At 34.7% G+C, this 115,343-nt stretch carries 89 protein-coding genes and 1 pseudogene (2 of these 90 only partly in view); 28 read left to right on the top strand and 62 right to left on the bottom strand.

Going from position 1 to position 115,343, the window contains the following annotated elements:
- Positions 1-801, top strand: the 3' portion of a protein-coding gene (locus ABW637_RS09045; RefSeq protein ID WP_367584336.1) for a glycoside hydrolase family 26 protein. 327 nt of this gene lie to the left of the window's left edge; only the last 801 of its 1,128 coding nucleotides appear in the window; its start codon lies beyond the left edge, outside the window; its stop codon occupies positions 799-801.
- Between the two features lie 210 nt (positions 802-1,011).
- Here the strand turns inward: ABW637_RS09045 and ABW637_RS09040 are convergent, their stop codons facing one another.
- Positions 1,012-2,475, bottom strand: a complete 1,464-nt coding sequence (locus tag ABW637_RS09040) for a glutamate synthase subunit beta (RefSeq protein WP_367584335.1) — start codon at positions 2,473-2,475, stop codon at positions 1,012-1,014.
- A 12-nt stretch (positions 2,476-2,487) separates the two neighbouring features.
- Positions 2,488-6,987, bottom strand: coding sequence for a glutamate synthase large subunit (gene gltB, locus ABW637_RS09035; RefSeq protein ID WP_367584334.1), 4,500 nt, complete (start codon positions 6,985-6,987; stop codon positions 2,488-2,490).
- 495 nt (positions 6,988-7,482) lie between these two features.
- On the opposite strand from gltB, the gene ABW637_RS09030 reads away from it, so the two are divergent.
- Both ABW637_RS09030 and ABW637_RS09025 read left to right on the top strand, forming a co-directional pair.
- Positions 7,483-7,821: a P-II family nitrogen regulator gene (locus ABW637_RS09030; protein ID WP_367584333.1), complete on the top strand. Its 339-nt coding sequence runs from the start codon at positions 7,483-7,485 to the stop codon at positions 7,819-7,821.
- A gap of 72 nt (positions 7,822-7,893) precedes the next feature.
- Positions 7,894-9,150 carry an ammonium transporter gene (locus ABW637_RS09025; protein WP_367584332.1) on the top strand — a complete coding sequence of 419 codons (1,257 nt, stop codon included), beginning with the start codon at positions 7,894-7,896 and terminating at the stop codon, positions 9,148-9,150.
- A gap of 58 nt (positions 9,151-9,208) precedes the next feature.
- Here ABW637_RS09025 and ABW637_RS09020 read toward each other — a convergent pair whose 3' ends face one another.
- Both ABW637_RS09020 and ABW637_RS09015 read right to left on the bottom strand, forming a co-directional pair.
- Entirely contained in the window at positions 9,209-9,547 is a 339-nt protein-coding gene (locus ABW637_RS09020) for a DUF4870 domain-containing protein (RefSeq protein WP_367584331.1), read from the bottom strand.
- A 173-nt stretch (positions 9,548-9,720) separates the two neighbouring features.
- Positions 9,721-12,168: a trypsin-like peptidase domain-containing protein gene (locus tag ABW637_RS09015; protein ID WP_367584330.1), complete on the bottom strand. Its 2,448-nt coding sequence runs from the start codon at positions 12,166-12,168 to the stop codon at positions 9,721-9,723.
- A 267-nt stretch (positions 12,169-12,435) separates the two neighbouring features.
- Here ABW637_RS09015 and mnmE point away from each other — a divergent pair, with 267 nt between their 5' ends.
- A complete protein-coding gene (mnmE, locus tag ABW637_RS09010; RefSeq protein WP_367584329.1) occupies positions 12,436-13,827 on the top strand; it encodes a tRNA uridine-5-carboxymethylaminomethyl(34) synthesis GTPase MnmE in 1,392 nt (463 codons plus the stop codon).
- 86 nt (positions 13,828-13,913) lie between these two features.
- Here the strand turns inward: mnmE and ABW637_RS09005 are convergent, their stop codons facing one another.
- A complete protein-coding gene (locus ABW637_RS09005) occupies positions 13,914-14,891 on the bottom strand; it encodes an NAD(P)H-dependent flavin oxidoreductase (protein WP_367584328.1) in 978 nt (325 codons plus the stop codon).
- A 398-nt stretch (positions 14,892-15,289) separates the two neighbouring features.
- Positions 15,290-15,907, bottom strand: a complete 618-nt coding sequence (locus tag ABW637_RS09000) for a hypothetical protein (RefSeq protein ID WP_367584327.1) — start codon at positions 15,905-15,907, stop codon at positions 15,290-15,292.
- A gap of 641 nt (positions 15,908-16,548) precedes the next feature.
- Between ABW637_RS09000 and ABW637_RS08995 the strand changes: the two genes are divergently transcribed.
- The 4 genes from ABW637_RS08995 (at position 16,549) to ABW637_RS08980 (ending at position 19,166) form a co-directional block, all read left to right on the top strand.
- On the top strand, positions 16,549-17,328 hold the full coding sequence (locus ABW637_RS08995; RefSeq protein ID WP_367584326.1) for a prohibitin family protein: 780 nt from the start codon (positions 16,549-16,551) through the stop codon (positions 17,326-17,328).
- 68 nt (positions 17,329-17,396) lie between these two features.
- On the top strand, positions 17,397-17,606 hold the full coding sequence (locus tag ABW637_RS08990) for a hypothetical protein (protein WP_367584325.1): 210 nt from the start codon (positions 17,397-17,399) through the stop codon (positions 17,604-17,606).
- A gap of 42 nt (positions 17,607-17,648) precedes the next feature.
- Positions 17,649-17,945 carry an HPF/RaiA family ribosome-associated protein gene (locus tag ABW637_RS08985; RefSeq protein WP_367584324.1) on the top strand — a complete coding sequence of 99 codons (297 nt, stop codon included), beginning with the start codon at positions 17,649-17,651 and terminating at the stop codon, positions 17,943-17,945.
- 177 nt (positions 17,946-18,122) lie between these two features.
- Positions 18,123-19,166: an MBL fold metallo-hydrolase gene (locus ABW637_RS08980; protein WP_367584323.1), complete on the top strand. Its 1,044-nt coding sequence runs from the start codon at positions 18,123-18,125 to the stop codon at positions 19,164-19,166.
- A gap of 32 nt (positions 19,167-19,198) precedes the next feature.
- Here ABW637_RS08980 and ABW637_RS08975 read toward each other — a convergent pair whose 3' ends face one another.
- From ABW637_RS08975 to ABW637_RS08950, 6 genes and pseudogenes are all read right to left on the bottom strand, one after another.
- Entirely contained in the window at positions 19,199-19,657 is a 459-nt protein-coding gene (locus ABW637_RS08975) for a COG2426 family protein (protein ID WP_367584322.1), read from the bottom strand.
- 126 nt (positions 19,658-19,783) lie between these two features.
- Positions 19,784-21,001, bottom strand: a pseudogene (locus tag ABW637_RS08970) (efflux RND transporter periplasmic adaptor subunit); the annotation flags it as partial.
- 1 nt (position 21,002) lies between these two features.
- Positions 21,003-21,740: a heavy metal translocating P-type ATPase gene (locus tag ABW637_RS08965; RefSeq protein ID WP_367584321.1), complete on the bottom strand. Its 738-nt coding sequence runs from the start codon at positions 21,738-21,740 to the stop codon at positions 21,003-21,005.
- 12 nt (positions 21,741-21,752) lie between these two features.
- Entirely contained in the window at positions 21,753-23,012 is a 1,260-nt protein-coding gene (locus ABW637_RS08960) for a TolC family protein (RefSeq protein ID WP_367584320.1), read from the bottom strand.
- A gap of 34 nt (positions 23,013-23,046) precedes the next feature.
- The gene (locus ABW637_RS08955) at positions 23,047-26,772 is read right to left on the bottom strand and encodes an efflux RND transporter permease subunit (protein WP_367584319.1); all 3,726 of its coding nucleotides are present in this window, start codon (positions 26,770-26,772) and stop codon (positions 23,047-23,049) included.
- A gap of 105 nt (positions 26,773-26,877) precedes the next feature.
- Complete coding sequence (locus ABW637_RS08950) at positions 26,878-27,294, bottom strand: HYC_CC_PP family protein (RefSeq protein WP_367584318.1); 417 nt, start codon at positions 27,292-27,294, stop codon at positions 26,878-26,880.
- A 408-nt stretch (positions 27,295-27,702) separates the two neighbouring features.
- Here ABW637_RS08950 and ABW637_RS08945 point away from each other — a divergent pair, with 408 nt between their 5' ends.
- The 8 genes from ABW637_RS08945 to ABW637_RS08910 all read left to right on the top strand — a co-directional run bounded on the left by ABW637_RS08945 (position 27,703) and on the right by ABW637_RS08910 (position 35,969).
- Positions 27,703-28,194: a c-type cytochrome gene (locus tag ABW637_RS08945; RefSeq protein WP_367584317.1), complete on the top strand. Its 492-nt coding sequence runs from the start codon at positions 27,703-27,705 to the stop codon at positions 28,192-28,194.
- A 32-nt stretch (positions 28,195-28,226) separates the two neighbouring features.
- Positions 28,227-29,918, top strand: a complete 1,692-nt coding sequence (locus ABW637_RS08940) for a GMC oxidoreductase (RefSeq protein WP_367584316.1) — start codon at positions 28,227-28,229, stop codon at positions 29,916-29,918.
- A gap of 10 nt (positions 29,919-29,928) precedes the next feature.
- Positions 29,929-30,567: a gluconate 2-dehydrogenase subunit 3 family protein gene (locus tag ABW637_RS08935; RefSeq protein ID WP_367584315.1), complete on the top strand. Its 639-nt coding sequence runs from the start codon at positions 29,929-29,931 to the stop codon at positions 30,565-30,567.
- Between the two features lie 19 nt (positions 30,568-30,586).
- A complete protein-coding gene (locus ABW637_RS08930; RefSeq protein ID WP_367584314.1) occupies positions 30,587-31,579 on the top strand; it encodes a sugar phosphate isomerase/epimerase family protein in 993 nt (330 codons plus the stop codon).
- A gap of 14 nt (positions 31,580-31,593) precedes the next feature.
- Complete coding sequence (locus ABW637_RS08925; protein ID WP_367584313.1) at positions 31,594-32,823, top strand: nucleoside permease; 1,230 nt, start codon at positions 31,594-31,596, stop codon at positions 32,821-32,823.
- 5 nt (positions 32,824-32,828) lie between these two features.
- Positions 32,829-33,974, top strand: coding sequence for a Gfo/Idh/MocA family protein (locus ABW637_RS08920; RefSeq protein ID WP_367584312.1), 1,146 nt, complete (start codon positions 32,829-32,831; stop codon positions 33,972-33,974).
- A 122-nt stretch (positions 33,975-34,096) separates the two neighbouring features.
- Entirely contained in the window at positions 34,097-35,149 is a 1,053-nt protein-coding gene (locus tag ABW637_RS08915) for a sugar phosphate isomerase/epimerase family protein (RefSeq protein ID WP_367584311.1), read from the top strand.
- A 22-nt stretch (positions 35,150-35,171) separates the two neighbouring features.
- Positions 35,172-35,969 (top strand): 3-keto-disaccharide hydrolase, encoded by a 798-nt coding sequence (locus ABW637_RS08910; protein ID WP_367584310.1) that lies wholly within the window; start codon positions 35,172-35,174, stop codon positions 35,967-35,969.
- Between the two features lie 173 nt (positions 35,970-36,142).
- On the opposite strand, the gene ABW637_RS08905 is transcribed toward ABW637_RS08910, so the two are convergent.
- From ABW637_RS08905 to ABW637_RS08860, 10 genes are all read right to left on the bottom strand, one after another.
- On the bottom strand, positions 36,143-42,292 hold the full coding sequence (locus ABW637_RS08905; protein WP_367584309.1) for a T9SS type A sorting domain-containing protein: 6,150 nt from the start codon (positions 42,290-42,292) through the stop codon (positions 36,143-36,145).
- 10 nt (positions 42,293-42,302) lie between these two features.
- Positions 42,303-44,402, bottom strand: a complete 2,100-nt coding sequence (locus ABW637_RS08900; protein ID WP_367584308.1) for a fibronectin type III domain-containing protein — start codon at positions 44,400-44,402, stop codon at positions 42,303-42,305.
- On the bottom strand, positions 44,395-49,131 hold the full coding sequence (locus ABW637_RS08895) for a hypothetical protein (protein ID WP_367584307.1): 4,737 nt from the start codon (positions 49,129-49,131) through the stop codon (positions 44,395-44,397). The genes ABW637_RS08900 and ABW637_RS08895 overlap by 8 nt, the downstream gene beginning before the upstream one ends.
- Before the next feature lie 351 nt (positions 49,132-49,482).
- Entirely contained in the window at positions 49,483-49,806 is a 324-nt protein-coding gene (locus ABW637_RS08890; RefSeq protein WP_367584306.1) for a hypothetical protein, read from the bottom strand.
- Position 49,807: 1 nt separating this feature from the next.
- The gene (locus ABW637_RS08885; protein WP_367584305.1) at positions 49,808-56,887 is read right to left on the bottom strand and encodes a fibronectin type III domain-containing protein; all 7,080 of its coding nucleotides are present in this window, start codon (positions 56,885-56,887) and stop codon (positions 49,808-49,810) included.
- 7 nt (positions 56,888-56,894) lie between these two features.
- Positions 56,895-59,285, bottom strand: coding sequence for a TonB-dependent receptor (locus tag ABW637_RS08880; protein ID WP_367584304.1), 2,391 nt, complete (start codon positions 59,283-59,285; stop codon positions 56,895-56,897).
- Between the two features lie 424 nt (positions 59,286-59,709).
- Positions 59,710-61,560, bottom strand: a complete 1,851-nt coding sequence (locus tag ABW637_RS08875; protein WP_367584303.1) for a YfiR/HmsC family protein — start codon at positions 61,558-61,560, stop codon at positions 59,710-59,712.
- A complete protein-coding gene (locus ABW637_RS08870; protein ID WP_367584302.1) occupies positions 61,557-64,235 on the bottom strand; it encodes a TonB-dependent receptor in 2,679 nt (892 codons plus the stop codon). Before ABW637_RS08870 ends, ABW637_RS08875 begins: the two co-directional genes overlap by 4 nt.
- Before the next feature lie 168 nt (positions 64,236-64,403).
- Complete coding sequence (locus ABW637_RS08865; protein WP_367584301.1) at positions 64,404-64,838, bottom strand: response regulator; 435 nt, start codon at positions 64,836-64,838, stop codon at positions 64,404-64,406.
- A 244-nt stretch (positions 64,839-65,082) separates the two neighbouring features.
- A complete protein-coding gene (locus ABW637_RS08860) occupies positions 65,083-65,544 on the bottom strand; it encodes a response regulator (protein ID WP_367584300.1) in 462 nt (153 codons plus the stop codon).
- 229 nt (positions 65,545-65,773) lie between these two features.
- On the opposite strand from ABW637_RS08860, the gene ABW637_RS08855 reads away from it, so the two are divergent.
- Together ABW637_RS08855 and ABW637_RS08850 are read left to right on the top strand one after the other, a co-directional pair.
- Positions 65,774-66,964, top strand: a complete 1,191-nt coding sequence (locus ABW637_RS08855; RefSeq protein WP_367584299.1) for a hypothetical protein — start codon at positions 65,774-65,776, stop codon at positions 66,962-66,964.
- A 3-nt stretch (positions 66,965-66,967) separates the two neighbouring features.
- On the top strand, positions 66,968-67,981 hold the full coding sequence (locus tag ABW637_RS08850; protein WP_367584298.1) for a metal-dependent hydrolase: 1,014 nt from the start codon (positions 66,968-66,970) through the stop codon (positions 67,979-67,981).
- Between the two features lie 49 nt (positions 67,982-68,030).
- On the opposite strand, the gene ABW637_RS08845 is transcribed toward ABW637_RS08850, so the two are convergent.
- Both ABW637_RS08845 and ABW637_RS08840 read right to left on the bottom strand, forming a co-directional pair.
- Positions 68,031-68,531: a DUF1761 domain-containing protein gene (locus ABW637_RS08845; protein WP_367584297.1), complete on the bottom strand. Its 501-nt coding sequence runs from the start codon at positions 68,529-68,531 to the stop codon at positions 68,031-68,033.
- Between the two features lie 57 nt (positions 68,532-68,588).
- The gene (locus ABW637_RS08840) at positions 68,589-69,188 is read right to left on the bottom strand and encodes a LysE family translocator (RefSeq protein WP_367584296.1); all 600 of its coding nucleotides are present in this window, start codon (positions 69,186-69,188) and stop codon (positions 68,589-68,591) included.
- Positions 69,189-69,432: 244 nt separating this feature from the next.
- Between ABW637_RS08840 and ABW637_RS08835 the strand changes: the two genes are divergently transcribed.
- The 4 genes from ABW637_RS08835 (at position 69,433) to ABW637_RS08820 (ending at position 74,775) form a co-directional block, all read left to right on the top strand.
- Positions 69,433-69,918 carry an acyl-CoA carboxylase biotin carboxyl carrier protein subunit gene (locus tag ABW637_RS08835; RefSeq protein WP_367584295.1) on the top strand — a complete coding sequence of 162 codons (486 nt, stop codon included), beginning with the start codon at positions 69,433-69,435 and terminating at the stop codon, positions 69,916-69,918.
- 48 nt (positions 69,919-69,966) lie between these two features.
- Positions 69,967-71,409, top strand: coding sequence for an acetyl-CoA carboxylase biotin carboxylase subunit (gene accC, locus ABW637_RS08830; protein ID WP_367584294.1), 1,443 nt, complete (start codon positions 69,967-69,969; stop codon positions 71,407-71,409).
- Positions 71,410-71,412: 3 nt separating this feature from the next.
- Complete coding sequence (locus tag ABW637_RS08825; RefSeq protein WP_367584293.1) at positions 71,413-72,954, top strand: acyl-CoA carboxylase subunit beta; 1,542 nt, start codon at positions 71,413-71,415, stop codon at positions 72,952-72,954.
- 183 nt (positions 72,955-73,137) lie between these two features.
- Entirely contained in the window at positions 73,138-74,775 is a 1,638-nt protein-coding gene (locus ABW637_RS08820; protein WP_367584292.1) for an ABC-F family ATP-binding cassette domain-containing protein, read from the top strand.
- A 70-nt stretch (positions 74,776-74,845) separates the two neighbouring features.
- Here the strand turns inward: ABW637_RS08820 and ABW637_RS08815 are convergent, their stop codons facing one another.
- From ABW637_RS08815 to ABW637_RS08770, 10 genes are all read right to left on the bottom strand, one after another.
- Positions 74,846-75,226, bottom strand: coding sequence for a hypothetical protein (locus ABW637_RS08815; protein WP_367584291.1), 381 nt, complete (start codon positions 75,224-75,226; stop codon positions 74,846-74,848).
- A 51-nt stretch (positions 75,227-75,277) separates the two neighbouring features.
- Positions 75,278-75,727: a nuclear transport factor 2 family protein gene (locus ABW637_RS08810; RefSeq protein WP_367584290.1), complete on the bottom strand. Its 450-nt coding sequence runs from the start codon at positions 75,725-75,727 to the stop codon at positions 75,278-75,280.
- A 156-nt stretch (positions 75,728-75,883) separates the two neighbouring features.
- Positions 75,884-76,993 carry a serine hydrolase domain-containing protein gene (locus ABW637_RS08805; protein WP_367584289.1) on the bottom strand — a complete coding sequence of 370 codons (1,110 nt, stop codon included), beginning with the start codon at positions 76,991-76,993 and terminating at the stop codon, positions 75,884-75,886.
- A 176-nt stretch (positions 76,994-77,169) separates the two neighbouring features.
- Positions 77,170-77,550, bottom strand: coding sequence for a DUF4345 domain-containing protein (locus tag ABW637_RS08800; RefSeq protein ID WP_367584288.1), 381 nt, complete (start codon positions 77,548-77,550; stop codon positions 77,170-77,172).
- Positions 77,551-77,609: 59 nt separating this feature from the next.
- The gene (locus ABW637_RS08795) at positions 77,610-78,320 is read right to left on the bottom strand and encodes a helix-turn-helix transcriptional regulator (protein WP_367584287.1); all 711 of its coding nucleotides are present in this window, start codon (positions 78,318-78,320) and stop codon (positions 77,610-77,612) included.
- A gap of 181 nt (positions 78,321-78,501) precedes the next feature.
- Positions 78,502-78,801, bottom strand: coding sequence for a type II toxin-antitoxin system RelE/ParE family toxin (locus tag ABW637_RS08790; RefSeq protein WP_367584286.1), 300 nt, complete (start codon positions 78,799-78,801; stop codon positions 78,502-78,504).
- Entirely contained in the window at positions 78,794-79,039 is a 246-nt protein-coding gene (locus ABW637_RS08785) for a type II toxin-antitoxin system ParD family antitoxin (protein WP_367584285.1), read from the bottom strand. Before ABW637_RS08785 ends, ABW637_RS08790 begins: the two co-directional genes overlap by 8 nt.
- A gap of 97 nt (positions 79,040-79,136) precedes the next feature.
- Positions 79,137-79,664 (bottom strand): GNAT family N-acetyltransferase, encoded by a 528-nt coding sequence (locus ABW637_RS08780; protein WP_367584284.1) that lies wholly within the window; start codon positions 79,662-79,664, stop codon positions 79,137-79,139.
- Positions 79,665-79,815: 151 nt separating this feature from the next.
- Positions 79,816-80,217, bottom strand: a complete 402-nt coding sequence (locus tag ABW637_RS08775; protein ID WP_367584283.1) for a VOC family protein — start codon at positions 80,215-80,217, stop codon at positions 79,816-79,818.
- Between the two features lie 121 nt (positions 80,218-80,338).
- Positions 80,339-80,908, bottom strand: a complete 570-nt coding sequence (locus tag ABW637_RS08770) for a hypothetical protein (protein WP_367584282.1) — start codon at positions 80,906-80,908, stop codon at positions 80,339-80,341.
- 394 nt (positions 80,909-81,302) lie between these two features.
- Here ABW637_RS08770 and ABW637_RS08765 point away from each other — a divergent pair, with 394 nt between their 5' ends.
- Entirely contained in the window at positions 81,303-81,662 is a 360-nt protein-coding gene (locus ABW637_RS08765; protein ID WP_367584281.1) for a hypothetical protein, read from the top strand.
- 234 nt (positions 81,663-81,896) lie between these two features.
- On the opposite strand, the gene ABW637_RS08760 is transcribed toward ABW637_RS08765, so the two are convergent.
- Together ABW637_RS08760 and ABW637_RS08755 are read right to left on the bottom strand one after the other, a co-directional pair.
- On the bottom strand, positions 81,897-82,706 hold the full coding sequence (locus ABW637_RS08760; RefSeq protein ID WP_367584280.1) for a CPBP family intramembrane glutamic endopeptidase: 810 nt from the start codon (positions 82,704-82,706) through the stop codon (positions 81,897-81,899).
- Positions 82,707-82,816: 110 nt separating this feature from the next.
- Positions 82,817-83,548, bottom strand: coding sequence for an SDR family NAD(P)-dependent oxidoreductase (locus tag ABW637_RS08755; protein ID WP_367584279.1), 732 nt, complete (start codon positions 83,546-83,548; stop codon positions 82,817-82,819).
- 373 nt (positions 83,549-83,921) lie between these two features.
- Here ABW637_RS08755 and ABW637_RS08750 point away from each other — a divergent pair, with 373 nt between their 5' ends.
- Entirely contained in the window at positions 83,922-84,626 is a 705-nt protein-coding gene (locus ABW637_RS08750) for a hypothetical protein (RefSeq protein ID WP_367584278.1), read from the top strand.
- Positions 84,627-85,030: 404 nt separating this feature from the next.
- Here the strand turns inward: ABW637_RS08750 and ABW637_RS08745 are convergent, their stop codons facing one another.
- The 11 genes from ABW637_RS08745 to ABW637_RS08695 all read right to left on the bottom strand — a co-directional run bounded on the left by ABW637_RS08745 (position 85,031) and on the right by ABW637_RS08695 (position 95,887).
- Positions 85,031-85,561, bottom strand: coding sequence for an STM3941 family protein (locus tag ABW637_RS08745; RefSeq protein WP_367584277.1), 531 nt, complete (start codon positions 85,559-85,561; stop codon positions 85,031-85,033).
- A 56-nt stretch (positions 85,562-85,617) separates the two neighbouring features.
- Positions 85,618-86,304 (bottom strand): DUF8737 domain-containing protein, encoded by a 687-nt coding sequence (locus ABW637_RS08740; RefSeq protein WP_367584276.1) that lies wholly within the window; start codon positions 86,302-86,304, stop codon positions 85,618-85,620.
- Between the two features lie 128 nt (positions 86,305-86,432).
- Positions 86,433-86,870 carry a nucleoside deaminase gene (locus ABW637_RS08735; protein WP_367584275.1) on the bottom strand — a complete coding sequence of 146 codons (438 nt, stop codon included), beginning with the start codon at positions 86,868-86,870 and terminating at the stop codon, positions 86,433-86,435.
- 144 nt (positions 86,871-87,014) lie between these two features.
- Positions 87,015-87,455, bottom strand: a complete 441-nt coding sequence (locus ABW637_RS08730) for an SRPBCC family protein (RefSeq protein ID WP_367584274.1) — start codon at positions 87,453-87,455, stop codon at positions 87,015-87,017.
- A 65-nt stretch (positions 87,456-87,520) separates the two neighbouring features.
- Positions 87,521-88,528 (bottom strand): peptidoglycan DD-metalloendopeptidase family protein, encoded by a 1,008-nt coding sequence (locus ABW637_RS08725; protein WP_367584273.1) that lies wholly within the window; start codon positions 88,526-88,528, stop codon positions 87,521-87,523.
- Between the two features lie 94 nt (positions 88,529-88,622).
- On the bottom strand, positions 88,623-89,549 hold the full coding sequence (locus ABW637_RS08720; RefSeq protein ID WP_367584272.1) for an alpha/beta fold hydrolase: 927 nt from the start codon (positions 89,547-89,549) through the stop codon (positions 88,623-88,625).
- A 42-nt stretch (positions 89,550-89,591) separates the two neighbouring features.
- Positions 89,592-90,746, bottom strand: a complete 1,155-nt coding sequence (locus ABW637_RS08715) for a phosphatidylserine decarboxylase (RefSeq protein WP_367584271.1) — start codon at positions 90,744-90,746, stop codon at positions 89,592-89,594.
- A gap of 190 nt (positions 90,747-90,936) precedes the next feature.
- Positions 90,937-91,641 carry an SIMPL domain-containing protein gene (locus ABW637_RS08710; protein ID WP_367584270.1) on the bottom strand — a complete coding sequence of 235 codons (705 nt, stop codon included), beginning with the start codon at positions 91,639-91,641 and terminating at the stop codon, positions 90,937-90,939.
- Between the two features lie 60 nt (positions 91,642-91,701).
- The gene (acs, locus tag ABW637_RS08705) at positions 91,702-93,609 is read right to left on the bottom strand and encodes an acetate--CoA ligase (protein ID WP_367584269.1); all 1,908 of its coding nucleotides are present in this window, start codon (positions 93,607-93,609) and stop codon (positions 91,702-91,704) included.
- A 218-nt stretch (positions 93,610-93,827) separates the two neighbouring features.
- The gene (locus ABW637_RS08700; RefSeq protein WP_367584268.1) at positions 93,828-95,600 is read right to left on the bottom strand and encodes a sodium:solute symporter family protein; all 1,773 of its coding nucleotides are present in this window, start codon (positions 95,598-95,600) and stop codon (positions 93,828-93,830) included.
- A 29-nt stretch (positions 95,601-95,629) separates the two neighbouring features.
- Positions 95,630-95,887, bottom strand: a complete 258-nt coding sequence (locus tag ABW637_RS08695) for a DUF4212 domain-containing protein (RefSeq protein ID WP_367584267.1) — start codon at positions 95,885-95,887, stop codon at positions 95,630-95,632.
- A gap of 255 nt (positions 95,888-96,142) precedes the next feature.
- Here ABW637_RS08695 and ABW637_RS08690 point away from each other — a divergent pair, with 255 nt between their 5' ends.
- A complete protein-coding gene (locus ABW637_RS08690) occupies positions 96,143-96,502 on the top strand; it encodes a hypothetical protein (protein WP_367584266.1) in 360 nt (119 codons plus the stop codon).
- 3 nt (positions 96,503-96,505) lie between these two features.
- On the opposite strand, the gene ABW637_RS08685 is transcribed toward ABW637_RS08690, so the two are convergent.
- The 14 genes from ABW637_RS08685 to ABW637_RS08620 all read right to left on the bottom strand — a co-directional run bounded on the left by ABW637_RS08685 (position 96,506) and on the right by ABW637_RS08620 (position 110,134).
- On the bottom strand, positions 96,506-97,411 hold the full coding sequence (locus tag ABW637_RS08685; protein WP_367584265.1) for a hydroxypyruvate isomerase family protein: 906 nt from the start codon (positions 97,409-97,411) through the stop codon (positions 96,506-96,508).
- Positions 97,412-97,484: 73 nt separating this feature from the next.
- The gene (locus ABW637_RS08680; RefSeq protein WP_367584264.1) at positions 97,485-98,369 is read right to left on the bottom strand and encodes a carbohydrate kinase family protein; all 885 of its coding nucleotides are present in this window, start codon (positions 98,367-98,369) and stop codon (positions 97,485-97,487) included.
- A gap of 121 nt (positions 98,370-98,490) precedes the next feature.
- Positions 98,491-99,768 (bottom strand): argininosuccinate lyase, encoded by a 1,278-nt coding sequence (gene argH / locus ABW637_RS08675; protein ID WP_367584263.1) that lies wholly within the window; start codon positions 99,766-99,768, stop codon positions 98,491-98,493.
- A gap of 99 nt (positions 99,769-99,867) precedes the next feature.
- The gene (locus ABW637_RS08670) at positions 99,868-101,022 is read right to left on the bottom strand and encodes a M20 family metallo-hydrolase (RefSeq protein WP_367584262.1); all 1,155 of its coding nucleotides are present in this window, start codon (positions 101,020-101,022) and stop codon (positions 99,868-99,870) included.
- 48 nt (positions 101,023-101,070) lie between these two features.
- Positions 101,071-101,853: an acetylglutamate kinase gene (gene argB / locus ABW637_RS08665; protein WP_367584261.1), complete on the bottom strand. Its 783-nt coding sequence runs from the start codon at positions 101,851-101,853 to the stop codon at positions 101,071-101,073.
- Positions 101,854-101,912: 59 nt separating this feature from the next.
- On the bottom strand, positions 101,913-102,860 hold the full coding sequence (locus ABW637_RS08660) for an N-acetylornithine carbamoyltransferase (protein ID WP_367584260.1): 948 nt from the start codon (positions 102,858-102,860) through the stop codon (positions 101,913-101,915).
- A 46-nt stretch (positions 102,861-102,906) separates the two neighbouring features.
- Positions 102,907-103,263 carry a four helix bundle protein gene (locus ABW637_RS08655; protein WP_367584259.1) on the bottom strand — a complete coding sequence of 119 codons (357 nt, stop codon included), beginning with the start codon at positions 103,261-103,263 and terminating at the stop codon, positions 102,907-102,909.
- Between the two features lie 14 nt (positions 103,264-103,277).
- Positions 103,278-104,105, bottom strand: coding sequence for a glutamate 5-kinase (proB, locus tag ABW637_RS08650; RefSeq protein WP_367584258.1), 828 nt, complete (start codon positions 104,103-104,105; stop codon positions 103,278-103,280).
- A complete protein-coding gene (locus ABW637_RS08645; RefSeq protein WP_367584257.1) occupies positions 104,089-105,285 on the bottom strand; it encodes a glutamate-5-semialdehyde dehydrogenase in 1,197 nt (398 codons plus the stop codon). Before ABW637_RS08645 ends, proB begins: the two co-directional genes overlap by 17 nt.
- Positions 105,282-106,427, bottom strand: coding sequence for an aspartate aminotransferase family protein (locus tag ABW637_RS08640; protein WP_367584256.1), 1,146 nt, complete (start codon positions 106,425-106,427; stop codon positions 105,282-105,284). The genes ABW637_RS08645 and ABW637_RS08640 overlap by 4 nt, the downstream gene beginning before the upstream one ends.
- 53 nt (positions 106,428-106,480) lie before the next feature.
- Positions 106,481-107,275, bottom strand: coding sequence for a pyrroline-5-carboxylate reductase (gene proC, locus ABW637_RS08635; protein ID WP_367584255.1), 795 nt, complete (start codon positions 107,273-107,275; stop codon positions 106,481-106,483).
- A gap of 74 nt (positions 107,276-107,349) precedes the next feature.
- Positions 107,350-108,327 carry an N-acetyl-gamma-glutamyl-phosphate reductase gene (argC, locus tag ABW637_RS08630; protein WP_367584254.1) on the bottom strand — a complete coding sequence of 326 codons (978 nt, stop codon included), beginning with the start codon at positions 108,325-108,327 and terminating at the stop codon, positions 107,350-107,352.
- Complete coding sequence (locus tag ABW637_RS08625; RefSeq protein ID WP_367584253.1) at positions 108,324-109,514, bottom strand: argininosuccinate synthase; 1,191 nt, start codon at positions 109,512-109,514, stop codon at positions 108,324-108,326. The genes argC and ABW637_RS08625 overlap by 4 nt, the downstream gene beginning before the upstream one ends.
- Positions 109,502-110,134, bottom strand: coding sequence for a GNAT family N-acetyltransferase (locus ABW637_RS08620; protein WP_367584466.1), 633 nt, complete (start codon positions 110,132-110,134; stop codon positions 109,502-109,504). The genes ABW637_RS08625 and ABW637_RS08620 overlap by 13 nt, the downstream gene beginning before the upstream one ends.
- A 778-nt stretch (positions 110,135-110,912) precedes the next feature.
- Here ABW637_RS08620 and ABW637_RS08615 point away from each other — a divergent pair.
- Positions 110,913-111,902: a polysaccharide lyase family 7 protein gene (locus tag ABW637_RS08615; protein WP_367584252.1), complete on the top strand. Its 990-nt coding sequence runs from the start codon at positions 110,913-110,915 to the stop codon at positions 111,900-111,902.
- A 134-nt stretch (positions 111,903-112,036) separates the two neighbouring features.
- On the opposite strand, the gene ABW637_RS08610 is transcribed toward ABW637_RS08615, so the two are convergent.
- A complete protein-coding gene (locus ABW637_RS08610) occupies positions 112,037-113,344 on the bottom strand; it encodes a polysaccharide lyase family 7 protein (protein WP_367584251.1) in 1,308 nt (435 codons plus the stop codon).
- Positions 113,345-113,743: 399 nt separating this feature from the next.
- On the opposite strand from ABW637_RS08610, the gene ABW637_RS08605 reads away from it, so the two are divergent.
- Positions 113,744-114,457 (top strand): FadR/GntR family transcriptional regulator, encoded by a 714-nt coding sequence (locus ABW637_RS08605; RefSeq protein WP_367584250.1) that lies wholly within the window; start codon positions 113,744-113,746, stop codon positions 114,455-114,457.
- A 278-nt stretch (positions 114,458-114,735) separates the two neighbouring features.
- On the top strand, positions 114,736-115,343 hold the 5' portion of the coding sequence (locus tag ABW637_RS08600; RefSeq protein WP_367584249.1) for a polysaccharide lyase 6 family protein. Its footprint extends 1,648 nt past the window's final position; 608 of the gene's 2,256 nt are visible here — the first part of the coding sequence; it begins with the start codon at positions 114,736-114,738; the stop codon falls past the right edge of the window.

Raw genomic sequence — 115,343 nt, 5'->3', positions numbered from 1 at the left:
GGTCGTCAACCTGATGTAGATCCGTTTATAGAAAAATTCACTAAAGCAGTTATAGACGCTCATGAAAACGGAAGTATTATCACCATGAGCTGGCATGCTACCAACCCTAATAACTTAAGAGGAAACTTCGGTGAGAAAAATAGCGTTGTACCTAAAATGTTAGAAAACGGAGAGTTTAGAGATCTTTTTTTAATGTTTTTAGAACGAGTAGCTACCGTTTTCAAAAAATTAAAAGATGCAGACGGAAAACCTATACCAGTGTTATTTAGACCATGGCACGAAATGAATGGGGACTTTTTTTATTGGGGAGAAGGGTTCAGAACAACAGCACAATATATACAACTTTATAGGGATACCGTTAAAATTTTGTCTGAAGATTTTGATGTGCATAATGTGATCTATATATACTCTCCGAATTGGGTTTCAGATCCTTCAGAGTATTTGAGAAATTATCCTGGAGATGAATATGTGGATATGTTAGGTGTTGACGTATATGACTTTAAGAATGGAAAATTTTTGCAAAATGCTCTAAGAAATTTACAAATTGTAGAAAATATTGCCATTAATAAAAATATGCTTTTTGCCCTTACAGAAACCGGGTTGCAAAATGTAACTCAAAATGATTGGTGGACTGAAAATCTCTATAAAGCTATTAGAGCTAGTAGTATTACCTATGCTATGATTTGGCGTAATGACACACCTTCCTTTTTTCATGCCCCTTTTTTAGGACACCCTTCTGTAGAGAATTTTCGAGATTTTTTAAATAAAGATATTGTTCTACTAAGCAGAGATATCAAATAACAAGTAGAAGTTTTGATAATTTTATTATGAATCTTGTCGCTAACTTCTTTGTTTATCTTTTAAGAAAAAAAATAGCCATTAAGTTTAAAAAACAATAGGTATAACCAATTAGTATTATTCTAATAAATTTTTAGATCGATTTAGTAACAAAAAAAGCTGCTAATTCCCATGTTAGCAGCTTTTTTCTTAACACTAATATTAAATAATCTACTAAACTCTTGGTAAATCTCCTTCTCCTTTAAGTGGAAGATTAGATGACCCCATTAAATAAGTATCTACATGGTGTGCTGCTTGTCTTCCTTCGGCAATAGCCCAAACAATTAAAGACTGTCCTCTACGGGTATCCCCTGCAGCAAAAACTCCTTTTACATTAGTCGCATAATTATCTTCTGTAGCTTTTATATTGGTTCTGGCGTCCATATCAATTCCTAATTGCTCTGCAATGGTAGGTTCAGACCCGGTAAATCCAAGAGCCAGGAGAGCCAATTCACACTTCCATTCTTTTTCGGTACCAAGAATTTCTTTTAATGTAAAACGACCATTTTCTTTTACCCATTCTACTTCTGTAGTAATTAAGCCTTTTAAGTTTCCGTTTTTATCTCCCAAAAACTCTTTTGTAGAGATACTCCAGTTACGATCAACTCCTTCTTGATGTGAAGAACTAGTACGCAAACGCATCGGCCAAAATGGCCAAGGTTGATTTGCAGGACGTGCTGTAGTAGCTTTGCCCATAATCTCAAAATTAGTAACCGATGTTGCACCATGTCGCACAGAAGTACCAATACAATCTGATCCTGTATCACCACCACCAATCACAATCACATCTTTATCGGTTGCCAGGATTTCTTCTCCCAGATCTTTAACACCATCTACCCTTCTATTGTTTTGTGGTAGAAAATCCATGGCTTGTACTACACCCTTTAGGTCAGATCCTTTTACAGGTAAATTACGGCGAACCGTAGCTCCTGTACATAATACTACCGCATCAAATTCTGATTTAAGTTCATCTGCCTTGATATCCTTTCCTATATGGCTATTGGTTTTAAATACTATTCCTTCTTCTTCTAAAACTTGAACACGACGATCTATTACGTGTTTTTCCATCTTAAAATCCGGAATACCATAGCGTAACAATCCTCCAACTTTTTCATCTCTTTCAAAAACAGTAACTAAATGCCCGGCTCTGTTTAATTGTTGTGCTGTTGCTAATCCGGCAGGACCAGATCCAATTACTGCCACAGTTTTACCTGTTCTTTCTCTTGGAGCGTTAGCTTTTACCCATCCATTCTTAAACGCCTCTTCAACAATATTTTTTTCAATATTCTCAATCGTTACAGGGTCTTCATTAATCCCCAATACACATGCTTCTTCGCAAGGTGCCGGGCATAATCTCCCTGTAAATTCAGGAAAATTATTAGTAGAGTGCAAAATACTTGCTGCTTTTTCCCATTTACCACGATATACTGCATCGTTAAAATCAGGAATCAAATTTCCTAACGGGCAACCACTATGACAAAATGGAATACCGCAATCCATACAACGAGCTCCCTGATCCTTGAGTTTTTTCTCTGGCATTTCTACCGTAAACTCTTTATAATCTTTTATACGATCTTTAACAGGTTGGTACTGTTCGATCTCTCTTTTAAATTCTAAAAATCCAGTTATCTTTCCCATGTTAATATCGTTTTATGCTTGTGCTAATTTTTCTTCTTCTAATCGTTTTAATGCTTGCTTATACTCCTCTGGGAAGATTTTAATGAATTTTGGTAATTCTTTCTCCCAATTTTCTAGAATTTTTTGCGCTAACGGACTTAAAGTAGCATTGTAATGATTCTCTATCAGCGTCTTTAACTCTTCAACATCTTGTTGTTCTTCGACTGGATCAAGGTTAAGTGCTTCTTTGTTACAATGTGCTTCAAACGTCTTCTTATCATCATAAATATATGCAATACCGCCAGACATTCCCGCTCCGAAGTTTCTTCCTACTTCACCAAGAATCACAGCAACACCACCGGTCATGTACTCACAACCGTGATCTCCTATTCCCTCTACAACTGCTTTAGCTCCCGAGTTACGTACACAGAATCGCTCACCTGCTTTTCCGTTGATATAAACTTCTCCTGCGGTGGCACCATATAAGGTTACATTACCAGTGATCACATTTTCTTCGGGCACTATGGTCGCCTCTTCAGGAACTTTAATAACCAGTTTCGCTCCAGAAAGCCCTTTTCCTAAATAATCATTGGTATTACCATTGACTACCATGGTTAACCCTTTGGTGGCAAAAGCTCCAAAGCTCTGGCCTGCGGCTCCGGTAAAGTTCAGTTTCAATGTATTATCTGGTAATCCTTGAGCACCATATATTTTAGAAATCTCATTACTAAGGATTGCTCCGACGGCTCTATCGGTATTACAAATATCAAAATCCAGTGTTGTTTTTTCTTTACGGAATAATGCAGGATGCGCCTGTTCTATAATTTCAAAATCAATAGATTTACCTAAGCCATGATCCTGTTCTTCTGTATTGTAAATTTCTACCCCTTCTGGAGCTTCTACCTGGTGAAGAATTGGAGTAAGGTCTATCCCTGCTGCTTTATAATGAGCTATTGCTTTGTTATGATCCAACTTGTTTACCTGCCCAATCATTTCGTCTACCGTACGGAAACCTAGTTTTGCCATAATTTCACGTAGTTCCTGTGCTACGAAATACATATAATTGACCACATGTTCTGGCTTACCTTTGAATTTCTTACGTAATTCTGGATTTTGCGTAGCAATACCTACCGGACATGTATTTAAATGACATACACGCATCATAACACATCCTGAAGCTACCAGAGGTGCTGTTGCAAATCCAAATTCCTCTGCTCCTAACAAACATGCTACTGCAACATCACGTCCCGTTTTTAATTGTCCGTCACATTCTAATACAATACGACTACGTAAATTATTCCCCACCAGGGTCTGTTGTGCTTCGGCAATACCAAGTTCCCAGGGCAACCCTGCATGCTTTAAGGATGTTAGTGGTGATGCTCCCGTTCCCCCATCGAAACCTGAGATCAATACTACATCTGCTTTTGCTTTGGCTACACCAGCAGCAACTGTACCTACTCCAACTTCAGAAACTAATTTCACATTAATTCTTGCTTGTCTGTTTGCAGATTTTAAATCATAAATCAGTTGTGACAAATCTTCGATCGAATAAATATCATGATGTGGTGGAGGCGAAATTAATCCTACATATGGTGTAGAATTACGAGTTTTTGCAATTTCAGGATTTACTTTTGGTCCTGGTAGTTGTCCTCCTTCTCCTGGCTTAGCTCCCTGAGCCATTTTTATCTGAATTTCGGCAGCACTGGTCAAATAATTTGAAGACACTCCAAATCTACCTGAAGCGACTTGCTTAATAGCACTATTTTTCCAGTCACCGTTTACATCTTTATAAAAACGAAGCGGATTCTCTCCTCCTTCTCCAGAGTTACTTTTTCCTCCGATACGGTTCATGGCAACAGCAAGATTTTCGTGAGCTTCTTTACTAATAGAACCGTAAGACATTGCTCCTGTTTTGAAACGTTTCACGATCTCTGTCCATGGTTCTACCTCATCTATCGAAATCGGGTCATAATTAGAAAATTCTAGTAACCCTCTAATGGTCATTAAGCTTTTTGATTGCTCATTGATCAAATCGGCATATTCTTTATACGTGTTAGGATCGTTATCACGTACTGATTTTTGAAGTTTTGCAACCGACAAAGGATTAAACTGATGTTTTTCTCCGTTACGTCTCCATCTATATTGACCGCCAATTTCTAAATCTAAGCTTGCTGCAACTTCTTGCTCTAAATATGCTCTTTTATGGCGCTTAGCAATCTCTTTTTCGATTTCATATAATCCAATCCCTTCAATACGTGTTGCCGTATTTGGAAAATATTGGTCAACTACTTTCGTGTTTATACCAATACATTCGAACAATTGAGAGCTTCTATATGAATTTAGAGTAGAGATTCCGATCTTATTCATCACCTTTAGCACTCCTTTACCGACGGCTTTATTGTAATTTTTGATAGCATCATCAAAGTCTATTCCTGTAATATTATTTTCTTTAATCTGCTCTCCTATAATTTCATTTACCATATATGGATTAATGGCACTAGCTCCATATCCAAATAACAAGGCAAAGTGATGTACTTCTCTTGGTTCTGCCGACTCGATAATAATACTTACTCTAGAACGTTTTCCTAACCTTTGTAATCCGCTATTTACATAAGAACATGCCAATAAAGCAGGAATTGGCGCTCTGTGCTTACTTACGTTTCTATCAGAAAGTATTACCACATTGGTTCCTTCATCAATTACATTAGATACCTCTTGCAACATTGCTTCAAGTGCATCTTCAAGACCATTAAGTCCTCTATTAATGTTGTACAACATTGGTATAGAAGTCACTTTGAAACCTTTGCCAGTAAATGTCTTTATTTTATCAAGATCCTCTTTTGATATTACAGGGTTCTGGATTTTTAACTTATTACAATGCTTTTCATTAATATCAAATATATTATGATCAGATCCTAAAGTCAGGCTAATATCTGTAATCAACTCTTCACGGATACCATCTAAAGGCGGATTGGTTACCTGAGCAAATAATTGTTTGAAATAATTATATATCAATTGTGGACGCTCGGAAAGTACAGCAATAGGAGTATCTGATCCCATAGAACCAATTGGCTCTTTACCCAGTTGTCCCATTGGTGCAATAACTGTATCAATATCTTCTTGTGTATACCCAAATACAGCTTTACGCTTTGCTACGGTTTCTTCACCTAAAAATAAAGGACAATCATTATAGGGAATATCTTTTAAATGAACCAGGTTATTATCTAACCATTCTCTATATGGGTGTTTTGAAGCTATTTTTTCTTTAATCTCTTCGTCATTGATAATTCTTCCTTCACTCATATCCACCAAAAACATCTTCCCTGGCTCTAATCTACCATGAAACTCTATATTACTAGGTTCAAGATCAACCACACCAGTTTCTGAAGACATAATAACGTATCCATCTTTGGTAACACTATAACGAGAAGGCCTTAAACCATTTCTATCTAATACCGCTCCAATATAATTACCATCTGTAAATGGAATAGAAGCCGGACCATCCCAAGGCTCCATTGCACAAGAATTATATTCGTAGAATGCTTTTTTAGCTTCAGACATTTCTGGATTTTTCTCCCATGCCTCTGGAACCATCATCATCATTACTTCTGGAAGTGATCTCCCAGTCATTAATAATAACTCTACCACCATATCCATTGAAGCTGAATCTGATTTCCCTTTTAAAACTACAGGAAGTATTTTTTTGATATCTTCTCCGAACCAATCACTTTCTAATAGTTCTTCTCTAGAGCGCATTCTGGTTACATTACCTCTTAAGGTATTGATCTCCCCATTATGGCACATGTATCGGAAAGGTTGTGCCAAATCCCAGGTCGGAAAAGTATTGGTAGAGAAACGTTGATGTACCAAAGCTAATCTTGTTACTACTTGTGGATCCATAAGATCTGTATAGTATAACTTAATATCCTCTGGCATTAACAGTCCTTTAAATATTAAGGTTTTGGTAGATAAACTTGGTAAGTAGAAGAATTTACTTTCAGAAAGTTTAGATCCATATATAGTATGCTCTGTTACTTTTCTTGCGGTAAACAACTTCAGGTTAAAATCAAAATAGCTTTGATCTTCTTTTTCTTTACCTATAAATAGTTGTTTAATAAAAGGCTCTGTCGTTGCCGCTATTTCACCCAGATGAATATGATCAACAGGTACATCTCTCCAACCCAATAACACAAGACCTTGATCTGCTATGTTTTTTTCGAATGTATCAATGCAAAACTTTCTTTGGTTTTCTTTTTTTGGTAAGAAAACATTACTTACTGCATACTCTCCTGCATTGGGTAAATCAAAATCACAATGTTCTACAAAAAAATCATGTGGGATATCTATTAAAATACCGGCCCCATCTCCTGTCTTTCCATCTGCACTTACAGCACCACGATGTTCTAATTTTTCAAGAATCTCTAATGCTTTATGAATAATATCATTTGACTTTTTCCCTTCTAGGCTACATATAAATCCGGCACCACATGCGTCATGCTCAAATTCTGGTAGATACATTCCTTGTTTCTTCATAATATTTTCCGACTTAATTGTAAACTAATCTCATTTTTGTGTTAACAAAATTTAAGACCAGTTTTGTGTTTCAAGTGTATGAAATTAACAAATCATTAAGGAACAGAAAAGAAAACAGGGGCATTCAACATCACTTTTCTGGGCTACATAAAAAAAATGCCCATTGTATAAAATAATCACAAAATAAAGACCTCTCATTACGAATTTGACAACGCTGTTTTTGTTAAAAACCATAATAAAATAAGGGTTTTACATAAAACTGTGGTTATCTCTCTATCAATAAATTCTTATGAAAACGTTTTCGTAAAAAAATTGATTTTATGGAGTATGAAATCATCATTTTTTATTAAAAAAAATACACACCCCTAATTTTTTAGGGGGTAAATATCTTAAAATGATAAAAATTATGTGTTTACCCTATAAAATTTGGATGCAAAACATAAATTCACATATTTTTGATTCGAATTTAACATTAATTTTAACTTTTTATTCTTTATGAAGAAAATAGAAGCAATCATCAGAAGATCTAAATATAGAGTTGTAAAAGAAGCTCTCCACGAAAAAGGGATAACATTTTTCTCATATTGGGATGTAACCGGAGTGGGAAATGAGCAAAAAGGAAGTGTATATCGCGGGGTATCCTATAGTACAACAGATATTCAAAGACGTTATTTATCAATAGTCGTAAATGATGAATTTGAAGAAGCTGCAATTGCTGCAATTCTTGATGCTGGAAAAACCGGAGAAGTAGGAGATGGAAAAATCTTCGTTTCAGATATACAAGAGGCATATAGAATTCGTACTTCTGAAAAAGGTGGAGGAACATTAAGTTAATGTTTTACTACTTCACTAGTATTAAAAATTACCAACTGAAAACAAAAAAATAATTTTAATAGTATTTATACAATGGAAATGTTAACTATAAACAATGTATGGATGATGGTGTGTACTGCACTGGTATTTTTCATGCACTTAGGGTTTTCTTTTTTAGAAATTGGATTAACTCGTCAAAAAAACACAATCAACATATTATTTAAAAACGTATTTATTATCTGTGTAGGTCTACTACTCTATTGCCTTGTAGGTTTCAATTTAATGTACCCTGGATTTGAAGAAGGCGCTACCGGATTTCTAGGTTTTGCCGGTTTTGGGCTAGACGCTCCACTTACAACTGAAGGTGGTTTAGACCTTGCTTATAATGAAGGATATACGTACTGGACCGATTTCTTATTTCAAGGAATGTTTGCTGCTACTGCTGCCACTATTGTATCAGGAGCAGTTGCAGAACGTATTAAAATTGGGGCATTTATGATCTTTACTATTATTTATGTAGGATTAGTATATCCAATTGTTGGTTCTTGGCAATGGGGAGGTGGATTTTTATCTACTCTTACCATTGGTGAAGCCGAAGGGTTTTATGATTTTGCAGGTTCGACATTAGTACATTCTGTAGGAGGATGGGCAGCACTAGTAGCTGTATATCTCCTTGGATCCAGAATAGGAAAATTTAGCTCTGAAGGTAAACCACAAGCGATCCCAGGTCACAATATACCTCTAGCGGCTGCAGGTGTGCTTATTCTTTGGTTAGGGTGGTTTGGATTTAATGGAGGATCTGTTCTTTCTGCAGATGCAGCAGGAACTTCACTTACTCTAGTTACTACATCCCTAGCCGCTGCTGCTGGTGGAGTGGCTGCATTCTTGGTATCTACTCTAATGTATAAAAACTATGATTTAACCATGTTCTTAAATGGTATCCTTGGTGGATTAGTAGGGATTACAGCAGGTGCAGATCAAATGTCTCCTACCGATGCTGTTTTGATTGGTGTTATTGCTGGTGCAATTATAGTATTCGGAGTAGCATTAATCGACAAACTAAGACTAGATGATCCTGTAGGTGCTATTGCAGTACACTTGATATGTGGTATCTGGGGAACATTGGCCGTAGGGATCTTTGGAGCTAAAGCTGGCTTAGATCAATTTCTTGTACAAGGAGTTGGTGTATTAGCAGCAGGAGGATTTTGCGTGGTAACTTCTTTCTTAATCATATTTACTCTTAAGAAAACTATCGGAATAAGAGTTTCTGAAAAAGAAGAAATAGATGGATTGGATACCCATGAACATGGAATGGATGCGTATCCTGATTTTAGACTTAACCAACACTAGAACTTAAATAGTGTTTTACCATAAAACCGGGTGATTATATAATCACCCGGTTTTTTTATTACTTAATAATTTCAAAAGATAAAGGATACGATGGTTGCTCTCCTTTATTTACTCTAATGGCATTAACTATAGGAAAAACAAAGCACAGTACTGCAATAATAGCTAGTCCTATTGCTCCTAACCCAAATAAAAAGGTTAATGGAACACAAATAAGAGCATAGATAAACATACTGATTTGAAAATTCATAATAGATTTACCGTGTTCATCCATTTCTGAAATTCTATCTCTTTGTGTTAACCATAATATTAGAGGCACTACAAAACCTCCAAATCCGGTGATAAGATCTAATAGTTGTGATAAATGTGTAATGACTAATACTGATTTGTCTTGTCTCATGATTTCTCTTTTTTGATTGATGATGATTAATTGCTAATATTATTAGCAACTTATGTCTATATGACGAAACAAATAGTATTTTGTTACAGTATTCATTTAAAAAAGCACCTCCAAAAAGTGGAGGTGCTTAATTAATACTAAATTTAATGTCTTGTAAGCAGGTTTTATATCACCTAATTAATGATCAATTTTTGAATATTGGCTGGTTTTCCTTCTCCTGTATCCAATGTTACAAGGTATATTCCTTCTCGTAAAGATAAACTCTGAGCGGATATAGTATTTACTCCCGGATTAAGCTGTATTTGAGCTTTTTTCTGTCCTAATATATTATGAATAGTAACATTTGCATCGCCTTTAATGCTATTACCTATATATATTGAGAACACATTTTTAGCAGGATTAGGATATATACTCATTCTAAAGTCGTTTTCATCATCTGTTCCTAATACAGGAGTTATTGATCCCTGTTCTCTCGTTACACTTTCTGCAAGAGCAGATTGCCCACAAGAACCTTCGTAGATCTTCACATTAGAGAATGTAGAAGTATTTCCTGATCCGGCATCATTATCGTTGATGAATACTAATTTACTCATACTACCCGTATAGAAATTACCTACAGGAATTACATATGTTGTCGTACCACTAGAATAGTTATCATAGTTGGTTACTCCATAATTTTGAGTACCGTGAACTTTGAAATATCTAGCAGGTGTTAATGCATCATCATCCTCGAATCCAACGGCATGGATTTCTCCTTGAGCCGTACTACTGAAATCAAATTCTATAACAGTATTAGCAGTTACATTATAAGTAAGTGCAATTTCTTTCCAAGTATTACCACTCATGGATAATCCAGCTCCTGCATTTACAACAGTAGCACTACCACCTCTATCTTGATTAGAGAAAGGATTGATTTGGAAATCATTAAAGCTTAATGCCTCACATGTTGGACCAGGACCAGGACCACCTGTCCCATTTTGGATAGAAACATCATCTATAGCAATATCACTTTGCCATCCACTTCCTCCAGAACCAGTAACAACATTAAATCGTAGTTGTACACTTGAATCTCCTGCATAAGCAGAAAGGTCTACATCTGCAGCATTCCAATTGCTACCTTGTTGCCCTGTTCTGCTAAAAACACTAGTCCAATTACCTGAGTTATTAGTTCTAGCTTCAACATTCAAGCTATTAATCGCACTACCTAACATATGATATTGAAACGTAAGTCTTGGAGTTGTCAGACTACTAAAATCTAAACATGGAGAATTTAGAAGTGCTCTTTTATTAGGATATCCTGTACCGTTTCCTGAGGCTTCTACAAAGATATACGTGCTACCATCAGCTGCACTGCTTGGCCCGGTTCCATTAGAAGGTGTACCTCCAGAGTTTCGAGTCCAGGTTAAATCATCACCAATCGAAGTATTTTTCCACTGCCCCAAATTACTTTCGAAACTTTCAGAAAACGGAAAAGAAGATACATCTCCAGTACACTCATCGGTTCCCGGTCCAGGTCCTCCATCAAGTCCCATAGCATCCCAAAAAGCAGGGATTGTTGCTCTTTCTCCAGAATTTGAGCCTCCTGATCCAGAACAACCACCATACGCATGAACTCCTATTGCATTTCCTGTGGCAGTATCAATAATTGGGCTTCCAGAATTTCCTCCGGTAGTATCAGTTCTATACCTAACAAATGTATTATTAACTGAGCTTAATGGTCCCGTATGTATTTGTTGTGTTTGATTATCAATTCCTGTATCTGTACCAAAACCAGTAATGGTAATGTTACTTCCCGGATCACTACGTACAACATTGAAAGATTTACCTTGAGCTTGAATTGGCGTTTGGCCTGTTTGTGAATTCGCACTAGCTGTAAATACTGCCCAGTCATTAGCCTGAGATGAATTACCCGGATAAGGAGAAATAAAATTACCAATTGGGTATTGATCTTCTGGTCCAGGGTGTACAATACTTCTGTCCGGATTAGACTTTGGTACATTAAATTCTATAATCTGGGCTCTGCTACCCACACAGTGACCGGCAGTTACTAACTTACCATTAGTAATAATCCACCCTGTGCATCCTATAGGTACTATTCTTCCGATTGCATTATCTGCAGAATCTACTCTATCATCGGTAGATCCGCATTGAGATTTAGTTGTGGGATCATGATCACCAACACTTAGTTCGCTGATATTAAGTCCCACAGCACTTTCTCCAGGAGCAACAGTCAATGTGACTGTAACCTTATCTCCATTAAAATAAGCACTAGAATTATTCCAGGTTTTGATTGTTTTAGACGTTAATACCTGGCTCGCTCCATCTAAATCAGAAGTAATGGTTAGCGTACTTTTGTTTCCAAGGTTTACATCTTTAAAAAATAAACGTAACCATATTGCTCCATTTTCTGAAACGGTTTCGGTAATGACCTGAGGACTATTACTTTTCTTAATATCAGATTTCATAGTAAGACCAACCGTTATGTCATGTTGTAGCAGTGGTTCTGTTTGTGCGAAATTAGTAGCAGGTAACAACATAAGTGTCATACAAAAAAGCCAACTAAGCTTTTGTATGCAATGCCCTAATTTAAATTTTGTTGAGTTTGTGTGTTTCACATTCATAAGAATAAGAATTAGTTATTTATTGGTTTGACATTAAATTTATTTCATACATATATCATTATAAAGTTAATTATAACGTGTTGTATCCAATAACCAATTCTCCTCTTATCCCTTTATTTTAAGACAACAGTGCCTTAATAATGAAGTATTTAGTTTTTCCGAAGCACAAGATAGCAAAAGAAAAACAACTCCTCAAAAAAAGTTTGATTATGCGTACTTAAAGTGAATAGATTAATCTCTATTTTTGCGATTAGGTAAGAAAAAAATATGATTTCACAAGATACTATAGTAGCTCTAGCAACACCATCTGGTGCAGGAGCTATTGCCATTATTCGAGTTTCGGGTATGGATGCTATTAAAATCTGTTCTCCTTTATTTCGATCTGTTAGCGGTAAAGAGTTAAGTAATCAAAAGAGTCATACGATTCACTTGGGGCATATCATAGATGGAGACCGAGTGTTAGATGAAGTATTGGTTTCTCTTTTTAAAGGAACAAACTCGTATACTGGAGAACCTACGGTAGAAATTTCATGTCATGGTTCGACTTATATTCAGCAGGAAATTATTCAATTATTACTACGTAAAGGATGTAGAATGGCCAATGCAGGTGAATTTACTTTGCGGGCATTTATTAACGGAAAATTGGATCTATCGCAAGCCGAAGCTGTTGCGGATTTGATTGCTTCAGATTCTGAAGCTTCTCATCAAATTGCCATGCAACAAATGCGTGGTGGGTTCTCTAATGAAATTAAGAAATTAAGAGATGAGCTGCTAAACTTTGCTTCTTTAATTGAACTGGAACTTGATTTTGCCGAAGAAGATGTAGAGTTTGCCGATCGTACTCAATTTAAAGACTTGGTATCTCGAATTACTAATGTTTTAAAACGACTTATTGATTCTTTTGCTGTTGGAAACGTAATCAAGAATGGAATCCCAGTAGCTATAGTAGGTGAACCTAATGTTGGTAAATCAACATTATTAAATGTCTTACTCAACGAAGAAAGAGCTATCGTCTCTGATATTGCAGGTACTACCAGAGACACTATTGAAGACGAAATCAATATTGGCGGAATTGGTTTTAGATTTATAGATACGGCAGGAATACGAGACACCAAAGATGTAGTAGAAAGCATCGGTATCCAAAAAACTTTTGAAAAGATTGAGCAAGCCCAAGTAGTTATTTATTTAGTTGATAGTTCACAATTAACTGCTGATAGTTTACAAGAACTAAAAACTGAAATTGGGAAAATTAAAAACAAATATCCACAAAAACCCTTAATCATTGTAGCGAATAAAGTGGATAAACTTAATAAAGATCAAATAACTAAGTTGACCTCTGAAATTGAGAATATTCACTTGCTTTCTGCAAAACAAAACACTGGAGTCGAAGAATTACAAAACAAACTCCTGGAATTTGTAAACACAGGTGCTTTACGCAATAACGAAACTATTGTTACCAATACGCGTCATTACGATGCATTATTAAAAGCTTTAGAAGAAATCCAAAAAGTTCAATATGGATTAGATACAGGGATTTCTGGTGATCTGATGGCCATCGATATTCGTCAAGCGCTTTATCATTTTGGAGAAATCACCGGAGAAATATCAAGTGATGATCTACTAGGCAATATCTTTGCAAATTTCTGTATTGGCAAATAGATTTTCTTTATTCATCAAAAACAGTATCACTACCCTATAGGCATATAAAAGTTTGCGTATTGACTATATTTTGACACAGTGGTGTATTATTTATATGTTTCTAATAGTTTATACTGTTCTTTAATGGCAGTTTTGAATTCGGTTTTTAATTCCGAAACTAAATCACTTACACTAAGCGAATTGCTAATAGTTGCTACACCTTGACCTGCAGACCAAATGGTTGCCCATGCTTTAGCCTCATTTTCATTGACCGTTAATTCTTCTCCGAAATCTACTTTATCTTTACGTTTTAACATTTCTTCAGTAATACCCATAGCATTCAAACTTGGCCCTAAAAAGTTTGCAGAAACACCAGAAACAGCTGCCGTATATACAATATCACTTGCTCCGCAATCTATAATCATATCTCTATATGCTTTTGGAGCTTTGCTTTCTTCGGTATTAATAAAACGGGTTCCCATATATGCCAAATCGGCACCCATTTGCATAGCAGAAGCGATGTCTTTTCCTGTACTAATACAACCAGAAAGCAATATGGTTTTCTTAAAGAATTTTATAATTTCTGAAACAAGTGGCATAGGATTTATGGTTCCTGCATGACCACCGGCTCCTGCTGCGACAAGAATTAATCCATCTACTCCCGCTTCATTAGCTTTTTCGGCATGACGTTTTTTGATAACATCATGAAACACTAATCCACCATAATTGTGAACAGTATCTACCAATTCTGAAACGGCGCCCAGCGATGTGATAATTAAGGGAACTTTATGTTTAACACACAAGGCTAGATCGGCATTTAATCTTGGATTTGAATGATGAACAATTAGATTGACACCAAATGGCGCAGCTTTTCTACCCGTTTCATTTTCAAAATCTGAAAGTGCCTTTTTTATCTCAATAAGCCATTCTTCAAATCCTTCAGAAGTTCGTTGATTTAATGCTGGAAAAGTCCCTACAATTCCATTTTTACAACACTCAATAACTAATTGAGGGCCTGATATTAAAAACATTGGTGCAGCTACAGCAGGTAAGGTTAATTCTTTAATAAAGGATGCTTTACTCATTCTATGATTTGTATTTTAGGAGATGACTGTAAATGAAATCATCTTTGATTTCTAATTTCTTTCTGCAATATAATACTATAATATCTATACCACAAAAGCCTTATTAAACCAAACAAATGAAGTGTAATAAAGAAGTCATTGCCCTATTTAAAAAGCCTTAAAAGGAATCTAAAAAGCACAATATGGTCTTGGTTTTGATCAAGAGAAAGAAATTGAAATGATAAAAATTTATGTCTAAAGCTTTTGTTTTATATTTAAAGAAAACGAAAGCTTAACCCTATCAAGCGAAAGGATTAATTTTACCAGGATTTTCACCCGCTGCATCAGAAAATAAGAAAAGATCAACACTATAAGTTAAAGACTATAAAAGCCAACCCTTTTTTCTCTAAACTAAATTTTTATTTATGAAGTTCTTCGTATACATTGATCGGTAGAAAATTATGACGTTGTGCGTTTTTTTCACCATTAGATGCTGCATACAACTCTCTGAAAAAATTTACCGCACCAACAGAGTAGTTTATCTTTTCTATCCATTGATTGAAATAGTCTTCTTTCTTATCTGTATTTGTATATTGAAATACTTCTGACTTTAATTTCTCTAAACCGGTATCTGTGAAAACTGGACGCGTAGGAAACATCTTAAGTTTATCTCCTTTAATGTCCAGAAAAGAAGTGATCCATTGTACATCAGCATCATATTGTTCAATAAGTTTATCCTCTAAAGAATGGTACATCTCCTCTTCGAAAATAATTCTAAGAGTACTTCTTTTACCTATCATATCACCAACTTTAAAAGTAATACTACCGCCACTAGGTAAATGATATTGCCCATCAGCATTACTTTCCTCAAGGATTACAGTAAACGGGATTCCGTTAATACTATTAACAGCAAATTCTTCATTACTAATAGACTGAATAGAAATCTGCTCATTTTGCGCATGAACTTGGGTAAAAAAGCACAGCATTAATAGTAGAAGAAATGGTTTTTTATTGGCACTAATATTTACTTGATCCATAATTGTAGGTTATTTTGGGATTAAAATTAAAACTTCATAAGTTATTTTCAAAGCACTAATAGCACTGATTTATCATTGTTTTTAAAATTAATTAAATAGAATCAATTTCTAAAGAGTAATCTTTCTAAAACTTATGATAAGAAAAACACGAAATAAAATTTTATTAATTGATTATAAACATTACAAAAACCCTGCCAAACGTAAGCAAACACCTTCACTTTTAGTTGGCGTAAGGTTCTTTCTATCTTCCTAATAACAAAAGCTTATTACACATTGTATTACAACTATTTTTTCCATTTAAAATTATTAAATTTTCTTTTTGATGATCTCATACTTTTCCCTTCTATGGTGTCTAAAAAGCACTGGCCACACATGAAAATTTTTAAGTGGTCTAGATACTGCTTTGCTAGATAACATGAGGTTCTTCAAAGGCTTTAGTAATATTTCCTTTTTTAAGATATTTTTAAAAAAAATGTAATTAATGCAGTGTTTTATCATAAATTATTTTAATACACATCATAATGAATATAAATAAAAATATATGATTATTTATTCATAACTTTAGGAAACAGTATACATGTTTTTTGTGACTCATTAAAATCAGAATGCAAATCCAATTGTTTAATTAAAACTATATCTATATGAAAACTTATATTTTTTTACTGGTTTCAATATTAATAGCATTTAGCAATTGTGCAGTAATTAGACCAGGAGAAGCTGGTGTAAAACAAACCTTAGGTAAGTTTTCTGATAAAGTTTCTACACAAGGTACGATAATGTACAATCCTTTTATAAGCAAAATCATAAAAGAATCTACACAAACTAATAACATAAAACTCTTATTAACCTTGCCCAGTAAGGAAGGATTAAGTGTAAACTCTGAAATTTCAATTTTATATCGATTACAGCAGAACAAAATCCCTTCTGTTCTAGAAAACTTAGGGCGGGATTATGAATCAATTATTACCAGTGTTTTTAGATCTGCATCCTCAGACGTATGTGCTCAGTTTTTTGCTAAGGATATGCACTCTGGAATGCGTGCAAAAATTGAAGCTGAAATAAAAGCGAAAATGACCGAGAATCTTGTAAAACAAGGTGACGGTATAGAACTTATAGCTGTTTTGATGAAAAGTATACAACTCCCAAGAGGTTTGGCTAATTCTATAGAAAGAAAGTTACAAGCCGAGCAAGATGCTATGCGAATGGAATTTGTAATACAACAAGCAAAGCTCGAGGCTGACAGAAAAATAATTAATGCCACAGGAGAACGAGATGCTCAAAAAATACTTTCTGAAGGATTGACACAAGAAATTATAAAAATTAGGAGTATTGAAGCGTTCAATACGTTGTCAAAATCGCAAAATAGTAAAATCATTATCACAGATGGGAAAACACCTTTTTTAATTGAAACCGATGAATAAATGTAAAACTATAAATGCATCCAATACCCTTTTAATAGAAACTAAATACTAATTATTAAACTTGAACTATGGAATTAATAACAAAAGCATTAGAATTTGAAAGAAAAAAATTAAATCATATGAGCTTTCATGATAGGGTTTCTGCTTCGAGAAAAGCAAAAGAGTTTGTTCTTAAAATCAATGAAATCTATAAAAAGACGAAGGATCCAAAACTCATGGAAATTATGAAATCCATAACCATAAAAAAGCAACAAATAGAAAAACGATTAAAAAGTTGAAATACATAAATGAAGACCTGAACTATTTAAATAACAAGGGAAATGAAAACTATTTTTGAATACACGAACGTAAATGCTAGTGATCGATTAGAATCATTTGTTCTAAAAAAACTAACCAAACTATCTAACAAGTATCCATTTGTAATACGAGGAGATGTGTTTTTTAAAAAAGAAAATAGCAGTAACCAAAAAAGTCATATTTGCGGAATACAATTAAGTGTTCCAGGACCACGGTTATACGCTTCCTCAAAAGAAAAAAACTTTGAATCCGCCATTAGTGAAACCGTTTATGATTTAATTGATCAACTGCAAAAACGAAAAACTAAGTTTGGTCGATAATTTTTCAGTCCTACCTTCTAACCAAGCTTTTTCCTCTTAGATTACATAGGTTGGTGTTTTTTATAAAAAATTTCATTGTTATGTATAGTTCTTTACCTTTTTGATCGCTCACCTGATAATACCACTTTGAATTTGTATTATTGTAATAGTACAGTTAGAATAAAGTACCATTATTATATGAGTTTAAGAAAACAATTTGGAGGTAAAATAACTCCTGAGCATGAAAATCGTTATGCTAAATCTATTCACTGGGACGGTAAAAAATTTGAAAACCTTGAAGAGACTAAAATGGATATCAGTTTTCAAACTATTCCGAAATTGTTATACAAACAGTTTTGTGAGCGCAAAGGCAGAGAACCCAGCACTGCATTAGATATACTCCCCTTTGATAAAGAAAAATTCTTAGCAACATCAAAGGAAACAAAATATATTTGGTATGGTCATTCGGTGGTCTTAATACGCATAAATAACAAAACGATTCTCATCGATCCTATGCTTGGTCCCAATGCAGCCCCTATATCCCCAATGCCTGTAAAACGATTTTCAGAAAACACCTTAGATATCATCGATGATCTCCCCAATATTGATTTATTGTTACTTACTCATGATCACTATGACCATTTGGATTACGAAAGCATCAAAAGGCTAAAAAACAAAGTAAACCAATATTATGTAGCCTTAGGAACTGCAAGACACCTAGAGAAATGGGGTATTACTACTACTAAAATTCAAGAGTTTGATTGGTGGGATACTGCAAATTATGAAGATATTGAAATAACATTTACACCAACACGGCATTTTTCGGGTAGAGGACTTACCGATAGAGCAAAATCTCTCTGGGGTGGTTGGGCATTACGAACATCTTCAGAAAATATTCTTTTTAGTGGAGATAGCGGTTATGGTAATCATTTCAAAAGTATAGGTGATAAACTAGGACCTTTTGATTTTGCCCTTATGGAATGCGGTCAGTATAACGAAAACTGGCATCAAATACATATGTACCCTGAAGAAAGTGTACAGGCGGCAATAGAGGTTAATGCAAAATTAATTACTGCTGTGCATTGGGCAGGGTTTGCTTTGGCACAACATCATTGGACAGATCCTGTAGAACGATTTGTTACCGAAGCAAAAACACAAAAAATAGAGTACATCATCCCAAGACTTGGAGAAATTTTCACGGCTAACCAAAACCTTAAGCAAGATCCTTGGTGGTTAACATAATATAAGCGCAAAAGATTATTTTGCCATACTTTTTATGCAATTCCCTGCATTGTAAGTAACGTAGTAGCCCAAACAATAACTGATGAAAAGAAAATACCAACTGTATTGGCCACAAAAGCCTTTCTTTTTTTAATCTTGAAAAGATAGGTAGCGATGCTTCCTGCATAAACACCAGTACCTGGAAGCGGAATCATAACAAAAAACAGAAGTCCCCAAAATCCATATTTCTGAATTTTATCACCCGATCCAACTTTTGCTCTGCGTGCAACAAATATGGCCACTTTTTTATAAGGATTCCATCGTAATAAATAATCATTCACTTTTTCCAGAAAAAAGATCATTATCGGAAAAACAAGAACATTAGCCAGAAAACAAGCTATAAATACCAAATAAATATTTAACCCGCTAAACATCCCATAGGGAATACCTACCTTGGCTTCCCCGAAAGGAGAAATACTCCATAATATGGCAATAAAAATATCTTGTATCACAATTACATTATCTTGAGGCCTGCAAAGATAAGGTTCTAAATGGTTTACAGTTAATTATAAATCATAAAAAACGTTTAAAAACACTAATTTTTAATAAATCAATTGGTGTTTTTTACTTTATTCTTTATTCATCATTGATTTTTTACCTTGTAATTGGGCAGCTGCGTCTACAGTAAAAGTTCCATGAGTCACTATTTCTTCACCTTTTTGTAATCCTTCAATAATAGTATAGCCGCCGTCATTTTGATTGCCTATAGTCACTTCTCTTATTTCAAAAACAGGTTCTTTAGGATCAATTTTCACATACACCAAAGAACGTTTACCTGTCCATAGCACAGCGCTATCGGGAATGACAACCCCCTGTTTATCTTTATCAATAGTAATTTCTGCAATAGTACCAGACACGAACATCCCCGGCTTAAACAACTTTTCCTTATTATTTAAAACCACTCGCACTTCTATTGTTCTCGTATTTGTATTGACCACTGGATCAATAAATGAAATTTTGGCTTCATGCTCTTTATCTGGATAAGCATTAGTGATGATATTTATTTTTTGTCCTTTTTTTATCGCTACCAATTGATTTTCATAAATATCAAAAACCGCCCATACTGTATTTAGATTTGCAATTTTAAATAAAGGTTGTCCTTGTTTAATATAATCTCCTTGTTCTATTAATTTTTCGGAAACAGTGCCCGATACCGTTGCATAAATAGGAACATATTCTTTAATTTCTCCAGAGGCTTCAATTTGATTAATTTGCTTTTCTGAAAGTTTCCACAACTTTAGTTTACTTCGTACCGCTTCGTACAATTGAGCTTGTGATGTTTTCAAAGAAGCAGCTGTTAATAATTCCTGCTGAGCAGCAACTAGTTCTGGTGAATAGATAGTTGCCAATAATTGACCTTGATTAACAGTTTCTCCAACTGTATTTATATAGAGTCTTTCTACACGCCCCGTAAAATAACTTGCTTGTACAGCGTTGGCTTCTTCATTTTCCTTAATCTTTCCGGACAATCTCAACGAATTATTATCAACTGCATCCTGCCCCACTATAGTAGTTTGAATATTTGCCAGGGCTATTGCATTTTTTGTCATTTTAAATTGATTAGACGTAATGCTATCTTCATTAATTTCAACGGGTATTAGATCCATACCACATATAGGGCAATCACCCGGTTCTTTTTGCATAATTTGTGGGTCCATCGAACATGTCCACATTTGATGAGGCGTAGTTTCTTCTACATGATCATGATCATCAATGGTTTTATTTCCAAATATTGCATAACCGACCAATACACCTATTAAGGCTGCAATACTGATATATAGTATATTCTTTTTCATCTTAAAATATTTGAATTAACATGATTATGGCCATTACAATCATAATAGCATTTTCGATAAATGTGGCTTCTGTCATAGGTAATTTTAGTGCAGTACCTAAACAAGCACATTGGATTGATTTTTTGTCCAACAATGTTTTTGTTACCCCAATAGTGGTTATCCCTAAAATGATAAGCGTAGCAATAAGTGCGATGGATATTTGAAATCTCATTAAAAAAAATAGGCCCAAAACAGTTTCAATAAACGGATATATCCAACCATATGCAGGGATTACTTTCGCTAAAGGATCATACATTCTAAAAGAACCGGGAAAGCCTTTTAAATCTAAAATTTTAAAAAAACTAAAAACAATGTAAAAAAGCCCCATAAAATCGAGCATGACATCGGTGGTATTCCAGTTTTTATAATGTAATAAAATACTGCTTACTAATATATAGCCTAATATAATGAGTAGCGGTTGTAACTCTTGTAATTTTGTTTTCTCTGGATTGACAGACCTTGTTTCTTTGTTAGATATATTAATAAAGCGATCTTCCATAATTTCAGAAATAGTATACTTTTCTGACAAAACTGTTTGTAGTTCTTCTATTGAAATATGAGATTGCATCTCTATTATGGCCTTTTCCTGTTCTAAATCTACCGATACACCAGTTACTCCTGGCACTTTCGTTAATTTTTCTTGAACACTATTACGACAACCATTACAGGTCATCCCAGTGATTTTATATGTATGTTTCATTTTGAAAGCATTTTAATTGCTTAGATAATTAATAATTGCTGTTTGCATAAAGTAGTCCTTTATCGACTCAATCTTTTCTATTTCGAAAGTAAGTGTCATATTTTGAATCTCAAGAAGTTCATTAAAATCTAATCTTCCAGTCTGATATACCGATAATGCAACATTTTCTGCTTGCTTAGTCTGTGCTATATTTTTAATATGAGTCGTATAATTTATTCTTGCCGTAATCCTGTTATTTATCGCTTTCTCTAATATTTCTTCTAGTCTGTTTTGTTCAGACTCACGTTTCTGAGCGTAGCTTTCTTGTTGAAGTTCGAATTGCTTATGTCTCGATTTAAATTTCTTAGAGAATAGAGGTATCGAAAATGACACCATAGGCATCACGATATCTTTACCATTATCGCTAAAATCAAGATTAGGTCGTTCTTCTACCACTACATAATCTAACCCCACGCTCATTCCGGGTAACCGTTCCTTATCATTCACCTTTTGTTGCGCTACACTCATTTCGCTTAACACGTCATATTTTAATACCTCTGGGTGATAGGTTACATCATCTATTGATAAAGTAGGTTCCTCCTCTGGGATAAACAAATTCTGGGGTACAACAAGATCATCAAACCCATCACGATCTAAAATTTTATTGAAACTGGTTTCGGTATTTAAAATGCTCCCTTTTAAGATCTCAATCCTATTATCTAGTTGGTTTTGAGCAATATTAATCTTCAACACATCGACTGTTGAAGCTTTGTTATTAGCTACTTCAGAGATAGATATCTCTTTATAATTCTCTAGTAACTTCTTTTGTTCTTCAAGAATTTTCTTTTTCGCTTTTAAAGCATATAGCTCGTAATACCGTTTTTTGACATCTAATGCTACCTTAGCCCGAAGAATTTCTATATCATTTTTAAACACCTCACTTACTGATGTTTCTTTACCTTTTTTGGCTTTTAAAGTTCCGAACCATGGGAGTGGTTGTGAAGCACTAAATCTTACCTTTTGAGCTCCGGTTCTGGTTTCGGGTTCACTTATAAAATACCCTGCTCCAATGTTGGTGTTAGGCAAACTACCGGCTTCATTTACTTTCTCTAAAGTGGCTTCATAATTGTACTTCAATGCCTTTAAACTTGGATTATTTTGCTCAGCTTCATCAATATAATTCTGAAGCGTTTGGCCATTACTTTGCAGAAAAAAAAGCATAAAAAATAGAAGAATCATATTTTCAGTTTTCTTTCTAAAATCACTCTTTTTGTACATTTTTAATTTGACCATAAATACTATAATTTTTAACATTATAATCTATTTTCTATATTCTGCTCTGCCTTTTTAAAGACATTTCTTTTTTCCAACTAAATAATACGGGTACCACAAATAATGTAATCAGTGCAATGCTCATCCCTCCAAAAGAAGGTATTGCCATAGGTATCATTATATCACTACCTCGACCTGTAGATGTAAGTATTGGTAATAGTGCTAATAAAGTGGTGGCTGTAGTCATCAAACACGGACGAATACGTTTTTTACCAGCTTCAATCACTGATGCTCTTACATCATCCTTAGATTCGGGCTTGTTTTTATCAAAAATCTGGTTAAGATATGTGGCCATGATAACCCCATCATCTGTTGCTATACCAAATAGTGCAATAAAACCAACCCACAATGCCACACTTAAGTTAATGGTATGCATCTGAAAAAGGTCTCTAAAGTTTTCGCCAAAGAAATCAATATTTAAGAACCAATGTTGCCCATAGCACCAAATCATTAAAAATCCACCAGCAAAGGCAACCGAAATACCAATAAATATAATTAATGAAGTTGTAACCGAACGAAACTGAAAATACAATATCAAGAAAATAATGATCAATACTAGAGGAATGACAATGCTTAATGTTTTTTCGGCTCTAAGTTGATTTTCATAGGTACCAGTAAATTGATAGCTGATTCCATTAGGTACAGTTAATTGGCCGTTATCAATATATTTTTTAATCAGTGCTTGAGCGTTTTCAACCACATCAATCTCGGCGTACTCTTCTAATTTATCAAACAAAACGTAACCAACAAGAAATGTATCTTCGCTTTTAATCGCTTGTGGTCCCTGTTCATACCGAATATTAGCCAATTCTGCTAAAGGAACAGAATTACCATTCTCGACAGGAACATAGATATTGTTTAATTCAGTTGGATTAGCCCGAAGTTCTCTTGGGTACCGTACTCGCACGGTGTAACGCTCTCTTCCTTCTACAGTTTGTGTAAGAGGCATACCTCCAATAGCTACTTGTAAAATATCTTGAACACTTTGTATTGATATACCATATCGCATTAGCTTTTCACGATCTATATCAATTAACAGGTAAGGTTTTCCTACAATTCGTTCTGCAAAAACGGCTTCACTTTTTACACCTTCGGCTTGTTTGATAATAGTTTCTAATTGTATTCCAAAAGCTTCTATCTGTTTTAGATTTTGACCTTTCACCTTAATTCCCATAGGTGCTCTCATGCCCGTTTGAAGCATTATTAATCGGGTTTCTATAGGTTGTAATTTGGGAGCAGAAGTTACTCCGGGTATTCTGGTCGCCTTACTAATTTCATCCCAAATATCATCTGGGTTTTTAATTCCTGGTCTCCAATTACGGTAAAACTCGCCATCATCATCTACAATTAAATTTGTATTATCAACCTGAAATTCTTCTGTATTAAAAGTACTACTGCTGTTAGCATTATTTGGATTAGCAACCAAACTGCCATCTTTTAGTACAAACAATCCATCATTGTTTACCTTGTATCGTTGCCGAACGCCTTTTTTGTTAAGCATATATTCTGGTCTGTATAAGATGATATTTTCATACATGGATAAAGGTGCAGGATCAAGAGCAGATTCTGTTCTACCTGCTTTTCCGACTACAGTACTAATCTCTGGAATCATAGCTACGGCCATATCTAATTGCCGTAAAACCCTTTTATTTTCTTCGATACCTGCATGGGGCATAGAGGTTGGCATTAAGAGAAAAGATCCTTCATTTAGCGAGGGCATGAATTCTTTTCCGGTGTTTTTCATAATCGAAAACCCTAGAATCACAATAGTAGTTGGCAACAACAGAAATAGTAATTTATTTTGTAATGCCCATGCTAGCATCCTCGTATAATACCTTTGGAAATATCCAAAAACCACGAGTAACCCTAAACAGATCATTGCTACAAAAATCAAATTCCAAAAAACATTTTTATCTGCACCAAGAGGTCGCCAATATTCTGCCAATAAAACTATAATGGCAATTACTGAAATAATTATATTGATACGATTAGAACGCTTAGTAGAGAGTATATTTCTCAACCAAAGAATTTTAGTTACTCCAAACGAGATTAAAACTAAACTTAACCATGACCCGTAAAAAGCAGTGATAATACCTAAACCTATCAAAATACTATTGATAATATAACTCATCGATGATCTAAGACTTCTCTTTTTGAAAAGAAAAGCAGCAAACGGAGGAATAAGAAACAATGTTACTAGTATCGATGCGATAAGTGCCATAGTTTTAGTAAATGCTAATGGCCTAAAAAGTTTTCCTTCGGCACCTATCATAGTAAAAACAGGAATGAAACTTATTATGGTAGTCAGTACAGCTGTAAGTATGGCTCCAGAAACCTCAATCGTTGCATTGTATACCACTGTGTTAATCGGTAGGTTTTCTTCATTATCATCAAGGTGCCTAATAATATTTTCTGATACAATTATCCCAACATCTACCATAGTCCCTATGGCAATGGCAATACCAGATAATGCCACTATATTAGCATCAACATTAAACATTTTCATACTTATAAATGTCATCAATATAGCGACAGGAAGTAAACCCGAAATAAGTATTGACGCCCGAAGATTAAATACCATAACGAATACAACCAGAATGGTAATCAATATTTCTAAAGTAAGGGCTTCATTAAGTGTACCTAATGTCTCCTGGATAAGTTCTGTTCGATCATAAAACGGAACAATCGTCAATTGAGATGTACGGCCATCGGATAGTTTTTTTGAAGGTAATCCGAGACTAAGTTTATTTATTTTATCTTTTACATTCGTTATTACTTCCATAGGGTTTGCCCCATAACGAGCAACCACCACTCCGCCTACTACTTCTGCCCCCTCTTTATCAAGGATACCTCTTCTATTTGCCGGTCCGAGTGTTACCTTGGCAATATCTTTAATACGAATAGAGGTAAATTCTTCAGAAGTTATTACTGCGTTCTCAATATCGGCTATAGATTTTATATACCCCAGCCCTCGCACCATGTATTCTACCTGATTAATTTCTAAGGTCTGTGCACCAATATCCTGATTAGATTGTTTAATAGCTTTGGTAACATCAGTCAAGCCGATGTTATATTGTCGCATTAATTCAGGATGCACATCAACATGATACTCTTGAACATATCCGCCAATAGAAGCAACTTCAGAAACACCACTTGCTGAAGATAAAGCGTGCTTCACATAGTAATCCTGAATACTTCGTAATTCGTGTAAATCCCAACCACCAGTTACATTTCCGTGTTCATCTCGTCCTTCAAGTGTATACCAAAATATCTGGCCTAATCCAGTTGCATCCGGACCAAGAGTTGGATGTACTCCCTCTGGTATTAATCCAGATGGTAGAGAGTTTAGTTTTTCCAGAATACGACTGCGGCTCCAGTAAAATTCTATATTCTCCTCAAAAATAATGTAGATACTAGAAAAACCAAACATCGATGAGCTTCGCACCGTTTTTACTCCGGGAACACCTAATAATGATGTGGTTAATGGATATGTAATCTGATCTTCTATATCCTGCGGTGAACGACCCTCCCACTTCGTAAAGACAATTTGTTGGTTTTCGCCAATATCAGGAATAGCATCTACTGCGACAGCATACCCTGGTAAGATATCCGATCCCCAACTAAATGGAGCATTTATGATACCCCATCCTACAAATACAAGAAGTATTAAAAAAGATACCAGTTTGTTTTCTATGAGAAATTTGATGCTTTTGTTTAGCATATAGTCTAATCATTAATAATTAATAAAAGATAATGTTGCTGAATAATGAACAACAGCTTTAGCCCCAATGAAATGTCATTCGGCTTTCTTTAATTATTAAATCAATCAAATAAGAAAAGTCTCGTGTAATACTTGAATATCTTTGACAAGAAGAGGAGGTGGATACTCCTTAAAAGGAACACTATTTTCTTTAAGTCCTTCAAATAGATTTGTATAAGAAGTATACAATGAAACAACAAAGATTTGTTGTGTTAATGTAAGTTTATCAAACGAAATTTTAAGCTCATCCTGGCCTTCAAATGTTAACTGCTTGTCGGTACAACACCCTTTTTTCATAATAAGGTCTTCCGAAGAACTTAATGACTGTTGCATTTCCATTCCACAAGTTTTTGCTTCTTTAAATAATGCAACATCGACCACAGTTTTTCCACAATAATGCATATTGAATGTAAATGACATTGTAGAAAATAAAACTACAAAGGACATCAAAAGAGCCAATATGTTGTGGAAATATTTTTTCATGAATACAGCAAAATTAATGAAAAATTAATAGAATTGTCTTTTACTTAAACAATAAAGGTCATCTTTTTGAGAAAAACATCTCATTTACAACACTTTTATCAATTATAATTCATGAAATGATTTGTCATTATGAATCATACTGTCTTTAGAGTACACCTACTAAAAAAAGAATTATGAGATTAATTGTTTAATGAATAGTTAATTGTTTTGTTAAAACATAAATAAACTCCTTATATTTATCTTCAAATATTCAAAAACTAACATTTCACATTAATGAAGTCATTGTAAAATGGCTTTTATGCCTTCCGAAAAGGCCATAGAGTACCCGAAAAGAATCATAGGACCACACTATGAAGATTTTCAAAATAGTTATTAGTACGGTAAAATGTTAAATACAAATCATTATAAATGAAAAAAAGTTCTATTTACATAGGTATTATTTGCCTTTTTTTATGTGTCGGTTGTGCCAAAGAAAAAAAATCAGACAAAGAAACCATTACTATTGGAAACAAGAAAGAAGAAAAAGGAGTTGAATCTTCAAAAACGTCTTCTGTTCCTGTACAATTAGATAATAAGGGTATTGGTCCTATAAAATCTTTAACTTTTGCAGATCACATTGATCAAGATTTGGCCTCTAAAGGAGAACAGCTTTTTACATCTAAATGTGTAGCCTGTCATAAAGCATCGAAAAAATTTATTGGCCCACCTATGGTTGGTATATATAAAAAACGTAGCCCAGAATGGGTAATGAATATGATTATGAACCCAGATGAAATGCTAAAAAAAGATCCAGTAGCTATAGCACTACTTAAAGAGTATAATAATACTATAATGCTAAATCAAAATATCTCTGAAGAAGAAGCTAGGGCTATGGCAGAATGGTTTAGAACTCTGGAATAATCTAATATTAAATTCACAAATCATCGTAAATTATGCAAAAAGAACCGCAATATGATGCCATCGTAGTTGGCACAGGAATCAGTGGTGGATGGGCAGCCAAAGAACTATGCGAAAAGGGGTTAAAAACTCTGGTCTTAGAACGAGGTAGAATGGTTAGACACATTGAAGACTACACAACTATGAATGACGATCCATGGGATTCTGAATTTAAAGGTCAGCCAACACGAAAAGAAGTACTCGAACAAGAAAAACAAAATCGAACAGGATATGTTACCGGTACAGAACATCGACATTTCTTTGTAAATGACCTAAAACACCCTTACAACGAAACCAAGCGATTTGATTGGATTCGAGGATATCACGTTGGTGGGCGATCTCTAATGTGGGGGAGACAGAGTTATCGATTAGCCGACATTGATTTTGAAGCGAATAAAAAAGAAGGCGTAGCAGTAGACTGGCCTGTACGCTATAAAGATATAGCGCCTTGGTATGATAAAGTAGAAGAGTTTATTGGTGTTAGTGGTGAGAAATTGGGATTAGAACAATTACCCGATGGACAATTTCTCCCACCTATGGAATTAAATTGTGTTGAGGATCATCTAAAATCAAATATTGCAGAAAACTATGAGGATAGAGTAATGACCATTGGTAGAACGGCACATATAACCGGCACAAAAACTTTTGAAGGGCGTATGAACTGTCAATATCGTAATCGATGTATGCGAGGATGCCCATTTGGAGCTTATTTTAGCAGTAACTCCTCTACTCTTCCTGCAGCAGAACGCACCGGTAATATGACATTAAGACCTAATTCTATTGTACATCAAGTAGTTTATGACGACAAAACCGGAAAGGCCACTGGTGTAAAAGTAATTGATACTGAAACTAAAGAAACGCATGAATATACTGCAAAAATCATCTTTCTATGTGCTTCGGCAATAGCTTCCGCTAGTATTCTTATGCAATCCAAATCAGAACGATTCCCCAACGGAATGGGTAATGATTCGGGAGAGTTAGGCCATAATATTATGGATCATCACTTCAAGGCTGGAGCTTTTGCCAATTTTGATGGATTCGAAGATAAGTACTACAAAGGTAGAAGACCAAATGGACTTTATATTCCCAGATTTAGAAATATAGGAGGAGAAACAGATCAAAAAAGTTTTAAACGCGGCTATGGATATCAAGGCGGAGCTAGTCGACAAGACTGGAGAGAAACCGTTGCAGAATTAGGATACGGAGCAGAATTAAAAGAAAGCATCCTAAAACCCGGAAAATGGCAAATTGGGTTAATGGGATTTGGAGAATGTCTTCCGTATCATGATAATAAAATGACTTTGGATTATGAAAAGTTAGATGAATGGGGATTACCTACCATAACATTTGACGCAGAGTTTAAAGAAAATGAATTGGAAATGCGAAAAGATATGATTGCCCAGGCCATGGAAATGTTGAAAAAAGCCGGCTTCAAAAATATCGAACCATGGGATGATATTGGTGCCCCAGGATTAGGTATTCATGAAATGGGGACTGCCAGAATGGGTAAAGATCCAAAAACATCTGTACTAAATGAACATAATCAAATTCATGCAGTACCTAATGTGTATGTAACCGATGGTTCTTTTATGACATCGGCCAGTTGTGTGAATCCATCTCTTTCTTATATGGCATTTACAGCCCGAGCTGCAGAACATGCTGCGAAACAAATTAAAAAAAACGCTTAATTCTATAATTATGATGAACAGAAGAGAGGCCTTAAAAAACATCGGATTATCAGCGGGGTATATTGCTGCTACTCCTGCGATTCTAACTATTTTACATAGCTGTACTGCCGAGATAAAACTAAACTGGATTCCAGAATTACTTTCTGAGGACGAAGCAAAAGTATTAGATCAACTCGTAGATCTTATCATCCCAGAAACCGATATCCCTGGTGCTAAATCCCTTAACGTAGCTATGTTTACCGAAAAATACATGAATCAGGTGGCTAAAGAAGAAGACGCCGGTATGTTTAAAAAAGTAGCTGGTATGGTTCTTAATGAACTAGGTATTAATGAAGATAAACCGGTAAAGAAGGTGAAAATTGAAGAATATGATGCTTTACTAACGACATATCTTAAGTCATCAAAAGAACAACAAAAAGCATATCAGGAAGAAATGGGACAAATGAAAAACCCAGAGGATTTTGAGGCTATATCAAAAGAAGCTAAAATCTTTCTATTCTTATCCACCGTAAGAGACCTTTCTATTTGGGGGTTTAAAACCAGCGAAGAAATAGGAGAAAACGTACTCGCATATGCACCAGTACCTGGCCAGCAAATAGGATGCGATTCTTTAGAAAAACTAACCGGCGGAAAAGCCTGGTCATTATAACCTTATACGATAAACAATTATGCAAAAAACCATCATAACGGGGCTTATTCTGATGCTAATTTTAGGATCATGCAAAAAGAATGTTTCTCAAAATTCTGAACCTCAAAAAGAAGAATCTTCCATGGAAACACCTCCTGAAGAAACCAAACCATTTTTTAAACTCTCATTGGCTCAATGGTCACTTCATAAAATGATACAGGCTGGCGAAATGAGTCCTATAGATTTTGCTAAAAAAGCCGATGAACTAGGTTTTGAAGGCATTGAATACGTAAGTCAATTATATACCGATGAGCTAAAAAAGGATCCTAACCCACAAAAAGCAATGCAAATACTTTTAGAAACTTTAAAAACTAAAAGTGAAGAACATAATATCCAGAATTTAATCATCATGGTAGATGGTGAAGGAGATTTAGCTGTACTTGATGAAAAAGAACGAAATGATGCCGTAGAAAACCACAAAAAGTGGGTAGATGCCGCGCAGTTTTTAGGATGCCACTCTATTCGAGTAAATCTCTTTGGTACCAATGATCCTAAACAATGGATTGATGTTGCAACAGATGGCCTTGGTAAACTATCTGATTATGCTGCTACAAAAGGGGTTAACGTTATTGTAGAAAATCATGGGTATTTATCCTCTAATGCTTCGTTATTAGTAGAGGTAATGAAAAAAGTAAATAAACCTAATTGCGGAACATTACCTGATTTTGGTAATTTTTGCCTAGAGCGTGAAGGTGGTGCTCGTTGGGAGGCAAAATGCATTAAAGAATATCCAAAGTATCAAGGAGTACAAGAAATGATGGGGTATGCAAAAGCAGTAAGTGCAAAATCTTATGATTTTGATACAGAAGGAAATGAAACCACAATAGACTATAAAAAGATGCTCGACATCATTAAAAAATCCGGGTATGATGGCTTTATTGGTGTAGAATATGAAGGTGAACGCCTTAATGAAATAGAAGGCATCACTGCCACTCGTGATTTATTAATTAGTGCTGCAAAACAACTTAATTAACCAATACACTTTTTATGAAGACTATAACTCAGGTCCAGCTCTCTTTAATGATGTTTTTAGAATTTTTCATTTGGGGAGGTTGGTTTGTAACCATGGGTATTTACTTACCCAATACACTTAATACAAGTGGAGGTGAAATTGCAATGGCATACTCCACCCAGTCCTGGGGAGCCATTATTGCTCCTTTTATTATTGGTTTGATCGCAGATCGTTTTTTTAATGCTGAAAAAATCCTTGGACTACTGCACCTTTTTGGCGCATTTTTAATGTATCAAATGGCAAATGCTACAGATTTCTCTTCATTTTATCCTTATGTTCTTGGCTACATGATTGCCTATATGCCAACACTAGCACTGGTAAATTCTGTAAGTTTCAATCAGCTTTCGGATCCTTCAAAACAATTTCCGCTTATCCGTGTTTGGGGAACTATTGGTTGGATCATAGCTGGATTAGTCATTAGTTATATTTTTCATTGGGATTCTAAAGAGGGAGTTACTAACGGGTTGTTAAAAAATACATTTTTAATGACAGCGATCGCATCTGCGATACTTGGGGTTTTTAGTTTCACGTTACCAAAAACACCTCCAAAAATTAGCAAAGATCAAAAGATTAGTATTTCGGATATATTAGGTCTGGATGCGCTAAAACTTTTAAAAGATCGAAACTTCTTATTCTTTTTTCTAGCTTCGATATTAATTTGCATACCATTAGCTTTCTATTATCAGCACGCAGGTCAGTTTTTAGGTGAAATCGGAATCTCAAATCCAGCCGCAAAAATGACCATAGGTCAAGCATCAGAGGTAGTTTTTATGCTTCTACTCCCCTTTTTCTTTAAGAAATTTGGTTTCAAGAAGACATTATTGGTAGGGATGATCGCATGGACACTTCGCTATTTATTATTTGCCTACGGTAATTCTGGAGAACTTGCTTTTATGATTATCACTGGGATTGCTCTGCATGGTATTTGTTATGATTTTTTCTTTGTATCGGGACAAATTTATACCGATAGTAAGGCCGGAGAAAAGTTTAAAAGTGCGGCTCAAGGGTTAATTACATTAGCCACTTACGGTTTAGGAATGTTAATCGGTTTTTATGTTGCCGGAAAAATTACGGATGCAAATTTAGTTTCAGATGGGCAACACGATTGGAATAGCATTTGGATTTTTCCAGCCATCTTTGCAGCAGCGGTGATGCTACTTTTTGCTGTATTCTTCAAAAATGAAAAAATAGAATATAAAGAATAATCAATATGACTCGACTAAAAATGGGAATGATCGGTGGAGGAATTGGTTCTTTCATCGGAGATGTACACCGAAAAGCAGCTAGTATCGATGGATTGGTGGCACTAGTTTGTGGTGCATTTTCTAGCAGTACCGAGAAAAGTATCGCTTCCGCGGAAGCGTTAGGTATTTCAAAACAAAGAGCATACGGAAGTTTTGAACAAATGATCAAAGAAGAAGCTAAACTTCCCGAAGGAGAGCGTATGGATTTTGTCTCCATTGTAACCCCGAATCACATGCACTTTCCTCCCGCAAAAATGGCATTGGAATATGGTTTTCATGTGATTTGCGATAAACCAATGACCCTTACGCTAGAAGAAGCTATTGACTTAGAGAAAATCGTACAATCATCTGGAAAAGTTTTTGCGTTAACGCATAATTATACGGGATATCCCATGGTAAAGCAAGCAAAAGCAATGATCACCAAAGGGGATTTGGGAACTATTCGTAAGATCAATGTACACTATCTACAAGGTTGGTTAGCCACTTCTGTTGAGAAAACGGGGCAAAAACAAGCAGCTTGGCGGGTAGACCCTAAAAAATCTGGAATTGGGGGTGCTTTAGGCGATATTGGTACCCATGCAGAAAACCTGGTAGAATATATATCAGGAGTTCGAATTGAAGAGCTCGCTGCAGATCTTTCTGCTTTTGGAGATGGAAGAACCCTTGATGACGATGGCAATATTTTACTTCGTTTTGAAAACGGAGCTAAAGGAATGATGACATTTTCGCAAATTGCCACCGGTGAAGAAAATAATCTGGGAGTAAAAATCTATGGTACCAAAGGAAGTTTGGAATGGCACCAGGAGAATCCTAATGAATTAGTAGTTCGTTGGTTAGATCAGCCTAAACAAGTATTTACTCCAGGTGGAAATGGTGGCTATCCTGAAGCTTCAGAATATGTGCGTATTCCTGCCGGACATCCAGAAGGATATTTAGAAGGTTTTGCAACCATCTATAGAAGTTTTGCCAAAGAATTACATCAAATAAACTCTGGAAACGCTCCTTCATCTCAATTTGATTTTCCAACAGCCAAAGATGGAGTGCGAGGAATGAAATTTATTTATGCTGCTGTAGAAAGTAGTAAAAACAATGCAAGTTGGACAAAAATATAAAAGTGGTGAGTGCAGGAGTGGTGAGTAATTAAGTTTGCCATGTTAGATAAGAATTTACAAAATTTCAAAATAATTATGTATACTCATAAACGCCAATACTCAAAAAATCAAAAACTAATAAAATGAAAACCATTAAAGGCCCTGCTGTATTTCTAGCCCAGTTTATGGATGATAAAGCTCCGTTTAATTCTTTGGAAGGATTGTGCAAATGGGCATCTGATCTTGGGTATAAAGGCATACAAATACCCACCTGGGAAACTCGATTAATCGATCTTGATATGGCTGCCGAAAGTCAAACGTATTGTGATGAATTAAAAGGTAAAATTGCAAATTACGGATTAGAAATCACAGAACTCTCTACACATTTACAAGGGCAATTAGTAGCTGTGCATCCCGCCTATGATATTATGTTTGATAACTTTGCGCCCGATGATTGTAAGAACAATCCAAAAAAACGCACAGAATGGGCCATACGACAGGTAAAAAATGCAGCTACAGCTAGTCAGAGATTAGGAATAAACGTACATGCCACATTTTCTGGGGCCTTGCTTTGGCATACCATGCATCCCTGGCCACAACGACCTGCTGGTTTAGTAGAAATGGGATTTGAAGAATTAGCAAAAAGATGGCTACCTATTCTTAACCATTTCGATGAAAAGGGGGTTGATGTTTGTTATGAAATTCACCCTGGTGAAGATCTTCATGATGGCGTGACTTTTGAGCGATTTTTAGAAGCTACCGGTAATCATAAAAGAGTAAACATCTTATATGACCCCAGCCATTTTGTATTGCAACAGTTAGATTATATTGAATATATAGACCATTATCATGAATTTATTAAAGCTTTTCATGTGAAAGATTCAGAATTTAACCCTACCGGTAAGAAAGGAGTCTTTGGAGGCTACAGTGATTGGATTGACCGCGCTGGTCGATATCGTTCTCCCGGGGATGGCCAAATAGATTTTAAAACTATTTTTTCGAAGCTTACAGAATACGGATGCGATGTTTGGGCAGTAATGGAATGGGAATGTTGTATCAAATCTCCCGAACAAGGTGCCCGTGAAGGTGCTCCTTTTATTCAAAATCATATTATTGAAGCGACTCAAAAAGCATTTGATGACTTTGCCGGAGCAGAGATAGATAAAGAACAATTAAAAAAAATATTAGGATTATAACGACCAATTAAAAAACACCACTATGAAAATTATTGTTTACCTCTTTTTGATTTTAACCATTACGTATTCTTGCAAAGAAAAAACCGAAACTAATAGAATTGAAGAAGAAGAGAAAAAAGAAGAAATTATAACCACACCAGAAAAGGAAGTTACCGACCCTAAAGAAACTGAAGTTTGGGAGCCAGAACCAAAAGTAGTTACATTTAATGAAAACAATATACCCTCTGACGCCATAGTATTATTTGATGGATCCCATTTAGAAACATGGATGTCGGCCAAAGATTCTACTGCTGCATCATGGACTATTAATCCAGATCAAACGATGACTGTAAAACCAGGAACGGGAGATATACAAACTAGACAAAATTTTGGAAGTGTACAATTGCATTTAGAATGGAGCGCCCCTGATGTACTAGAAGGAGAAGGACAAGGACGTGGTAATAGTGGAGTTTTCTTTCAAAACAAATATGAAGTACAGATTTTAGACAGCTATCAAAACCAAACCTATGCTAACGGTCAGGCTACATCTATTTATAAACAACATATTCCTTTAGTAAATGCCACTAAAGCACCTGATCAATGGCAAACTTATGATATTATTTTTCATGCTCCGGAATTTGATGCTGAAGGTAAAAAAATTAAATCCGGAAGCTTCACTGTGATTCATAATGGAGTCTTAGTACAAGATCATGTTGAAATATTAGGATCCACAGAATATATTGGTCCTCCAAAAAATGAAGCACATGGTAAAGGCCCTATTAAGTTGCAGGATCACGGCAATCTGGTACAATACCGTAAAATATGGATTAGGGAATTATAATTAGAATGTCAAACAAAATCATATGGATAATGATTATTGCTGCTGCAATAACCATAATCGGTTTGATTACCGGATGGTATTTTTTTGTTCTGATACTAGTACCTCTTGGATTTATTTTTAGAAAAAAGAAGTAGTTTTTACATATTCATGAATAACTTTAATGTTCGATTATACTATTCGATAACTAATTTCCTCACTTGACTAGCTGATGAAGTCTCTAATAGAATGAAATATATCCCAGAAGCCAACGAAGACATATCATAATCAAAACTATACGTTTTGCCCCCTTCTCCTTTTCGCGAATCTATAAGGGCATTGTTAATCATATTAAAGACTTTCAAATTAATTGATTGCACCTTAGATAAATCAACATCTACTTTAAACTTCCCTCCGGTATTTGGATTCGGATATACTTTATATTCAATAAAGCTTTGAATCTCTTCAACACTTCCGTCTTCTCCTTCTGTACCTTCAAATTCTTTATCAAGAACAATAACCTTTTTGGTAGTTAAAGCACTACATAGCCCGATATTGGTTTGTAATGTAATCTCATACTCTCCCGGAATATCAAATATTAATTCTGCATAGTGTTCGTCCTCATACGTTACAGTAGCTTCTTTTGGGAAAATCCAATCTATAGATTCTGGTACAGGGTCGCTATTATCTACAATAACAAATTCTTCTCCTGAAAATACCTGAGTAGAGGCTATAAAGTTAGCAGAAATAACATCTGAAGTTGTATCTACAAATATATTATCTCTGGCCTCGCACCCCTTAGAATCAATAACCAATACTTCATAAACATTGGAATCCTTAACTTCTATACTTGATGATGTACTACTAAACCCATTCGTTGTAGTCCAAAGATAAGTAGCATTGGGATCATCGACTGTTGCATCAAGTATTGCAGTCTGGTCTTTACATAATGTAATATCTTCTCCAAGATCAACTATAAACTCTTCGGGGTCATTGAGAACAATCTTTTTCTTGATTTGACATCCCTTTATGTCTGTTATAGTAGCAACATAAGTACCTGAACAAATAGTATTTAAATCTTTTGTGGTGCTTCCATTACTCCATTGGTACGTATATGGTGGCGTTCCTCCTTCTGTTTCTAGAAAAATAGCACCATCACAACCACCGTAACATGTAGGAATATTTAATGATTCTCTAACAATTAAAGCATCCGGAGGACTAACAGTGATTTGATCACTAGCTCTACAACCTCTTGCATCTATTATTTCCAAACTATATGTTCCAGCGACTACATTTTCTAATCTATCACTAGTTTTACCATTGTTCCATACATAACGATATGGAGCAGTTCCTCCATTTATTTGAGGAGTTATTGTCCAATCGGCTGCATCACCGCAATTAATAAAATCTGCACTCAATTCTAGCTCAAGGGCAAGTGGCTGATTAAGATCAAACACTTCACTAGGTACACTTTTACTAACGGCATCTGTAACCACTACATAATAATTACCTGCAGCAATCCCTTCTAATAAGAAACTATCTCCACCGGTAATAGTATTTGTATCGGCATCAAACCATTGATAGTTATATTGTTTAGAAGAATTAAAAGGTACTCCTCCTACAACTATTGCACTTAAACTACCTGTACTAGTTCCAAAACAGGAAATTACATTCACCTGCTCGATGGTTACTTCTAAAGCAGGAGGTTCGAATAGATCTACATCATCAATTTCTAAGGTACAATCATTGGCATCTGTAACGGTCAATGCGTACTTTTCGGCACCAATATTATCAAGAACATTAGTGGTTGAAGGTTGTACAACACCGTTAAAATCTCTCCACTCATAATCATAAGGAGGTGTTCCTCCTCCAATATTTACAGTAATTCTTCCGTCTCTAGCTCCGTTTGACGATGGATATACTCTAATAATATCGCCATTAATAAATAACCCTGGAGGTTGTTCTACTTCAATTTCTTTTTCAAATGTACAATCATTAGCATCTGTGACTATTATTGTATAGTTTCCTGCTCTAAGCGAAGATAAATCTTCAATAGTTTCACCATTACTCCAACTAAATGAATAAGGTTCAACACCACCCATAACCGTAATATCAATACGACCATTATCATCTCCTCTACACAATAAATGTGTTACATTTTCGCCAATATCAAGTTTGTCTGGCTCTGTTACCTCATATGTATCATCATCCTTATTTCCATTTTCATCGGTTACCACCACCACATATGTACCAACATTAACCGTTGTGGTTTCTGATGTTGTGAAAATTACTGTGTTTAAATCACTTTCTTCAAACCATTCGTAAGTATATGCCCCAACACCTCCTACAGTATTAGTAATTAATGGTACCAAAGTTTGTTCTCCAAAACATTGAATGCTATTATCTACAGATATTGGTTGAATTGTTACTATTAGTTGATTCGGTTCTGTTATTTCCTGAGTTATGGATGTAGTACAATCATTCTTATCGGTTACAATTAATCGATATCTTCCTATAGATAGTTGATTTATATCTTGATTTGAAGCGGTATATAAAGGATTATCGAGATCTGTCCAAGAATAATTATATGGTGGTGTACCACCTCTAACCTCTAAAGATATGCTACCGTTTTGAGTCTGGAATCCTGTTAAATTAACAGGGTTTACATCATAAATTTCTAAAATAGCATCTGGTTGCTCTATCACAACAGCTTGACTAAGTGATGTTGTACATAGGTTATCATCGATAACTACGACTTCATATGTACCTGCAGTTATATTTTGAAGATCTTCTGTAGTAGCTTTAAAAGTTGGATCGCCAACTTTTGTCCAGCTAAATGTATAAGGTAAGTACTCACCTGTATCTTCATCCTTAGGGCCTCCTACGACTGTGATATCAATTACTCCTGTTGCTTCTCCTCTACATTTTACATCAATTGGCGCACTAGTAAGCGTTACCACAAGATCATCAGGTTGTAAAAGATTAAATATTTTTTCTGCTGATGCTCCTTTACTATCATTTGTGACAACCTTATATGTTCCCGCAGATAAATTTTCGATATGATCAAGTGTGAGGTCAGTATTTATGGGAGTTTCTATCGTATTTTCAATTTGATACCATCTATATTCAAAGTCAGATGGAGAAGAATCTATTGGGTAACCTCCTGTAACCGTAGCGAGAAGTTCTCCCAAAGCATCATCATAACATAAAATCGGTACAGTTTCGCTAATGACCACCTTCATAGGAAGTGGTTCTTTTACTTCATAAGTGGCATCAACAATACAATCGTTTTCATCTTTTACAACCACTGTGTATACCCCAAATGATAAATTATCTATGTCCTTAGTCGTTCTGTTAAAAGTAGGGTCATTTAGTTTAGTCCATAAAAATGTTTTATTTCCTGTTCCGCCCATTACATCAATTGTAATGCTACCATCTGTCCCTCCTATTGTTGTTACATGCTCTAATGCTGCAGCTTGTGTAATTGTAATTTTAATAGGCTCTTCAATAGTTATTGTTTCAGGAATTGTAATTTCACGATTGCCATTATCGCGTAACCACACTTCATATGTACCATCAACCAATCCTTCTATAGTAAGATTAGTGAGGTCATTTTCTGAAATATAGTTTAGCTTATTATCAATAGAAAAAGAATATGGCCTTGTTCCTCCTTGTGGGTTTAAAATGATTTTTCCATCATTTCCATCAAAACAGGATACATTACTCTTTGATACAGATAAGCTTAATGGATCAATAATTGTAATTATAGTAGAGGCAGTACGACAATCATTATTGTCAACAACAGTTGCTACGTACTCTCCTGCAAAAAGACCATTAATCGATACTCCTGTGTTAGGGATTAAAACTCCATCTTTTTGCCAAGTAACAGTATACCCTGGTGTACCCCCAATAATATCAATCGTTATTGCACCTGTCGAACCCCCAAGAATAGTATTATCCGTAGTAGAAATGTTGTCAATAGTTAATGCTAGATCTGGCTCATTGACAGTTACAATATCTACAACCATGAATTCACATGATTTAGCATCTCTAATATACAAGTATTCAGACATTTTACTGTCTACAGTAATATCCCAAATATTGCTGTTATTTGTTACATCTGTATAATTGCCTATTACACCTAAGCGATAACTATAAGGAGGTGTTCCTCCCGTTGCGGTTACTGTTATTTTTCCATTTTCACCTTTACATTTAATATGCTCAACACTTACATCAGTGACTCTAACCTGAGTAGGATTATCTATAGTTTTATTACCAACAGCATAGGAAGCCGGAACAGTAAAATCTGTTCTTGAATCCCCTACTGTAACAATATAATCGCCAGGTTCTAAGTCATTAACTGGGTTACTTGTTCTAGAAAATGAATTATCTCCAACTTTTGTCCATTTAAAATTATAATTTCCATTTCCACCCGTAATCACAGCTCTAAGACTACCATTATTACCGTTAAAACAATCTACTGATTGATCAATTATTATATCTTCTATCGTAATTGCATCTGTATCAGTAAGTATAACTTTTGTAGCAAAGGTATCACTACAACCATTATCATCTGTTATTTTTATAGTGTACTCCCCTTTAATCAAACCATTTAATGTTGTACTACTATTACTAGTAGTCTCTGATTTTTGCAGCGAGCTTCCGAGAAAAGCTTCATATGTAAAAGGAGGCCTAGCCGTGGTACCCGTTTTAAGTATCACATCAATAGCACCATTTGAAGCCCCAGGGTATGATGGGTTCTCATTTATTGAAGCCGATTGTATTTTTATTGTGTTTGCTGGCTTTGAAATACTAATATTCGTGTCGGTAGGGTTTTGCCCTGTACCTTCGCAGGAATCTGTCCCATTAGTTAGTCTTACATTAATGATGTAATTTTTTTCTGAATCCAGATTTGAAAACGTGTAGGTATTATTAGTATCTGGTATAGGCGATTTCCAACCTGTATTTAAACCACCGGTAAGCGCAAACTGATATTTTCCGCCAGGTAATGTTCCTCCAGAAGCGGTTACTTTAATACTTCCCGTTCCGTCTGCACATATAGGTTGTGTATCATCAGAGGTAAATTTTACAGGTGTAGGTGCTTTGATTTCAAAATCATGTATAAATTGAGCACAAAATGGAGTTTGATCTACATCGTCTTTTTCGTAACCCGATACAATAAGTCTATATTCGCCAGCAGTTAAATCTGCTGTTAGGGCGGATACCCATGTATATCTATACGTACTTGGATTTACTTCTACAAAACTTTGAATCCCAACATTCGCATCCTTAACCTCATAGTCACCGGTTTGATTTTTCTTTTCTAAGGTAATATCGATTCTTTCATTTGGATATATCTGTCTATCAAGATATAATTCGATTTCACCCACCTGGCTATCTGAACATTTTGGTTGTATTACATCTACTTTTGTAACTACCGGTGGTTCGGGAAGATAGATCACCGACATTTCTCCATAATCAAAACAACCTGGACCAAACCTCACTCTTATATTTTTGTTTATTGCTTGTTCTCTATCGGCGGCATTAGGATACAAATCATTTAGTAATAAATCTATATTAGACTGACCTCTTTTATTTGTAATTTCTTTCCAACCATCAAAAGGAACAATTTCTGTCAAGGGCCCCGAATATGCAGCGAGTTCATCTTGAGCTCTTCTAAGCCTAACCCGAAAAAATCTACAATTAGCTCCAGGCTCTTCCAAACAATCCGCTAAATCCTGTATAGCATCTTCTACTGCTTGTTTTAATCTGGTTAATTCTCTTGCTTCGATTTCTTTTGTTCCAATGGTATCAAAATACTCCCATCGATATATATCATCAGGAGTAGCAAATCCATCAGTTGCAAAAATATTAACAGAACCAGTTACACAGACTGTATACGGACTTGTAACACCATCATAAGATAAACCTGTATTTGGATACACTGCGATATTTGCCCAACCAGGGAATGATCCATGTACATCTGCTGCGGCATATCGTGTATCAGAACAAAAACCATTAACTGGAACGGTTAACCTAGTGTGCTTTCTTTTACAATCTATTTTGTCTTTTCTTCTTTTAGTATAAAATTCAACACCCGTTACCGGATTTGAATCATCATAAACATATGTAGCCGCATAGTTGTCATTGGCAAGGCCTGAAGGGTTATCTATGATTATTTTTTCGGTTCCGTCTGCAAAAAAGAGAGTTACCGACATGAGACCTCTACTACTTCCACAAGAACTTCCTGCCATACCGATATACCCTTTTACTTCAATTGTATAGTCCTGTGCATATATACCAGATGAAATAAATAGTACTATAAAAACAAGTAATAACTTCTTCATATATTCTCCTTTAATATTGTACTTCTATTTTTTTAATGGGAGACTTAGCTCCTGAATTAAATGTTGCTTGCAACAGATAGGTGTATTTTGTGTTTACCCTTAAATTTTGATCAACAAACTGATTCTTATTACTATTAAACACTTTGTAAAGCGTTGGTTTTTGTTCTTCTTCTGCCTTATATAATGCAAATTCTGTAACATCATTCGCTTTATATTTCCAACTCAATGAGATCTTTTTTTCTTCGCGATTAACCAAAGCAGCAAATTTATCGATCTCAGGCTTTAGCTTATTATCTGGTAAACTAATTACCAATGGTGTCACTGGTTCTGATTCTAACCCCGACTCATCAATGGTAACAAGAGTATATAAATAAACAACTCCCGATTTGGCAGTAGTATCTTTAAAACTATTATCAGGTAAATTAGTTTCTGCTACCAATTCCCAAGGTGTGTCCTCTCCTTTTTCTTTCCTATATACTAGTGTTTTTATAGCGTCATGGCTAGTGCTAGTAATCCAATACAACTCTACAACATCTTGATCTGCTTTAAATGATTTAAAGACAGGTTTTGTTGGTGGAACTACATCTGGTTTTTTAAGCATTAATACTTCTGAAAAGCCTGAAGGATTATATCGTTTATCAAAAGCTTGGATTTTATAGTATACTTTTGGATTTAGTGTCTTAATATTTATAGTGTCTACAATTTTATTTTGTGAGATTGTACGAAAAGTAATCTGTGTAAATTCTTCATTTTCTAAGTTTGCTCTAAACACCCGGTATCCTAAAAAATCTATCTCTGTATTTTGTTGCCAGTTTAATTGCACAATTCCCGTAGAGTCAATTACTCCAGTTAATCCAACAGGAGTAATTGGTGGAGTATCATCTACCGGCTGTATCATTTTAGGGAAAGAAACTCGCTTACCTCCATTAACACCAACTGCAGTAATTGTAAAATAATTAATGGCATTAAGATTAGAATACTCTATGCTACGCTTATCTTTAGAAATATTAGAAACAACAGTGCTAAAATTTCCTTTGATTACGTCTGATCGGTTTAACTCAAAATGATCAATAGATGTTAATCCTTCTTCGGGAAATTCCCAGGTAATTATAGCACTACTATTATCCAGTAATAGTTTAGCCTCTGTTATTGCAGGGTTGTGTTGTAAGGGTTTTTTACCAGAGCCTGAAATTACTTCAGATGGTGGACCTATTTCACCAAAGGGTGATACACCTTTTAATCGATAATAATACTCTTTATTATTTTGCGGAAGACTATCAATATAAAACATACGATTCGAGGGGTTCTTCTCGCGTTCATTTAAATTAACAATGGGCACGTCTTCTAATGCCTTATAGGTATTTCCATCATCAGATCGCTCAATAATATAATTGTTAAACTGTCTTTTTAATAAGGTGAAATTCCAGCTTAGCATCACATTTTTATCATTAAATACACCAACAAAATCCTGTGGTTCTGGTAATGATTTGTAATCTGACAACCCCAAATATACCCCTCCAGATTTGACATCTAATTTTTCTTTTGGTATTGCTGTACTTATGCTATACAGATAACGTTCATTAGGTTTAACATCGGTATCCACATATGCTAATCCAGAATATTTTGCTACTTCATAATCCTGATCAGCGGCAAAAAGCGCAAAAGAAAAACGCTGTTCTAAAGCTTGTGCCAGGTTAATAATATTCAAAATCCCGTTTCCTCCCTCTTGCAACTCAACCTCAAAGTCTTCACCATAAATTGCTTGTGCTGCAATTGCGGCATTATCATTATTTTCTACAAAATTCTCCCATTGCATCATAGGTTTTGGTAGTATAGGAGTGGATGTGATTTTTTTTACAATAGGCTCTTTCAGAATTTCTTCTCCAATCGCTATTGTTTTTCGCTCTATAGTATATCCGTATTGGTTAACATATTTCCAGGCGAGAGGCGTATTCACTGCCCAACGCAACATAATAGCATCTTTGGTTACAGTACCTATAACTTTTACCTCCGGAATTTCTTCACCAATAGGATCCTGAGCCAACATATGAATTGGTATAAGAGTTAGTATCACCACAAAGGTGTATATGTAGTTTAACTGCTTACTCATATAATGGATTTGTATATTTCACAATATCACTACTTCCGTTTCTGATCTGTCCAGGTAAAACATATTGTAGTTTGGTCTTATATTTTCCTTTCTTCATTAATGGAAAAGGTTCTATTATTAGATCGCGATACTTTTCTATCTCTTCCCAAGGAAGATCAGAACTAACTAATTGATACCTTAGATCAACATAATCCTGATGATAGTAATGAGTAAGATTATATCGATATGGATTATACAAACTTATCTCTCCTGTAAGATCATTTTCTAAGTAGGTTAAATACCATGATAGAGGTTCTACACCTTCTAGTGGTGGTACTCCAACTTTACTAATATCTCTGGTTACTGAAAAAGTATTTTCTAAAGGATACTTTTGATATAACAGCGGATAAATCTGATTTTGGTAGTACGAATTATCAGGAATAGCCGTAGCCACAACAAGTGGTGAATGTGCAGTATATTTATTTCCTACTAATTCTGCCAGCTCAAAAGGTTCGAGAGGGTCTATGGTCGTTAGCAACGTTAATCCATACGGATAAGTAACATGCTTATACAAATCGTTATTACCTTTCATGGCATTCAACTTTTTCTCAAAAGTGGTATACTGACTTGTACCAAAACCAAAAGTTAATAATTCTCTTTCTTCTCCTTTAATGGCAACTTCTTCAATCTTTTTTGAACGAACTTCGACCTCATTCCCTGTATCCTCGCCTCCTATGTCCTTTGATTTATAAGATTCAGTAACATTATCGAAAGTATTATCATTCTCTGGAACCAAGCTAATTTGAACTGTATAGTCTGTTTGGGTAGCTATATTTTCTGGAACACTAAAAGTAATTTGTTTTTTAGCAGCATTGTACCCAAAACTCTTGGTCAATATTGTTCCTGCCTCGCCATTCATCGTCATAGTTTTGTTCCAGGTTGGTACTGCATCAAATAAATAGGATTGACCTCGTTTTAAATTGATATATCCAGTACCGTATTCTTTAATAAAGAAATTCTTTTGACCTAATGTTGGATACATATAAGCAACATTGCTTAATGGTATGGTTTTAGGAGCTTCTCCTGTAGTAAAATTGACTTCTTTGATTTCGGTTGCTACTTTACCATCCTCCATTATGGTTTCCCATTTGCCATCTATAAATTCTTCAAAATGCAATTGTACAAATGCCTTTAGACTTGCATTAGGGGGTAAAATCTCATGAGAATAAAAGATTGCATTATCATTTCTGTCGTTCCATTCTACATCGCCAATAATTGTTTCTCCTTCTTTGGTAACTTCGAACGTATCCATAAAAATGCGATACTTCCGATCTCCGGTATCATCGGGCAACTCGAATATTTTGTTTATTTGCAGATTAAATGCTACTTGTGGTGCCGCAAAAACATCTACTTCTGTAGATCCTTCATTAGGCGACATATCTCCAATCACCACAATCCCGTCTAAGGCACTTCCTCCGATAATTTCGCATTTATCTCCCAGTTCTACCTTAAACCTAAACCGACCTTTGATCAATCCTCCTAAAATACTATAACGGCCTCCCAGATATCCTCTAAACCACGCAGGATTTGGAAGTCGGGCTTGCATGAGTAAGGCTCCTCCTCCTTTAAAAACAGTAAATTTCTTTCTTTTACCGAATAGTTTGACTTTTAATCCTACTTCTCCCTGTAAATATGCATATGACTGCCCATTGGCATACCAACCATTTAATCCAATCTGTTCTGATGATCCTTTACAATGTGCATCTCCATAATCCTTTAGCATGATATCAAAACCTAATCCTGCATCAAAACGCGCATAAAAAATAAGGAATTTCAGATCTCCTGTGGTCACACTAAAATGTGATCCAAAGGCCATTCCTTTGCCCGATTCTAACATGTTAAGGTCCCGCATATAATCCAGTTTTGAAACATCTACTCCCAAAATCTGCGCTACAATATCTGGTGGTGGTGGGCTACCTGGTAAATTATCACCGGTCATGAAATAACCGTCTGTTCTTAATTTTATAATTCCTAGATTTAGAGCAATACCAATAGGATCGTTAGGAGTACCAATTAAAATATGCCACTCATCAGGTCCTACATAAAAATCCATCCATCCTGCGCGACCTTTTGGGCCAACCCCTTCTAGGATACTAAAAAGGTTTACATACACTTCTGAAGTAGCATGGAACGTATCATTTACAAAATCAAAACCTATAAACACATCTGCGGTTATTGCTCCATCTGGATTAAACTCTGGCAATCCTGATTCGCCATCACTAGCAATACCTGCTAATTGTTCATCTAGTACGTCATAAAAGTCAACTGGTAATTTTGCAATAAGTCTACCGTGTCCTTTTAAATATATTTCTTGTAATCCACCCGATTTAAGAAATGCCATACCAAACTCTACAGTTGCATTAAAAAGATCTGGTGATCCTTGAGTAATAATCCCTACCGAGGCTTTCATCCCAAAACCATTTTCATTAAAAGGTTCATAGATTACTCCAGAGATTGAAGCTCCGATCTCATTATAGGCTGCGTTATCTTGATTGGTTGCACCTGCCATTTTCATGTGATTATAGAAACCACCTCCAAATTTATTCATAGCAAAGCCAGGAAAAACAGGTATTCCGTTAGGTAAAGTAACCTCTGCATCTGCAAACCAATACCTAAAATCTGTTGTACGTCCAAATAATGCTTTAGCTTCAACTTCAAATTTTACTCCTGTTGTAAATTTTGCTCCCACTGCTCCTGCAAAACCAGTACCATAGGTAGTATCCTCTTCGAAAATAAAGATGGCACCTTTAAGTTCCATTCCAGCAACTTCCATCTGGATAAAAACACGTTCGAGATCTATTCCATCATATTTCCAGTGATCTCTGCCATCACTATCATCAAGAACACCGTTAATGACTAATTTTGCACCGCCACCGTTACCACCATCACTCTCTGAGGTAAGATTGATATTAAAGTCAAAAACTAATTCTGCTTTGGTATCTGATGGAGTTCTAAGTGCTATTTCATTTATTGTAGCCGGAAAATTAGCAAGTTTCATCTCACCTTGGTATCCAAAGTAGGAAACCGAAAACTTTGGTGATTCTGTTTGCAATAGCATATTTTCAAATACTATTCCTTTAAAATCAACTGTCTTATCTTTTGATTCTGATGATTTGTTTTCTTCTTTTTTTAACCCGGATTGAATACTAACTGATCCGTTAAGGTTAGCTTTGGGCATGAATTTATCATCCTTAACTTTCATTTCTATATAAGAATCTTCGGTCAAAGAAACCTGAGCATTCCACACATCAAATTCTATTGCTTTGGCGCTGGTTACTCTAAAGCTATATTCATCAGGTTGAATAATTGCATTATATTTCAGGCTATCTAATTGAGAAACCGGTAATCTTATTTGCCCGTTAAATTCTCCTGCTTTTATTTTATTGGCTTCTATATCCAATAAAAAATGGTCTAATGAAAAATCCCAACCAGAAGCTGTTCCTTCATCAAGTGTAAATATATTATCACCTGTAAACTTACCCGTTACCCCTTGACCATCAATAATCATATCGGTAGCTCCAAAAGCCACTCGATTATCGCTATTTCTTTTACCAAAGGCTTTGGGTAAAATAACTTCGAGAGATTTGATATATACACCTCTCCATAATTCTTTATTTTCGGTATAATATTTATCAAGGTATGATGATGGTGTATCGGGATCATTACGTATATCGCTAAAATCAAAAATGGCTGTATTTAACCTGAATGTAGTGCCTTCTAATCCTTTAACTCCAAACTCTGGTAAATCGAGGTTTACCACCATATCATTCCAATCACTGGCTACGATTTTAAAATCACTTTCTACATAACCATTTTTCTCTTTACCATCTTCATCTACAGGAAATAGTAACCCATTTGTAAATTTTAAATTAGCATCAATCCCTAATTCTTTAAACCCAGAACAATCCATTAGAGCATAAGTTCCAGGATTTTCGAAATCACCTTTTAAGGTAAGCAACATTGCACCACTGTTAAGATTAACAGTAAACTGTGAAATTAAATTTAACTTAGCGTCTCCTATAATTCCTCCATCACGAGATAATTTGATATTGGAGGCCCCTAGAATCAGTACATTTTTTTCTTCTTTAGTAGTAGTTTGACTTGTGGTCTCTGTATTCTCTACATCTGTGCTTGTCGCCGTAGTGGTACTTGTAGAGGTTGTTCTTGGGAGTTCTACCTTAAGAAAAACGGTAAGTTCTGTGTATGCCGGTTTAAAAACCGCTTTAGCAATCCCAACGGTATAGGTTACATTACTAATTGTTTTCGGAGTAATAGCTACTGGCAATTCTCCTAAACTTTCTTCTTTTAGTAAATCTACATAGTTTTTGGTTACATCTAATGTACTAAATACGTTAGTGGCCATATCTAACCACTTCTTATTTTGTAACGACTCTGGCGTAGTAAACTGAAACCCTTCTTCTACCTCAAAACGTTTATTATATTTAGCTACAACAGGGGTGTCAAATCGTTCAAGTGATTTAAAATTTCTGAACGTTTTAATCGGTTTTGTTGCCACAATTTTCTTGTCCGAATTAGGATTTGTAGCAACGATACTATCAATAGGTTTAGTTTTTTCTATGGAAGCATCTATATTTTCATTGAATACCGGAACCAAAATATCTGTCGCAGACAAACTTGTTGCAAACAAAAAAACACATATATAAAGGGGTAATTGTAGAAGTTTGGTCATAGATTGGGGCTGGGATTAGCGGTGCAAAAATAAAAAAATTAACGTAATATTAACAATTCATTAGCTTAATTTTTAGAGTATTAGATTCTACTTACTGCATTAATAACTGAGTTTGATTAGTGACTTTTGATCAATATTATTTGACTTATATTGTCTATTAAGTAATACTGTACAAGTTTATTTAAAAAAAAACATAAAAAAGTCACGGTTTTCAGGGGTTTTTGAAACATTGATTTTTTGAATGTTTTTTACTCAAGATCAAACACTTCTATTTCTATAAATCGGTTAATTTTTGACAAAACAATTCTAGTCACTTTGACGTTATAAAACTACCTTAGCAAAAAAGAACAACTATGATTTTTCTTTGTTTGGCTTGTCTGAAATAATTAAGTATTTAATTGTTTTCTCAAATGTTATGGGCTCTTCCTCTGACTCATATATTTTGTATAAAAAACCTAGTTCTACTAATTTCGTCAAGTCTTCTACTCCATAACCATTCCATCCTGTAGGAATTTCATATCTATTATGAAGCATTTGACCCCCTATTTCTAATGATTGTGTTGGTAAATCATAAATCCATTCAGATTTAAACACCAATTCATCTGATTTAAGTTCTTTAGATGCTTTTATTAATTCACTTAAAAAAGCATTGCGTTGAGATTCGTCTAAAGCCATATCAATTCATTCTATATTTTTCAAGTACCGGAACAACATCTTCACCAAGGGTCTTGTATAAGGCATCACCTAATTGTTTTTTAGTTCCTAATGGAGTATAAGATCCTTTAATAATATTATCATAAGCTTCATCACCTGGGTCTAAGCCTTTAGCATCTTTTTGTCTTTTTAGAGCCCCTTCCCAGGTTTGTCCCCATTTATCTCCCCAACCATTGGCTGTATATCTTTTATCATTAAAATTAAATATATGTTCTAATAAATCATCGGGTGTAGCCCCTTTATAATCAGTGGTTATCTGTCGTCTTCTAGCACTCATAGATTGCGCTACTTCCAATTTAGATTTACCTTGAGATAATAACATATTTGCTTCATCCTCTAATGATTTTACAACACTAATATATTCATCTCTTAAACCTCCTTTACTAGAATACGCTATTAACTCATCAACATTATTTGAACGAATATCATTCTTCCAAACATCAAAAAGGTTTTCATCTTGTATTTTCTTAAGCCCATCATCAGAAGTACTTGCAAAATCTTTCACAAATTGAGATTTTAAGACATCATCTAGTTGGTCTACTTTACCTTTTAAAACTGAAAATAAAGGATTATCCAATTTAGTTAATATATTTCCTGTGCTAGCTAACCTAAATCCAATTTCGTTTCCTTTACGAAGAATATCGTCTCCTTGATATCTTCCTACTACTTCATAACCTGGGACATCAGCTTCATCTATAATTTTCTTTTTTTGGAACACTCCATCAACATATCTAGCTACTTCATCACTTTTACCATCAATGGTTTTTATTACTTTTACATCCCCTGCCTTTATACCACTAAAGGTTACTGGTAAATTTGAATCGAAAATATTATGAACCTGTTCCAGGCCATCAATTAACTTTTGTTTACTAGCTGGTGAACCTTCATTTATAAGATCTGTTAGTGCTTCAAATGAGTTCTTATTATCATATACAAAACGAGAATGAACATTCGCTAAAATTTCAAGATTTTTTCCATCTTTTGCCACTCTGATATTTTCAAAAGGTTCAAGGACTTTCCATGCTTCTTTAAGGTTTTCCTTCTTAGCAGGTGAAGCCTCATCGAACATTTGTTTAATTTTGGCATACTTTGTATCGTTAAGGACAGCTTCAAGAGAAGGAATTCTTCTTCCAGTTACTATTTCCAATTCATCAATTACCTCTTTTCTTTTGGTAAGATCATTAGGGTCATTAGGATCAATAAAAGCTCTTTGATCGTTTTCTATACGATTTAATAGAATCTCTGCTTGTCTTTTAAATTTTAACCCTAGCTCTCCCGCCTTAATTCCTTTTTGGATAATATCTAGATAAAACCTGATTTGTCTACAAATTTCATCGTTTTCGCAGTGGCCTTCTGAATGTTTCAATAAAAACTCGACTGTAGACAGAGTTAATTTTACATATTCAAATTTTTGAGGACCTTCAGAAATAAGTTCTCTAAGAATAGTAAAATCTATATCATTTAAATCTGCGCCTCCAATGATAGCCTTAAGCCCATCAAGGATTGCATCTTTATCCCCAGCATCTGGAATAAGATTAGGATTACTTTCTATTTCCTTTAGCAAATCATCGGCTCTTCTTTTAACGGCCACGCTTCTCTCTGCAAGGTTAGCGAATCCACCTGCTAACCCTATGGCATCTCCAAAAAAGCCTAATTTCTCACAAAATGTTTTTTCTTGATTGGTTTGTTGCCCTGTTTGATTCTGATTTGGATTATCACAAGCTCCGGAGTACTTCAGTAATAGATTAGTTGTAGCTAATATCGCATCTGCTCCATCCAATCCAATCAATATGCCCTTTAGTTTACCAAGTTTTGTGATATGTCTTAATTTTGCAATATTTCCTATACCAGAAAACGTAAGCACTGCTTCAAAAGCAAAGTTTGCTCCTCTATCGGTATTACTGGTTGAGTAGTTTTCGGCAATAGCTTTAAGAATAAACATTGGGATATTTACAGACTCTACTATAAAACCCGGATCAGCTATATTTTTATACTTCACTAACTTTATTGGATCATAAATGTCAAAGGTACCGATATGTTTATCCGTAATAAAGCTGATTTTTTCTTCTAACTTGATCGATGTATCTCCTTCAAAAGTCAAATCATAATCACTAAAGTAAAACCCTAAGGTCTTTTCACTTTCATATGGTATATCTTGCACCGGTTTTGATACAAAATCAGATTCTTTCCAAATGGCATACAAGACATTAATGAACTTAGTAAAATTATCTTTGCCTCCCCAATTATCTAAACGACTATAAAGTTTTCTAAATGCAATTTCACCATCAATCTTTTCGGTCTTTAAACTGTTAAGAAAAGGATTCGTTGAACGCTTCCCTAAGGCTTCAACAATAGTGATTACTGCGTCTTCCTCTGAAACTCCTATATCATTAACAGAACAGCCTAGAAGTGCACTTAAGGCCGACCATAACTTTTCATTATTAATAAATGTTGAATCATGGATATAGGAAAGGTAGTTACTCGGTATTTCAGAAAAATAGGTATCAATACTGTCGCAATCTGTACTTTCAGAAATACCTTGTTTAGGAAAAAAATTATCATTTAAGTAATCTATTATTTGTTTAGAATAGTTAGACAAATAAGGCAGTTTAAGACTTTCTTTCCGATCAATTTTGAGATAATTACAAAATGCTTCTATCTGATCATGATGATCAAATTCGAATATAAAAAGATCATCTTTCTCGTTTTTTAGGGTTAGTTCATAAGTTACATTAGTTCTTAAAGTATTGATCTTTATATTTAAACTTTCTTTTCCTGGAGCAATTTTAAATTTTTCAACTTTTTTGTCCGGTTGTTGATTCAGCTTAAATATTAATTTATCCGCACCTAGGTTTATCGTATGATCTTTTGTAAATGAGATATAGGTACCTTCATCTCCTTCTGTTTTTCTTTTATGTATAAAAGATTTCCAAGGAAATTCTTCATTTTTTCCCGCATAACAGCCTTTAATATAATTTAAAACATCAACAAATTGTCTATCACCAAAATCTTCATGAGTTGTCAAAAATCCATTAAACTCACTTAAAAATTCTTTAAAAAAGGCTTCAGAATTTTCTTTTGTCAATTGTTCATCAATTATCTTGCTTCTATCGTAACTTTTCTGTTTTCTCTGTCCATATTTATTTGTTAATAATTTGGCCCAACGATAAAATTTATATGGGGAAATATAATCTCCTGCTCCACTTCCTTTTCTAGAGTATACTCTATGCGGCACTACCCATGAAAGATTATTTGTTTCAGTATAACCATTTGTATGTTGATCTTTCCAAGATTCTATTTGCGTAAAATGACCAAAACCTTCTTTTTTACTATTTCTTATTTTGGCAATATCAAAAATGACCCTATAATCATCAAGGTTTTCAGTTTCTTCAACCAACATTTCAACAAACAACTTGGTTATCTGCGGAATCTCATTTGCAAATGATCCATATCTTCCAATTGAAGAAAATATTGTATTCAATGCCATCTGATGATTCTCCTTTAAATCGTCATGATATTTACCTACTAGATAATTAACAACATCCCATTTTTCAAGATCACTGTTTATTTGAGAAGTAGTGCTTCCTATAGCTTTTATGAATCTGGTATAGTTATCTTCATTTCCGCTCCAAAGGTTATCAAAAGTAGAATCATCTATTTCAGCTAATAACTCTTCTAATATTTTAGGTTCTCCTAATAATAATTTATAAAACTCGCTATAAAAAAGACCCACATCATCAACAAAAGGAGTCATTTCAAACAAATCCAATATCAAGTCCTCATATTTTTCTGTGATACTTGTACTAGCGATAATTTTAGATAGTATAGAAAATCTTTGTTCTGCAGTAAAATATTGAGCTCCGCAATTGGCTATACTTTTAAGCTTTTCAAAATCTTCATCTTTAAACTCATTTTTACTTAGAAGTTGAGCTAAAGTTTCTTTAGTTTCTTTTATATATTGTGATTTATCCTCGGGAAAGAGATATTTACGTAATTCATTTAATCCATCCGGAGAACTTCCTGTGCAATATGTTGGTGCATATATTACAACATTTCCATAATCTAACTTGAAACGGTAGCCACTTTTTACCTCTAAAGCTTCAGGTTTATCAGTAGATTTACCGCTAAAATTCCCTTTTTTAATATCTATTACAAAGCAATGTTCACTCGAGAAACCATATTCCCTGGTTGCAATAGAATACTTGCCTGTCTTTCCAAACGCTTCCGTATCAAAAGAAATAAAGTTTGTTTCAGAATTAAGGTATGCACATCGTATGACCTGAAATATTTTATCCGCAAATTCTGAATCGGTATACTCCCCCTCTTCATCACCCTGAAACCAGTACAATTCAAACCCGGGAGCATGCATCTTTTTCCAATTCATATGGTTAAGCACTGTTTCTCCTTTGTAGTCCATCAAGAAATCTGTAGATTTTTCTGTCGTTTTATATTCTACAAAGGGATGCTCTAGTCCAAAAACTCCGTGCCCCAATTCATGGGCTATAGTTCTTGGTTGATCGGTTGAGTTAAACACAAAAGCAAATTGGCTCTTAAGCGGCATAAAACCTTCTATACTATCGTCTGTAGTTGGCAGATCGGTTAAGAAAACATAATAGGTATCTTTTTTATAATCACCATTTGCTTTATAATATGCATTGATTGCACTTTCTTCGGGAGAATAATGTGATAATATACTACTATCACCAATATCAAGTTTTCCATTTGCCACTTCTTTATCCCATACACTCGTAGGGATTTGCAATCTACTCCCTACTTTGATATTAAAATTAACTCCTGCCTTATTATAAATAGTATTAATCTGTCCTTTAATATTAGAAGTAATGCTTACGCCATTAACTGGCACAATAACCAAGTCGATAGCCGCAACCTCTTTTACTCCCAAATGGACCAAATTAAGTGCTCCTGCGACTGCATACTTTCCTGAGTCCTTAAGCTTAACAGTAGCTAGTACTTCTTCTATGAGATATCCAGATTTTTTCTTTAGAGATAGGGTAGCGATATCCTCCTCCCAACTTACAGGAATTTTCATCCCTTCTTTGGTCTTAAAAACAATATCATCTTTGGTAATACTACTATCAGAAAATGTGGCTTTAGCCGTAATAACATCCTCTCCTTTTGTGTCGGATATTGCCTTATAGGGAACATGATATACTTCGCCATTAGCCATGGCTAGTGTTTTATATTCATCCTTAAGTTCTTTAGAGTCTATTCCTTCAGGTAAACTATCAAAATAGTATGTACCTGATTTTTGAAAATCTACACGTACTCCTGTGGCCGAGATTTCGGATACTTCTCCATCACTAATTCCTGTGGTATTATCATCGGTAACTGCTCCCCCTTCTGCTTCTTGTCCTTTTATGATGGTACCATCATCACCTACAGACCAAATTGCACCATTACTATCTCTTATTTGCACATCTCGCCCTCCGGGAAAAATATCTTTTTCTCCATTTGCTCCATTAACTTCAATCGCACCATTGCTATTAATAGTTATGCTAGTTATAACAAAGCTTACTTCCTCTATACTATCTAATTCTCCTTCGTCTCCTGTAATCCCTTCAGAAATATCTACATCTATATCTACAGTCATCTCTGCGCCTTCACCAAACTCTGGATCGTATAGCGTTATAATCTCACCCTGGGCAAGTTGGTTATCGGTATTTACTAATATCCCATCAAATTTAACCCCAAATCTGGCAAGGTTTAAGTAGGGTATACCAACATAACCTCTACCTGTAATTATTCCGTTAGCCTGGTTATCTATATCTGTAATAGTAATCACAAAATCCCCTGCAGTAATACGATCGCCTACCAATAATCCGGTATGAGGTTCTCTATTACTAATGGCAACTTCATCTGGTACAATACCACAATTATAATTAGCCGTCTCATCTTGTGCAGTAGCCGTTGTTATTTCTTGTGTATCTGAATACTCTCCGTATTGAAATTTACATTTTCCCTTTACCTTATACTCATATGTCGTACCTGGCTTTAAATCCCAAACTGTAGCCCATCCACTATTGGTGCGCATGGTAAACCATTGTGCATTTGGTTTATTTACCTCTCGATATGCTATTGTATATTCTTGATATACTGTTGGGTCTTCATCCCAAAAAACATTGATTTTGGATATTCCTTTAGGTTCTGCATATATATTGAGTGGAGTTGTACAGGGTGATGTTCTTGAGAACCAAAAAATCTCACTTTTACCTTCATTTCTAAATAGCCCTATTTCCTCTGCTCCTTGCAATGCTTTGGCTCTTACTCGCCATGCATACCTCTTATCTGCCAGTAGTAACGGTTGTGTAGGACCATACACAAATGTTGTAGCTCTAGTGGTAGTTTCAAAAAAAGGAGGTGCTGATAAAAATGCTGTTTGGGGATCCACAAAATCATCCCATATCTCTACGATACTAAACTCATATTCTACATTACTTACATTGATTTGTCTTGGTGTCCATTGAAAAACAATATTATCTACTTCTTTAGGTTCAATGTTAATCTTATTAAGTGGAAGATTTAATATTGGCGGCTCATTTTTAAAGATGTACGTACTTGCACATGTTTTGGATGACAAACGATTACCCGTAGTAAAATCAAAGATTTCAAAACAAAACTGATAACTCCCTTCGGGTATGGTACGTCCATAAATATTGGCATTAATACCTTGTAGGTTTTGAAATTCGAAATACGGAGCCAATTCTGTATTAGTAAGTACTAAAGGAATACCACCATCAATAAATAATTGAGAAGCTCCTATAACTACATCTCTACTTTCAAAGTTGATTCCATTACCTTCAAAATAAACTTTTAATCGAATTTGCTCATTTGCAATGGTAACATCACTAAGTAATAATTGAACTCGTAATGGACTATTGATTGTGTTTGCATCTGCATAACTATGAAAATTTACTGGCGCAGGAGGATTAACCTGTGGAACGATGGTAATCGGAAAACGTTGCGCATTAGCCTGAATGAAACTACAAAATATTACAATAAGGGTACATAATAAGTTTTTCATGAGGTGGTTAGTTCTTGTCGATATATCGTAATTCAAACTTATCAGGGTCTGTATGTTTTAATGACTCTTTTAAGTAGAAATCAATAATCTGGGTTATCAAATATAGCTCGATTTTTTGATCGTCTTCTTTTTTGTCTTTCATCCTGAATATATTATCTTTTTCATTTTCCATTAATCGAGAAAGATATTTATCTGGATGTTCAACTTTTTTTAATGTTCTGTAACTTTGAATAATAGGAAGCATCCAACGATGTCCTATTAACCTACCTATAGCAATATCACTGTTTCTTTGTAGGCGTTGATAGGTTTCTTTTAACTCCTTATGGGCATGATCTCTTTCTGTTTCTGATTTTTTATGTAGTTGGTGATTATCTACTGCCACTTTTGCTTTTACAAAGGCTTTTTCAAAGGCATAATCAAGACGTAGCATATCTCTTCTCAATTCTTGTAAAATATTAAATACAAGTTGATTATATCCCGCTAAAAAATCTTCATAACTATATAACTCTTTCAAAAAATCAATAGCTTTAGGTTTATATGCTTTAGCTTCTTTTTCATCTGCCACAATTTGTCGTAACATAGCAAGCTCTCCCTTCTTATATCCAGGAATATGATCAAAATGAGGATGATTTTGAAGACTTTTCAATTTTAGATTAACCTCTGCAAGAGTTCCTTGATACAATGAGTCTCTATATCTAAACTGAACTCTTTGCTCTTCTTCTGGTTTCTTATTTTTCTTACTTTTTTCTTTCTTTACCTTTTCTTTTCTTTTAGGAGGTCCAAATTTTGGATTAAACTTATCGAAGGTATAATTGTATCCAAAAGTAGCTGTGAAATCCTGAGTCGAAGTAGTAGAATTTCTAAATTGAGATAATAAATTAAGACTAAAATTGTGTCTTTTGAGATAAATATATGTATTACTAATTCTTACATTGGTAACCTCTCCTTGTTTTTCTCCATTACTAGTACTTTGATTATAACTTATAGAACCTGTGGTTCTTAATTTTTTATCGAAAAACTGTTTGTTTGCAGATAGTATAGGTCCAAATGTAACATTATTATCCACTCCAATAGTACTGTAGCTCACATTTACGCCAGTAGAAACATTAAGATTCATAGTAGGATATCCCATGGCATAAGATAGGTTTCCATTATAAAAATTAGACTCACCATTTTCTACTGTTTGTCCGCCTTGTTTGTTTGTTGCATTCTGGAAAGAAAGTGCAATATTCAGGTTTCGTTTGTGTGTTTCTGTATCTTTTAGGATATAATTTGTATTGAGATTAGCATTTTGAGAAATTTGCTGAAAATCTAATGTATCTAAATTATCAACCTGAGAAACTTCATTAATAAAATCGAATTGGTTTTTGATATTAGTAAACGACTGAAAGTTAGAATAGCCTCCTGATATATTTAGTTTTTCTGTTGCACTATACGTTACATTAACAGCACTTACTACACGTTGTAGTTGAGTGCTTTTGTTATTATCCAGATCGTCTCTTTGTAATCCTGCGTTAAAAGAGACGTTAATTTTATTTTCAAATAAATTCTGTGTAGCATTTAGTGTTATATTTTCAAGGTCATTATTAAAGAAATAAGCTCCTAGAGTTCTATAATCCGGATCTATATATTCATACCCAACTCCAACCGTTCCTTGCCCAACAGGATAAGAGAAATTAGCATTATAAGCCTTATAATTTTGAGTTGTAGCATTATTATCCAGCAATGCCGATAGGATAAAAGGGTTTTCTTCTTCATCTACCGCGTTAAGATCTTCTGTTAGGACGGAGGATGCCACTTCGACACGAACCTCTCCTTTATCAAAAAGCTTGACTGTACTCTCGAGACTAACAACCACATTTTCTTTAGGTTGAAGTTCTAGTTCGACGGGAACAGGATTAGTTAAAGAGTTTTTATCATCGGTAGCTTTAAAAAAGATAGCTGCAAGAGAAACTTTTTCAAAATCATATGATGATTTAAATCCATATCCTATTCTTTTATATGCTGTTAACGACTGCGGGTCATCTGGATTATATTCTGCTTCTTTAAGCAGTCGTCCATACATTGCGCTTATTTTAAAACGCCCTTCGGGGGTAAGGTCTACACCTAAACCCGTAAATTGATGTCCGCTTAAGGTATAAGGAGAAAACGTCATACTAACATCACCTATATGAGTGGTAACCCATTTATAAGACGGATGAATACTTAGTCTATTAAACGAAAAAGGATTACTACTTTGAAAATCTTGATTAGAATATGAAAATGAAAAAGGAATATTATATATTCCACTAATATTTAAATTAATATTTCCTGTTAAAAAGTATGTAAATGGCTCTCGATTAGATTGCCCTTCATAAAAAATTGCATTAGCCGCCACACCTCCTGTTAATTTAAACAATTTCGTCTTACCTATCTGTCCAAGGTCTTGACAAAAGGCAATTGCTGAGAAGCATAAGAAAAAAATGTAACAGAGTAATTTTGGGGCCAAATGTTAATGTTTTCTTAATAAAGGAGTGCGAAAATATACTTTTTCAATTAGGTAACCAAAAATCACAAGTCCTTTTAACCAACTTACATCATTCACTAAACACCTAAATATCTGTAACATACCATGATCCTCAACTCCTTAAAATTAATACTAAAATCGAATTACATTCTTTCTTATTTATACAGCTTTACAAACCTTGTTTACTAAAAATGTAATTAACTTTTCAAAAGTATTTTATTTTTTCTTAGAAAATATCACTGTTTTCAGGGGTGTTGTCTAGAATTTATTTGATTTATAATCAAAAACATACGTTAAGCAGTACTATCCTATTTAATTAGCAAGGAATCGTAAAATAAAAGGTGCTTCCTTTTCCTTCTTGAGATTCTAACCAAATTGTACCGCCGTGGGATTCTACAATTTTTTTGCAGTGCGCCAAACCAATACCGGTTCCTTGATATTGTTCTCTGGAGTGTAATCGTTGAAATATGGCAAATATTCTTTCTTTATGTTGTTCTGGAATTCCTATACCATTGTCTCGTATCGAAAATTCCCAAAAACCATTTGATATATCTTTTGAACCCTTCTTTTTGGTACAAGAAATATCAATTTCTGGAATACTATTGGGTTCTCTAAATTTGATCGCATTACTAATAAGGTTTTGAAACAACAGGCGTAGTTCTACCTCGGAGCCTTTTACAATTGGTAAATTGTTTACATCTATTTTAGCACCAGTCTGTTCAATAATACTTTTTAAATCTGCTGCTAACTCTTTAAATATACTATTGCAATCGACATTAGAATAGTCCTTACTTCTACCTAATCTAGAATATTCTAATAAAGCATCAATCAATTTCTTCATTCTTATACTAGCATCCTTAATAAAAGTCAGGCTTTCTTTTCCTACCTCATCAAAACTATCACCATAATCTTCTGCTATGAGTCCAATAAAACTCGAAATTGTATTTAATGGTTCTTGTAGATCATGACTTGCTATATACGCAAATTGTTCTAATTCTTTATTCTTTGCTTCTAACTCGACAGATTGTTCATAAATAGCCTTATTCTTTTTCTCTAATGCTATATTAAATCTTTTCTTAGCCAGGTAACTTCTATAGATCACAAAACTAACCCCAATAGCCAAGACTACTAAAGCTATTAATAACATGTTTATTTTTTTCTGAATATCAATTTCAGAATTTTGCTGTTCAAGGATTTCATCCTGCTGTTTGATTTGAGCATCTTGTTGCTCTAAAAAATCATTCCTTTTATCGATTTCTACATTACTGGCCTTAATCTTCTCTTCTTGTTTCTTAATAAATGTAATCTGTTCCTGAATGTTTTTCTCGAGCTCTTCTTCGATAATAGCCTTTTCTTCGAACTTTTTCTGCTGTATTATACTCTCAGTATACAACCTCTCAATTTCCTCATTACGCTTAACAATCTCTTCTCTATTACTATCTATTTCTCTTTCCTGATGATCTATTTTTTCTAGCTGATCCGTTATTTTATTCTTTTGGCCCTGTATCTCCTTCTCCTTATCCTGAATTACCGTTTTATGTTCTCTATTTTCTTCTTGTACCTTAGTTAATGATTTTTCAGCTTTTCTAAATAATCGTTTCCATTTTTCTGAAGATGTAATTGCATATCGTTTTAATGAAGGCGCCATTAAAAATTCTTCATTTTCGATCCTATCGGAATTAACTTCATACTCAAAAGAATCACCTACATTAACCATATTAATCATAGATGCATTGAAGTTATAATCTTCGCTTACCAATAGAATATTTTTATCTGAAATTTTACTTAAAACATAGTGAATCCCATAATTATATTTATGATTCACATATAGCAATTGGATATCTTTTACATCTTTCACTAATTGAAAACGAACAATTTCAACAGGTTTTCCATGTATCTTTCGTTTTTGGGATAATGCCTGGAGATCCAGTATAGTTCTATCAGGTCCCAGCACGCCAATTTTAAAAGTTGGTTTCTCTTCTAGATTTTGCCATTCTATTTGTTGGGCAAAATTAAAAATAAAAATAGCTCTTTGTAATCTCTTTACTTCTTCATTACTCGTGTTTTGAGCCTGAAGTTGTAGTGAAAAAGTAATAGCAAAAAAGCAGAGGACCACAGACAACAATTGAGTTTTTAATGCATATATATATTGAAATCTATACATCATAACCTTAGCAATAGTCTTAGGTAATAATTTGCTCCATTAACTCCAAACTGTTGTACTCGTCGGCTATAGATAAAATTACCATCTTCGGTGTTAGCAGAATGCTTATGTTTATCTGGATACACATTAAAAACATTATTCCCTCCCAGAGTACATTTTATATAATCATTAACTTGATATGAAACCGCCATATCGGTGACTAATTTTGGAGTAAAAATCTGGTCTCGGGTTTCTACAGTACCTGTAAAATCATTTAAAACCCAGTTGGTGAGATTTCCATCTTCTGGGTGAATGAATTTCACTTCTCCAAACAATGTATTTACCATTTGAAATCTATACTTATTAAAATCATAAGAAAGTAAAGAGTTGATCTTATAGTTTGGTTGAGAATATTCTACTCGGGCAACCTCTTCTCTATTAAATAAGACTTCTTCTTGTCCTACAAGTGCAGGAGAAACTTTAATATCACCTTCTACCGTTGTACTTGTAATGTTTGCTCCCAGAGATGCATTAAACTCTCCGGTACCAATAGAATTTTTAAAAAATAAAACTGCATCTGCTCCAGAGGTTTTTGAATCTATTGCGTTGGCAAAAAATTGTGCTGCTCCTGCATTAAAAGGGTCTAATATGGTTTCATATCCTTCAGAAAATCTTCCTGATAATACAATTCTATCTTCAATATTAATCAAGTAATAATCAATGCTAAACGTAAAATTATCATTTAGTTTACCACTAAACCCGGCACTTAAGTGACTTGATAATTCTGGTTTTAATTTCCCAATCTGAAAAGCTTCAGTAACTACAGCACTTTCGTTATTAAAGGTCCCTACCTGGACACTTTCTCCATTAACGAATTGGGTGCTAATATTCTGAAAAAACACTTGATGAAGTGATGGTGCTCTAAAACCGGTAGAAAAACCAGCTCTAACGCTAATCTCATCTTTAATTCTATATCTTCCAGATATTTTCCAGATGGCCTGACTTCCAAAATCATTGTAGGCTTCATATCTTGCAGCTCCTCTAACTAATAGTTTTTCTGATAAATTTGCTTCAATATCCAGGTATCCAGAACTATTTGTTCTAAAACGATTTAATTCATTTTCTGGCCTAAACCCCGGAAAAACCTGAGCCCCAACAATTCGGGGTAGCTCTTCTCCGATATCATTAATATATGTACTCTCACCATCAATATACGAAGCTTCTTCCCCTGCTATAATCTGGTAATTCTCTACTCGCAGCTCGGCGCCAAAAGCAATATTTACACCATGAAGCCAATCAAACGTTCTGGATATGTCAAGATTTGTAGTATTTTGCTTGTACATAAATCCCCCTGCATAAAACGTTCTGGGAGAAGCCACTCCTAATGAGGCATTGATAGAATTATTTACTGTATAGTCTAGTCTATTTACTCCTATAGAATGACTAAAATCAACATCCCATCCATTTTTTATCCCTTTTACTCCACCAGTAACGGCGTCGTCTTGTATATCGGTAAGAATTTCTGGAGAAAAACCATTTGGAAACAAGTCAAGAACAACTCGATCTTCATCTTTAGGAAAACGATAAAACCCCTTTGATTTGCCTTCTCTATAATTTCTTCCTCCGTGCATATAAAATATGGCCGAATCCGACATCGGTATTTCGCCATTAAAAGATAAGGCTAGGTTTTGAGTTTCTGCACTCCCGATTTCCATAACTTGTTTGTTAGAATATCCTGTTTGCGCAAAAAAATTATTCTCTTCTATTAATATTTGATCCTCTGCTTCGTTATTAGAATACACCGCTCCTGTATAATTACCTGCTCTATTTATAGCCTCTCTTTCTCTATATTCTGCGGTAACATTAACATAACCTGTTTTCCCTATTTTAAGACCAAAATTAGCAGAAGAATATACGTTAAGCCCATCTCCTTCTGTATTTACACCAACTCTATTATCTACCTGAATAGTCTCTATTTGCTTTTTTAGAATAATATTAATCACTCCGGCAATAGCATCAGAACCATATTGAGATGTTGCTCCATCGCGCAAAACTTCAACACGATCTATTGCCGCAATTGGTATTGCATTAAAATCCGTACCTACAGACCCTCTACCTACTGTCCCGTTAACGTTTAACAAGGAGCTACTGTGTCTTCGTTTACCATTGATTAATACTAAAACCTGATCTGGCCCTAATCCTCTAAGTGTTGCCGGGTCAATATGATCTGTTCCATCTGCAATCGTTTGATTTGTAGAATGAAATGATGGAATTAAATAATGAAGTATATGACTTAGCTCTATCTGTGAAGTATTGGTTAATTGTTGCGGTGATATAATGTCTACCGCTGCTGTATTTTTTAGTAATGATTTAGGTTTAGCTCGTGACCCTAAAGAAACAGGTTGATCTATAGAAAACCCAGTTTCTAACAGAAAATCAATTTTCAAGGTATCTCCAACTTTTATGGTTACAGTTTTAGAAATCGAAGTATACATTACAAAGCCCGTTGTAAGCACATACTCTCCTTCATCAACACCAAAAACATAATTACCATTAACATCTGTAGTCGTACTTTTATCTGTACCCTCTATTACAACTCTTGCACCTGGTAAATTACCAAATTGATCTGAAACATTTCCTGTGATTGTGGCTCTGGATTGAGAAAAAACTTGAGAAAAACAACAAAAAAAGAGTATCACAGTAAGAAATAATTGATACTGGCTTAGAAAAAAAAGGGGTATTTTTTTGCTCTTGACTTTAATGTGTTTATTTATTTTAATAGTACACCGATGGTTTATTGTTTTCTTTAAAAATATGATGCATTACAATCAAATATGTATCTGTTTTTTTTGAATACTTCTTCTAAATCACAAAACTAAATTGCCTGACGTACAACACTCATCTGTTTGAGAATTTCCAAAATACTTAGATACAATATCACTAACTATTTTTTTTGTCAGCATTTTTTCTTGGAACTCTTTGATTTCGGGAATACTTTCTGCAGTTTTTTTATCTTCCAGACTTAGCGCTGCACCCAGCATTAATATAATATTAGATTTTTTATATGCATCATCTAACTGTTGATATTCTGAGATAAACTCCCACCCATCCATTATTGGCATATTAATATCTAAAAATATGATCTCAGGAATCATTCCTGTTTTAAGATACTCAAGAGCCTCTTTCCCATTTTCTGCAACAACTACTTCTTCTACACAACCCACTTTTTCAATAATCGTTTTATTAAAAAAATTGGTTGCCTTACTATCATCAATAAGCAGAAAACATTTCAATTTCTTCATTTACTAAGAATGTTTATATATATGATAATTCAGACAATGATTTTAACCTATTTCATCTATTATCATCGCCGTTTAATGTTAGAAAACTAGAATCCAATATTTCGGCAAAAAAATGCAAAACTATAGGTTATCAATTAAAACAAGAAAGAAATCGATTCGATTTTTAGATTAAATACAGAAAAAAGCGTCAAAACACCATCTCTTTCTATGTTTTATTATAAAAATAATTATCCTTTATAATATATCAACTATCAAAATGGTTTTTTAGTACATTATCCAATAACCCCAAAGACAATGGTTTATTTATAAAATCATCTACAGAATGATTTTTTGCTGATTCCCGTACATCATCTGGGTTAGAAGATGTTGATAATAAAATTACCTTAATACCATGTGTGAGATTTTGATCAAGCTTAGAAAACTCTGTTAAAAATTCCCACCCATTCATAGCTGGCATATTAATATCTAAGAAAATAAGGTCGGGTTTAATAGCTGTATTGTTTTTTACAGCGTTAAGGTACTCAAGAGCTGCCATTCCGCTTTGCACAGTATTTACCTGCTGAAAGCCTTCATGTTTGGTAACAACTCTTTCGTTAAAGAAATTCGTGGCCCTATCATCATCTATTAATAAGACGCAATTCACCAATTTATACATATGACTATTCCAATTACCCATTAAAGAAAATAAACTTATTCGACATTTCATAACAAAACTATATTTAATAAAATAGTTTTCGTTTAACAACACATATTTTACGGTAAAATAACTAATTAGGTTCGATTTACGATGTAGAGATAATTTCAAATATCAAATTAATACGATTGTATCGTGAATATTAGTTTTGACAAAGTTTTACTAAAGACTCTAAAAAATAAGTGTAACTTTAAACAAAATCAGACGACTTATAATTCTACTAACAGTCTGCAAGGGATATATGCTTGAAAAAATAAAAAATAAGTGCAAGAGCACATCTTTAAGATATACTTTTTATAGTCATATCGATGAAATACCTAGAGCTAAATGGAATTTAGCAAATCCGAAAAACAACATTTTTCTCTCCTTAGAGTATCTAAAGACTCTAGAAGACACTCTTTCTGAAACTATTCGATTTAGGTATATCCTATTTTACCATAAAGAAACTCCTGTAGCAATTGCTGCTACACAACTTATCAAATTTAATTCTGCACAATTAAAATTTCAAGAATTTCCGTGTAGAATTAGTGATGCTATAAAGAACACTTTGTTCAAAAACCTGGATGTAAAAGTATTAGTATGCGGTAATTTGTTTTCTTGTGGTGAACATGGTTTTGTCTACAATGCTGATAAATTAACTGCTAAAGATGCTTTTGAAAGCTTATCTAGTGCCTTACGTGAAATACGAAAATCTGAAAATACAGATAAACCCTCATTTATATTATTAAAGGAATTTTGGCCACACTCTTTTGACAATAGTGATTACATTAAAGAACATGATTTTAGAGAGTTTGAAATTGATGTTAATATGGTACTAAACATTCACCCAGATTGGAATACCTTTGATGACTACCTGGCGAGCATGCGAACCAAATTTAGAACCAGAGCCAAAAAAGTTTTTAAAAACTCTGAAAAGATTGTTGTAAAGGACTTTACTACCGAAGATATTGATACATTTCAAGATAAAATTAATGAATTGTATCTGTCTGTAATTGAAAAAGCAGATTTTAAAATCGGAAAATTAAATGCTTCCACTTTTATGAGTTTAAAAAAGACCCTTAAAGAATCATTCACTTTCAAAGGATATTTTTTAGATGAAAAATTAGTAGGCTTTACTACCTCTTTTATTTTGGATGATGTAATAGATGCAAACCACATTGGTATAGATTATAGCTACAATAAAGAGTACGATATTTACCAAAAAATGCTATACGACTATGTTGACCTTGCCATTTCAAAAAAAACAAAAGAACTAAGATTAGGAAGAACTGCAGAAATCATAAAGAGCTGTGTGGGTGCAAAACCTGTAGAAATGAAATTATATGTACGACATGGCAATTCTATCTCTAATACACTACTAAAACCCTTGGTAGAACTAATTTCTCCTAATGAATACGAAGTTAGAAACCCATTCAAACTTCAACTAGATTAATTTATGGACTCATTAACTCAAATCGTACTTGGCGCGGCTGTTGGCGAAGCCACTTTAGGTAGAAAAGTTGGTAACAAAGCTATGCTTTGGGGAGCGGTAGCCGGAACCATTCCCGATTTAGATGTATTATCCAAACTTTTTGTAGACAACGTAACAGCCAATGAGCTACATAGAGGGTTTTCGCATTCTATATTATTCAGTATTTTGGCAGCACCTTTATTTGGGTGGCTAATAGCAAAACTCTATAAAAATAAAGAAGCAGATTGGAAAGATTGGACTAAATTGATGTTTCTAGGTTTATTTACCCACCCAATTCTAGACGCATTCACTACTTGGGGAACTCAATTATTCTGGCCATTTAATTATAAAGTGGCGATTAACAATATTTTTGTCGTTGATCCTTTATACACGATACCATTTTTGATTTTTGTAATCATAGCGATGTTCTATAAGAGAACACATCCTAAAAGGAAAAAATATAACAACCTTGGGTTATATATTAGTAGTTCTTACATGGTTATTACTTTGTTATTGCAGCAAACTGCAACAGCCAATTTTTCTACAAACCTAGAAAATCAACATATTCAATACAATGAAATACAAACTCGCCCTACTCCATTAAATAGTATTTTATGGACAGCCAATATAGAAACCAATGACTCGTTCTTAATTGGCTATTACTCATTATTAGATGAAGATGATCGTATTGATTTTTCAGAGTTTCCTAAGAACCATCATTTATTAGGTGAAATGAGAAATGATCCACTTATCCCAAGATTAATTAAACTTTCTGAAGGATGGTACACTATTGAAAAAAATGATGACAGTATATATTTTAACGACCTAAGGTTCGGAACATTTGGTATAGACGGCAAGGCAAAGCGTTTTGTCTTTAGTTATGAATTATATTATGATGATAACGGAGACCTAAAAGCCAAAGAAAGAGAACGGGATGTAGAAGAAGCATCACCATTACTCAAAAAATTATTTACCCGAGTTTTAGGAAATAAATCATAAAAAAAGGATCTGAAAGTTCAGATCCTTTTTTATTGTACTCTTCAATTTTTTATGCGAATTGGCAAATAACACCTCCCATTAAAGCTAAACATACTGTCCAGTATCCTACGTTAACAAGAATATATTTAAATCCTTTTCTTTCAAAAAGCGCATTAGTTCCTAATACAGGTAATACAAAGAATATTCCAGCTATCGTACCATGTAAGGCCCCGTGCTTGAACGTTCTAAAATTCTCTCCATATTTAGCCATAAAATCCTGTGCATATTGATATGTTTCGGTTCCTTCTTTCATTAGGTCAGGATCATTCATTAGCGTAGAGAAAAACCCAAATTGATGAATTACAATAGTATTCAACATCATAGCCAGGAAGAAACTAAATACATAGCTCAGGATAAAAATTAAAGCCATGTTGCCTCCTTTTAAGTCTTCTGGAGTAAACCCGCATGCATTCATCCAAGCGGTTCCAAAAACCTTAGGATTATACCATATAAAACCTAGTACCATTGGTATTAAAGCCGCAAGTGCTGCAATCAAAAAATTAACTTCCATATTGATTAGTGTTTAAAGTTGTTTCTCAAATATAGGGAAAAAACAATTTATCTGTTTTTACCAGACCAAATACAACAATCTGATAGAGAATAATATCAAAAGAACTCCAGTGATTCTAAAAAAAGTAGTGAGGCGTTTCACAGATATAAATTTCTTTACTCTACCTGATAAAAATACCTTCAATAAATCAGTGGTAAGTATTCCTAATAAAACGGCTACAAGAAAAATACTTAAAGATTGAGTTTCTGGATAGTTAAGCTTTCCATAGTTAAAAACTCCAATCCAAACTACAAAAACAAATGGATTAAAAAAGTTAACACTAAAACCTTTTATAAAAAACGTCTGTAGCCCTCTTGAGTTAATAGAAACCTCTGTAGTAATCTTTGCCTTTTTAATTAGGTAATTAACCCCTAAAACAAAGACAATAACACTGCCAATGACACCAACCCAAAACTGGTTATCATCGATGTTAATAAAAGAAGAAAGCCCATAATAACATAGAGCAACACAAACAATATCACTTACAATTATCCCCAAAGCAACAGCAATACCCGCTTTAGAACCCGATTGAAAACTACTATTCAATAATAAAAAGAATACAGGGCCTACAAAAATGATCATCCCTAAACCTATTCCAAAACCTTCTAAAAATGACATTGAATTACAAACACTGATTACGTATGTAAATATATAGTAATTATTAAGAAAAAAGGAAGCCCTAAAAAGATGGCTGCATCCTGTTGCTATTAAGCCAACAAAAAACTAACTTTAAAAACCTATTCCTTAATGTAAACCAAAAAGAGTTGTTATAAAATTATCAATGAATTCATAATTAATTTGTTTTTATCGCAAGAAATTACTCTCTTTAACGCCTGTTTTTATTAAATAAACAATATCTACTATGAACAGCACATACAAAATCAAGGTAAATAAAACCTTAGAGTTTGACCTTACCAATAAAGATATTTCTGAAATTGACATCATACAAACATCAGAAAATCAGCATCATATCCTTCGGGAAGATAAATCATACCATACCGAAGTTATACAATCCGACTTCAACAATAAAAAATACACTATAAAAGTCAATGACAACACCTATTCTGTTGCGATTTCCAATGCTTTGGATATGCAAATTGCAGCAATGGGGTTCTCACTAGGGGCTTCAAAACAAGTGAATGCTATTAAAGCACCAATGCCGGGATTGCTGCTTGATATTCATGTAAAGATCGATCAAGAAGTAAAAGAAGACGACCCTTTATTAATTCTCGAAGCCATGAAAATGGAGAATGTTATTCTTTCTCCAAGAGATGGGGTTATTAAGTCTATTTCGGCCACCAAAGGTGATGCTGTAGATAAAGGACAATTGTTAATAGAATTCGCTTGAACCCATAATGGGTATTAAATAGGACAATCTGTTCTAATATAGTTTATTATGAAAAAGTTATTAGTTGCTAACAGAGGTGAAATTGCCATAAGAGTAATGACCACCGCTCGAAAAATGGGGATCAAAACGGTAGCAGTATACTCTACTATTGATCGAAATGCACCTCATGTACGGTTTGCCGATGAGGCTGTTTGTATTGGGGAAGCCCCTTCTAATCAATCCTATTTATTAGGGTCAAAAATTATTGAAGTTGCCAAAAGACTAGATGTTGACGCTATACATCCGGGATATGGATTTCTAAGTGAAAATGCAGATTTTGCTGAAGAAGTAGAAAAAAACAACCTCATATTCATAGGGCCTAAATCCAAAGCCATAAAGGTAATGGGAAGCAAACTGGCCGCCAAAGATGCCGTAAAAGCTTATGACATTCCTATGGTGCCTGGTATCGATGAAGCGATTACCGATGTCGTAAAAGCAAAAACGATTGCAAAAGAAATTGGATTCCCTATCCTTATCAAAGCTTCTGCTGGTGGTGGAGGAAAAGGAATGCGTGTGGTAGAAAAAGAAAGTGATCTAGAATCACAGATGCAACGTGCTATTAGTGAAGCTACTTCAGCATTTGGTGATGGCTCTGTATTTATCGAAAAATACGTTGCCTCACCCAGACATATCGAGATTCAGGTAATGGCAGACAGCCATGGCAATGTAATCCATCTATTCGAAAGAGAATGTAGTGTACAACGACGACACCAAAAAGTAGTAGAAGAAGCTCCTTCATCTGTGCTGACTCCCGAACTACGTGAAAAAATGGGTGGAGCTGCAATCAAAGTAGCTAAAGCTTGTGACTACCTGGGTGCAGGAACCGTTGAATTCCTTTTAGACGAAAACAATAATTTCTACTTTCTCGAAATGAATACAAGATTACAAGTAGAACACCCGGTTACCGAACTCATCTCGGGAGTAGACCTGGTCGAGCTTCAAATAAAAGTTGCTCGAGGCGAAAAATTACCAATACAACAAGAAGATTTACAGATCAACGGACATGCCTTAGAACTAAGAGTCTATGCCGAAGATCCTCTAAACGACTTTTTACCAAGTGTAGGACATCTAGATACTTATAAAATCCCTGTCGGAGAAGGTATTCGGGTGGATAATGGTTTCGAAGAAGGTATGGATATTCCTATCTATTACGATCCTATGTTGTCTAAACTCATCACCTATGGTAAAACACGCGAAGAAGCCATTCAATTGATGATCAAAGCCATTGGTGAGTATTATGTTGAAGGTGTGCAAACTACCCTGCCCTTCGGAAAATTCGTATGTGAGCATGAAGCCTTTAGATCTGGTAAATTTGATACGCATTTTGTAAAAAAATACTATTCCGTAGAAAAAATACAAACCGCAACACAACAAGAAGCCAAAATTGCTGCTTTAATTGCTATGAAACAATACTTAAAAGACCAGGAAACATTACGATTACCAATACACTAAACTATGGATTCAAAAATAAAAACACTACAAGAAAAAATAGACCAGGCAAAGTTAGGTGGAGGTGAACAACGTATTGCAAAACAACATGAAAAAAAGAAACTCACAGCACGAGAGCGAGTTGCATATATCCTAGACGAAGGTTCTTTTGAAGAAATAGGAATTCTGGTAACCCATCGAACCACCGATTTTGGAATGGAAAAAGAAATCTATTACGGTGATGGTGTCGTTACTGGATACGGAACCATAAACGGAAGATTAGTATATATTTTCGCGCAAGATTTCACTGTTTTTGGTGGAGCCCTGTCCGAAACACATGCCGAAAAAATCTGTAAAGTGATGGATATGGCTGTTAAAATGGGAGCTCCCATTATTGGACTTAATGATTCTGGTGGCGCTCGAATACAAGAAGGAGTTCGTTCTCTAGGTGGTTATGCCGATATCTTTCATAGAAATGTACAAGCCTCGGGGGTAATTCCCCAAATCTCTGCCATTATGGGGCCATGTGCTGGTGGAGCGGTATATTCTCCTGCCATGACAGACTTTACCCTTATGGTAGAAGATACCAGCTATATGTTTGTTACCGGTCCCAATGTAGTAAAGACTGTAACCAACGAAGAAGTTACTTCTGAAGAATTAGGAGGTGCCAGTACACATTCGACCAAGTCTGGAGTAGCCCATGTAACTTCTGGTAATGATATAGAATGCCTTGAAGATGTAAAAAAACTATTGAGCTACCTCCCACAAAGCAATAAAGAGGTTGCCAAAAAGCTATCCTATACTTTAGAAGATGAAGTGCGCGAAGTACTTTCTGATATCGTACCCGATAATCCTAACAAACCTTATGATATGCATGAGGTGATTGGTGGGATTATTGATCAAGACTCTTTCTATGAGATCCATAAGGATTATGCAGAAAATATTATTGTTGGTTTTGCCCGTCTGGGCGGAAGAAGCGTAGGTATTGTTGCCAACCAACCCATGTTTTTGGCCGGAGTACTAGACGTTAATAGTTCGAAAAAAGCAGCGCGGTTTACACGTTTCTGTGATTGTTTTAACATCCCTTTGTTAGTACTGGTTGATGTTCCTGGATTTTTACCCGGTACTGATCAGGAATGGAATGGGATTATCATTCACGGGGCTAAATTATTATATGCACTTAGCGAAGCCACCGTGCCTAAGGTAACAGTTATTACACGTAAAGCTTATGGTGGTGCTTATGATGTAATGAATTCTAAACACATTGGAGCCGATCTTAATTTTGCCTGGCCAACAGCAGAAATTGCCGTAATGGGGGCTAAAGGTGCCAGTGAGATTATCTTTAGACGTGAAATTAAAGCGGCAGATAATCCTGAAGCAAAGCTTGCCGAAAAAGAAGCTGAGTACGCAGAGAAATTTGCAAATCCATACCGTGCAGCACAACGTGGATTTATAGACGAGGTCATCTTACCCGAAAACACCAGGCGTAAACTTCTTAAAGCATTTAGTATGTTAGAGGATAAAAAGATTGATCGTCCTAAACGAAAGCATGGAAATATTCCTTTGTAATGTATAGTATCAAAGTTAGACCTCATAAGTTGGTTGCTGAGCTTGTCGAAGCACAAAACCTATGAGGTCTTCTATACCCCCAACCATTTACCAATTAATACACCAACACTTAACATTACAAACCCAAATAATTCCTTTGTTGTACTGTCCTTTTTTTTAGTTTTGCACTTTTAAAGAAAAGATATGATTTCTGTAGATGGTATAGCAGTAGAGTTTAGCGGTGAAACTTTATTTAATAATGTTTCTTTTGTAATCAATGAGAATGACAAGATTGCCCTTATGGGTAAGAATGGTGCGGGTAAATCTACGATGATGAAAATCATTACAGGAGTACAAAAAGCAACTCGTGGACATATACGATATCCCAAAGAAGCAGTAATCGCCTATTTACCACAGCATCTTTTAACCGATGATAACTGCACGGTATTCGAAGAAGCTTCTAAAGCTTTTGGACATATCACAGCCATGCAACAAGAAATGGATAGTCTTAACGCAGCTCTCGAAACTCGTACAGATTATGAATCAGAAGAGTATATGAATATTATCCAAAAGGTAACCGACCTTGGAGAAAAATTCTATGCCATCGAAGAAGTAAATTATGATGCCGAAATTGAGAAAGCGCTACAAGGATTAGGGTTTAAAAGAGAAGATTTCACTCGACCAACTAGTGAATTTAGTGGTGGTTGGCGTATGCGTATCGAGCTTGCTAAAATCTTACTACAAAAACCCGATTTAATTTTACTCGATGAGCCTACGAACCACGTAGACATAGAATCTGTAATCTGGTTAGAAGATTTTTTGATTAATAAAGCAAAAGCAGTGATTGTTATTTCGCATGATAAAGCATTTATCGATAATATCACTAACCGAACCATAGAAGTAACGATGGGTAGAATCTATGATTATAAAGCCAACTACTCACATTATCTTCAGTTGCGAGAAGATCGACGAGCACACCAGATTAAAGCTTACGAAGAGCAGCAAAAATTTATTGCAGACACCAAAAATTTTATAGAACGGTTTAAAGGCACCTATTCTAAAACCAATCAAGTGAATTCTAGGGAACGAATGCTAGAAAAATTACAGGTCATAGAGATCGATGAGATTGATACTTCTGCATTAAAGCTGCGCTTCCCTCCTTCTCAACGATCGGGAGATTATCCTGTAATTGCCAAAGAGTTGTCCAAAAGTTATGGAGATCATGTGGTGTTTAAAAATGCCAACTTATCCATTGCCCGTGGAGAAAAAGTATCTTTTGTAGGTCGTAATGGTGAGGGTAAATCGACCATGATCAAAGCCATTATGGGCGAGATCGATGTTGAAGGCGAATGTGCATTGGGGCATAATGCCAAAGTAGGTTATTTTGCACAAAATCAAGCTTCATTATTAGACCATAACCTAACCGTTTTTCAGACAGTAGATGAAGTGGCCGAAGGTGATATAAGAACGAAGATCAAAAATATCTTGGGGCAATTTATGTTTAGTGGCGATGATATCGATAAAAAAGTATCCGTACTTTCTGGTGGAGAAAAAACACGCCTGGCCATGGTAAAATTGTTATTAGAACCAGTAAATGTCCTTATACTCGATGAGCCAACCAATCATTTAGACATTAAATCAAAAGATGTATTAAAAGAAGCCTTACTGGCATTTGATGGCACCTTGATACTGGTGTCTCACGATCGTGATTTTTTACTGGGACTGTCTCAAAAAGTATTCGAGTTTAAAAACCAAAGAGTCATTGAGCATTTTGAAACAATCGATGAATTTTTGATCAGAAATAGAATCGAAAACCTGAAGCAAATCGATTTGAAAGCGTAAAAAGCTTATACATTTTAATCTAGCATACTTTATATTGGTTTGCATGGACCACAAATCTATACAATCGTGATTATTTCGTAATTCTAGAAGACACTCTTAGCTCTACACCAATCAAAATGAGTATTACTGCAACTTCTAATAAAAAATAAAGCACTCCTATACCAGTTAAGTTATGGTAGAAATACACTACTAACCCTATAGTGAGACAACAATACATAAGATTAGCAATAGCAATACCCCTTAGATACGGCTTCCAGTTTTTGATGGTTAAGAAATAGCAGCTAATAGAATATAGAGCATATATTAAAGCCACAATAGATAAGGTGTAGAGTATTTTTGATGGCATCCCAAAACAATCTTCCCATGTTGTTAGTACTACACCCAATAAGAAAGCGGTTAACAATGCTCCCAAACCATCAATTAAAAAAAGCTTATTAGGACTTGAGATCATACATTTTGTTATTCATTTACAATCTTTATTCTACTTATATACCTATCTTTTTCAGTGCTTACCAGAGTCATTAAACTGCCATAGAACATTTACAATGGCCCATTTTCCATTTAGCTTTACAATATGCATATAATCCACCCATTCATCAGCAATTAGTTTTACCGATGCTATTTTATCAAAAACATCTAATATCACAACTTCCTTCTTAGGATTTTCTGGAAATCTATCACCGTTTTGATTATACGTCTCGGCAAGCAATACCATGGCGTCCTTAAAAGTCTCCCTTACATATTCTTTCTTGGTAGATTTATTTGTCCAAAAGGTTCTTTTTACCATTCTGGGATGAGCAGCACGTTCGAATTGATCAGGATTCACATTATGTTGAGATTCGATATAATCTAATGCAACTTGTTTTATATCTAAAGAGTCTTGTGCCGTTTGCGCGTTCATTTTAAATATTAAAAATAAAAGAACAATGGGTAAATACATACTTCTACTCATAATCATCTAATCTTAGTTTATGTAGTACAATAATGTTGCATATAAAAAGTAACATTCTGGTTTGCACCACCATTTTTGATAGTATAAATGTATTAAAAAAGCAGAAGTTTTAGTGACTTCTACTTAATTAGATATATGCTTTGTTGTAAACTGTTTTTATTTTTTTTTAAATATTATTTGAGTAATCTTATCGCTTACAGATCTATTTGCTTCATTATTCTCTCCTTTCAATTTTCCACAACTTGATAATATCGCAATTAGGACATCCTCATCTTTAAACCATCGAATTGCACTGTTATGCCCAAACTCTTCTCCTCCCCTTGACCAAATCTCAGTGGTTCCTCTATCTGTTTTCGTAGTAAACCACCCATAACCAATTCCTATATTGCTGCTCAAAGTTAAATGGGGACCAAAAAGTTTATTTAGCCCTTCTGCACTTATAAGTCTTTCGTTTGTAAGAGCAAGAAAATAATTTTTGAAATCTTTAATATTTGTTAGTATTCCACTAGATCCTCTAAAGCCCCAATTTGGAGCTATATCATTTGGAGGAAATTTATTCAATTTTTGAGCAACTAACTCATTATTATTCTCATCAATTTCAAACCAAAATTTGGTGTTTTTCATTCGTGCAACCGAAAATAAATTTTTATGAACAAATTCATGATAGGGAGTTTGAGACGCTTTTTGAATAATCGCTGCTGTTAACCAATACCCAGCGCCAGAATAAACAAACCCTTCGTCTTTATTTAATCCTCTTTTAAATACTAATGAAACATTTTCTTCCATAGTGGTATAACCAAATGTTTCGTACTCATTACTTAATAAAGAAGTATGAGTAAGTAAATCATTAATTTTGATTTTAGAATGTTCTATTGAAATATCTGAGAAATATTTTCCTATAGAATCATTTGTGTTCAATAATCCCCGTTCTTGAGCCAACAAAGTAGCAGTTCCAGTAATTCCTTTAGTAGTAGATGCTAAATAAAAAAGGGTCTTAGGTGTTACCTTATTTTTTTTAGTAGAATCTGTCCAACCATAACCATTTTGAAGAAATGTAGTGTCTTTTGAAATTACTACAACCGACCCTGAAAAACCTAAACCTTGTTCTTTTAGCATTAAAGAATCAATCCTTTTCCCCAATTCAGAATAAATAATTACATCTGAAGTCTTAATTTTCTGAGAATCTTCATGAAAAATTTTGTTGCCACTTTCAGTTTTACATGAACCAAAAAATATTAATAGTAACAGGTAAATTATTTTTTTCATGCGTAAATTTGGTTTTAATTGTTTACAACGATTTTGTATACGAGCAATAGTGGATAAATTAAAACTACTCTTTTCTATTGGCAAGATACTCATTATAAAAAAAGCGGTTCAAGTTTGTTCTTAAACCGCTATTTTTTATATCGTTGTTAGCCACTGGTTTTATTTTAAATTTAACCTTAAATATTAATCAAACAAAAAACATTTGCTGCGCCTAATACAAGTTCAAATAAAATTCCTTGAGTAATTTGTTTGCTTGGTTTACCATCAGCTTTTAAACTGATTAATCTACCAATTGCGAAACCAACAAAAATTAGAGATGCAATAAAGTGTGAAGTAAAGGTTAGCTTTTCAATAAATATGCCTAGTGCAGTAATGATTCCCGCAGAAAGCATTACTGCACTGACTCCTCTCATTTCGTTTAATAGGCTGGCATCATTTTCTAGTCTGATTCCTGAATTCTTTAGATAGGTTTTTATTGGATTGCTCAACCTCATTAAACCTACAAAGACAAGCATTAAAGCTGATAATGACAAGATTGCGATTCTGATAATTTCCATTTCTAGTTTTTTTAATTAATATTTCTACAAATGTAAATTGAGGTTGTGACAAAGGTGTGTCAAGGGTATTTCTGATTCTTTACATATTTTTCAAAATACTCTTTTATAGTCATATTATAAGGTTTAAACGATTCGTTTTCAGTAACAAGATTTTCGATAAAATCTATTCTAAAGTGTCTAAAATCATTTCGCAATCGACAAAAAGCGATTAGTAGAAAATCTCCGTGAATGCTATAGATAGCAAAAGGCTCAATGTTTCGATTGGTTAGCTTATTTTCAGAAGAAAGGTAGTCCATCGTTAAGACCTTATATTGGGTTATAGCCGATTGTATTTGCATAAGGTTATTACTTGTTTTTTCTTCATTATTGTTTCCGCTAAAGTAAATTCTGTCTGCCAACAAATCTGCGTTCCCTTTTTGAGAGTATCGCAAGATGGCTTTTATTTTTTCTATGGCACTAGTCGTGTTTTTAACAAGTGATACGTCTTTGTTTTTGATTGCTAATTGTTCTATCGTGATTAACGCATTTGCTTCTTCCTCTGTAAAAAGAACTGGTGGAAGGTGATAGCCTTCCATAATAGAATAGCCTTTCCCTTCTTCGGTTACAATAGGTATTCCTGATTTTTCGAGTGTGCGAATATCTCGATAAATGGTTCTTACGCTAACATCGTGTTTTTCAGCAAGCTGTTTTGCCGTAATAATTCTTTTAGATTGTAGTTGAGTAAGAATCGCAGTTAATCTTGAAAGCCTTGGTTTTTCTTTTTCTTCCATTTTCGTGTTTTCTGCTTGTGACTAACGTCTCTTGTATGTTGACGTTGCTGACCCATAGGGAAGCAATGCACTATAGCATCCATGTAAAAGCAGTATCCTAAATCCTAGATTAAAAATACAGTATTTTTAATCTAGGATTTAGGAAAGGGCCTTGCATAGGACAAATTGTTGTGAGTAGTTTTTATTCAAGTATTCGTTTCTTTAAATCCATTCTCTCATGCAAAATCCTTGTGATTTCCACATAATTTTCGTCAACAGTTCGATAGAAAATAATATGTCGATTTGCTTTTGCTCCAAATAGATTTTTAGCAATTTCGTTGTAGTTCCTTCCTAAGTCTGGATTATTAGCTATTTCTTGGCAATTAAAAATCAACATATCATAATATTTGTCAGCTTGTTTTTCTGACCAAACCTCAAAAGTATAATCCCAAATCTTTGATAAATCCTCAACCGCTTTATTGGTCAGTTTGAATTTAGTCATTCAAGTTTTTTTTTAAAGACTTAAGGTGTTCTTTGGGGTTGAAATCGTGAGCAATACCACTGTCAATTCCTTCTTGAATAGCATTTTTTAAGGCTATAGCTTTACTTTCCTCTTCTTCTAAAAGTCTTAATCCTGCACGAATTACTTCACTTACATTTTTAAACCGTCCATCACGTATTCGACTCTGAATAAACTGATCAAAATAATTTCCAAGTGATATCGATGTGTTTTTACTCATTTTAGTATTATTTATTTCAAAAATACCAAAAATTGGTAAAAAACACAAGTTTACCTATTCTCCATAACGTCCTCGATAAAATGAGTTTTAATTCATTTTATCTTTTGTTATAAGCGTTTCTTTCTAATTTATACCAAATTGCCTCTCGTATGACTTCATCATAAGGAGCTTGCTTATCATATATCATTCCTACCTTTTCCATTACCCCGATTGAAGCCTTGTTTTCGGGCAATGCTATCGCTATTATTAAATCAAGATTAAGCACGTTAAAGCCGTAATCAATAATGGCTTTAGAGGCCTCAGTTGCAAAGCCCATGCCCCAGTATCTCTTTTTGAGTCTGTACCCAAGGTCCACTTTATCAAATTCTGGTAAATAAGTTAATCCCGCCCAACCAATAAACTCATCTGTTTCCTTTTGGATTACCGCTAATCTTCCAAATCCATACTTCTTATAGTCATTAAGTCTTATCCTTATCGCCTTTTCTATTTCCTTCATGGATTCAGCAACAGGCTCCCCTGTCCATTTTTGCACCTTTGGATCAGAGTGTAACTGAAACAATTCCTCTTTATCATCAAAAGTAATTTCTCTCAATACTAACCTTTCGGTTTCAATCAAGGTTTTCATTTTATTGTTTATTACGGTTCGGTTATGATTCCGTTGCGAGAGAAAATCCTACGGATTTTCCGAGTAGGAATCATAGAGTGTTGTATGACTAAGGTACTTTTAATTGATTAAAGCAGCAACGGATTATAGCTATTATTGTGTGCTGTATTTATTATTTTCGGAGATGAGTGACAATCCACCAAGTATTTCCGGCAAAATCTTTAATTCCGGCAAATCTATCTCCATGCGGATAGTCCATAGGCTCAGAAATTGAACATCCGCCGTATTTCAACGCCTTTTCATATACGGTATCACAATTATTAACATAAATGTACATTCCACACTTTGTTGGCTTGACATCTGGAAATTTAGGGCTTGGTTCCCCCATCATAATAACAGAATCTCCTATTTTGATTTCAGCATGTTGAACAGAATTGTCATCACGGTAGTTGATTTCCCCTCTTGACACTGCATCGAAGACACCTTTAAGAAATTCTATCAACTTTTCAACATTTTCAACAACCATGTATGGTGTTATAGTATGGAGCCCAAATGGATTAAGTGCTTTTTTCATAACATTTTATTTATCAAATGGCACACAACGCCTCGGTTATCGTTAGTGCGGGAATTAAAAGCACTAAACTTGACTCAAAACCCAAACCCGTATTCATTGTAGCCATTGTTGGCAACTGGTTTTATTTGTTATCTGACATGTTATTTAAAACATGGTTATAGTCGTTTATCAGTTGATTTTCTAAAAGCGCTACATCCTCCATTGTGATGGATAGAAAATTCAATATTTTTTTTGTTGATTTCTTGTCTTTCCCCAAGTCCATGCTAACAAGTCCAGTGAGCATTATATTCGTAAAATTATCAATTGTATTTTGAGTTTTGTAAACACGGTTAAGTGATTGAATTCTATCTATTGATAATTCATTTAAAAGTCCTGTTTGAATCCCAGTTTCATAAGCGCTATTTACAAGTGATGGGGTGTTTATTCCACGAAAAAAAGAAGCGGTTGTTGTGATATCTGAATTTAAATAATAGCGTGAACTATCCCTAAGCATCTTATGATATTCAACAACTTCAAGAACATTATTTTTGTTCTCTTTAATTTCACTAATAATATTTTCGGCAAGTATTTTTTTCTTAGAATTCTGTTCTCTTCTTTCTGACCAACTGGAGACTACAAATCCAAGATATACACCAATCATTACGGGTATAATTTGAAAAAATAACTCTCCAATTTTATTTTTGATTTTCATGTCTTTAGATTATTTTTGAACTTGCACCTAACGACCCATGTATGGCTCGTAGTTGTGATAAAAGTACAAAAGTTTCAGTTTATCACAGAGCCAAACCTACGATTTGGCGGAACTAGCAAATATGTAGAACCGTTCGTTATGCACTAAACAACTATGAGCTATACACCATGTTATGTGCTTTCTCTTCTCGCTTATTTCATCCCTTTTCGTAACTTTGCATTGCGAACTTTATTGAATAATTATTTAGTGTCTAATCTATGATACGTTTTAAATAGAAATTCTTAGAAGAGCAGACAGGTTTAAGTCCCGAGACCTATTTGAGGCATGTCTTAATGGTAATCAAGTAACATATGTTAATGGTTCTGAAATCTCAAAACCCCCTAAATCTTGTTTTATGAATAGAATTCCTCCATATGAAGAAATAAAAGAAGTATCTTTTTGGTGCCCTCCACACCCCTGTAGTTTGATGATAACATTAATTGATTCTTTAGATAAAAAAATTAATATTGATATGTTACCAAACGATGAAGGTCTACTTTTACTCGAAGAAGAAGAATATTCTCCACCTCCCAACCCTCATATTCCAAGAAGAATCTATATCAATCAAGTCTTAGTTGAATTAAACAGTCCGGAAGAAAAAAGTGTTATTAATCTTCTTTATAATTTAATAAGGGATCATAAACTGGGACATCCTCAAGGTTTAGAGGTTGTGTTGGCACAAGAAATGATTAGTCATTTCAAGGGCACAAGATAAACTTAAAACTTAATTTCAATGCCTAACATTCTTGAATTGTTAAAGGTTTAAATTCTTTCTCAGAGACATTTTTAAATTTTATCCAATCTTCTTCTTTCACGTTGGTTAGTAGTTACACATAATGTTCAGTATATGCAAAGTAGGCGATTGCAGACTTCAAACTTGTCAACCCATTGCAATTTTGAAGCGGGCAGACCCAAGCAATTAATTATACGCGTTGTTAGATTCTTTATTTTATATGGTGAACTTATTTTTCTTAGAGAGATTTGAAGGTCCAGTAATTTTGATGATAACAAAGGCAAGAAGTACAAGTAGAATCGTAAAAATGGGAATCGTGTATTTATCGAATTCATCAGGGTAATTTAACCATCCGATTAAAACATTTCCGGCCGCGTGATATAGAGCACAAATTAAAATACTTCCTTTTGTTGAATTAGTTATGAAAGCATAGAAAACTGTAAATGCTATATTACCTATAATAAACATTATGAATGCTAGAACGAATGGCAACCCCCATGCTCGTTCTGGCTCGATTAACCAAATCGGTAAATGCCAAATTCCCCAAAGAAATCCCGTTATGAGACTGCTTTTGAGAGCTGAATAATGTCTCTGAAACTTGGGCAGGGCATAGCCTCTCCAAGCTATTTCTTCTCCAAAAACCATAAAAATGGTGATTAACACTAACCCTATTAATAAATTTCCTATCGGGTTTATTCCAACCTCAAACGTTTTGAAAAATTGAACAATTGCAACTGAAATTCCGATTAATATCATTGGAATAAAAATAATTGTATACCACTTCCAGTTAACTTTAAATAGAAAACATCTTTTCAACAAATTTTTCATTCCTTCTTTTCCATCAGATTTCCAACTTGAGAGAATTGTTCCTCCAAAAACAGCAAGTGCTGCGATAGCTTGAAAACCACGAGGTATCTTATTTCCAGTGCTTTTTTCAATAAAGAAGATTGTAAAAAAAATTGCCCATGACAATGCGAAGACGATTAAATAGAATGTTATTAGATCTTTTCTTGTTTTTGGATTCATATCATTTAATTCAGTGATTTCAAAATATTGAATCTAACGTCTCTTGTATGTTGCGTTTGCTTCCCGAAGGGAGCATATGCAATATACAAATTGTTGTGCGTTCGTACATTTTATTCTTCGTGATAGATTTCATGAAACATTTTTGCCAAATTTTTAGGATTTTCTTTCCATGCGTTAAACATTCCAAGTCCTATGACTTCTGGGATAATATCCAGTTCTTCGCTTTCTACTTTGTCAAGGATTATTTTGGCAACACTATCTGGCGATGGCATATCCCAATCACTTCCTTTATTCATATCAGTATCTATTGCCCCTGGATTTACTGCGTGAACCGTTATTCCTCTTTTAGCTAATTCGATTCGCACAGAATAGGTTGCTGAAAGTAGAGCAGCCTTTGAAGCAGAATAACCTGCAATAGAGGGCAATGGTGAATATGCTACAATTGATGTAAGATTAACTAATCTTGAAGGTGAATTTTGTTCTAGGATGGAAGCAAACGCTCTCATCATATTTAGAGTACCATAATAATTGACATCCATATCTTTTTTAATAGTACTTGTTTCTCCATCCAAAATAGTACCTGGATTTAAAACACCCGCATTGTTAATAAGGACTTGTGTGTCTGATGCTTGTTTGACTACTTTTGTTATTTGATGTTTATTAATTATATCAAGTTCAAGTGTAATTACTCTATTGTCTTCAAAGTTTGGCATTTTACCTAAATCTCGGCAAGTAGCATAAATTTTACTCGCTCCTTTTTCCAATGATGCTTTAACGAGTGATTTCCCAATTCCTCTGTTTGCTCCTGTAATTAGGATTACTTTGTCTTTCAGTGTTTGCATATTTCGTATTTTGATTATTAATTACTATGCAAAATTACATTGACGATTAAGTACATAAAACCCAAAACTTGCTGAATGCACGGATGTTTTTTGTATGACGCACAACAATAATATATAATCACCAAGGTAACTATACACCCTAAATATCAAAAATAAAATCAACCTACACTACCCTTCATAAAGAAGATACTATAACAAATACGTAAAAAACTTCGTCTGATACGGAATCCCGTAACATACGTAATCATTATCACTGTAGCTTTGCCTTTTCAAAAATCAAAATTCTATTCTCGATATATCCCGATTACCATCGGGATACTCGAACTGACGAATTTTTTAAACCAAGTATTAATTTTTTAAACCAAAAATGTTTATGTCTAAAGAAAATTTTGAAAGCAAACTAGCTGTGCTTAATACCATGGCGATTAACGAAGTAAAAACACCCAATATGCCTGTGGATAATGCACTGCAAGAGGCCGAAAACCTATTTATATGGGCCAGCGATGATAAAAAGGCCCTGATTGGTAACTCTGGACTGGATTGGGCAAAATTTGCTAAAGATCTACCTGTTCGTGCTGGGGCATTGCGCCATGCGCAATCATTATGGGTTAGCGAACGCTATGGGCAGGAAGAGGCCAACAAAGCCTGGAAAGAACAATCCCCCAAGGCCTATGAGCTTAGAGATGATCTATTGGATGATTTTAGATACGCCTTTAGAAAACGCCCTGATCTATTAAGTCGGGTACGAGAGATTGCCAATGGGCAAGGTAATGCCGATATGATCCAGGACCTTAGTGACTTAAGCGTACTGGGAAAAAGCAACCCAGGGGAGTTAACCATTGCTAAATTTAAATTAGCCAAGCTAGATATCGCCGCCCAGGTGTCTAACGATATGGCAGAGCTACTAGCCAAAGCCAATGGTGCTACCCTAGAAAACTCTCTGGCCAAAGAGATACGTGATAAAGCATTTACGCATCTAAAAGAAGCTGTAGATGAGATACGTGATGCGGGTAAATATGTCTTTAAGAATACTCCCGAACGGTTTAAGGGGTATATAAGTAGGTATAACAAAAAATAACAACACCTATTTCGTAAAAATCCCTATTCTCGATACATCCCGACAAGTCGTGATACTCGAATTGACGGGATTTTTTTAGCTCCCGGCTTGCAATATTGCTTTCCCGGTAACTTATTAACCTTTCCCGGCACCTATTTTGGTTGTCCCGGCTATTCACTACTCTTTCCCGGCAGTAATTCTGGTTATCCCAGCTCCCGGGAATACTCCAATATATGCCGGGACCATACATAACCTAACTGGGAGACCCTTAGAACCTCCCGGGAAGGGTATACATAACGCCGGGAAGGGTTCATGACCTCCCGGGAAAGGGTAAAAACCTGCCGGGGGCTTTGCTATTGCACAAAGAGAAAGAATAGTACTTGTTATTGCAAGTATAGTGAAGCAATCTGATTCAATTTAAAGGATTATTTCCTTTTATGAAGCTCGTTAACGATTAGTTCCTCGAGATCATTAAACTTAATTTTTAATGAGGTTGCTACTATGGATAGTGGCGTTCCATACATTTTATGGTTTGTTTTCATAGCTCTTTTCGACATACTGCCTTTGGCTCTCTCGATATACTTATCTGGTTTGTCTGTTAGTAACAGTAAGATTTTTGTAGATGCAATTTGCAAGGTTTCTACTCCCGTAATATCTTGCCATTCTATAAGCCCTACACTGGTTGCATTAGAGTTATCGGTGATTCCGTTATTATCTATGATCAACCCCTCTTTATTGTCAAACAATTTTCTTGCAATAAATATTAAGCATAATCCAAAAAAAGAGGCAGAGGCAATCCCCACTATTCTAATGATACTTTCGCTTCTAATGCGTGAGGTAATAAAGGTTGAAGGTTCTAGTATTAAAAATACTCCGACAACTACAAAAATCAATGCCCCTAATAAAAGGAGGACAATTTTTGTTTTGCTCAATGGGATTTCGATCTTTTCGCTCATTGTTTTTTTGATTGATTTGTAGGATAACCAAGGTACTTAATTTATCTGAAAACAGTTTAGGCAACACTATGTTTCTCGAGTACTAACTTTCTAATGGCTGCCAATTGAGAGAATAATACAATAGGCACAATAACAGCTGGTAACCATACAAATGGGAAATATGTAACTCCTATATTAGGTTGATCAAAGGCCAATTGCTGAAATGGAGTCTGCGCACTTAATATGGCAATAGTAAGGATGTTTATTAATAGGGCCAGACATAAGAAGTTCCAGAATAAAAGAAACCGTCTGCCCCAGGTTTTCTTCACAAATACCAGGTAATAAACAATAGGAGCTGTTATCCCAGAAATGATATCAAAGTTATACCCCTCGAATGTCATATACACCGGAATCAAACCGCTTAAAAACACAGCATGCAAAACAACCTCTACCGGGATACGCACCACATGTATCAAAGTAAGCCATTTTAGATCTAGTGAATCAATAAATTGTTTTCCTTTTTTAGTAAGAAACAACAACAAAACGACCAAAAAACCTGGGGCCAATAAAAAAATAAACCTTGGTGGGATTGTATCTGTTTTTTGATAAAATCCCAATAATCCCAGTGCGCCCACACCTATGGCCCAAAGCAGTATTAGTAGAACTACTTTTTTGTTTTCATCACTTGCGATATAAAACAACCATATAGAAGCTATGGTGGTTAGAATGAACATAATAATCGTAAAAATTGATACATTTTCCATGGGTGTATGTCTTAAGAAACTATAACTAGATTGTGGTTGTATATTGTAAGCATCAGCAAAAGGGTTACAGATAACCTCTACTTTTCTTTACATTGGGTAGCGTTTATAAGGGCTGGTTTAATTATTCTTTAGACACCTATGTCCTCATTCCACAAATCTTTGTTGGATTGAATAAATGACTTCATTAATTCTTTACATGTTTGATCATCAACAACGACAACTTCGACACCTCTTTCTGTTAACAATTTTTCTTCTCCCAGGAAGGTTTCATTCTCGCCAATTATTACTTTAGGAATCCCATAAAGTAAAATAGTTCCAGAACACATTGGACAAGGAGATAAAGTGGTATACAAAACACACTCTTGATATACACTTGCAGATTGTCTCCCGGCATTCTCAAGGGCATCCATTTCGCCATGAAGTATTACGCTACCCTCTTGTACCCTTCGATTATGTCCCCGGCCAATAATCTTACCATTATGAACAAGAACAGAACCTATCGGGATACCTCCTTCTGCAAGGCCAGCTTTGGCTTCATTAATCGCCTCTACAAGAAATTTATCCATATTTTCTAGTTGTTATTTAATCAATATTCGATGATAATTACGTGGTAGTTAAGGTAATTATATTTCTCTAAAGAAGCAATCCAGATGCCATTAATATAGGCTTCGAACACCAATATCTTCTGGTCAAAGACGTAACCAGTATAGCTATTGTTTTTCGACAAATTCTTTAAATTGATTCATCCATTTTTCTGCAGGTTTCTTATACATCCCAGGAAACAGGATCGCCATAAGCTTGGGCATGATCCAATTGATGCGGGTGTATTCAAATTCGTATGCATACCTTGTTTTATGATCATCTAAAGCAGTAAAGGTACATTTCATGGTATTGTCCATATGCTTATGGTGATAACTCGCTTCGAAAGAATTTGGTAAACGGTTTGCTGTAATGGTCTCGGTCAATTCCATCTCGCCCTTACCATACTTGTAATACATTTTAGACACCGCTCCATCTTGGCCCGCATTACCACTAACCAGTACTTTTCGTATAAAACCATCCTGATACTCTTTGAGATGATTAGGATCTGCAAAAAGTTCGGCTACTTTATGAATATTCTGATTAATGTCTTTTGATCCTTTAAACTTCATCTCTCTCTTCTTTTATGGTTGTTTTTATTCAATGGTAATCAATATTGACCTGCGATAACGCAATCTTAGTTCCTAATTTTATCTCCTCGTACAGGAATATAGTCCTTTTTGGTCGTTCCGTTAACTTTAATATTCTTGAAATACACCCATGCCCCCTTTGGCGCTGCAAAATCGGGTATGTTTTGCATCTGAAAATGAAGATGCGGTTCTGTAGATTTTCCAGAGTTACCGCAAAGCCCTAATACGTCTCCTTGCTTTACCTGCTGACCTTCTGTAACCGTTACAGAATTTTGCATAAGATGACCCAACACAATATACTCTTTGTTTTTAGTTTCTAATAGTACCACATTACCAGTTCCTGCATTAGCATTCATAGCCGGCCATTTGTTATCGGGTACCTTATCATGAGCATAGAGTATTTTGCCATCTACAGGAGCAATAATTTCTCTACCAAACGCATAAAAGTCTTCATTTTTGGTAGCTCCCGGGCGATGTGATTTACCATTACTACCCATAACCCAAAAATCAAATGCTCCTTTCATGCTTGGGTACGCATTATGGTAGTTATCACTGGTTTTTTTTCCTCCCCAAAACACATACCACACTCCATTAAAAGGCAGTATTAGATCCGACTTGCTCCTTTCTAATACAGGAGCATCTTTATATACATAATCACTGCTAATCGCCATTTTGGATACTTTACCTGTATCATCTATGCCAAAAACCACTTTTAGTGTAACCATTTTTTGGTGTACACTTCTATAGGTATACGAATTTTCGTTGACTGTATCTAAAGTTAGAGAACGTATAGTACCAATCTGCGAAATGATTTGATTAAAACTGGTATTTAGTTTTTTTAAAGAATTACGCTCCTTCAATTTATCATCTAAAAAGCTTCTAAACTCTTTAACAGCATCTTTATTAAATGCATTGATAAAGGCTTTCTCTACTTCTTGTATGTTTGCAATATTTGCTTGAGCTATTGATTCTTCACCTAAAAAATTAAGTACAATCATTAAGAGTATCATCACTCCATAGTGCATACCTGTCTTACTCGAATAGTATAAATTCATGTTATGTACTAGTTATCGTTACCAAAATAATAACTATATAATTGTTATGGATGTTGCAAAACGTAATTTCTATACCTTATCACCATCTGATTAACTACTCATTAGATTCAATTTTAGTCATAAATTCGTTCAATTCTTTTAAGACAATATTGGGATCGGCTACGTGGATGTGATGTGGACTATTTTCAAAATCTACTAGTTTTTTTATGGGGTGATTAGAGTGGTCTATTAGCTCTTGATATAAAGCGAGAGACCTATCCTTGAATTCTCCATCGTTTTTAGAAGCAGATACAATATAAATGGGTAGATCAGATAAATTGATACTTGCTTTTTTGAATTGCTCTATTGAAGCGTCTATAGCTCGGTTCTCCTCTCCGTATGTCTTAATACATTTTGTAGTTTTATATGTTGGATGTGGCGGCTCGGGAAGCATAAAATACGGTATACCACTCCATGATAAATTGGTCATCGAATAAAGAAAAAAGGATTCCATTAAAGAAGGTTTGGGGAGATCGTCTTTCATTTTTTCATGACTTGGATCAATTAAAAAAAGTCCTACTATATTCTCGGGAAACATATGGGCAAAATAACGTACATGTGCCCCACCAATTGAATGTCCTATCATTATATATGGCCCAGGTATATTTGCTTTTGACAATATTGTATTTAATTCTATAGCTATTTGTTCTGTAGTTCTGGGGATTATGCCTTGATCACTAAACCCAAGACCAGATCGATCGTACATGAAGACTCTGCCTAATAAGGAAAGGGAATCTTGAATTTTAGACCAGGTTTCCATGTTTTCTCCTAGTCCGGCTTCAAGAATGAAGGTGTATTTTCCTTCTCCAAAGAACTTGTAGTGAATACGACCCTCTGATAATTCAATAAATTTTCCTTCGGGTTGATATTTCTCTAGTACTTTTTTGTCATAATTGCGTTGACTTATCGATCCATAGATGATAAAACCAGAGATTAAAGCAGTAATGACTATTAAAACCCATTTAAATATTTTCTTGATCATTTTACTTTCTTTTAATGTTTCCTATCTTTTTAAATGATGCAGTTACTTTTTACCGTTAAGCTTTCCTATTCGTTGCCCTTGTTGTACAGTTAGTGATTTAATTCGGTTTTTCTCGAATAGTAATAGTACCGTTGATCCCCCAAAAGCAAAATGACCTAATTTTTCCCCTTTATATACCTTTGCGGAAGTATCAGATTTAATATCTCTAAACTTTGCTACAAAATTTACAGATCCTATCGTTTGCAACCCTATCGGAATCATAGCCACATGCCCATAATCTTTGGTATTGATAATGAAATAACCATGTTTAAAATCCTGAAACACACTATAATCCTTATTATAACCGGGGTTACCATTATTAATCACATCCAATATGTCTGGCATACCAAATAATCGATTACCAACACTCTCTTTAGATTCGACCATGATTCCTGATACTGGTGCATGATAGTGGTGATAGTTTGTTGGCATTAAAAAAACGGCAATCGCTGTACCGCCAATAAAGTGCTTTGCATATACAGACGAATCCAACAATTCATTTAGACTTAATTCCATTTTTGCTTTGGTTGGAATTTTAGTGTCCAGTCTTAAATCATTATTAATCACATTGATTACTCCATCTGCGGGGGATACGATTACAGAATTATCATGAATTTTGTCTATAGGCCGTGCCCCATGTTTAATATCTCTGGTAAAAAAGTCATTAAAAGACTTAAACCCATCTTTAGGTAAAACAAAATCATCGTTCCCCAGTGTTTTATCAGACAACCATTCGTTTATATTTTTTGTTGAAGCAGGACTATCCATAAACTTACCTCTTTCTTCAATAAAAAATAACGACCAGCTTCGACCTGGTTCTTCGAGGATAAACTTTTTACCATCAGGATTTTGATAGTACAGCAGTGAAAATTTAATAATACGATCTAATCCATCATCTTTATTGGGTAGAAAATAAAACCACTCATTTAAAAATGTATATAAGTCTTCAATGCTTTTGTCTCGCCATGGATTCTTTGAACCATCAGATAGATCCTTAACATTTTCAAACATCTTATCTACTGTGGACTGAAATTTAGAATCAGAAGTATACAATTCTTTAAGTTTTTCAACCGGTGGAGAATCGTTTTGAGCCTGCATAGTGTTTATCAGAAATACACTAAAGGCAATTACATACATAGAAAAACGTATTACTTTCATCTTGCGGTGTTTTAAAGATTAAGCACGTAGTTTTAAGTAAAAGTAGTTGGGCCTTGAAGCATTCTCTTAGGAGAAATGATCATGCTTCATTTATACTATATAGATCTCATAAGAAAGCTTAGTACTATTAAGGAACATCAATATAATCAATTTATTTGTTTCAGTATACTATGTTAGATTATAAAATCTCTTAGTCCTTAATCTCAAAGGTAACTTCGAGATTATATGATATTACAATGGGACTAAAACCAGAGTTACCTGCTGTACTCTCTACAGAATAAAAACTACCAGAAGCATTAGAAGCTCGATTGTTATTGAGTTCTTTTATTCTTATAACCTTTCCCAGTTGTTGTCCCGATTGAGATAAAATTAACTTGGCTTTTTTGAGTGCCTCGCCATAGGCTAAACTTCTACTTTTAGTGAGATAAGACTCTTTTTCGGTATGCCTTAATTCAATTACTGAAAAATCTGTTATCGTTTCATCAAACAAATTATCCTCTTCTAATGTTCGGGCCAAATTAATATGTTGCTGAGTGTTCTCTACACAAACAAAAAGTGATTTATTTAATCGACGCTTTTGATACACCCCATTTTTGTAAGGTTGTACAATTTGTACCGACCCCAACGTTATTTTTTCTTTATTAATCCCTGATTTACCTATAGCCTTACGTACTTTTTCTTCTAAAACTTCTAGTACTACTTTACTCTCAGGTTTTTCTTCTTTATCTAAAAAATATTCCTGAAAACTGATTTTAAGAATGATCTCATTCGGAGACAAATTAACTGTTGATGACCCAGTAACAGTAATCGTTCTATCCTGAATTTGTGATAATGCCTCAGGAATAGATACTAGAGACAGTACTAAAAAGGCAATAGAAAAAAAATACGTTTTCATGAGTACTAGTTTTTGGGTTACGCTTCTTTTGTTAAAGCTAATTGTATTTTTTTGAATATACTACAAGGCTTCATCTATTATCTTTTGCACTACCTCGGGGTTTAGTAAAGTACTCGTATCTCCAAGATTACTAGTATCTTTTGAAGCAATCTTACGTAAGATACGCCTCATAATCTTACCGCTTCGAGTTTTAGGTAAACCTGGTACAAACTGTATTTTATCAAGCTTGGCAATAGGACCAATACGCTCGGTAATTTGTTGATTCACCTCTTTGCTCAAATTATTACGATCACGATATTCTCCTGTTTCTTTTAGAATGACATAACCATATAAAGCATTCCCCTTAACATCATGTGGAAAACCTACGATAGCAGATTCTGCAACTGCAGGGTGTTCATTAATTGCATCTTCAATAGGTGCCGTACCTAGGTTATGACCAGAAACGATAATTACATCATCAACCCTTCCTGTAATTCTGTAATACCCTACCTCATCTCGTAAGGCCCCATCTCCTGTAAAGTATTTATTTTCAAAAGCCGAAAAATAGGTCTCTTTATATCGCTGATGATTTCCCCAAATGGTTCTTGCCATTGATGGCCACGGAAACTTGATACACAATCGCCCATCAACCTGGTTTCCTTTGATTTCTTGCCCGTTCTCATCCATTAAGGCAGGTTGTATCCCTGGCATTGGCAAGGTTGCATAGGTAGGTTTGGTTGGTGTAGAATATGGTATAGGTGAAATCATAATCCCACCCGTTTCGGTTTGCCACCAGGTATCCACAATGGGCGACTTTTTATCACCAACATGATCGTTATACCAATGCCAGGCTTCTTCATTAATAGGTTCTCCTACCGTACCTAATACTTTTAAGCTCGAAAGGTCATGATTGGTTACATAATCCAGGTTTTCTTTGGCCAATGCCCTAATTGCCGTTGGTGCCGTATAAAACTGAGTTATCTTATGTTTTTGTACAATATCCCAGAAACGTCCAAAATCGGGATATGACGGTACTCCTTCGAACATGACCGTGGTTGCCCCGTTGGCCAATGGGCCATATACGATATACGAATGCCCTGTGATCCAACCAATATCGGCGGTGCACCAATAGATATCATCTTCTTTATACTGAAAAACATTTTTAAAAGTATATGCCGTATATACCATATATCCCGCGGTAGTATGTAACATCCCCTTAGGCATTCCTGTAGACCCCGAAGTATAAAGAATAAACAAAGGATCCTCGGCATCCATGATCTCAGGCACACAATCTTTATAAGCTTCATCGAGTAATGGTTGTAACCAATGATCACGACCTTCTTTCATATTGATATCAGAATCGATCCGTTTAGCCACTAATACCGATTTTATACCGGGACAATCTTCTAAGGCTTCATCTACGATACCTTTTAAATCAATGCTTTTTACCCCTCGATAGGATCCATCTGATGTAATCACCATTTTAGCATCACAATCATTGATTCGCGTTGACAGTGCTGTAGCCGAAAATCCAGCAAAAACTACAGAATGTACTGCTCCTATCCTAGCACAAGCTAATACAGAAATTGCCAGTTCGGGTATCATAGGCAGATAAATACATACTCTATCTCCTTTTTGGATTCCTTGCTCTTTAAGTACGTTAGCAAATTTACAAACACGCTCATGTAACTGCTTATAGGTAATGTGTTGTGCATCTTCGTTAGGGTCATTAGGTTCAAAAAGAATAGCTGTTTTATGCCCTCTATTTCGTAAATGCCTGTCGATACAGTTCTCGGTAATGTTTAATTGAGCTCCTTCGAACCATTTAACCTCAGGTTTTGTAAAGTCCCAACTCAATACATTATCCCATTTTTTTCGCCACATGAAATGCTCTTCTGCAATCTCTGCCCAAAAAGTTTCCGGATCTCTTACTGATTTTCGATAAACCTGATAATATTCTTCTAGATGTTTTATGTGATAATTACTCATTGTGGTTGGTTATTTTATATCTTCAATCGACTTTATTTTGATAGTTATATTTTGAATATGGAAAATAAAGAAATATATCTTCGGAAGTTTAAAAATTTCGCTAAAATGATCAAAATTTGGTATTAACGTATCCTTTGGAGAAAAGCTAAAATATAAAAGTTATAAAATTTATGTTTTCATTATATAGCGCTTTGACTTTGAATATAACTAAATAGAAGTTAATGTGAAGCTGCATTTCCTGCTCCGCTTGGAATTCTAATACGTTCAACAATTTCTTGTACTTCCTCTGGTGGTGGGCTTGTTACTCTGGATACTACCATAGAAATAATTACATTAACCATCATAGCGATGGTACCAAACCCTTCTGGAGAAGTACCCAGCCACCACTCACTTGCCGGTTTAGGTTCCATAACTCCAATCAATCCCGTTTTATATCTAACCATATAAAATAGCATCAAAGTAATTCCTACTACCATACCTGCAACTGCGCCTTGTCGATTCATCCTCTTATCAAAAATACCCAGAATAATTGCCGGAAAAAATGATGCTGCTGCCAAGCCAAATGCTAATGCAACCACCGCAGCAACAAATCCCGGAGGATAAATACCGAATAAACCTGCTATAATTACAGCAACTAATATACTAATACGTGCCGCCCAAAGCTCTCCTCTTTCTGAAATGTTTGGTTTGATTTGTTTTTTTATTAAATCATGTGATATTGAAGTTGAGATCACTAATAATAATCCTGCAGCGGTAGATAATGCTGCTGCTAATCCTCCGGCTGCTACCAATGCGATTACCCAATTTGGTAATTTAGCAATCTCGGGATTTGCAAGTACCATAATATCTCTATCGACATACAACTCATTAGCCGAATCACTGACATTAGACACCAAGCGCTCTCCATACTTTCCTTTTTGATCAATATACTCTGGCTTACCATGTGTTGCTTTTCCGTTTACATATTGAATCTTACCATCATCATTTTTATCTGACCAGGCTATGAGGCCCGTATTTTCCCAGTTTTTAAACCATTCTGGTACCACTTTGTATTCTTTATTACTTACGGTCTCTATAAGGTTGGTTCTTGCAAAAACAGCAATTGCTGGTGCGGTGGTATACAAAATGGCAATAAATAATAAGGCTAGACCTGCCGATTTACGTGCATCTTTAACTTTGGGTACTGTAAAGAAACGAACAATCACATGCGGTAATCCCGCTGTGCCCACCATTAAGGCCAAGGTAATTGCAAAAACATCCCAAGTCGATTTAGAGCCACTCGTATATTCTTTAAATCCTAATTGGGTGTGTAAAGTATCTAATTTATCCAATAAAAATGTTCCATCTTCAACCGTACCTCCCATTCCTAATTGTGGAATTATATTTCCTGTCATTTGCATCGAAATAAAAAAAGCAGGAACCATAAATGCAAAGATGAGTACGCAATATTGTGCAACCTGAGTATAGGTGATCCCCTTCATACCTCCTAGAAAAGCAAATACCAAAACCACTGCCATACCTATAATTACTCCCCAATTAATATCGACTTGCAAGAATTGCGAGAACACAATCCCAACTCCTCTCATCTGACCCGCTACATAAGTAAATGATACTATCAATGCACAAATTACTGCTACTGTACGGGCTGTATTTGAATAATATCGATCTCCAATAAAATCCGGAACTGTGAATTTTCCAAACTTTCTAAGATATGGGGCTAACAATAGTGCCAATAGCACATATCCTCCTGTCCAACCCATTAAATACACAGAACCGTCATATCCGCTAAAAGAAATAATCCCAGCCATCGAGATAAATGAAGCGGCACTCATCCAGTCTGCTGCAGTTGCCATACCATTAGCTAATGGAGAAACTCCTCCGCCTGCTATATAAAATTCTTTAGTTGAGCCTGCTCTTGCCCATATGGCAATCCCAAAATAAAGGGCAAAGGTAACTCCAACTAAAATCCATGTCCATGTTTGAACGTTCATATAATTATATTTTTTTGGAAGTATTAAGGCTACTCATCGTAACCGTATTTTTTATCAAGTTTGTTCATTAATCGAACATATATAAAGATAAGTATCACAAATACATATATAGAACCTTGTTGCGCAAACCAGAATCCAAGTTTGAACCCTCCAAGTCTAATGTTGTTTAATGCATCTTTAAATAAAATTCCGGCTCCGTATGAAACCAAAAACCAAATGCTTAATAAAATGACTAAGTATTTAAGATTTTCTTTCCAGTAGGCAACTGCTTTCTGTTTATCTGTCATGAATCCAAGTTTAATAAATTTAGTCCTTTTAAGAGTAACAAAATTTTGAGCGTTATTATTTCTTTATTTATATACTCGTATTCTTCAATTAATTTTGAATATATGACTACTAAAATACACATTAGAATGTATACAAAAATTATTGGGTTGAAATCTATTATAAATAAATAGTGTATTTTTTCTCAAAAGATTTTTTTTAATCATACCAATCTATTCGGTTTTTCGTTTTAAAAGAAAAATATTAGTTTTAACTCCATGAATAATAAAAAAATTACCCAATACGCTATCTATGCCGTTGCTGTATTATGTGCTGCATTGATTAATGAGCATATTATTAAATACGTAAAAAAACATGTGGATCAGGAAGGATATCTTTTGGTACTTATAGACATGGCCATCGTGGTACTTATTTTTGCTCCTGCTTTTGCATTGGTAACCAAATACACTAAAAAGCTTTCTAATGTATACTTAAGAACTTCTAAAAAGTTTTCTACAAGTAATAAAAATGGAACGTTACTAGGATTTATAATAGCAATTTTCATTTTATTTATTCTGTATGCAAACCTAAGACATAACTTAAATGTAGTTGATGATTTAAGAGCAATAATTCGATAAAAGCTAGACATCACAGATTGTAATCCCTTCTTTTAGTGCACTTAAAGTATCGTTGTATGTAGGAATAAACTCCTGAGCCACGTAACCATTGAAGTCTGTGGCCAGAATGGCCTTCATAATTGCAGGATAATTAAGTTCTTGGTTATTATTAATCTCATTTCGACCGGGTACGCCACCTGTATGATAATGTGTGATATACTCATTATATTTTTTGATAGTAGCAATGATATCCCCTTCCATGATTTGCATATGATAGATATCATACAATAGCTTAAAATTAGGCGACCCAATTTTATCCACTAAAGCAACGCCCCAGGGGGTATTATCACATTGATAATCTTTATGATCAACTTTGCTATTAAGTAACTCCATGATCAAGGTCACTTTATTTTTCTCTGCATGTTTCACTAATACATCTAATCCCGTGGCGCATTGCTCCCATCCACTTTCATCAGAAATTCCATTTCGATTACCCGAGAAAACGATCACTTGCTTTATTCCCGCATGAGATGCCTTAGAAATAAGTTCTTGATATTGTGTTTGTAAACTTTTGTGATTTTTAGGATCATTAAACCCGTGAGTAATACTAGCAAACGTATCTGTCGCCAGTGAACATTCTATACCAACATCCTGAACAATTTTCCATTCATCTGGCTTTAATAAGTCGATTCCTTTAAGTCCAATTTCTTTTCCTTTCTGGGCAAATTCTTGTAATGGAATATTTTGATAACACCATCTACAAGCAGAATGATTTATGTTTCCTTTCAGAGTAGTTTCTGTATGAGATGTAGCAACTTTTGTATTGTTATCTTTACATCCTGCTATGACAGAACCCGCAATACTAATGGCTCCTATGCCAATAGACATATTTTTGACCGCCTTTCTACGATTAATTTTTTTTTCTGCCATATCAACATGATTATATCATCCTACTAAAGATAGTACTTTAAAATCACATACTATTATGAAATTATAGGAGTCATTAAATTTGATCTCCAATAAAATTTTTAATTTCTTCTTCAGAAAAAACAGGGTTAGCACCTTCACTTCCTGCAACCATGGCCCCTATGGCACACGCATAATCAATGGCTTGTTGTGGTGCCTTATCCTGAAGTAATGCTGAAATTAATGTTGCTAAAAAAGAATCTCCTGCTCCTACTGTATCTATTACTTTTATTGTGTATCCCTTATTATGATAAAATGTCTCACCATGTAACAAAGTAGCACCTTTACCACCTTTGGTAATACAAATTTGATTTGTATTTGTATATGATGCTATTGCTTTTACCTGATCTTCAAATTTATCTTTATGTATATCAAAATGAATGCAAATCTCTTCTAGCTCTTCATCATTAAGTTTGATAAAATCTGCTTTACTCATTAATTCTGAAAGCAACGCTCTATCATAATGAGGAGGTCTTAGATTTACATCCAAAACCTTAAACTTGGCTTTATCCAATAGTTTCAATAACGTATTTTTTGAAACCTCATTTCTACTTGCTAAACTTCCAAAAACTATGGCATCAGATGCTCTTACTTTATCTGCAATTTTTCCAGAATACTTAATAAAATCCCAAGCAACCGGTCGGCTTATTTCATAAGTCGCAGTGTTCTCTTTATCCAATGTTACCAGCACTTCTCCTGTTTTGTATTGTTCATCAACCTGAAATGTATCTGTTGGTAATCCTCTATCCTTGGCGTATTTTAAGATATCTCTTCCCAAATTATCATCTCCAATTTTGGTGATGATTGAAGACTCTATCCCCATTGAGTGTAATCGTAAAGCAACATTAAGTGGCGCTCCACCAACTTTTTTGTGTTCAGGAAATATATCCCAAAGCACTTCTCCGAAACAGGTGATTTTCATTGATTTAAATTTATTCTAATATAATACTAATACCTTTAAAAAAACAACCCCCATAGGTTAACTACTCCTCTGGGGGTCTAGGTCGAAGCCAAAAAATTAAACTAACTCAACTTACACTCAATTAAACTTGCTTCAACTTCTCTTCTATATTTTTAAGACACAAGTTATTGATACTACCAATATGACTGTGTTTTGTATTCTTTTCGGGTTTATAATTTCCTTTTTCGATATCCAAACCAATTTTCACATATGCATCTCTAAATGACATCCCTTGCATTACTAATTCATTTAGTGTATCCACACTAAAAAGATAGTCATATTTATCGTCATTAAGAATATTTTCGTTTATAGTTACATTCTTCAAGGCGTACATTGCCATTTCTAACGAAGCCTTTAGATCCTGAATAGCCGATATTATTCCTTCTTTTAATAATTGTAAATCCCTGTGATATCCACTGGGTAAATTATTGGTTAACAAGGATAACTCATAAGGCAAAGCCTGAATTTTATTGCATTTTGCTCTAATTAATTCGAACACATCTGGGTTCTTTTTATGAGGCATAATACTTGACCCGGTCGTGAACTCTGAAGGAATACTCATAAAGTCAAAATTCTGACTCATATATAAGCATACATCCATAGCCAATTTAGAAAGGGTTCCTGCCACGCCACTCATAGCAAATGCCGAGGATTTTTCTGATTTCCCTCTACTCATTTGTGCGGCTACTACATTATATTTAAGTGTCTCGAAATTTAGTTCTTTGGTGGTGAATTCTCTATCAATTGGAAACGAGCTACCATAGCCCGCGGCACTTCCCAATGGATTCTGATCAACAACTTTTAATGCTGCATTCACAAAATAGAGATCATCTATAAAACTTTCGGCATATGCCGAAAACCACAATCCAAATGAGGAAGGCATGGCAATTTGCAAATGTGTATACCCCGGAAGTAGTATATCCTTATATTTCTCGGCACTATTCAATAAATTTTGTGATAATTCTTTAACCTGAGATTTAATCTGTAATAGCTCATCTTTTAAATACAAATGCATCGCCACCAAAACCTGGTCATTACGAGATCTGGCTGTATGGATTCGTTTGCCAGCATCGCCAATGCTCTTGGTAAGTTCAAACTCGATTTTAGAATGTACATCCTCAAACATATCTTCGATTACAAAAGTGCCATCATCTATCTGTTTTGCCAGAGTACCCAACTCTGTTTCGATTGCCGAAATATCTTCATTAGAAAGCAAGTCTATTTTGTGAAGCATCTTAGCATGGGCTAAGGTTGCCTTTACATCATATTTTGCAATGACCAAATCCAACTGTCGATCGTTACCAACCGTAAACATATCTATCTTCTTATCTGTTGGTAATCCTTTATCCCAAAGTTTCATTCGTTTATTTTTATTTAATTCTTGTCAGGCTGAGCCTGTCGAAGCCAATTCTACTCTATACCAACACTTCGACAAGCTCAGTGTGACATCATCATCTCTTTATAAAATTCCTTCTAAAATCTTTATATACAAATCCACACCTTCTTTGATCTCATCTACATAGATAAACTCATCTGCCGAGTGTGATCGGGTTGAATCTCCAGGTCCAAGCTTTAAAGATGGACAATTCAAAACGGATTGATCAGATAGTGTTGGTGATCCATACGTTGTTCTTCCTAAATTGATCCCAGATGTTACAACCGCATGATCTTTAGGTATAGATGACGATCCTAAATGTAACGATCTGGGTTTTATTTCTGCGTACTCGGACATTGCTTCTTTCACTATGGTTAAAATCTCTTTATTTTGATACTTATCGTTTACTCGTATATCAACCACTACATCACAATGCGAAGGCACTACGTTATGTTGATTTCCTGCATTGACTTGAGTTACCGTCATCTTTACCTTTCCGAGAGTTTCGGATTCTTTTTCAAATTGATAATCTTTAAACCATTGTATGACCTCCAGAGCATTATAAATTGAATTATTATCATTGGGGTGTGCGGCATGACTTGCTGTTCCTTTTACAGAAACATCCAGTACCAATAATCCTTTTTCGGCAATAGCTAATTGCATAAGTGTAGGCTCTCCGACGATAGCAAATTCTACATTCTTTAAATACTTTAGTACGCTTTTCAGACCTAGTGGACCACTACTTTCTTCTTCCGCGGAAGCGACAATAACAAGATTATAATCCAGATCTTCTTGATCATAAAAATAGGTAAATGTTGCAATCAAAGAAACCAAACACCCTCCTGCATCATTACTTCCTAAACCAAATAATTTTCCGTCTTCTACAAAAGCTTTGAATGGATCATTAGTATAATTTCCATTAGGTTTTACTGTGTCATGATGCGAGTTTAATAGAATTGTTGGTTTACTTTCATCAAAATATTTATTATATGCCCATATGTTATTATTCTCTCTCTCGAAAGGAATATCATGTTTGATAAACCAAGATTCTATCAATCGAGCAGTCTTTTCCTCTTCTGATGAGAAAGATGGCGTCTCTATCAATTGACATAATAATTCTATTGCTTTATCTGTTAGTTGCTTAGTATCTGAGTGTTTTAGTAATTGAGCCCGTGAGTCATCAAATACTTGATTATTATCTATTGGTAAATTATATTTATTATTCTCTAACTTTTCCATTTTTTAATTTTTAAAACTGATCAGCTCACCTCTAATATACTCACTAACTCATAGACTCAAAGTAGTGTGTTTGGTAGTATTATCTTTTATAAAATCTGCATTTGCGATATGCACCGTATTTACATTTTTTTGTAAAGCATCGAAACAATTTTGAAGCTTTGGTAACATCCCGTCTGCAATCACATTAGTGTCTCTTAATTTTGAATATTTCTCTAAATCAATATGCTCGATAACCGAATCTTTATCCTCGATATTCTCTAAAACACCTTTTAACTCGAAACAATAAAACAATGAAACATCATAAAATTCTCCCATTGCCGAAGCAATTTCAGACGCTATGGTATCTGCATTGGTGTTTAATAATTGCCCGTTACCATCATGTGTTACGGCGCAAAAAACCGGAGTAATTCCAGAATTCAAGAAACCATCTATGATCTGTCCATTGATTTTAATCACATCCCCTACGTATCCATAATCAATAAATTGTACAGATCGTTTTTCTGCTAAAATTACATTCGCATCGGCTCCAGTTAGTCCCAAAGCATTACAATCATTCTTTTGCAATCCAGAAACAATTGTTTTGTTTAGTAAGCCCGCGTATGTCATCACCACAATATCCAAATTCTCTGCAGATGTAATTCTTCGTCCATCGATCATTTCTGTTTTTACATCCATCTTATTAGCAAGTTGAGTAGCAGATTTCCCTCCACCGTGCACCAATATTTTGGGTCCCTCGACTTTAGAGAAATCCTCAAGAAAAGATAGCAATGCTTCTTGATCTTCTATTATGTTACCCCCTATCTTGGCTACTAATAATTTTTGTTTTAACATGATAAAGTTATTATCCCCTCACCCTAACCCTCTCCCCAAGGAGCGGGAACAGTGATAATTTATTTATTCTTTAATATTTTCTTCAACACCAATTGTGCTGCATAGGTTCTGTTATTTGCCTGCTCGATTACTATCGAGTTTTCACTATCAATTACGGCATCATCCACAACCACATTCCTTCGTACTGGTAAACAATGCATGAACTTTGCATCATTAGTAAGTTTCATCTTGTCTTCAGTGATTTTCCAGGAAGTATTATTAGACAATGTTTTACCATAGTTTTCATAAGAACTCCAATTTTTCACATAGATAAAATCGGCATCTTTGAATGCATTTTCCTGATTGTAATCAATGGGCACCTCTTTAGTAATCTGACTGGCTAACTCAAATCCCACAGGGTGGGTAATTACAAAATGTGCGTCCGTGCGTTGCATCATTTCTACAAATGAATTTGCAACTGCCTGCGGTAAAGCTTTTGGATGCGGTGCCCATGATAGTACAACCTTTGGTTTATCTGTTTTTTTATGTTCTGTAATCGTTATGGCATCGGTTAATGCTTGCAATGGATGCCCAGTGGCACTTTCCATATTCACAACGGGTATTGTAGCATACTTTATAAAACTATGCAGTACTTTTTCGCTATAATCTTCTTCTCTATTTTCTAGTTTAGCAAAAGCCCGTATGGCCAAAACATCACAATATTGAGAAACTACTTGCGCGGCTTCTTTTATATGCTCAGAATTTCTTTGATCCATAACGGTACCATCTCCATACTCTAGTGACCATCCTTCTCCAGTAAAATTCATAACAATCACATTCATACCAAGATTTAAAGCTGCTTTTTGGGTACTTAAACGCGTACGAAGACTGGGATTAAAGAACAATAGTCCAATAGTTTTATCTAGTCCCAAAGTTTTATCAGACAATGGGTTTTTCTTCATCTCTATCGCTTGATCAACCCAATCCGAGAGTGAATCTATATCTTGTATGGAAAAGTATTTATTCATATTTATTTTTTAAGAGAACAGAAGAAAGAAAATAGAGTATAGATTTTTAGAGTTTGTTTTGAAAACTCATCGTCATTTTTTGAAATTCTTCTAATTTTTTTTCTAAACTTTCTAAATTTTTCTCATTACTATAATTTCTATGTTTTGCTATCAATAATTGAGTTCCAAGTTCAAATGAAGAACCTAAAGAAATATTAATAAAGTGACTAAAAGACTTATCAGTTCTAGCAGAACCTTCAGCAATATTACTAGGTATTGAGATAGAACATCTACTCATTTGTGAGCTTAAATCATAAACTTCGTGTTTTGGAAATTCTAACAAAATATCTGAAACACCATTTGCTATTTCTAATCCTAATTGCCAAATTTTCAAATTTTTATAGTTATGTCTCTTACCTTTCATTCTCTAATTTCTTTTTATTTATATTTTTCAATAACCTCTCCTCTATTATCTTTTCTCTCTACTCTATTTTCTGAATTAATTTTGGTGAACGAAACTTTATTTTGAATAACATCTATTAGAAAATCATCCTTTACTCCATTAACCACCCAGGTTTCTATATCTGCGGTCTGTGCTATTCTGGCCGCTTCTATTTTAGATTTCATTCCTCCTGTTCCATGTGTGGAAATTTTAGTAACAATTTCACTTTCTAATAATTCAATATCATCTACTTCATCAATTGTATGATAGGTATTGTTCTCTACAGATTCTTTTGTACAAATTCCATTTGTATTTGTCGCGATTACCAACAAATCGGCTTTTAATAAAGCCGCGGTTAGTCCTGCCAATTTATCATTGTCTCCAAACTGAATTTCGTCGGTAGCCACCGTATCATTTTCATTTATGATGGGGATGTAATTATTAGCAACCAGCACATTAATCGTATTGACAATATTCTTTTTGGATTGCTCTCTTTCAAAATCTGAATATGACAATAAACATTGTGATGTTAATAATCCCAAGTCTCTGAAGCTCTCTTGAAATACTCTCATCAAATGTGGTTGACCAATAGATGCCAAGGCTTGTTTCACATTAATGGCTGCCCCATTGCTTTCTAAATTCACAAATTGTTTTGCCACTGCAATAGCACCCGAACTCACGATCACAAACTCATACTCATCTTGCAGAGTAACTATTTGTCTACCTATATCTTCAATCTTACCCCTAGAGATATGATCTGTCTCTTTGGTTAAAACATTAGAACCCACTTTGAGTACAATTCTCTTTCTATCTGATCTGCCCATCACCATGTATATACCATTTATTTGTTACCAAATGCTGTAATCCTATTGGACCTCTTTGGTGTAATTTATCTGTACTTATAGCTAACTCACCACCTAAACCAAGCTGAAAACCATCTGTAAACCGTGTTGATGCATTATGATATACTGCAGCACAATCTACCGATGACATAAAATTTTCTGCTTCTTCCTTATTTTTAGTTACTATTACGGCAGAATGCCCCCCACTATATTGATTGATTTTTGAAATAGCCTCTAACTCATCTTTGGTTTCGCCAATCACAATTTTATAATCCAAGAATTCCTCGTACCAAACCTTATCTCCTGTTATCTTCTTTACTTCTGTATACTTAGATAAAGATGCATCACCCAGTATTTCTACATTAAAATTCTTAAGCGTAGTGATAAGATTTCTAACAAAATCCTCTTTATTAGGAAGATTTTTGTCTATCAATACCTTGTCTACCGCATTACAAGCTGATATTTTATCTGTTTTCCCGTTAATGATATTATCTAATGCTAAAGCTCTATCTGCTTCTTTATGCACATACACAAAGTTATTTCCTCTTCCACTAACAATAACTGGACATGTAGCATGTGTTTTTACAAAATCAATTAGGTTTTCACCTCCTCTAGGTACAATTAGATCTACATTTTGAGTCGGTTTCTCAAGAAAAACCTGAGTTTCATGTCTGTTATAACTTAGGTATTGAACCCAATCTTTTGAGATCTCATTCTCTTCTAACGCCTGATGCCAAAGCTTAACAATTTCCAGGTTAGAGTTCAATGATTCTTTTCCTCCTTTGAGTAAGATTTTATTTCCAGATTTAAATGCAATTCCGGCTGCTTCAATCGTAACATCTGGCCTAGACTCATAGATGATCAAAACCGTCCCGAAGGAGGCCGTTTTATTATAAACCTCCATACCATTATCATGTATAAATCTAAATCGCTCTACTCCTACCGGGTCATCCTGATCTGCTAATTGTTTCAAAGAAGAGATCATACCTTCGATTTTATCATCATCTACTTTAAGACGGTCATACATTGCTTTATCATCTCCCGAATAGTTTTTCAGGTCTTTTTGATTAGCACTCATGATTACTTGTCTTGACTGATCTACAAGAGTTATCATGCTATGTAAAACCGAATTTCTTTGTTCTATATTTAATAATCTACTCATAATCCGACTTTTTCTTGTACCAACACATTTTGTAAAGCCTCAATAAATTGATCTATTTCTTTCTTTCCAATTGTAAGCGGTGGTAATATTCGTAACAATTTTTTATTCGATGCTCCTCCGGTAAAAATATGCTGATCATAGATCATTTTTTTTCTAAGCTCGCTTACTTCAAAATCAAATTCTAACCCCAACATCAAACCTTTTCCTTTTACATTCTTTACACCAGGAATCTTAACTGCCTCGGCTAAAAAATAATCCCCTGTAAGCTTGGCATTACTTATAAGGTTTTCGGCTTCAATAACCTCGAGTACCGCCAAAGCAGTAGCACAAGCCAGGTGGTTACCACCAAAAGTAGTTCCTAACATTCCGTAACTAGCTTCAATATGAGGTGCAATCAAAATTCCTCCGACCGGAAAACCATTACCCATACCCTTTGCAACCGAAATAATGTCTGGAGTAATCCCATGGTATTGATGGGCAAAAAATTTCCCTGTTCGTCCATAGCCCGATTGTACTTCATCGAGAATCAAGACCACTCCGAACTCATGGCATAGGATTTCTAATGCAGTAAAAAACGCTGTGGTCCCTTCATCTAATCCTCCAACCCCTTGAATAGGCTCTATAATCACAGCACACACATCTCCTTTTTCTAATTCAGTTTTCACTAGCTCAATCTGGTTTAACGGTAAAAAAGTAACATCTTGCTGGCTGTTGAGTGGAGCATTAATTTTAGGATTATCTGTTGCGGCAACTGCAGCAGAAGTTCTACCATGAAAACCATTTTTAAAAGCAACTACTCTAGATTTCTCGGTATAAAAAGATGCTAGTTTTAAGGCATTCTCATTGGCCTCGGCTCCTGAATTGCATAAAAACAGTTGATACTCTTCATAACCAGATAGTTTGCCTAGTTTTTCAGCTAATTTGGATTGCAAACTATTCTGAACAGCATTAGAATAAAAACCTATTTTCTCTGCTTGTTCTTTTAGTTTTTTGATATAATGAGGATGCGAATGACCAATTGAAATCACCGCATGTCCACCATATAAATCCAAATATTCTGTTCCGTTTTTATCCACCACAATGCTGTCATACGCATTTACTGGTTCTACATCATACAACGGGTATACATCAAATAGTTTCATATTAATTAGTTGTTGGTTAATTTTTGTACAATTTTCACTGAGTACCTTATCAACTATTTTATGGTATTTATTTTTTCGTAAGAGGCCATTACTCCTTTTATCACCGAAGAACTTAATCCTTGGTGTTCCATCTCGTTTAATCCTTCTATAGTACATCCTTGAGGCGTTGTTACTTTATCTATTTCACGCTCTGGATGGGTTCCATTTTCTGCTACCAAAGTTGCCGCTCCAATTGCCGTTTGCACTGCAATGATTTGTGCTTCATGAGGGTGAAACCCCATTTGGATACCTCCTTGTATCATTGCTCTTAGAAACCTTAAAAAGAATGCAATTCCGCTAGCTCCTAAAACAGTCGCTGCCTGCATTAATCGTTCTTCGATTACTAAGGTTTCTCCAATGGTATTAAACATTTTCTCAACAGTCGTTAACTCTTCTTTTACATCTTCATTGGCTGCGATACAAGTCATAGACAACTTTTTTGCAGCTCCGGTGTTTGGCATAACTCGTACCACTTTATTGTTCGGAACCACTTCATTAATCTCTGCAATAGAAGTTCCAGTAACCGTAGAAATTAATATTTGATCTGTGGTCACAATATCTTTGATCTCTTGCAGAACTGCGTCTAATTGTCTTGGTTGTACACAAAGGATCACCCATTTTACATCTTTAATAGATGTTGCTATATCTTGTGAAGTAGATACACCTAGTTGTTCTTCGACCTCTTTTAGGTTATACCTGGACTTATCTACTACCGTAATATTTTTTGCTTCAAACAAGTCACTATTGGCTAATCCTGATATAATAGATTTACCTAAGTTTCCTCCTCCTATGATTGTTATTTTGTTCATTTTATATTTTATTTCAACTTATCAAAGTGTTTTTTACACCTCCCGGCTCTTGGCCACCCTTCTCAAGGAGGGAATTAAAAGGCGCTTGCTTTTAGTTCTAATCCTGTTTTTTCTTCTAATCCAAACATCAAATTCATATTATGAATCGCTTGTCCCGAGGCTCCTTTTATTAAATTATCAATCACCGAAGTAATCAATAACATTCCGTTCTTTTTTGTAACATGTAGAATGCACTTATTCGTATTTACTACTTGCTTCAGGTTAATTTCATCTTCTGAAACAACAGTGAATTTTGCATCAGTATAGAAGGATTTATACAATTCTTTTGCTTCCTCTATATCACCTTCAAACTTAGTATACATCGTGGCATAAATTCCTTTACTGAAGTTTCCTCTATTAGGAATAAAAAAGACAGGAACTTCAAAATCATGTTGCAATTGCTGAAGACTTTGCTCAATTTCTCCTAAATGTTGATGCGTAAACACCTTATAACTCGAGAAATTATTATCTCTCCAGCTAAAATGAGTTGTACCTCCTGGCATAACTCCCGCTCCCGTGCTACCTGTAGTGGCATTAATATGAACACTATGGGTAAGTTTTCCTGCGGAAGCTAATGGTAATAATCCTAATTGAATAGCAGTTGCAAAGCATCCTGGGTTAGCAATATTTTTAGCCGACTTGATTTTATCTTTTTGCAATTCTGGTAAACCATATACAAAATCTCTACCCAGAAAATTTTGATCTTCATTTAATCTAAAATCATTACCTAAATCAATTACTTTAGTTAATTCTGAAAAAGTATTTGACTCTAAAAATGATCTCGATCGACCATGCCCCAGGCACAAAAAGAGAACATCTACAACCGGATTGATTGTATCTGTAAATTTAAGTTCTGTCTCCCCTATTAAGTCCGGATGTTGTTTATGAATCGAAACTCCCGCATTCGTAGTACTATACACAAAATCTAATGCTATTTGTGGGTGATGCACGAGTAATCTCAACAATTCTCCAGCTGTATATCCTGATCCTCCTATGATTCCTACTTTTATCATGATTCGCTTGGATTTACGTTATGATATATTTTATTAGCATTGCCATAGATTTTTATAAAACCTTTGGCATCATCTGCGGTCCAGGAATTATTCATTTCACCATATTGTCCAAAATCGGATTTCATCATATCAAAACTTGATTCGATTCCCTCTAAGGTAAAATGATATGGTTTCAATTTTACTATTACATCTCCTGTTACCGATTTCTGTGAATCTTCCATAAAGACTTCGATATTTCTCATTACTGGATCCAGGTAATTACCTTCGTGTAATAACATTCCGTACCAATTGGCTAACTGTTCTTTCCAGTATTGCTGCCATTTAGTTAATACATGTTTCTCTAGTAAATGATGTGCTTTGATAATAACCACGGGAGCCGCTGCTTCGAATCCTACTCTTCCTTTGATTCCAATAATGGTGTCTCCTACATGAATATCTCTGCCAATAGCAAATGCACTAGCCAATTCTTCGAGTTTCTGAATATTTTTAACCGGGGAATCTTTAACTCCATCCAGTCCTATTAATTCTCCTTTTTCAAAATTCAGAATAACCGTTTCTTCATTCTCTTTTTGTAATTGGCTTGGATATGCTGTATCTGGTAATGCACTATGAGAAGTTAAAGTTTCTTTACCACCTACACTGGTTCCCCATATTCCTTTATTGATAGAATATTGAGCTTTCTCCCAACTATAGTGAACCCCATGTTTTTCGAGATATTCAACTTCTTCCTGACGCGAAAGTTTTAAATCCCTGATCGGAGTAATAATCTCGATCTCTGGAGCCAGTGTTTGAAAAATCACATCAAATCTAATCTGGTCATTACCTGCGCCTGTACTGCCATGAGCAATATATTTTGCTCCCACTTTTTTTGCATAATTAATGACTTCAATGGCCTGAAAAATTCTTTCTGCGCTTACAGAAAGTGGATACGTATTATTTTTCAAGACATTACCAAAAATCAAATACTTGATCGCCTTATTATAAAAACCTTCTACTATTGTAGTATTTACATGATCAGCACTACCCAGTTCGTAGGCCCTCTTTTCGGTCTCTTCTAGTTCTTTTTCAGAAAACCCTCCGGTATTCACCAAAATGGTATGCACTTCAAGGTTCTTTTCATGAATAAGGTATTTCACGCAATATGAGGTATCTAATCCTCCACTATATGCCAATACTACTTTTTCCATAGCAACAATTGTTTATTGTTTGTAAGCATTGTCTGCTTAATATTTTTTAATCTTCTCAATACTTTTTTATTGTACCATTTTTTCCTTTTCTTCCCCTTCTTAGCTGGGTCATATAACATTCCTGTACAAAGGCACATTTTATGATCTTTAGCCATAAGAATATCATAATTAGTACACGTTTTACAACCTGACCAAAACTTAGGATCATCTGTTAATTCAGAGAAGGTAACAGGTTTATACCCTAAATCAGAGTTGATCTTCATTACTGCTAATCCTGTTGTGATACCAAATACTTTGGCCGTTGGATACTTTTTCAAAGAATGATTGAATGTAAATTCTTTGATTTCTTTTGCAAGTCCTTGGTTTCTGAAATCTGGATGCACTACTAAGCCTGAATGAGCGACATATTTCTCATGCCCCCAAACCTCTATGTAACAGAATCCCGCAAATTGATTACCCGATAATGCAATGATCGCATTTCCGTTTTGCATCTTTGTTTTTATATACTCTGGAGTACGCCTGGCAATACCAGTGCCTCTTACTTTTGCAGAGTCTGATATTACATCGCATATTTCATCTGCATACTGAAGATGATCTTGATTTGCTATATGTATTTCTATCTGTTTCATCTGTTTATTTTCATTCCTTTTTTAAGGTCAGATGGAATTCGTCATGTTTACCTTATTAGGTTTATGTCGAATACATTACTATTACTTATTTCATAAACGAACTACGTTTATGAGAAAATTATGTATTAAGCTTTAGGGAATAGATTCCGAATAGAATTCGAGTGTGGCATATATACTATTTAAAAAATATCGAAAATGTATATTTTTAAATACTAATACAACTACATCAAAAATTGGAATTTGTCTCTAGGGGAAGTAGGGCGCACCTACTTCAAAAGAAAATTAGACCCCCAAGGGGCGGCGAATACGGTATACAGGTATTAAGACATTACCTAATTTGTTCAAAGATTGAACACTAACTCCTGAATAAATATTTTTTACCGTTTTCATAATAGTAACTCTAAATCGTCGGCCGTAGCCCCTTTCGTTAACTAGATGGTACAATATTACATAAAAACTAAATACGCGATATAAGATCGCTCATAAAATTTTGCAAAAATATGATTTTCATAAAATTAGCATGTATAATTTGCGATATACTCAAGTAAAGGCCCTTAAATAGTATATACCTGCTAAAACATACTCCCTAGTCTACTTCAACGATTGGTTCTAAAATAAATGGATTCTACTATATACAAAACTATTAATGATCATTATATGCCATAAAAAAACAAGAACTTTCTATATTTTTTAGAATAGATTGATGTTTTCTTTGGATTTTGTTTTAAATTGGTCACCCAATTATTTAATCACTTTAACCCCAAAAAAAATGAAGACTATTAGACTACAATGTACACTTCTAATGATTATATGCATAGGTTTTTTGCATAGTTGTTCTTCAGATTCTGATGAGCTGGTTATACAAGAACAAGGTACCGATGAAAATAATGAAGGTAATGAAGATCCAGGAACTGATGGCGATAACGGAGGTGATGGAGGAACTGACGGTGACAATGGAGGCGGCACAACAAGCTCAGACATTCCTTATGAAGTTTTAGAACTTAAAAACTGGAAAATTACACTGCCCAGAGATTTTGATAATGATAACTTGGCAGATGAAGTATATCTTGATCAAAGTAAAAATGATTTTAGTGATGATCCAAGTTTTACAGCATATAAAGATGAATTCTTTTTTGTTGAGAACGGAAATGTGAGGTTTTCTTGTCCTACAGAAAATGGTACACCTACCACAGGAAATTCATCTAATACCAGAAGTGAATTAAGAGAGATGCCATCTAATGGAGATGGTGAAGCTGGGTGGGACGCTACAAGTGGTAGTATAAAAACATTAACTTTTAAAGTAAGGGTAATACAAACTTCTTCTACAGGAAAATTCGCTTTTGCTCAAATTCATGATTTTAAGCAAAGTGTATGGGATGATCTATTGCGAATACAAGTGCAAAGTGATACTCCTAATGCAAAAGAAGGAGATACCGGTAGGATATATATATTAGGAGATGTTACAGAAGGCAGAATGTCTGATGGATTCCCAGTTGATTTTAGAGATCTGAATTATAGTGACAGGTATATCAAGAATGATTATGTACTAGGAAACTGGTTAACATTTAAAGTCACTGTACAAAATAGTGTGATGAAAATCTACCTTGAAGACATGAGTACTCCTATACGTACATATGATAATATCACCTGTAAAAGCAATTACTTCAAAGCAGGAGTTTACAATCAATCCATCAATTCAACAAGTACTGGGAATGGTATTGCTGAGTTTAGCGAAATAACAGTTACCGAAAACTTTTAACCCACAAGTACGGTACAACTTATTTTTAGAAATTAAGAAAGTAACATTTATTTTAGAGTAGTATATAAAAAAGCAGAAAGTCAAGACTTTCTGCTTTTTGCAATCTTTGAGGCAATCTTAAATTAACTTAATATTTAGTGAGTGATACTTAAGTTTTTTACTCTAACAATACCATGAGAACCGGTATATGAAGCTCCTTTTACAGACTGTAAATAATTACCAACTTTAAAATAGTTTCCTTCGGTACTTGTGTCCATTTGTTGATCGAATATTCGATTGCCCCCTTCAAAAAGTTCAACCAAACCGTCATTATAAACAAGCTTGAAAGTATAACTGGTGTCTAATTTATAGGTACCGCTTAAAATCTTACTTCCTCCCTGCACCTCTTCGGTGATGTAACCACTAATTTTAATCCTTACATTTCCTGAAGATTGATCTGGATCACCAATGAACTGAACTCTGATAACATCATCCACAGTACTCGAAGGCCCATGTATTTGTCCGAAACATAATACACCATCTTTTCCGCTTTTACTTTTTGGTAATCGGTCTACCCTAACTGTCCAGGTCATCGTATTATTACCATTTTTAGCATCCCAGTTTGCTAGATTGCCATTTTTCAATTCTCTTAATTCTACTCTTGGATTTTGAGAATTTGCAGACCCTCCCAATCCTCGATAGCATTTGAAGTATGTCCATTCCCCATCGGTATAGAAATAATTTGGATCTTCATACGTACTAAATGTTTCACCTGTAGCATCTAGCACATCATCGCGATAGGTTGCTGATGAACCGGGACTGCCCGTAAAACCATTAAGTTTCCAAGTATTCGAAGTAAGTCCTAATATATCTCCAGGCGAGTTTCCTCCTGGCGGTGGCGGTGGCGTATCACCAGATGAGTGAATTTGAGTTTCTGTAATACTATTCCAGGCACTACTAGAGTTTCCAAAACAAGATATTCTAACATACCTGGCACTCACTTGATTAAAACTATATGTTTCTAAATTTGTAGTATTACCGCTACTTCCTGTCCTTTTAGCATCATAAATTGTGCTTAAACTAGAAGTAGAATTACCCACTCTAATTTTAAAATACGCTTTTCTTTGATTTCCTTTAAACCATGCTATTTTAAGGCTGGATATCGTTTTTGATGAGCCTAAATCATATGTAATATATTTTCCCGAATACCCTTTTGATGACCATCTGGTATTTAAATTACCATCTAAGGTATTGGCTGGTACATTGCCATCATCACCATTTGCCGATACACTAACAGGTGTAATTATAGCTTTGGCTGTTGCGTTTTCTTGTAGTAATTCGTTAGTCTCATTATCAAACTCGCCAGTTTCACAAGATGCTATTATCAAATAAGTAGATAATAACAGTAATTTGGTGAATTGTGAAAAAGAAACTCTTCCCCGATTCATTGAATGATTTTTCATACTGTAAAGATTAGAACGTTAGTAAAAGTTTGTGTATACTATTTTGGTGCCCAATTAATAAATTGGTCAACCAATTTTTGACAATATTAGTAATTTTACAACACAACTCAAACGATTTCGTAAAAAAATAATAAAATAACTATCAAATAATCAATTTGTTAGCATTTTAAATAAAGAATTATCATTATCAAGTGTACTTCCAAAAAAATCTTGTAATCATTGAATCTATTGAATTCATGAAGATTATTACTACCCAATAACCGTTAGAACACTACGGTTAAAAAGTATTAAAAAACCATGTTGCGTAATTTCACATCTTTATCTTAAAATATTCTATCTAATAAGTGATACGATAATATTTTTAAGTAAATTTAGATGGTCAACCAATTAACAATTACTATGAAATCCACTTCAATAGAAAAGATTGAAAATCCAAATAAAATCAAAGAGACGGATGAGGAGATTATTATTTCAAAAATTAGACAGCTTATCGTTTCTAAGCATTTAGAACCAGGCGATCGACTTCCTGCAGAAAGAGAACTGGCCGCGCGATTTGGAGTTAGTCGAAATCAATTACGTCAAGCTATTCAAAAATTAGAGTTTTATGGTCTTGTTAAAAAATACCCTCAAAGTGGTACCCGTATTGCAAATATTGGAGTAACAGCATTAAACGGAATGATGTCTGACATCTTACAATTGCAAAAACCTGATTTTAAATCCTTGGTAGAAACAAGGATAATCTTAGAAACCAATGCAGTACGTTTAGCAGCTACCCGTAGAACAGATGCTCAAATCTATGAGATTCAAAAGGCTCATGAGGCCTATAGCCAAAAAGCAATGCAAGGAGTCGATGCTGTAGAGGAAGATCTTATGTTTCATATAAAGTTGGCAGAGGCGAGCAATAATAGTGTAATCAATTCCCTAATGCTTATTATTACCCCAGAAATTATTACTCATTTTGTAAAAAACAAGGTATGTAATAAAGAAGAAAACTATCTTTTGATCAAAGAACACCAGGCAATTATAGATGCTATTATAGAAAAAGATGTTGATAAAGCCGTCTCGACTCTTAATGATCATTTCAAAGAATTGCATAGGTATTGTAGTGAATAAAACTCGCTTTCTTTACTGATCAAAAACAGCAAAACTAAATTTTTTCATTGCATATATTATATGTAAAACTTCTTTATTCTATCAAAAAGTTATCATATCAACGTGTTTTTTGAACATTTCATCAAAAAATTAGATTACTTTATTTGATTATTGATTTATATTTCTATTTTTGGTTAACCAAATTGGTAAACCAGATAAGCTTCATGAAAAGAAATATATTTTTTTATATACTCATTAGTATATCGTTGTGCTCGTGTACAAATACACAAAAGGAAAAAGTGAATACGATTAACTCTGTTGATGCTTTTAATGAAGCTGTTAAAATCGCACAACCCGGAGATTCTATAATATTGGCCCAAGGAGTTTGGAAAGATGCCGAATTATTATTTGAAGCAAAGGGAACTAAGGACCAGCCTATTACTTTAACCGTAGAAGAAAAAGGAAAAACTTCTCTAGAAGGGGCATCTTACCTTCGTATAGCTGGGGAACATTTGGTGATCAGTGGGTTAGTTTTTAAAAACGGCTACACCCCTACCTCTGAAGTTATTTCCTTTAAAAAAGACAAAGACAACTTTGCATCAAATTGTCGTTTAACAGAATGTGTAATTGATAATTACAGTAACCCTGAGCGTAGAGAACAAGATTATTGGATAGGGATTTATGGAAAAAATAACCGTATTGACCATAATCATATCGAAGGGAAAAGCAATTTGGGAGTAACTATGGCTGTTCGATTAAATTCAGAAAATTTCATCGAAAATCATCATCAGATTGATCATAACTATTTTGGCCCAAGACAAACTTTAGGTTCAAACGGTGGAGAAACACTGCGTATAGGAACAAGCCATCATTCGCTAAGTAATTCAAATACAATTGTTGAATACAA

This window comes from Aquimarina penaris, assembly GCF_040786285.1.
Taxonomy (GTDB): Bacteria; Bacteroidota; Bacteroidia; order Flavobacteriales; family Flavobacteriaceae; genus Aquimarina.
This window is presented reverse-complemented; position numbering and strand designations above follow the sequence as displayed.

Coding starts and splice junctions, on each gene's coding strand:
- ABW637_RS09030 (WP_367584333.1), top strand. CDS start 7,483: ATGAAGAAAATAGAAGCAATCATCAGAAGATCTAAATATAGAGTTGTA.
- argH (WP_367584263.1), bottom strand. CDS start 99,768: ATGAAACTTTGGGATAAAGGATTACCAACAGATAAGAAGATAGATATG.
- ABW637_RS08885 (WP_367584305.1), bottom strand. CDS start 56,887: ATGAAAAACTTATTATGTACCCTTATTGTAATATTTTGTAGTTTCATT.
- ABW637_RS08605 (WP_367584250.1), top strand. CDS start 113,744: ATGAAATCCACTTCAATAGAAAAGATTGAAAATCCAAATAAAATCAAA.
- ABW637_RS08800 (WP_367584288.1), bottom strand. CDS start 77,550: ATGGAAATTATCAGAATCGCAATCTTGTCATTATCAGCTTTAATGCTT.
- ABW637_RS08930 (WP_367584314.1), top strand. CDS start 30,587: ATGCAAAAAACCATCATAACGGGGCTTATTCTGATGCTAATTTTAGGA.
- argB (WP_367584261.1), bottom strand. CDS start 101,853: ATGTTAAAACAAAAATTATTAGTAGCCAAGATAGGGGGTAACATAATA.
- ABW637_RS08905 (WP_367584309.1), bottom strand. CDS start 42,292: ATGAAGAAGTTATTACTTGTTTTTATAGTACTATTTATTTCATCTGGT.
- ABW637_RS08690 (WP_367584266.1), top strand. CDS start 96,143: ATGAATAATAAAAAAATTACCCAATACGCTATCTATGCCGTTGCTGTA.
- ABW637_RS08875 (WP_367584303.1), bottom strand. CDS start 61,560: ATGATGTATAGATTTCAATATATATATGCATTAAAAACTCAATTGTTG.
- ABW637_RS08850 (WP_367584298.1), top strand. CDS start 66,968: ATGGACTCATTAACTCAAATCGTACTTGGCGCGGCTGTTGGCGAAGCC.
- ABW637_RS08775 (WP_367584283.1), bottom strand. CDS start 80,217: ATGAAAAAAGCACTTAATCCATTTGGGCTCCATACTATAACACCATAC.
- ABW637_RS08940 (WP_367584316.1), top strand. CDS start 28,227: ATGCAAAAAGAACCGCAATATGATGCCATCGTAGTTGGCACAGGAATC.
- ABW637_RS08920 (WP_367584312.1), top strand. CDS start 32,829: ATGACTCGACTAAAAATGGGAATGATCGGTGGAGGAATTGGTTCTTTC.
- ABW637_RS08855 (WP_367584299.1), top strand. CDS start 65,774: ATGCTTGAAAAAATAAAAAATAAGTGCAAGAGCACATCTTTAAGATAT.
- ABW637_RS08755 (WP_367584279.1), bottom strand. CDS start 83,548: ATGCAAACACTGAAAGACAAAGTAATCCTAATTACAGGAGCAAACAGA.
- ABW637_RS08895 (WP_367584307.1), bottom strand. CDS start 49,131: ATGACCAAACTTCTACAATTACCCCTTTATATATGTGTTTTTTTGTTT.
- ABW637_RS08720 (WP_367584272.1), bottom strand. CDS start 89,549: ATGATCAAGAAAATATTTAAATGGGTTTTAATAGTCATTACTGCTTTA.
- ABW637_RS08760 (WP_367584280.1), bottom strand. CDS start 82,706: ATGAATCCAAAAACAAGAAAAGATCTAATAACATTCTATTTAATCGTC.
- ABW637_RS08945 (WP_367584317.1), top strand. CDS start 27,703: ATGAAAAAAAGTTCTATTTACATAGGTATTATTTGCCTTTTTTTATGT.
- ABW637_RS08660 (WP_367584260.1), bottom strand. CDS start 102,860: ATGAATAAATACTTTTCCATACAAGATATAGATTCACTCTCGGATTGG.
- ABW637_RS08670 (WP_367584262.1), bottom strand. CDS start 101,022: ATGGAAAAGTTAGAGAATAATAAATATAATTTACCAATAGATAATAAT.
- accC (WP_367584294.1), top strand. CDS start 69,967: ATGAAAAAGTTATTAGTTGCTAACAGAGGTGAAATTGCCATAAGAGTA.
- ABW637_RS08710 (WP_367584270.1), bottom strand. CDS start 91,641: ATGAAAACGTATTTTTTTTCTATTGCCTTTTTAGTACTGTCTCTAGTA.
- ABW637_RS08745 (WP_367584277.1), bottom strand. CDS start 85,561: ATGAGCGAAAAGATCGAAATCCCATTGAGCAAAACAAAAATTGTCCTC.
- ABW637_RS08790 (WP_367584286.1), bottom strand. CDS start 78,801: ATGACTAAATTCAAACTGACCAATAAAGCGGTTGAGGATTTATCAAAG.
- ABW637_RS08805 (WP_367584289.1), bottom strand. CDS start 76,993: ATGAAAAAAATAATTTACCTGTTACTATTAATATTTTTTGGTTCATGT.
- ABW637_RS08645 (WP_367584257.1), bottom strand. CDS start 105,285: ATGAGTAGATTATTAAATATAGAACAAAGAAATTCGGTTTTACATAGC.
- ABW637_RS08795 (WP_367584287.1), bottom strand. CDS start 78,320: ATGGAAGAAAAAGAAAAACCAAGGCTTTCAAGATTAACTGCGATTCTT.
- ABW637_RS08900 (WP_367584308.1), bottom strand. CDS start 44,402: ATGAGTAAGCAGTTAAACTACATATACACCTTTGTGGTGATACTAACT.
- ABW637_RS08740 (WP_367584276.1), bottom strand. CDS start 86,304: ATGGAAAATGTATCAATTTTTACGATTATTATGTTCATTCTAACCACC.
- ABW637_RS08980 (WP_367584323.1), top strand. CDS start 18,123: ATGAGTTTAAGAAAACAATTTGGAGGTAAAATAACTCCTGAGCATGAA.
- ABW637_RS08810 (WP_367584290.1), bottom strand. CDS start 75,727: ATGAGTAGAAGTATGTATTTACCCATTGTTCTTTTATTTTTAATATTT.
- ABW637_RS08820 (WP_367584292.1), top strand. CDS start 73,138: ATGATTTCTGTAGATGGTATAGCAGTAGAGTTTAGCGGTGAAACTTTA.
- ABW637_RS09000 (WP_367584327.1), bottom strand. CDS start 15,907: ATGGATCAAGTAAATATTAGTGCCAATAAAAAACCATTTCTTCTACTA.
- ABW637_RS08890 (WP_367584306.1), bottom strand. CDS start 49,806: ATGGCTTTAGACGAATCTCAACGCAATGCTTTTTTAAGTGAATTAATA.
- gltB (WP_367584334.1), bottom strand. CDS start 6,987: ATGAAGAAACAAGGAATGTATCTACCAGAATTTGAGCATGACGCATGT.
- ABW637_RS08765 (WP_367584281.1), top strand. CDS start 81,303: ATGAATAGAATTCCTCCATATGAAGAAATAAAAGAAGTATCTTTTTGG.
- ABW637_RS09015 (WP_367584330.1), bottom strand. CDS start 12,168: ATGAATGTGAAACACACAAACTCAACAAAATTTAAATTAGGGCATTGC.
- ABW637_RS08730 (WP_367584274.1), bottom strand. CDS start 87,455: ATGAAGTTTAAAGGATCAAAAGACATTAATCAGAATATTCATAAAGTA.
- ABW637_RS09025 (WP_367584332.1), top strand. CDS start 7,894: ATGGAAATGTTAACTATAAACAATGTATGGATGATGGTGTGTACTGCA.
- ABW637_RS08995 (WP_367584326.1), top strand. CDS start 16,549: ATGAAAACTTATATTTTTTTACTGGTTTCAATATTAATAGCATTTAGC.
- ABW637_RS08840 (WP_367584296.1), bottom strand. CDS start 69,188: ATGTCATTTTTAGAAGGTTTTGGAATAGGTTTAGGGATGATCATTTTT.
- ABW637_RS08825 (WP_367584293.1), top strand. CDS start 71,413: ATGGATTCAAAAATAAAAACACTACAAGAAAAAATAGACCAGGCAAAG.
- ABW637_RS08845 (WP_367584297.1), bottom strand. CDS start 68,531: ATGGAAGTTAATTTTTTGATTGCAGCACTTGCGGCTTTAATACCAATG.
- ABW637_RS08615 (WP_367584252.1), top strand. CDS start 110,913: ATGAAGACTATTAGACTACAATGTACACTTCTAATGATTATATGCATA.
- ABW637_RS08655 (WP_367584259.1), bottom strand. CDS start 103,263: ATGAAAGGTAAGAGACATAACTATAAAAATTTGAAAATTTGGCAATTA.
- ABW637_RS08785 (WP_367584285.1), bottom strand. CDS start 79,039: ATGAGTAAAAACACATCGATATCACTTGGAAATTATTTTGATCAGTTT.
- ABW637_RS08715 (WP_367584271.1), bottom strand. CDS start 90,746: ATGAAAGTAATACGTTTTTCTATGTATGTAATTGCCTTTAGTGTATTT.
- ABW637_RS08780 (WP_367584284.1), bottom strand. CDS start 79,664: ATGAAAACCTTGATTGAAACCGAAAGGTTAGTATTGAGAGAAATTACT.
- ABW637_RS08865 (WP_367584301.1), bottom strand. CDS start 64,838: ATGAAGAAATTGAAATGTTTTCTGCTTATTGATGATAGTAAGGCAACC.
- ABW637_RS09005 (WP_367584328.1), bottom strand. CDS start 14,891: ATGAGTAAAGCATCCTTTATTAAAGAATTAACCTTACCTGCTGTAGCT.
- acs (WP_367584269.1), bottom strand. CDS start 93,609: ATGAGTAATTATCACATAAAACATCTAGAAGAATATTATCAGGTTTAT.
- ABW637_RS08960 (WP_367584320.1), bottom strand. CDS start 23,012: ATGGTCAAATTAAAAATGTACAAAAAGAGTGATTTTAGAAAGAAAACT.
- ABW637_RS08725 (WP_367584273.1), bottom strand. CDS start 88,528: ATGAATTTATACTATTCGAGTAAGACAGGTATGCACTATGGAGTGATG.
- ABW637_RS08985 (WP_367584324.1), top strand. CDS start 17,649: ATGAAAACTATTTTTGAATACACGAACGTAAATGCTAGTGATCGATTA.
- ABW637_RS08925 (WP_367584313.1), top strand. CDS start 31,594: ATGAAGACTATAACTCAGGTCCAGCTCTCTTTAATGATGTTTTTAGAA.
- ABW637_RS08965 (WP_367584321.1), bottom strand. CDS start 21,740: ATGAAACATACATATAAAATCACTGGGATGACCTGTAATGGTTGTCGT.
- ABW637_RS08680 (WP_367584264.1), bottom strand. CDS start 98,369: ATGAAAATCACCTGTTTCGGAGAAGTGCTTTGGGATATATTTCCTGAA.
- ABW637_RS08685 (WP_367584265.1), bottom strand. CDS start 97,411: ATGGCAGAAAAAAAAATTAATCGTAGAAAGGCGGTCAAAAATATGTCT.
- ABW637_RS08835 (WP_367584295.1), top strand. CDS start 69,433: ATGAACAGCACATACAAAATCAAGGTAAATAAAACCTTAGAGTTTGAC.
- ABW637_RS08910 (WP_367584310.1), top strand. CDS start 35,172: ATGAAAATTATTGTTTACCTCTTTTTGATTTTAACCATTACGTATTCT.
- argC (WP_367584254.1), bottom strand. CDS start 108,327: ATGATAAAAGTAGGAATCATAGGAGGATCAGGATATACAGCTGGAGAA.
- ABW637_RS08915 (WP_367584311.1), top strand. CDS start 34,097: ATGAAAACCATTAAAGGCCCTGCTGTATTTCTAGCCCAGTTTATGGAT.
- proB (WP_367584258.1), bottom strand. CDS start 104,105: ATGGGCAGATCAGATAGAAAGAGAATTGTACTCAAAGTGGGTTCTAAT.
- ABW637_RS08640 (WP_367584256.1), bottom strand. CDS start 106,427: ATGAAACTATTTGATGTATACCCGTTGTATGATGTAGAACCAGTAAAT.
- ABW637_RS08935 (WP_367584315.1), top strand. CDS start 29,929: ATGATGAACAGAAGAGAGGCCTTAAAAAACATCGGATTATCAGCGGGG.
- ABW637_RS08735 (WP_367584275.1), bottom strand. CDS start 86,870: ATGGATAAATTTCTTGTAGAGGCGATTAATGAAGCCAAAGCTGGCCTT.
- ABW637_RS08610 (WP_367584251.1), bottom strand. CDS start 113,344: ATGAAAAATCATTCAATGAATCGGGGAAGAGTTTCTTTTTCACAATTC.
- ABW637_RS08695 (WP_367584267.1), bottom strand. CDS start 95,887: ATGACAGATAAACAGAAAGCAGTTGCCTACTGGAAAGAAAATCTTAAA.
- ABW637_RS09040 (WP_367584335.1), bottom strand. CDS start 2,475: ATGGGAAAGATAACTGGATTTTTAGAATTTAAAAGAGAGATCGAACAG.
- ABW637_RS08700 (WP_367584268.1), bottom strand. CDS start 95,600: ATGAACGTTCAAACATGGACATGGATTTTAGTTGGAGTTACCTTTGCC.
- ABW637_RS08770 (WP_367584282.1), bottom strand. CDS start 80,908: ATGAAAATCAAAAATAAAATTGGAGAGTTATTTTTTCAAATTATACCC.
- ABW637_RS08990 (WP_367584325.1), top strand. CDS start 17,397: ATGGAATTAATAACAAAAGCATTAGAATTTGAAAGAAAAAAATTAAAT.
- ABW637_RS08815 (WP_367584291.1), bottom strand. CDS start 75,226: ATGATCTCAAGTCCTAATAAGCTTTTTTTAATTGATGGTTTGGGAGCA.
- ABW637_RS09020 (WP_367584331.1), bottom strand. CDS start 9,547: ATGAGACAAGACAAATCAGTATTAGTCATTACACATTTATCACAACTA.
- ABW637_RS08625 (WP_367584253.1), bottom strand. CDS start 109,514: ATGGAAAAAGTAGTATTGGCATATAGTGGAGGATTAGATACCTCATAT.
- ABW637_RS08950 (WP_367584318.1), bottom strand. CDS start 27,294: ATGAAAAAATATTTCCACAACATATTGGCTCTTTTGATGTCCTTTGTA.
- ABW637_RS08750 (WP_367584278.1), top strand. CDS start 83,922: ATGTCTAAAGAAAATTTTGAAAGCAAACTAGCTGTGCTTAATACCATG.
- ABW637_RS08860 (WP_367584300.1), bottom strand. CDS start 65,544: ATGAAATGTCGAATAAGTTTATTTTCTTTAATGGGTAATTGGAATAGT.
- mnmE (WP_367584329.1), top strand. CDS start 12,436: ATGATTTCACAAGATACTATAGTAGCTCTAGCAACACCATCTGGTGCA.
- ABW637_RS08955 (WP_367584319.1), bottom strand. CDS start 26,772: ATGCTAAACAAAAGCATCAAATTTCTCATAGAAAACAAACTGGTATCT.
- proC (WP_367584255.1), bottom strand. CDS start 107,275: ATGAACAAAATAACAATCATAGGAGGAGGAAACTTAGGTAAATCTATT.